Origin of the sequence: Reyranella aquatilis, from assembly GCF_020880995.1 — a bacterium.
GTDB classification, from domain to species: Bacteria; Pseudomonadota; Alphaproteobacteria; order Reyranellales; family Reyranellaceae; genus Reyranella; species Reyranella aquatilis.
Map to the genome: position 1 here is coordinate 337,269 of NZ_JAJISD010000005.1, position 83,881 is coordinate 421,149.

73 protein-coding genes (1 of these 73 running past the window's edge) are annotated in these 83,881 nt (G+C 60.8%); 24 read left to right on the plus strand and 49 right to left on the minus strand.

The genetic code is table 11. The annotated features are described in order from the left end of the window. The 4 genes from LJ725_RS14110 to LJ725_RS14125 form a co-directional block, all read right to left on the minus strand. Window positions 1-343: the 5' end (the start) of a coiled-coil domain-containing protein gene (locus tag LJ725_RS14110; protein WP_230551295.1), read on the minus strand. Its footprint begins 1,037 nt before the window's first position; only the first 343 of its 1,380 coding nucleotides appear in the window; the start codon lies at window positions 341-343; the stop codon falls past the left edge of the window. Continuing rightward, window positions 340-6,414 carry an AAA domain-containing protein gene (locus tag LJ725_RS14115; protein ID WP_230551296.1) on the minus strand — a complete coding sequence of 2,025 codons (6,075 nt, stop codon included), beginning with the start codon at window positions 6,412-6,414 and terminating at the stop codon, window positions 340-342. Before LJ725_RS14115 ends, LJ725_RS14110 begins: the two co-directional genes overlap by 4 nt. A gap of 205 nt (window positions 6,415-6,619) precedes the next feature. Further along, a complete protein-coding gene (locus LJ725_RS14120) occupies window positions 6,620-7,276 on the minus strand; it encodes a 4Fe-4S single cluster domain-containing protein (RefSeq protein WP_230551297.1) in 657 nt (218 codons plus the stop codon). Continuing rightward, window positions 7,273-9,153, minus strand: a complete 1,881-nt coding sequence (locus LJ725_RS14125; protein ID WP_230551298.1) for an AAA family ATPase — start codon at window positions 9,151-9,153, stop codon at window positions 7,273-7,275. The genes LJ725_RS14120 and LJ725_RS14125 overlap by 4 nt, the downstream gene beginning before the upstream one ends. A 475-nt stretch (window positions 9,154-9,628) precedes the next feature. Here LJ725_RS14125 and LJ725_RS14130 point away from each other — a divergent pair, with 475 nt between their 5' ends. The 3 genes from LJ725_RS14130 to LJ725_RS14140 all read left to right on the plus strand — a co-directional run bounded on the left by LJ725_RS14130 (window position 9,629) and on the right by LJ725_RS14140 (window position 10,983). Next, a complete protein-coding gene (locus LJ725_RS14130; protein ID WP_230551300.1) occupies window positions 9,629-9,772 on the plus strand; it encodes a hypothetical protein in 144 nt (47 codons plus the stop codon). Window positions 9,773-10,123: 351 nt separating this feature from the next. Beyond that, on the plus strand, window positions 10,124-10,702 hold the full coding sequence (locus LJ725_RS14135) for a MerR family transcriptional regulator (RefSeq protein ID WP_329958364.1): 579 nt from the start codon (window positions 10,124-10,126) through the stop codon (window positions 10,700-10,702). After that, window positions 10,642-10,983 (plus strand): YnfA family protein, encoded by a 342-nt coding sequence (locus LJ725_RS14140; RefSeq protein ID WP_230551301.1) that lies wholly within the window; start codon window positions 10,642-10,644, stop codon window positions 10,981-10,983. The genes LJ725_RS14135 and LJ725_RS14140 overlap by 61 nt, the downstream gene beginning before the upstream one ends. Window positions 10,984-11,619: 636 nt before the next feature. Here LJ725_RS14140 and LJ725_RS14145 read toward each other — a convergent pair. The 4 genes from LJ725_RS14145 to LJ725_RS14160 form a co-directional block, all read right to left on the minus strand. Then, window positions 11,620-12,999: a TRAP transporter large permease gene (locus LJ725_RS14145; protein ID WP_230551302.1), complete on the minus strand. Its 1,380-nt coding sequence runs from the start codon at window positions 12,997-12,999 to the stop codon at window positions 11,620-11,622. Window position 13,000: 1 nt separating this feature from the next. Continuing rightward, a complete protein-coding gene (locus LJ725_RS14150) occupies window positions 13,001-13,528 on the minus strand; it encodes a TRAP transporter small permease subunit (protein ID WP_230551303.1) in 528 nt (175 codons plus the stop codon). 598 nt (window positions 13,529-14,126) lie between these two features. Further along, window positions 14,127-15,494, minus strand: a complete 1,368-nt coding sequence (locus tag LJ725_RS14155) for a TRAP transporter large permease (RefSeq protein WP_230551304.1) — start codon at window positions 15,492-15,494, stop codon at window positions 14,127-14,129. A gap of 32 nt (window positions 15,495-15,526) precedes the next feature. Next, on the minus strand, window positions 15,527-16,075 hold the full coding sequence (locus LJ725_RS14160) for a TRAP transporter small permease subunit (RefSeq protein WP_230551305.1): 549 nt from the start codon (window positions 16,073-16,075) through the stop codon (window positions 15,527-15,529). A 109-nt stretch (window positions 16,076-16,184) separates the two neighbouring features. Here LJ725_RS14160 and LJ725_RS14165 point away from each other — a divergent pair, with 109 nt between their 5' ends. Next, a complete protein-coding gene (locus LJ725_RS14165; protein ID WP_230551306.1) occupies window positions 16,185-16,547 on the plus strand; it encodes an ArsR/SmtB family transcription factor in 363 nt (120 codons plus the stop codon). Between the two features lie 245 nt (window positions 16,548-16,792). After that, window positions 16,793-18,427: an O-antigen ligase family protein gene (locus LJ725_RS14170; protein ID WP_230551307.1), complete on the plus strand. Its 1,635-nt coding sequence runs from the start codon at window positions 16,793-16,795 to the stop codon at window positions 18,425-18,427. A 180-nt stretch (window positions 18,428-18,607) separates the two neighbouring features. Here LJ725_RS14170 and LJ725_RS14175 read toward each other — a convergent pair whose 3' ends face one another. Next, complete coding sequence (locus tag LJ725_RS14175; RefSeq protein ID WP_230551308.1) at window positions 18,608-20,521, minus strand: cytochrome c/FTR1 family iron permease; 1,914 nt, start codon at window positions 20,519-20,521, stop codon at window positions 18,608-18,610. 158 nt (window positions 20,522-20,679) lie between these two features. Between LJ725_RS14175 and LJ725_RS14180 the strand changes: the two genes are divergently transcribed. Beyond that, a complete protein-coding gene (locus tag LJ725_RS14180) occupies window positions 20,680-21,345 on the plus strand; it encodes a class I SAM-dependent methyltransferase (RefSeq protein ID WP_230551309.1) in 666 nt (221 codons plus the stop codon). Here LJ725_RS14180 and LJ725_RS14185 read toward each other — a convergent pair. Beyond that, window positions 21,321-21,782, minus strand: coding sequence for a MerR family transcriptional regulator (locus LJ725_RS14185; protein WP_230551310.1), 462 nt, complete (start codon window positions 21,780-21,782; stop codon window positions 21,321-21,323). The genes LJ725_RS14180 and LJ725_RS14185 overlap by 25 nt on opposite strands. 162 nt (window positions 21,783-21,944) lie before the next feature. On the opposite strand from LJ725_RS14185, the gene LJ725_RS14190 reads away from it, so the two are divergent. The 5 genes from LJ725_RS14190 (at window position 21,945) to LJ725_RS14210 (ending at window position 28,813) form a co-directional block, all read left to right on the plus strand. Next, window positions 21,945-22,655: a DUF6639 family protein gene (locus LJ725_RS14190; protein ID WP_230551311.1), complete on the plus strand. Its 711-nt coding sequence runs from the start codon at window positions 21,945-21,947 to the stop codon at window positions 22,653-22,655. A gap of 166 nt (window positions 22,656-22,821) precedes the next feature. Further along, window positions 22,822-24,171, plus strand: a complete 1,350-nt coding sequence (locus LJ725_RS14195) for a phenylacetate--CoA ligase family protein (protein ID WP_230551312.1) — start codon at window positions 22,822-22,824, stop codon at window positions 24,169-24,171. 22 nt (window positions 24,172-24,193) lie between these two features. Further along, a complete protein-coding gene (locus tag LJ725_RS14200) occupies window positions 24,194-24,391 on the plus strand; it encodes a hypothetical protein (RefSeq protein ID WP_230551313.1) in 198 nt (65 codons plus the stop codon). A gap of 273 nt (window positions 24,392-24,664) precedes the next feature. Then, window positions 24,665-27,379 (plus strand): heavy metal translocating P-type ATPase, encoded by a 2,715-nt coding sequence (locus LJ725_RS14205; RefSeq protein WP_230551314.1) that lies wholly within the window; start codon window positions 24,665-24,667, stop codon window positions 27,377-27,379. A gap of 27 nt (window positions 27,380-27,406) precedes the next feature. Continuing rightward, on the plus strand, window positions 27,407-28,813 hold the full coding sequence (locus tag LJ725_RS14210) for a tyrosine-type recombinase/integrase (protein ID WP_061979539.1): 1,407 nt from the start codon (window positions 27,407-27,409) through the stop codon (window positions 28,811-28,813). A 160-nt stretch (window positions 28,814-28,973) separates the two neighbouring features. Here LJ725_RS14210 and LJ725_RS29330 read toward each other — a convergent pair whose 3' ends face one another. From LJ725_RS29330 to LJ725_RS14240, 7 genes are all read right to left on the minus strand, one after another. Beyond that, entirely contained in the window at window positions 28,974-29,192 is a 219-nt protein-coding gene (locus LJ725_RS29330; protein ID WP_082773477.1) for an excisionase family DNA-binding protein, read from the minus strand. A 293-nt stretch (window positions 29,193-29,485) separates the two neighbouring features. Continuing rightward, window positions 29,486-30,667 (minus strand): NAD(P)/FAD-dependent oxidoreductase, encoded by a 1,182-nt coding sequence (locus LJ725_RS14215; RefSeq protein ID WP_211377814.1) that lies wholly within the window; start codon window positions 30,665-30,667, stop codon window positions 29,486-29,488. 146 nt (window positions 30,668-30,813) lie between these two features. After that, window positions 30,814-31,314 carry an aromatic-ring-hydroxylating dioxygenase subunit beta gene (locus tag LJ725_RS14220; RefSeq protein WP_006018766.1) on the minus strand — a complete coding sequence of 167 codons (501 nt, stop codon included), beginning with the start codon at window positions 31,312-31,314 and terminating at the stop codon, window positions 30,814-30,816. Between the two features lie 9 nt (window positions 31,315-31,323). After that, window positions 31,324-32,658 (minus strand): aromatic ring-hydroxylating oxygenase subunit alpha, encoded by a 1,335-nt coding sequence (locus LJ725_RS14225; RefSeq protein ID WP_230551316.1) that lies wholly within the window; start codon window positions 32,656-32,658, stop codon window positions 31,324-31,326. 184 nt (window positions 32,659-32,842) lie between these two features. Next, a complete protein-coding gene (locus tag LJ725_RS14230) occupies window positions 32,843-33,184 on the minus strand; it encodes a non-heme iron oxygenase ferredoxin subunit (RefSeq protein ID WP_211377812.1) in 342 nt (113 codons plus the stop codon). A gap of 35 nt (window positions 33,185-33,219) precedes the next feature. Then, entirely contained in the window at window positions 33,220-33,900 is a 681-nt protein-coding gene (locus tag LJ725_RS14235) for a glutathione S-transferase N-terminal domain-containing protein (RefSeq protein WP_230551317.1), read from the minus strand. A gap of 12 nt (window positions 33,901-33,912) precedes the next feature. Then, window positions 33,913-35,565 carry an FAD-binding oxidoreductase gene (locus LJ725_RS14240; protein WP_013500414.1) on the minus strand — a complete coding sequence of 551 codons (1,653 nt, stop codon included), beginning with the start codon at window positions 35,563-35,565 and terminating at the stop codon, window positions 33,913-33,915. Between the two features lie 359 nt (window positions 35,566-35,924). Here LJ725_RS14240 and LJ725_RS14245 point away from each other — a divergent pair, with 359 nt between their 5' ends. Genes LJ725_RS14245 through LJ725_RS14265 form a run of 5 tightly spaced genes read left to right on the plus strand, consistent with a single transcriptional unit; the run spans window position 35,925 to window position 41,570 of the window. After that, entirely contained in the window at window positions 35,925-36,893 is a 969-nt protein-coding gene (locus LJ725_RS14245; RefSeq protein WP_230551318.1) for an ABC transporter permease, read from the plus strand. Between the two features lie 4 nt (window positions 36,894-36,897). Then, entirely contained in the window at window positions 36,898-37,800 is a 903-nt protein-coding gene (locus LJ725_RS14250; protein WP_230551319.1) for an ABC transporter permease, read from the plus strand. 57 nt (window positions 37,801-37,857) lie between these two features. Continuing rightward, window positions 37,858-39,531, plus strand: a complete 1,674-nt coding sequence (locus tag LJ725_RS14255) for an ABC transporter substrate-binding protein (protein ID WP_230551320.1) — start codon at window positions 37,858-37,860, stop codon at window positions 39,529-39,531. A 60-nt stretch (window positions 39,532-39,591) separates the two neighbouring features. Continuing rightward, window positions 39,592-40,533: an ABC transporter ATP-binding protein gene (locus LJ725_RS14260; RefSeq protein ID WP_230551321.1), complete on the plus strand. Its 942-nt coding sequence runs from the start codon at window positions 39,592-39,594 to the stop codon at window positions 40,531-40,533. Further along, window positions 40,530-41,570 (plus strand): ABC transporter ATP-binding protein, encoded by a 1,041-nt coding sequence (locus LJ725_RS14265; protein ID WP_056299305.1) that lies wholly within the window; start codon window positions 40,530-40,532, stop codon window positions 41,568-41,570. The genes LJ725_RS14260 and LJ725_RS14265 overlap by 4 nt, the downstream gene beginning before the upstream one ends. A gap of 27 nt (window positions 41,571-41,597) precedes the next feature. On the opposite strand, the gene glcF is transcribed toward LJ725_RS14265, so the two are convergent. The 7 genes from glcF to gor all read right to left on the minus strand — a co-directional run bounded on the left by glcF (window position 41,598) and on the right by gor (window position 51,287). Further along, complete coding sequence (glcF, locus tag LJ725_RS14270; protein ID WP_230551322.1) at window positions 41,598-42,905, minus strand: glycolate oxidase subunit GlcF; 1,308 nt, start codon at window positions 42,903-42,905, stop codon at window positions 41,598-41,600. 17 nt (window positions 42,906-42,922) lie between these two features. Next, window positions 42,923-44,113 (minus strand): glycolate oxidase subunit GlcE, encoded by a 1,191-nt coding sequence (gene glcE / locus LJ725_RS14275; RefSeq protein WP_056299309.1) that lies wholly within the window; start codon window positions 44,111-44,113, stop codon window positions 42,923-42,925. A gap of 15 nt (window positions 44,114-44,128) precedes the next feature. Further along, complete coding sequence (locus LJ725_RS14280; protein WP_230551323.1) at window positions 44,129-45,565, minus strand: FAD-linked oxidase C-terminal domain-containing protein; 1,437 nt, start codon at window positions 45,563-45,565, stop codon at window positions 44,129-44,131. A gap of 87 nt (window positions 45,566-45,652) precedes the next feature. Then, complete coding sequence (locus LJ725_RS14285; protein ID WP_006018753.1) at window positions 45,653-46,522, minus strand: VOC family protein; 870 nt, start codon at window positions 46,520-46,522, stop codon at window positions 45,653-45,655. Window positions 46,523-46,649: 127 nt separating this feature from the next. Next, window positions 46,650-48,104 carry an NAD-dependent succinate-semialdehyde dehydrogenase gene (locus tag LJ725_RS14290; RefSeq protein WP_006018752.1) on the minus strand — a complete coding sequence of 485 codons (1,455 nt, stop codon included), beginning with the start codon at window positions 48,102-48,104 and terminating at the stop codon, window positions 46,650-46,652. A 25-nt stretch (window positions 48,105-48,129) separates the two neighbouring features. Then, the gene (locus tag LJ725_RS14295; RefSeq protein ID WP_006018751.1) at window positions 48,130-49,686 is read right to left on the minus strand and encodes a class I adenylate-forming enzyme family protein; all 1,557 of its coding nucleotides are present in this window, start codon (window positions 49,684-49,686) and stop codon (window positions 48,130-48,132) included. A gap of 215 nt (window positions 49,687-49,901) precedes the next feature. Further along, window positions 49,902-51,287 (minus strand): glutathione-disulfide reductase, encoded by a 1,386-nt coding sequence (gene gor / locus LJ725_RS14300; protein ID WP_006018750.1) that lies wholly within the window; start codon window positions 51,285-51,287, stop codon window positions 49,902-49,904. 202 nt (window positions 51,288-51,489) lie between these two features. Here gor and LJ725_RS14305 point away from each other — a divergent pair, with 202 nt between their 5' ends. Continuing rightward, window positions 51,490-52,218, plus strand: a complete 729-nt coding sequence (locus tag LJ725_RS14305) for a FadR/GntR family transcriptional regulator (RefSeq protein ID WP_006018749.1) — start codon at window positions 51,490-51,492, stop codon at window positions 52,216-52,218. An 87-nt stretch (window positions 52,219-52,305) separates the two neighbouring features. On the opposite strand, the gene LJ725_RS14310 is transcribed toward LJ725_RS14305, so the two are convergent. From LJ725_RS14310 to LJ725_RS14325, 4 genes are read right to left on the minus strand one after another with little or no spacing between them, the layout of a single operon-like run. Then, window positions 52,306-53,292, minus strand: a complete 987-nt coding sequence (locus LJ725_RS14310; RefSeq protein WP_013500408.1) for a carbohydrate ABC transporter permease — start codon at window positions 53,290-53,292, stop codon at window positions 52,306-52,308. After that, window positions 53,289-54,161 carry a carbohydrate ABC transporter permease gene (locus LJ725_RS14315; RefSeq protein WP_006018747.1) on the minus strand — a complete coding sequence of 291 codons (873 nt, stop codon included), beginning with the start codon at window positions 54,159-54,161 and terminating at the stop codon, window positions 53,289-53,291. The genes LJ725_RS14310 and LJ725_RS14315 overlap by 4 nt, the downstream gene beginning before the upstream one ends. Window positions 54,162-54,193: 32 nt before the next feature. Beyond that, complete coding sequence (locus tag LJ725_RS14320; RefSeq protein ID WP_006018746.1) at window positions 54,194-55,555, minus strand: ABC transporter substrate-binding protein; 1,362 nt, start codon at window positions 55,553-55,555, stop codon at window positions 54,194-54,196. Next, window positions 55,515-56,675, minus strand: coding sequence for an ABC transporter ATP-binding protein (locus tag LJ725_RS14325; protein ID WP_006018745.1), 1,161 nt, complete (start codon window positions 56,673-56,675; stop codon window positions 55,515-55,517). Before LJ725_RS14325 ends, LJ725_RS14320 begins: the two co-directional genes overlap by 41 nt. 261 nt (window positions 56,676-56,936) lie before the next feature. On the opposite strand from LJ725_RS14325, the gene LJ725_RS14330 reads away from it, so the two are divergent. The 7 genes from LJ725_RS14330 to LJ725_RS14360 all read left to right on the plus strand — a co-directional run bounded on the left by LJ725_RS14330 (window position 56,937) and on the right by LJ725_RS14360 (window position 64,159). Further along, a complete protein-coding gene (locus LJ725_RS14330; RefSeq protein WP_061979556.1) occupies window positions 56,937-58,184 on the plus strand; it encodes a CaiB/BaiF CoA transferase family protein in 1,248 nt (415 codons plus the stop codon). 308 nt (window positions 58,185-58,492) lie between these two features. Next, window positions 58,493-60,085 carry a GMC family oxidoreductase gene (locus LJ725_RS14335; protein ID WP_061979557.1) on the plus strand — a complete coding sequence of 531 codons (1,593 nt, stop codon included), beginning with the start codon at window positions 58,493-58,495 and terminating at the stop codon, window positions 60,083-60,085. A gap of 446 nt (window positions 60,086-60,531) precedes the next feature. Further along, window positions 60,532-60,651: an ABC transporter ATP-binding protein C-terminal domain-containing protein gene (locus tag LJ725_RS29185; protein WP_329958366.1), complete on the plus strand. Its 120-nt coding sequence runs from the start codon at window positions 60,532-60,534 to the stop codon at window positions 60,649-60,651. Beyond that, window positions 60,648-61,397, plus strand: coding sequence for an ABC transporter ATP-binding protein (locus LJ725_RS14345; protein WP_230551324.1), 750 nt, complete (start codon window positions 60,648-60,650; stop codon window positions 61,395-61,397). Before LJ725_RS29185 ends, LJ725_RS14345 begins: the two co-directional genes overlap by 4 nt. A gap of 308 nt (window positions 61,398-61,705) precedes the next feature. Beyond that, a complete protein-coding gene (locus tag LJ725_RS14350) occupies window positions 61,706-62,416 on the plus strand; it encodes a helix-turn-helix transcriptional regulator (RefSeq protein ID WP_211377800.1) in 711 nt (236 codons plus the stop codon). 94 nt (window positions 62,417-62,510) lie between these two features. Next, on the plus strand, window positions 62,511-63,143 hold the full coding sequence (locus tag LJ725_RS14355; RefSeq protein WP_061979585.1) for an acyl-homoserine-lactone synthase: 633 nt from the start codon (window positions 62,511-62,513) through the stop codon (window positions 63,141-63,143). Window positions 63,144-63,205: 62 nt separating this feature from the next. After that, window positions 63,206-64,159, plus strand: coding sequence for a LysR family transcriptional regulator (locus tag LJ725_RS14360; RefSeq protein ID WP_061979559.1), 954 nt, complete (start codon window positions 63,206-63,208; stop codon window positions 64,157-64,159). Here the strand turns inward: LJ725_RS14360 and LJ725_RS14365 are convergent. The 21 genes from LJ725_RS14365 to LJ725_RS14465 form a co-directional block, all read right to left on the minus strand. Continuing rightward, the gene (locus tag LJ725_RS14365) at window positions 64,132-64,374 is read right to left on the minus strand and encodes a DUF2274 domain-containing protein (protein ID WP_061979586.1); all 243 of its coding nucleotides are present in this window, start codon (window positions 64,372-64,374) and stop codon (window positions 64,132-64,134) included. The two genes, LJ725_RS14360 and LJ725_RS14365, sit on opposite strands and share 28 nt — an antisense overlap. A 7-nt stretch (window positions 64,375-64,381) precedes the next feature. After that, window positions 64,382-65,584 carry a TrbI/VirB10 family protein gene (locus LJ725_RS14370; RefSeq protein WP_061979560.1) on the minus strand — a complete coding sequence of 401 codons (1,203 nt, stop codon included), beginning with the start codon at window positions 65,582-65,584 and terminating at the stop codon, window positions 64,382-64,384. Then, window positions 65,581-66,555 (minus strand): P-type conjugative transfer protein TrbG, encoded by a 975-nt coding sequence (trbG, locus tag LJ725_RS14375; RefSeq protein WP_061979561.1) that lies wholly within the window; start codon window positions 66,553-66,555, stop codon window positions 65,581-65,583. Before trbG ends, LJ725_RS14370 begins: the two co-directional genes overlap by 4 nt. Before the next feature lie 2 nt (window positions 66,556-66,557). Next, window positions 66,558-67,238, minus strand: coding sequence for a conjugal transfer protein TrbF (gene trbF, locus LJ725_RS14380; RefSeq protein ID WP_061979562.1), 681 nt, complete (start codon window positions 67,236-67,238; stop codon window positions 66,558-66,560). A 48-nt stretch (window positions 67,239-67,286) separates the two neighbouring features. Then, window positions 67,287-68,498 (minus strand): P-type conjugative transfer protein TrbL, encoded by a 1,212-nt coding sequence (gene trbL, locus LJ725_RS14385; protein ID WP_061979563.1) that lies wholly within the window; start codon window positions 68,496-68,498, stop codon window positions 67,287-67,289. Window positions 68,499-68,501: 3 nt separating this feature from the next. Beyond that, window positions 68,502-68,867: a putative entry exclusion protein TrbK-alt gene (gene trbK-alt, locus LJ725_RS14390; protein WP_329958365.1), complete on the minus strand. Its 366-nt coding sequence runs from the start codon at window positions 68,865-68,867 to the stop codon at window positions 68,502-68,504. Further along, window positions 68,867-69,598 carry a P-type conjugative transfer protein TrbJ gene (gene trbJ / locus LJ725_RS14395; protein WP_061979565.1) on the minus strand — a complete coding sequence of 244 codons (732 nt, stop codon included), beginning with the start codon at window positions 69,596-69,598 and terminating at the stop codon, window positions 68,867-68,869. The genes trbK-alt and trbJ overlap by 1 nt, the downstream gene beginning before the upstream one ends. Continuing rightward, complete coding sequence (gene trbE / locus LJ725_RS14400) at window positions 69,598-72,036, minus strand: conjugal transfer protein TrbE (protein WP_230551325.1); 2,439 nt, start codon at window positions 72,034-72,036, stop codon at window positions 69,598-69,600. The genes trbJ and trbE overlap by 1 nt, the downstream gene beginning before the upstream one ends. A 7-nt stretch (window positions 72,037-72,043) precedes the next feature. Then, window positions 72,044-72,307, minus strand: a complete 264-nt coding sequence (locus LJ725_RS14405) for a VirB3 family type IV secretion system protein (protein WP_061979567.1) — start codon at window positions 72,305-72,307, stop codon at window positions 72,044-72,046. Beyond that, window positions 72,307-72,633 (minus strand): TrbC/VirB2 family protein, encoded by a 327-nt coding sequence (locus tag LJ725_RS14410; protein WP_230551326.1) that lies wholly within the window; start codon window positions 72,631-72,633, stop codon window positions 72,307-72,309. Before LJ725_RS14410 ends, LJ725_RS14405 begins: the two co-directional genes overlap by 1 nt. Next, on the minus strand, window positions 72,630-73,550 hold the full coding sequence (trbB, locus tag LJ725_RS14415) for a P-type conjugative transfer ATPase TrbB (RefSeq protein ID WP_061979587.1): 921 nt from the start codon (window positions 73,548-73,550) through the stop codon (window positions 72,630-72,632). The genes LJ725_RS14410 and trbB overlap by 4 nt, the downstream gene beginning before the upstream one ends. Before the next feature lie 247 nt (window positions 73,551-73,797). Then, window positions 73,798-75,105: an MFS transporter gene (locus tag LJ725_RS14420; protein WP_444837787.1), complete on the minus strand. Its 1,308-nt coding sequence runs from the start codon at window positions 75,103-75,105 to the stop codon at window positions 73,798-73,800. Window positions 75,106-75,211: 106 nt separating this feature from the next. After that, window positions 75,212-75,865: a hypothetical protein gene (locus LJ725_RS14425; protein ID WP_230551327.1), complete on the minus strand. Its 654-nt coding sequence runs from the start codon at window positions 75,863-75,865 to the stop codon at window positions 75,212-75,214. Window positions 75,866-76,103: 238 nt separating this feature from the next. Next, the gene (locus tag LJ725_RS14430) at window positions 76,104-76,526 is read right to left on the minus strand and encodes a CopG family transcriptional regulator (protein ID WP_230551328.1); all 423 of its coding nucleotides are present in this window, start codon (window positions 76,524-76,526) and stop codon (window positions 76,104-76,106) included. 9 nt (window positions 76,527-76,535) lie between these two features. Beyond that, a complete protein-coding gene (locus LJ725_RS14435) occupies window positions 76,536-78,512 on the minus strand; it encodes a conjugal transfer protein TraG (RefSeq protein ID WP_230551329.1) in 1,977 nt (658 codons plus the stop codon). Between the two features lie 91 nt (window positions 78,513-78,603). Next, on the minus strand, window positions 78,604-80,331 hold the full coding sequence (locus LJ725_RS14440) for a relaxase/mobilization nuclease domain-containing protein (protein ID WP_230551330.1): 1,728 nt from the start codon (window positions 80,329-80,331) through the stop codon (window positions 78,604-78,606). A gap of 243 nt (window positions 80,332-80,574) precedes the next feature. Then, window positions 80,575-81,285: a lytic transglycosylase domain-containing protein gene (locus tag LJ725_RS14445; protein ID WP_230551332.1), complete on the minus strand. Its 711-nt coding sequence runs from the start codon at window positions 81,283-81,285 to the stop codon at window positions 80,575-80,577. 110 nt (window positions 81,286-81,395) lie between these two features. Further along, window positions 81,396-81,911, minus strand: coding sequence for a S26 family signal peptidase (locus tag LJ725_RS14450; protein WP_230551333.1), 516 nt, complete (start codon window positions 81,909-81,911; stop codon window positions 81,396-81,398). After that, the gene (locus LJ725_RS14455) at window positions 81,908-82,372 is read right to left on the minus strand and encodes a DUF2840 domain-containing protein (protein ID WP_230551334.1); all 465 of its coding nucleotides are present in this window, start codon (window positions 82,370-82,372) and stop codon (window positions 81,908-81,910) included. The genes LJ725_RS14450 and LJ725_RS14455 overlap by 4 nt, the downstream gene beginning before the upstream one ends. 244 nt (window positions 82,373-82,616) lie before the next feature. Further along, on the minus strand, window positions 82,617-83,504 hold the full coding sequence (locus LJ725_RS14460; protein ID WP_230551335.1) for a replication initiator protein A: 888 nt from the start codon (window positions 83,502-83,504) through the stop codon (window positions 82,617-82,619). Between the two features lie 13 nt (window positions 83,505-83,517). Continuing rightward, a complete protein-coding gene (locus tag LJ725_RS14465) occupies window positions 83,518-83,802 on the minus strand; it encodes a helix-turn-helix transcriptional regulator (protein WP_230551336.1) in 285 nt (94 codons plus the stop codon). Between the last annotated feature and the right edge of the window lie 79 nt (window positions 83,803-83,881).

Genomic DNA, 83,881 nt, shown 5'->3' on the forward strand with positions numbered 1-83,881 from the left:
CGATCAGGGTTCGTGCCGCATCGGAGACCCGGCGGCGACGCGACTTCGCGGCTTCGATAGCAGCTATGGCCTTGCCTTCCAGCCGGGTCGCTTCCCCGTTGAAGTACTCGGCCTGTGCTACCGCCTGGGGCTGGAGGTCGTCGAAACGTCCCTGCTCGAGAAGCATCTCGAGTTGCTGGCGACGGCTCGAGAACGCCGCCTCGAGCGCCTTCTCCTCGAGATCGAAGCGGCGCAGCGTCCTGCGCACCTGCGCGATGGCCGCATCGACGGCGGCAATCTGCCGTCTCCCGATGGCTTCCAGCTCCTCGCGCGTGACGACGCGAACCACCTTGGGACCGCTCATGACTGGGCTCCTGTCGCTATTGCGGCGTGAATCGCGCTGGATAGCCGCGTCTGTTCTTCGCTAGGACGGTGAAACCAGGCGTGCGACGAGACGCGGTGCACTGACCCGATCGCCCGCTTCAGAATGGTCGGCCGCCAGATCTCCCGCGCCCGTGCCCTTTCCAGCAGCGGATGACGCGGCGCATCGCATTCGATACCGATGCCGAAGAGCTTTGTCCGAGGATCTTCGATAGCAAGATCGAGCCCAAACGCGTCACCGTCGGTCGCCGAGATAGGCGTGAACCCAAGGCGCCGCACGAAGTCGCGGACGGACTCGGAGAAACCATCGCCTACTGCCGCCTGAGCCAGCGTGACGGTCGGCGCCGGCGACAGTTTCGACGTGGCCGCGCGCGCCACATCGAGAGCCCCGGAACTCACCTGCTCCGCGTAGTGGAGATAGGCTTGCAGGTAGTCCCTCGGCTTGTTCGCTTGCCGGCCGCTTGAAAGCCAGTCGGAGATATCGGCAACCGGCATCGAGGTCACCAGCACGACCTTCTGGCGCGCGCGCGTCACCGCGACGTTGAGTCGTCGCTCGCCGCCCGTCTGGCTGAGCACACCGAAGTTGCGTCGAAAGGTGCCGCGCCGGTCACGGCCAAAGGTCGTCGAGAAGATGATGATGTCGCGCTCATCACCCTGAACGTTCTCTACGTTCTTCACGAAGAAGCCCATGTCTTCGCCGTTCTGCTCGCGGTCGCGCTCGCGTTCGAAGGAAGCCGCGAATCGCGGATCGCTGGCGGCACGGAGATCGATCGCCTCTTCGATGCGGTCGGCCTGCTTGCGGTTGAACGTCACCACGCCGACGCTGGGAGGCGTGTCGGCCCGGCCTGCCCAGAGCTCGGCCAGCAGGCCGACGATGGCCTCCGCTTCCTCTTCGTTCGACTGATCTTCATAGACGCCGTTGACACGCACGACCTCGATCGGCCTCGCCCGCTTCACCTCGGTGTCAGGGTGACGGGCCGGCACATTGAGGTCGCCCTGATAGTAGGCCGAGTTCGAGAACGCGATCAGCTCGCGGTACTTCGACCGGTAGTGGATTTGGAGGCGAGAGGTCGGCAACGTGCCGCGCCCGAGCTGGAGCAGATCGGGGCAATCCTTGACCTCGCGCCGGTTCCAGGCCTCCGCCTTCGCCAGCCGCTCCGCCTCGGTCGCGGCTTCATCCGTGAAGTCGAACTCGTCCGCGCCGTCATCGTCGCCGTCGATCCGCGTCGCGAAGAACGAGGAGGGCGGCATCTGCTTCTCATCACCCGAGATCAGCACGCGCCTTGCCCGAAACAGGGTCGGCAGCGCGTGCTCGACGAGCATTTGGGAAGCCTCGTCATAGATAACGATATCGAACAGGGCGGCCTTCAGGGGAAGAATGCGGCTGGCGACGTCGGGATTCATCAACCAAACCGGCCGTAGGTGCATGAGACCGAGCTCGGCTCCCTGATCGATGATCTCGCGGAGCCGGCGGGCGCGCGGGCCGGTGAGGCGGGTTATGTTGTCCCAATCTTTTAGTGGCGCAAGACGGCTGCTCTCCACCCCGAAGCGAAGCACGTCCCGATTGAGGGATTGCAGCTCGCTGTCCAGCTGCGCAAGCTGCACCACCTTGCGTTCGATTTCGGCCCGCTCGAGAAAGAGCGCGGGGTGGGCTTCCTCGATGCGCGCCTTCCACGCCAGGTAGGCGGCATGACGCAGAGAGCGACGAACGACACCCTCGAGTTCCGGTGTCGGTACCGCGCGCAGCGCCGCCGTCGATCGGTTGAGGATCGCGAAGGCGTCGATGACCTTGGGCGGAAGCGTCGAGGCCCGCAGCCGGAAGCGCTGATAGGCCTCGAGCGTGGGCAGCGCCTCCAGAATGGGCCGCAACGCCGCCGGCTCTGGTGTGCGGGAAGCGATCGTGGCGGCCTGGTGGCTCAGCCAGTCGCGGGGAAACCATTCCGTCAACGCGCTCAGGCGCGCAAGGCTTTCCTGCCGCGCAGTGTGCCGCGCCATGGCACCCCGGAAGCGAGCCTCCAGGCGCTCGAATGCGGAAGCGGCCGCCGCCACCGCCATGGCCTCGGCATCGGCCATCCGGGGGCATGCGAAAACCGCGCCCGCGGCCTTTGCGACTGTTTCCAACTGAGCCAGGTGACCGCGGAGCTCGACCTTCAGGATATCGATCGAGGGCAGCGCTGCGGGCGCCGCGATGCCGAGCAGCGTGCGCAGTTGATCGACACGTTGACGAACCGGACGCAAGGCGACTTCGAGCGCCACGGCGTTGCGGAACTCGAGCATGCGATTGGTATCGATGGGTTCGCCGAGTGAGGCCAGGACGGATCGGATCCGACGGACGCGCCCCCATCGAAAGAAGTTGAGGCGGCCGAGGAAGCCGGGCGTTTCCGTGGCTTCGCCCACGTCAGCGAGGTGCTGGCGCAACGCAGCCGGCGAAAGCGCGCTGATCGGGCCAAAGAGAGCCGCATCGTGGGCCTTGCTAGGAAGGGCCTCGAGCGTCGAGAGGTATTCCCGGGCCATGGCCATCGCCTCGCTGCCCGTGGTGGTGCCAGAGCCGCTCTGCCTGAAATGCGGAAGCCAGTTTGCAAGCGCTCGCCTGTCAGTCTCGGCCATTGACGAAAATAGCGGTCGGTGCGCGTCGAGCCAGTCGAGGCACGGCTGAGGCGTGTCGGTGTCGAACGCATCGGGATGCGCAGCAAGCGCGGAGCCCCGAGCCTCTTCGGCAGTGACGTAGGATGCGAAGGAGCTCGCTACGTCGGTTGCGACCGTCTCGTCGGCGGCGAACGATCTCAGGGCGGCCAGGGCGCTGTTCTCATACGCGGCCGCGAGCCACAAGGCGGCGAGCGGGGCGCAGGCATCCTCGACGGTCGAAAGCGTCGTCGGGTCCAGACCACCCAGCAGGCCGCGCAGCGCAGCGATGTCCAGCACCGGGCCTTCCGCTTTCACTTGCATCAAACGGCCGAGGACCTGGCGGTAGCTCAAGCCCGTCGAATCCTCCGTGGCATGCAGCGCCGCATGATGTTGGTCGACATCGCGCTCCAGCGATTCAATGCGGGCCGCCTTCTCGTCGCGCTGTCGCCGCAAGCTCCGGGCGCGCTCTCCAGGCTCGCTCCGAACAGCGGTCAGCTGGTCACGCAGGGCACGTATGACCATCTCGCGGTCTTTGGTGGTGTCGACGATCAGAAAGCTTCGATCCGCCAAGCCTTCCGCATCCAGGCGCTTCTTCACGACCTTGAGGGCCGCCTGCTTCTGGCAGACGACGAGCACGGTCTCGCCGCGTCCGATCGCATCGCCCACGACGTTCACGATGGTCTGGCTCTTGCCGGTGCCTGGCGGCCCCTCGACGAGAAGTCCGGGAGCGATCCGCGATCGGCGGACGGCGATCTCCTGGGAGGGGTCGCTGGCGACAACCGAGTAGTTGTGGCTCTCCGATCCTGCCGCCAGATCGGCCGGAACCGGTGAGGTCTCGGAGACGCGGATCATAACGTCGAGCGCGGTGTCTGAGACAGACCGCCTGCCGATGTCGCGCAGGTCGGCGGATACCGATTGACCAGTGAACTCGGCGTTGAAGAGCGTCGCCGCCGGGATCAGATCGAACACGGCGCCGCCGCGCGCGGGGGTGCTGGTGGGGAGCCGTACCAGGCTGCGCGCCCGCGGAGTGGCCAGCGCCCCGAACACGTCGATCACGTCGCCGATCTTGATCGAGGGCCGTGCCAGCAGCTCGCGGTGCGCCTTCTGCCACTGGACAAGGCGAGCCGGGCCAAGAAGACCCTCCAGCGCCGGATTCAAGCGCACTTCCTTGCGCTCGCCGTCAAAGGCGAGGGTGGCCGCGCGGCGGCCGGCGCCGGCCTGAAGCTCGATCGTGACCGGCCAGAGAAGGACCGGTGCCAGCTTCATCGACGGGCTGGATCGCGACGAGGCAGCCCGGGACTCGGCGATCATGAGGAAGGGAAAGCCTAGTGTGCGCCCGTCGAGGCCGGTATCGCGGCGGAAGGTCGAGGCGTGGCTCACCAATCGGCGAAGACGGCTATCGAGCGCGTCATTGGTGGCGTAGCTCGCTGGGTCGAGCAGCCGCGGAGCCTCGTCGCCCGTCAGAACATGGTTGAGCAAGGCGTCGGCCGTGGTGGTAGCGGTTCCGAGCTCGAAGAGGTCGACGCGTGGCGTCGTTTTGCCGATCACAAACTTTACCAGGGGGCCGCGGGCGATCGATCCGGAGACCCGCTTCTCGAAGTGCTCGAGCAGGGTCTTCACGTACTGTTGCTTCGGCGGCGGCTGCCATTGCTCAAGCGGAACGCCGAGCAGGGCCGCCGCCCGCGGCAACGGCATGCGGTGCTCGACACGGAAGGCATCCGCCCAGTCGTCGATGCGCTCGATACCGCATCGTGCGAAGTTCGCGATGCGCTCGTCGACAAGGGCAAAGATCTCGCGGCGCGACATCGAAAGAAGCGTCCCGACAGTGGCCTTATCGAGGGGCACGCCCACCTGCGCCGCGAGTTGCAGCGCTGCATCCACGATCGAGGCCAGCGGCACGTACTGGTCCTTCGCTGCGCTCACCAGGATGATGAGGTCCTCATCGGATAGCTGCGAGCGGTCGAGGATCGTCGCCAGCCCCGAATGTTCCGAATCGGGGTAGACACGCCGGAGGGCGTCGCGCTCGGCCTCGAGCGCCGCCCGAGAGCTTGCGAGCACCGCAACACGCAGCTGATCCTCGTCGAGGGCGACCTCGAGCAACGCCGCCCGCTCCCGCACGGCCGTCACGCGCAATCCCATCCGGACGAGCCAGTTCTCCCGGCCCATGCGCTCGAGATGATCCATGATCTCGCTGGTGATGAGGACGTACCCGTCGGCGGGATGAGTGAGCAGCCAGTTCGGGGTCACGATCTCGCCGCGCATGGTTAGCGGCAGCGACTCGTTCAGCACCATCAGCGCCAGGCCGTACCGGAAATCCGCGGCGATGCTGGCGTCTGCCGTCACGCGGCGGAGTTCAGCCACCCTTTGCGCGTCCGCCCGAATGGTATCGAGCCACGTCGCGACGCTGCCCCGCAGGACGAGAGCCTGGCCTTCGTCCCAATGGCTGGCCTCCGCAGCCGCCAGCGCGAAGGCCGCCGGCCGAGTATAGCGCTGGCCCGCGAGCATGATCGGTGCAGCATCGGTCTCTTCGCCATCGCCTCGGTGCTCCGGCGGCGCCTCGACTGGCTCACCAGCCAGCCACGCCCGAACCTCAGGCGATGACCACCGGCAGAGCGGATCTCGGGCCAGCAGGCCGCGCAACAGCAAGCGCAGATCGGAGGGAAGCTCGTCCGGCAGCGAGATGCCGCGGGTCACGACATGCAGCCGGAAGGCCTGGTCGTTAACGTTGAGAAAGCAACAGCCCTCGGTCGCCTGCTCTAGCAGGATCATGCCAAGCGACCACCAGTCCGACGCAGCGCTCACAGCGCCGACGATCGCCTCGGGCGCCGAGTAGCGGGTGAGCTCCAACGGCGCGACCGCTTCAAGATCGAAATCGGAGAGACGCGCCGAGCCGAAGCCGGTGATGACAAGGTCGAGCGGATCAAGCGAACGCAGCCGAATGTTCCCGGGATGAAGGTCGCGATGGCGCAGCCCCCATTGCGACAGGCTTGCGAGCGCTTCCGCCAGTTCCGTGACGAGGACTCGCAACAGCTCCGGCCGGCCGGCGGCAAAATAACCGGCCTCCTGCAGCGTCTGCCCATCTATCTGTTCGGAAACCTCGTAGGTGCTGTCCTCATACCGCCCCGTCGCCAGGAGCGCTGGTATATAATCGCGCGGCAGCTTGCGCAGCACCTCGTACACGGCCGGGTCGGGTTCCGCGCCATGCTGATAGAGAACAAGGGAGACCTCGGGGCCGCCGCTTTCGTGCTGGGCGGCGAAGCTTTCAAAGCGCACATCGGGCACAAGAGCCGCTTGTCTGCGCAGCAGCCGCCACCCGTCGATGATCGTTTCCGTCGGCGGCGTATCGGCGGATTGTGGTTCATCGTCGACGGGAGCCGCTCCCTCGCGGTCTGCGCCGCAGATCAGGCAAAGCTCGTCGCCCTCGCCCATGGCATGGCCATTGTGGCATTGCGGGGCCGGCAGAGGCGGTGCAACTGGAGGCTCTCCCTCCTGGACCGATCCGCGCGAATAAATCGGTTCACCCGTGAGGTCCCAATGACAGCTCGCTCCGTCCGGAAATACGTGCTCGCAGGTAAGCTCCGCGGCCGGGCGCTCGGTCGAGCAACCCGGGCACCGGCGGACAAGAGCGGTATCGTCAGGGCTCATCGGCATCACGTACATCTTCGGTCGTATGAATGCTGTGCCCCTGGCTCTCGAGAAGAGCCGCGAGCCGTTTGAGATCTCCTCGCCTGGGAATGCCAGCAAGGAAGATTTCACCCTCTGGCCCGTCAAACATGACGTCGAGCGTCCTCTCGTCTGCGACGAAGCGATCCCGTAAGGGAGCGAAGAGCGCAGCACCGCGAGGGGTAAGGCAGGTCAGGCGCTGATTGTCGCTTCCCCGGAGGGCCAGGGTCTGAGGTTGGTCTCTGCGATAGGGGTCGGCGATCAACGCATCGATCAGGCCGGCAAAAGCGGTCAGATCGAGCGCCTCCAGCGCATAGCCGGAGTAGACTAGGATGTCCGCGGACGATTGGGCGCGGAGGTCACTTAATAGGGCGTGGAGTGCCGCCGGCTGGTCGAACGGCTCGCCGCCAGAAATCGTGATGCCTTCGGCTTCGGCGAGCCACGGGGAGATGGCACTCATCACGCGTTCGACCGTCGTGCCGTTCTGCCGGGGCGCCCAGGTATCGAGGGAGACGCACCCCGGGCAGCGGATCGAGCAGCCCTGGAACCAGATACAAACGCGGCGGCCCGGCCCCAGGGTGGTGACCGGGTAATGGACACGCGACAGAAACAGAGGGGTCGCTGTCACGCGACCTTCGCGCTTGCCGTTTGAACGGCGCCGAGCGTCAGAGAGGTGATGCCCTCGGGCGTGGAGTCCACCCCCATGATCGCCAGTTGCTTGCCGAGTGTCTCCTCGGCGTCGAACAGGGCGCGGGCAAGGGGATTGACGAGATGAGCTTCGACCTTGTTGCGGATCCCCCGGCCGCCATTGGACAAATCTGCGAGGCAGAGCGTGGCAAGCTGCGCCCGCGCGCCGTCATCCAAGGAGATGGTCGCACCTTGCGATGTGCGGACGCCGTCCAGGATATCCCGAACCATCCCCGCGAAGATTTGTTCGGCGATGGCCGGCCGGATGAAGTCGAAGACCAGAACATTGTCGCCGATGCGGTTCAGGATTTCGGGGCGATTGAGCGTGAGCTTGAAATGACGCTCGATCTCGGCCCTTACTCGTTCCTGCACTAGCGCGAGCGAATCCGCAGCCGTGACGTTCGGGGTGCGGGTTCCATCGGGCCCCACCTTGTAGATGCCAAGGTTCGACGTGAAGATGATGAAGGTCTCTGAGAAATAGACCCGGTCGCCGCGGCCTGACGTCAGGACGCCGTCATCGAGCACCTGGAGAAACTTGTCGAGAATGCGCGGATGCGCCTTCTCTATTTCGTCGAAAAGCACGACCGAGAACGGCCTCTCACGAACCGCGTTGGTGAGTTCGCCGCCGACATCGTATCCGACGTATCCCGGCGGCGCGCCGATCAGCCGCTGATCTGAGTGTTCCGCGGAGAACTCGGACATATCGAACCGGATGTAGGCGCCCTCATCGCCGAACAGGAGGCTTGTCAGCGTCTTAGCAAGCTCGGTCTTTCCGACACCGGTCGGACCTGCCAGGAAGGCCACGCCGCGCGGGCGGTTGCCGCGGCGCGAGGCCCCTACTCCAGTGACGGCGCGCTTAACGATATCGAGCATGTGCGTGACGGCATGGTCCTGGCCCTTCACGCGTTCCTGGACAAAGCGAAAGCCGTTTCGGATCTTGTCGCGGTCGATCTTGGCCCACGGATCTTCTGTGACGCCGACCTTGTAGCGACGGACTGCGTCGCCGATCTGGGAGATGTCGAGATCTTCGCTCCGCCCGAGCTGCGCGATCGCGGTGAGGTCGACCAACAGCAACCCCTCGGTTTGCTCGGCGAACGCCGTTCTGGCTGCCTGAAGAACTAGGCCATCAGCCGTCTTGCCATTCTTGAGCGTTTTCACGAGGCTGTTCGCCAGCAATCTGCGGGTGCGAGGATCTGGCTTCGCGACCGGGATGTGCCGGATGCGCGGATTGTCAACGAGCAGCCAGTCAGGCAGGTCGCCCTCCTTGTCGACGACCCAGAGTACCGAGTTGAAGAAGGGCCTGGATGGCGTGCCGTAGGGGCGCGTTTTCGCAAGGTGGGACAGGACAAGCGCGCGCGTGAACATCTGATGTTCAGGTGGTGATAGCGCTTCGTTTCGCACCGTCAGGCGCGAGGCAAAGTCGGCGATCAATGCGACCGGCGGGTCGCCGGGCGTCGGCACCGTAAGCCGTTCCAGCGTTTCCCCGAACAGCTCGATACCGGCAGGTGACGCCCCGCCGGCTCCGGGCTGCAAGCCGAGCTTCTCAAGCAGTTTCGGGATTGCAGGCGCGGCCCCTGGGATCGGCAGAAGCCTGAAGCCCGAAAGCGGATCGTAAAGTAAGACGCTCGCATAGCCCGCACGTATCAATTCGGTGCCAAGCACGGCCGTGAGCGGCTGCGCCGCGACGGCCCCCGGCGCGATCGCGCTCAACTGAAGGTCGCGTACGTTTCCCGACAGAACAAACTGCGACTTTAAGGGCAGAAACCGAAGCAGGTCCCGCAACCAGCGCGGCCGCTCATAGTCGTCTGTGTCGCCCATGATCCCCCTCAACCGATAGCTCGATCTCTTGGAGATGTCGCCCCGGCCCCCATTTCGCGTCAAGATACCGGTAATGCACGAGGCCACAAAGGCTTAGCCTCTCGCGACTGTCGGTCCGGTATCGCTTGGAGTGCCACTTTGCGGCTCGGGAGTGTGGACGGCAAGCAACCCCGGGTGGTGCCAAAGGGCATCGGCGAGCACACAGCGACACGGACGCGCCGGAAGACGCCGTACCGAGGCTTGGCATCCCTGGGGCCGGCAACCACCAGAGGGGCCTTCCGGCTCTTCAAGAACGTTAAACGCGAGCGCAGTGCCGGCACTGCCCGCTGATTGCCAGTGGCTTGCACAAAGGTCAGTCGTCCGCTCAGGGAGAATAGCGGCCGACCGACGCCGATCTTGGAGACGAAAGTGCCACCATCTACCTCTCTACGGACACCCAAGGCGAAGCCGCCCCCCCGATCACTCTGAGGGTGCAATGCTGATCGCCGGGCGGGTGCAGTATGCTGGGTGGCCGGACTCTCCAGACGTGGCCGGCCTCGACGGCGTGCACATCAAGGTCAAGCGCGCTGAGATGCTGCGCCTGTACTCGGTGAGCAATGGCCTAGACCTTGGCCGTTGAGGAAATCTTTGTGTCGAACTGGGTCCGGAACCTCATTCAAGTCACACGCAGACACCGCCCCGATGGTTAGATCTGGACGGTGATTGAGTTATGACAGAAGTGGTTGCGGGGGAGCGCAACCAGCTTAACTTGCTAGTTCGGGCCGCCGCCTAGGTTCAAAGCAGGACCCGCATTGATCTCAAATTGCGATCCGCCATTCCCAACGGTGATCTGGCGGTAGCGAGCTACTGGGGCCTATTTCGCGCCGCCGCGTAGGCTTTTCGGTTGCAGATGTTGGTTGCAAGGAGAACGTGGCGTCAGCGTTCTCCCCTGGATTGGGTCAAGCGTGACGGCGCAGAGAGAGTGTCGCCCATGGTTTTCGAAGGGATGATCTCGATCGGCATTCTTGCCAGACGTTCCGGCGTGCAGGCGGAAACCATCCGTTACTATGAGAGCGAAGGGCTGCTGCCGAAGCCCGAGCGCACCGCCGGCGGATACCGGATATACGGCGCATCCGACATCGAGCGGCTGTCCTTCATCCGCCAGGCCCGCGAGCTCGGGTTCAAAGTCGACTCCGTGCGCCGGCTGCTCAGCCTGGTTGATCGCAAGGTGGACACCTGCGAAGAGGTTCGAGAACTGGCCACCACGCACCTGGGGGAAGTACGAACAAAACTCGCCGATCTGCGTCGGATGGAAAGGGTGCTGTCAGACTTGATACGTTCTTGCGAAGGTCGGACGGTGCCTGAATGCCTGTTGCTGGAAGCTTTGGCAGCACCAAGAGGCGAAGAAGATCGCGGGCGCCAACGCTCGGGTGGCACGCACCAATCCTGCAGAGAAACGAACTGTCAGGCCCAGTCCGCAGCCGCGGCGCCGATCCCGATGAAACCTCGATGGGCGAACGCGCGATCAAGACGCTGTTCATCTACGCAGGTGCTGCCCATGCGGAGATAGGCGGTTGCTTTGCGTTCTGGATTTGGCTGCGCAGTGGCAAGTCGGCGTTATGGATATTGCCAGGTATCGTCAGCCTGATCGTATTCGCTTGGCTCCTGACCCTGATCGATTCTGAATATGCAGGACGCGCCTACGCGGCCTACGGCGGCATCTACGTTGTGGCTTCCATTGGCTGGCTATGGTTGCTCGAGGGAGCTCGGCCGGACCGGTGGGATGTGACGGGGGCAGCCGTGATGCTTGTCGGGGCGGCTATCATTCTCTTCGGTGCCCGGGCCGCCTAAACGGGCCTCGAAGACCGGCATCCTGTCGACGAATGCGCCGGCTTTCATCGTGGCGCAGATGCTCTGCGGCGCTCTGGCTGTGCCGACGGCCGGCAGTTAGTGTGCGATCCGCTGAGCAGGTATCAGATTGACTGCAATGTGACTTGCAGTCCCCCATCGTGGCGACACTTGCTCGCGTGAAGCATCTGCGCGTCTTTGCCAGTCTGCTGGGCTGTCTCGCCGTTCTCGCGACGCGCTTGCCGGCCGTCATATTCGCTGCGGCGCCGGTACAAACCGCGACCTCCGAGCCCTGTGATCAGTGTCCGGACTGCAAAGGCGCACCTTGCGCACCCGCGCTGGCAAGTTGTCCAGCGACCTGCGTTGCACCTGGTCCGGCGCTCGCCGTCGCTTCCATCGCCGTGCCTTTCATCACTCTGGAGTTGGAAACGCTGGCTCCAAGCCGGGTCCTGTGACGATAAAGAAAGCGAGAAGGAAGGCTTCAGGGAGGTACCGCAGATCGAAGTGGCTCGGCACGACCGGCCTGCTGATCGGGTTCGCCGTGGCCGGTCATCTCGGGACGAGCCTTCACCGTTGGGTCGATCTCATTGCCTGCTTCGGTGGTAGCTAATGACGCAAAGGCGGACTGACCGACAACCGTCACGGATCATCGGGCGGCGGGGGCAATTCAATCTGGCGCGTGTTCCATTCGATCTTTGAAGGCGGCGCTTTCGTCACAATCTGCGGAGCCACGATCAGGAGCCCGACCATCAAGACTTGAAGAGCAAGGAAAGGGATCGCTCCCCAATAGATTTGCGATGTACGAACGGAAAGAGGCGCTACGCTTCGGAGGTTGTAAAGGGCAATGCCGAAAGGCGGATGCATGAATGACGTTTGGAGGTTGACGGCGAGCAAGACCGTCAACCAAACCATGTCTATTCCGAGCTGCCGGGCAACCGGTGCGATCAGCGGCAGGACAATGAAGGCAATTTCGAAAAAATCCAGGAAGAAGGCGAGGAAGAAGATCGCCACGTTGATGAACAAGATGAAGCCGATTTGCCCGGCTGGAATGTGCCTGAAGAGGGACTCGATCCAGACCTGACCGTCGAGGCCGCGAAAGACGAGTGTGAAGAACGACGCGCCAAGCAACAGAAAGATGATCCCCGAACACAATACGCCCGTGACGTCCATCGCTCGCCGCAGGTTGCGACCCGTCAGCTTCCGCTTTGCCAACGCCAATATGAGTGTTGCCGTGACCCCGAACGCGCCACCCTCGCTCGGAGTTGCCACACCGAAATAGATTGCCGCCAACATAGCCAACACGATCCCCAAGGGAGGACCTGCAGTGACGGCCGCGGCGGCGATCGCTGTCGATACCGTCGAAGAATCTCCCTCGACGCGGACGGATGGAGGTGCGCGCTCTGGTACCAATTGGGTGATGACGAAAATGTAGACGAGATAAGAAGAGATCAGTAGAGCGCTCGGCAGGAGGGCGCCGCGATAGATCTCGATAAGCGACACGTCCAGTTGTTCGGCAAGAATGATAAGCACCAGGCTGGGCGGAATGACCTGGGCAAGCGTTCCAGACGCGGCAACGACCCCGGTCGCCAGGCGCGGGTCGTATTTGGCCCGCAACATCACTGGCAGCGCGATTAATCCGATGGCGACAACCGATGCAGAGACGAAGCCCGTGATTGCCGACAACACGCCGCCGACGATGACGGTCGTATAGGCCAATCCGCCCGACAAGCGTCCAAACAGCCGGTTGAGCGCAACGAACAAGTCCTCGGCAATCCCGGTGCGTTCCAGCAACATTCCCATGAAGATCAGCATCGGCAGAGCCAATAGGTTGTCGTTGTTGAACGTGCCCTGGATGCGGAACAGCATGTTGTTTAGGAACGAGACATTGAAGTCGCCGGTGGCCAGGCCGACGGCCCCGAACACTCCCGCTACCGCGGCGAGGGAGAAGGCGACGGGAAAACCGGCGAAGAGAGCGACAAAGAGACAAGCGAACATGGCCGGCGCGAGGATGTCGCTCATGTCACCTTCCTTCGATCAGCCTGCGTCGGTTCACCGGGCGCGACGGGAAGCCTTTCAAGCACGCGACGCAGCGGATGGCTTCGGCCACGCCCTGCAAGCCCAGCAGAAAGAAGCCGGCAGGGATGAAGCCCTTGATGATCCAGGCCGGGATATCGCTTGTGCTGTCGCGCGTGGCCCGGCTTTCGCCCGACAGGAATGAGACGAGAAACTGAGGCCAGCTCACCCATACGAGGGCGGCACATACGGGAAGGAGTACGAGGCAGATTCCCAGGAGATCGAGCCAAGCGAGTCCACGCTCGCCTAAGCGACCTGACAGAATATCGATTCGAACGTGCTCGTCGCGTTGGAACGTGTAGGCCGCCATCAGCAGCACGACTGCCGCGAAGAACTGCCATTGCAGATCGAAGGCGGAGGGTGACGCGATCGAGAAAAATTTCCGACTGAAAGCATTGGCGGCAATCAGCAACGCGTTTGCGAGCAGTCCCCAACGTACGATCTGGGCGACGGCGCGGTTGAGACGGTCGATCACTCCCGCGAATCTCAGAAATATCTGCACGACCGCCTACCTTGTCCGGCGTAGAAGCATCTCTACGGCATCGCCGCGCAAAGCCTCATTTGGCTTGGTCCTCCCCTTCTGGCTGACATATTGCCTCCTGTAGCCACTAGAGGTTCAAGGACAAAGAAGGCGTGCTTCCAAATTGCCAGCCAATGCCAGGTCCGCTTGGGGCGTGAGTGGCACGAGTTCATCGCCTACGCGATCCAAGCTCGATCTCATGGACGCCCAGCTTTTGAGCGAGCTTCTTGCAATATACGCCGAGACGCCGGCGGTTGAGCATCTAGAGCAGATCAATGAGTTTACATATGGCATGAATCCCGAAGGGTTCGCCGTCGCCGCGTACACCTAATATTGTCTTGCCAAGGCTGCGGCGAAGTTCGCGGCGCAGCTGCTGCGCGCCGAAGTCTTGCCGCCGCCTATGTCATATCAGTTCCCGGTCGTGCCGGACCGGGAACGGCTCAAGGGACCCTGACCGCTGCGCGTCCCTGGGCAGCCTGTTGTTGGGATTTTTGGCGCCGCCGCCGGGCCGCTCCCTTCCGCCAGTGCGGAGGGCTTCTCAGAGCGGTCTGGTTCACCCGGCGGCGCGCATCGCCAGCCAGGTCGCGAGTCCCGGCAGAACGAGGACAAGTGCGATGCCGAGCAGCTGGATCGCCACGATCGGCACGATGCCCCGGTAGATGTCGCGCAGCGCCACGCTCGGTGGCGAAGCGCCCTTGAGGAAGAACAGCGCGAAGCCGAAGGGCGGCGTCAGGAACGAAGTTTGCAGCGTTAGCGCGATCAGCGCCGCGATCCACACCAAGGCAAGCTGGGGCGAGCCGACATAGGTCGAAAAATCCAGCGCCTTCAGCACCGGCTCGAAGATCGGCAGGGTGATCAGCGCGATCTCGATCCAGTCGATGAAGAAGCCGAGCACGAAGATGATGGCGAGCATGGTCAGCAACATCCCCCAATCACCGAAGCCCAGACCACGAAGCAGCTCGAGCACCAGCGTGTCGCCGCTGAAATAGCGGAACACGTAGGAGAACACCGTCGCGGCAAGGGCGATGAAGAAGACCATCGCGGTCATCAACGCCGTGCGCTGGACTATCTCATGCATGGCACGCAGTGAGAGGCTGCGGTTGAGCAGCATCAACAGAATCGCGCCTGCCGCACCGACGCATGCCGACTGTGTCGGTGTGGCCAGACCGGCAATGACGGAGCCGAGCACCATGGCGATCAGCAGCACCGGAAGCGCCAGGCTGCGGGCAACATACAGGGCGAACCGCAGCGTGCTGCGGACTGGTACCGCCGCGAGCGGGGGCGCGATTCGCGGATCGAGCAGGGCTGCGCCAATGTAGTAGGCAACATACAGCACCACCAGGACCAATCCCGGCACGATCGTCGAAAGGAACATCTGCGAGATCAGTACGCCCAACTCGTCGGCGAGGAAAAACAGCATAATCGCCGGCGGCAGGATCAGGCCGAGGGTGCCGGCGGCGGCAATCGAGCCTGTGGCGAAGGATGCCTTGTACCCGCTCTCCAACATGGTGGGGAGCGCGAGATAGGCGAGCGTCGCCACCGAGGCGCCAACCAGGCCTGCAGATGGCGCCAGAATGATGCCGATCACCGTGACAGCGACCACTTGGCTGGCCGGCACGCGGCGCAGCAACACCTGTAGGCAGAGCAACAGCTCGCGCCCGATCCCGCTTCTTTCCAGCGCGATGCCCATGAAGAGGAGCATCGGCACCGCGGGGTAGATTAGATTCTCGGCGAGTGTCGAATAGATGCGAAGCGGAATATTGAACAAAGCGATGAGCGGGAACTGGTCGAGTGTGTAGCCAATCAAGCCGAAGCCCAACGCGACGCCGATGAGAACGAGCGCCACCGGATAGCCGCTGAACAGCAGCAATGCCAAGGCCAGGATCATGAACAGAGCGAGATTGTCGATCAGGAAATCCACCGCGCTCCCCCCCTGCGCCGCTGTGCCTTCGCCTAGCCGCGTTGCAACGCGCCGCTGGTCGGCGCTGGCCCTGTCGCGCGCCCGGCGAGAAACATCGCGTTGCGGATGGCGACGGACAGGCCGGCCAGCAGCAGCAGCAGACCGCCTATCGGCAGGCAGGACTTGATGATCCAGCGCATCGGCAGGCCTAGTGCCGCGCGCGCGCCCTCCATCTGAACGAAGGAGTCCAGCGCAAACTGGCCGGCGTAGACGATGAGCACCGTGCAAAACGGAACCAGGACCAGCAGGCAGCCGAGCAGCTCGATCGAGGCGCTCGTGCGGGGCGCGAACCGATCGCGAAGGATATCGATCCGCACATGGGCGTTGTGCAGGTAGGCATAACCGAGGCTGAGCATCACCACGGCGAGGAAGAAGTGCCACTCGAGCTCCTGCAGCCGGGTTGAACCGACATTAAAGAATTGCCGGCCGATCATGTCGTAGACCGAGACGGCGATCAGCGGGATCAGGGTCATCCAGGCGACAAGCGCACCCAACCAGATGATGCCCCGCTCCAACGTGCGGCAGGCGCCGATCACTGACATGAGCACTCCCCCAGAAGCCCGCGACCGCATGGCGACTGGGCCGCCTTTGGTCTTGCTGAAACATTCTTATAACTATTAAACTTGAACAAATGTGAGAATGAGTCAAGCCATGAAGCCGTTCAGTCCTCAGGCCCTTAGCGCCGGCGCACGCACCGCCGCCGATGTCGAACGCACTCAGGAACTGGCGGACGTGTTCCGTCTGCTCGGGGACAATTCCCGCTTGCGGATCGCCCTCTTCTGTCTCGACCGGCCGCGGGCGGTGACCGAGGTCAGCGAGGGCCTCGGTCTCGGCGTGAGCCTGGTCAGCCATCACTTGCGCCTGCTGCGCGCCGCGCGGTTGCTCCGGTCTGAGCGCCGGGGTCGGCAGGTGCTCTATTTGACGGCGGACGAGCACGTGCGCTGCGTGCTGCTCGACATGGTCGAGCATGTTGACGAGCCCGCCGACTTGACGGATGCGACCGAGGCAACGTAGCCGGGATGAACATGTTGGCAGCCGGTCCGCCACGGTACGCTGCCGCGTCGCTGGAATGGATTGTCCATCCTGTGCCACCAAGGTGGCAACGACGCTTCGCATGGTCGCCGGCGACTGGCTGTCGCGATAACGCTGCCCGCGACTTCCATCACGCCATAGGGCGCTTTGCATGCGCCGAAGCTCTCCCGGTGAGTGCGTGATCGGCAGGGATAGGTCTCGAAATTGAGCCCAGTCGGATCGCCCTGATGATCCGCTCGCCGATCGACAAACTTTTCGTCCTTTTACTTCGTGCGCGAGCCGAACGCCCAAGAGGAGCTGCCGCAATGGCTCACGCACCTGGGGAAGAAGTAGCCTTTGACGCCGAGGCGCGGGTCGAGCGGCGGCGCCATCCGTTGATGGCGCTGCGCGGGCTTGCCGACTGGTCGGTGGCGGCGCTGTTCTTCGCCATCGTGTCGTTTGCCGCCCTGCCGATGGGCGCCAATCGCGATTGGGCGTGGGCGCCCATCGGCGTGATGCTGGGCGTGCTCGCCGTCCTCGTCGCCGCCGGGGTAGGGACGCGCAAGGGCTTCGAGGTGAGCGAGGCCGAGCGCAAGCCGTTGCTGGCGGTTGCCGCCTGCTTTGCCCTATTCGTCCTGTTCGGGCCCTTCCAGATGTCGACCATGGCGCCGTTGTCGGGCAGCGCTTGGCTCTATGAGGCGGCCGCCCGCCTGCTCGGCAGCGCCCACGCGCCGGTGCCCGACCTTGCGATCGATGCGGCACGCAACACGCTGCTCAAATGCCTGACGTGCGGCGCGATCTTCCTGACGGCCCGAGCCCTCTGCCGCGACCGCGACCGCGCGCGGCTGCTGCTGATGATGTTCATTGCCGGCGCCGTTCTGGTCGTGGCCTACGGCGTGCTGATGCAGGTGACGACGCACTCCTGTTATCTCGGCGGCTACCTCAAGAAGGTCGGCGGTTACGAGCTGTCGAATCGGTGCGTGATGTCGGGCACCTTCGTCAGCAGCAATTCGTTCGGCTCCTACTGCGGCATGGGCATGGTGGCGGCCATGGCGCTGATCTTCGCCGGCAGGCGGCGCAAGGGCGACATGCCCTACGGGTACGACGAGGATGACGAGGAAGGCATCATCGCCTCGTTGACCGGCTTTCGTGTGACCATGCTGGCGGTCTGCCTGCTGCTGCTGGGTGGCCTGCTGTTCTCGGCATCGCGCGCCGGCCTCGCCGCCACCTTGGCCAGCGCCGCTGCCCCTACCGTGTTGATGCTGCGCGGCCGCTGGCGCTCGCGGCCGGACCTGGTGCGCCTCTTCGTGGCGATCAGCGCCGTCGTCGGCATCATCGTGCTTGTGATCGCTGGCAACACCATCATCGACAAGGCGATACGCGCCAGCGACGGTGGCGACCGCATGCAGATCTGGCGGGCCTCGCTGCAGGCCGTGCGGATGTCGCCCTGGCTGGGCTGGGGGCTCGGCAGCTACGCCGACATCTACGCGATCGTGCAGCCGATGACCCTCCCCGTACCCAACGATCTTGCGCACTCCACGCCCCTTGAGACCATGGTCGAGGTCGGCGTGCCGATGGCCCTGATGGCTTTGCCATCGTGCTCATCCCGTGGGGCGTACCGCTTTACGGGGCCGCAACGCGGCGACGCGCGCATCGCTATCTGCCCGGAGCTGCCTTCGCCGTGGCGGCCGTGCCGATCCTTCATTCAATGGTCGATTTCAGCCTGCAGATGCCGGCTATCGGCTTCGTGGTCAGCGCCCTTCTCGGCATGGGATGGGCGCAAGCATTTGGCCGCAGGGAAAGATCAAGAGGCGACCTTACGCCGCGGAAGCAGGCTTAATTATCGTCATTGCGACCGAAACCGTATGCTTGGAGGCGCGTGACGCGCAATCGCCCGGAGCGGCCTCCCAACTGGATATCGTTGATCCAATGCCACGGGAGTGCCCGGGCGTACCCAGCCGCCGACATTGCCTCTTCCGAGACTACCATCGACGCGTCCAAGGTCTTGCACAGGCGTTCTAACGGCTCCGACCCTGAACCTTTGACGGTGAATATTCCCCAAGCTAATTGCGGCGCGTGTACCAAAAGCCGGTCAGCATGAAACCCAACGTCAGGAGCTGGGCAACTATACCCTCACGCGTTGGGTACACGCCGAGGATCTCGATGCGTGGCAGACCGCTAACGGGCCAGGAGTCCAGCAATCCGGCTTCCTGCAGTCCGGCGATGCCCTTGCCGGCCAGTACGACGGCCAAGCCGGCGATCAATATCGAGCTTAAGGAAAAGAACTGGGCGATCGGGAGACGGCGGCTGTAACGCAGCAGCGCCACTGCAATCGCTGCAAGGATGGCAATCGCGACGGCAGAGCCGGATAGCAGGGCCAAGCCGGCTCCTTCGCTCCACAGCGCCGTGAAGAACAGGATGGTTTCGAAGACTTCGCGGTACACCACGATGAATGCCAGCAGGAACAGGAACCATGCCGATCGGCGTGACAGGGCGCGCGTCAGCTTTTCCTCTACATACTGCTGCCAGGCGTTAGCTTGCCCCTTGCCGTGCATCCAAATGCCCACTGAAACCAACACTGCAGCGGCGATGAGCGAGCCGAATCCCTCCGTCAGTTCGCGACTAGCGCCGCTGATCGCCACGAGGCGCGTGGCTGCCAGCCATGTCAGGCCGCCGGCAAGAAGGGCTGCACCCCAGCCGGCATGAACGTACGGCATGAGTTCGACGCGTTCCGTCTTGCGCAGGAAGGCGATCATCGCGATGACGATCAGCAATGCTTCCAGGCCCTCACGCACAAGGATGGTGAACGCCCCGACAAAGCTCGAGCCCCAACTCGCCTCTTCCGCAGACAACACGCGCTCGGCCGCGTCAACGAGCGTGGCTATCCGTTCGGATTTCGCCTGGACGTCCGCAACGGACACGCCCCGGTTTATTGCCGTCCGCAGGTCCGCCATTGCCTCTTCGACGCCGCGCAGGAGCGCCGCGTCCCGCACCGCCAGCACGGGCTCCACGGGCTCGAAGCCGTCCAGGTACGCCACAAGCGCGAGGTCCGCTGCCTTTCGTCGGTCACCGCTTCGGTACGCATTGACGCTTTCTGCCAACCGCTCGCGCGCGATGGCCAGTGTACCGCCCGGCCGATTGCCAACCGAGCCGGGGTTTCGGCGAAGGAATGCGATCAGGGCGCGTGCCTGGTCGTCGCCGACCTGGTCGGCCAATGCCGCCGGCGTCATCTGCGTGACCGCTTCCAAAGTGGGAAACAGGCCGCGCAGCTTCGCATCACTGCGCCACAGCTGTTCACCTCGGCTGGCCTCTGCATTGGAATAGGCGAGCTGGCCCACGTAGAACGCGAGGGCCCAGCGGTCGTCCGCCGGCAGATGGGCGAAGCTCGCCATCGCTGTGCCGTCGAGGCCGAGGTCGATAACCTGATAGAGGCCGAAGACGCTTCTCAGTCGGGCGCGTGCCTCGTCGGTGAAGGCAACGGGCGGCGGGTCCATGCCTTTGGCGTTCGGCCCGTCTCCTGCCCCGGAGGCGCCGTGGCAGGCTGCGCACTGCCCCCGATAGAGGGTTGCTGCGCGGGCAACATCGGGGGCGCGCGACGGTGCGAGAGCCATCGGGTAAGCGGCCAAGAGATCGCCAGCGAGCTTCCGCGCGAGGCGCGCCACCTCATCGGAAGGGGCCATTCTTTGCACAGCGGCCTGCAGGACTTCCGCTTGGTTCACCAGGCGCGGCTGCGCCTCCGTTGCTGGCAGCGCACCAAGGCGCTCGCGTACAGAGTTCGTGAATTCCACCATCTCTGCATATTCCGCTGCGTTGACGACCCGGCCGTCCGAGACCGCCTCGCTGTAGTCGACCGAGACGTAGTCCAGGAGGCGCCACACCGTCTGAGCCGAACGGTCCTCCGCGTGCGCCGGAATCGCCACCAACAGGCTGCAGACAACCAGGAAAGCGATGGCGAAGGGCTTGGCGGACAGGTGCATTCGAAACCTTATTGCGAATGCTTCTCTATCTCATCCATGCGGCTTGGTGAAAAGCGGAATGTCGATGCTCCGCGATCGCGGGTCGTTCTCGCGGCGCGCCACGACCTTGATCCTGTAGGCGCTACAGGATGCAGGGTCCTCCATCGAAGAGGACTGTCATGCCGCCTGACCTGACCTATACCCCCGCCGCCGGGCATCATTGGCTCACTCCCTTGTACGATTTCGGAGTGGCGGCCCTGACACGCGAGAAACGGTGGAGGAGCGCGCTCATCGCACAGGTCCGTCCGCGATCTGGCGACGTGATCGTCGATGTCGGCTGCGGCACGGGATCGATGCTGGCGCGTCTGGGCAAGGCCGCGCCATCCTCTCGGCTCATAGGCATCGATCCGGACCCCGCGATATTGGCGCGTGCCCGCAAAAGGTTCGCGGCCTTTGGCCTCTCAGTCGAACTGCACCTCGGCTTTGCCCGGCAAGCGGCCGGTCTACTGAAGGGAACACGACCGACCAAAGTCGTGTCGAGCCTCGTGTTCCACCAGGTGCCGATGGACGAGAAGGTGGCCGCGCTCGCCGCGATGCACGCCGTCCTGAGGGCCGACGGCGAAGTTCACATTGCAGACTACGGGTTACAGCGCACGCCACTCATGCGCGCCCTCTTCAGGGGGATCATTCAGAACCTCGACGGCCGCGAAAATACCGAGCCGAATGCCCGCGGCGTGCTCCGCGACCTCATGCGGGCGGCCGGATTCAGGAACGCGGAGGAGACGCTCGTCATTCCGACGCCCAGTGGCTCGATCTCGCTCTATCGAGGAAGCCGGATATCATGATGCCTGGCACTCTTCGGCGGTGTCCTGGGCCGTTCGGATGGCCGCGGAGAGTCGGCCAGGACTTCGATGATCCGGCACGTGGCGACCTTGCCGTTGTCGCACTCCTTGATCATGCGCACGAGCTCGGTCCTGAGCCCGCGAAGCCGGCGGATCCGGCTCTCGACGGCTTGGAGTTGATCTGAGGCGATACTGCTCACCCGCTGGCAGGACTCCTCCGGCACATCCTGCAGGGCGAGCATCGTCTTGATGGCCGCGATGTCGAAACCGAGGTCTCTGGCATGGCGAATGAACGTCAGTCGCCGGATGTCCTCTGCTTTGTAGAGCCGCCGTCCGCTCTCGGTGCGCGGCGCCGGGGGAATGAGCCTGCTCCGCTCGTAGTAGCGAATGGTCTCGATGTTGACGCCCGTACGTTTGGACAGGGTTCCGATGGTGATCATTTGCCGGTTGATGCTGTAGTGGCTACGGGTTTAGGCGTAGCACAACCAGCAACTGGAAGCACGTGAACTGGAACGACCATGTCCCAGCGTGTCGTAGGCCTGAACGGCGACGTCAAGGGATCGGCGACGGCAACGCCATCCTGCCGAGGCCGTATGGCTCCGATGAAGCTGACGTTGCTATGGACCCTCGCCGTCACCGTCGCCGCCGCCACGTTCGACAACCGAACCGTTGCTCAAAGCCGGGCGCCAGGCACCTGCAGCCGAGGGGACGTGTTCGTGCAGTCTGCCAACCCGCAGCAGATCCGTGAAGCCTGTGAGGCTGTTTCCGACGTGCTGACATATTTCGATGGCATTGGCTTCAAAGTCGATCCCCATGTCTCGATCGCTTTCTGGGGCGACGTCGATGCGAAAGGCGGGCGCAAGCACGCACACGGTTCCTACGACCCCGCCGCACGGGCGATCAAGCTGTATGCGCGTGAGCAGGCGCGGCCATGGGGCGAGCCCTGGCAAGACGTCGGTGGCAGCTTCATTCGCCACGAGGTGGCCCATGCGGTTGTGGTCCAGATATTGGCGATGCGCGGGTTGGCACTTCCACGCGAGTGGCACGAATTCATCGCCTATGCGGTACAGTTCGAGCTGATGGAGCCGGCGATCCGGGCCAGCATTCTGGAGCGCTATTCCAACCTGGCGCCCGCCTCTGCGCTGACACAGATCAATCCGTTCACTCATGGCCTTGCTGATCCCGACACCTTCGCGGTGCTCGTCTTCAAGTCGTATAGTGTCTTTGGCGGACGCGACTTGGTTCGCCGCCTGCTGACAGCTGAGTTCGTGCCGACGCCTCTCGAGAGGATGATTCCGTTTCCCCCGAATTGATGATGGCCATCGAGCGGATCGTTTCGATATTGACGCGCGTGCATTGAGCCAGAGGTCCAATGGTCATCATCAGCGGGTTGATCCTGTAGCGGCCACAGGATGTAGACATAGCGAGTAACCAGAGATGTTTGAATCCGAGAACGATTATGACCGAGCATGTCGTAGGGTGATCTGGGACGCGTGGCGGACGCGAAAGATCGGCGTCGGCGCAATCGCGCAGCGCCAGCATCCCCGTCTCGCCGAGATGGTCGCCCACGCCCGGTCCCGCTCGCCGCATTACCGTGAGCTGTACCGTGATCTGCCGGAGCGAATCGAAAGCGTCGAGCAGCTTCCAGTTACCGACAAAAAGATGCTCATGGAGCGCTTCGACGGATGGTGCACCGACCGCGCCGTCACGCTCGAAGCGGCAGAAGCAGTTGTCGACGATCCCGCTCGAATTGGAGAGAGGTTCCTCGGAAAGTACACCCTGGCTACCACCTCAGGCACGACCGGCCGCCGCGGGATATTCCTGACCGACGATCGCACGATGGCGGTCGTGACCGCCATGATGCTCCGCTGGATGGGTGACTGGCTCAGCCCGAGTGACATCCTCAAGATCATCGCCCGCCGCGGGCGGCTGGCGATGGTCATGGCGACGGGCGGCCATTTCGCGTCGGCCGTTGCCGCGGCACGCCTGAAGAAGCGGCGCGGAAAACTCGTAGAGGTGCTCTCGGCGCACATGCCGATGGCGGAGCTTGTCGAGCGGCTGAACCGATTCCGGCCGTCGCTGCTTACACCCTACGCCAGCATGGCCGCCATGCTGGCCGACGAACAGGAAGCCGGACGGCTCCATATCGATCCCGTACTGCTGGCCCTCTCGGCCGAAGGTCTCCCGGAGGCGGAGTACGTCCGTATAGCGCGCGTGTTCGGCGCCAAAGTCGGCAACAGCTACGCCGCCTCGGAATGCATGTTCCTCAGCTACATGTGCAGCGAAGGCTGGCTGCACGTCAATGCCGACTGGGTGGCGTTCGAACCGGTCGATGCCGATTACCGGCCGGTCGCTCCCGGCGAGCAATCGCACACGATCCTAATCAGCAATCTCGCCAATCGTGTGCAGCCGATCCTGCGCTACGATCTCGGTGACAGCGTCCTGCAGCGGCCGGACCCGTGCCCGTGCGGCAACCCCTTGCCCGCACTCCGCGTACAGGGTCGCTCGGCGGACGTTCTCACGTTCCAGACTTCGAGCGGCGATGTCAGGCTGCCTCCGCTGGCGCTCACCCAACCGATCGAGGCTGTCCGCGGAGTCACGCTCTTCCAGCTCGCGCAGTCCGAGCCGGAAAGACTTGAACTGCGTCTCCAAATCGCGCCGACGGCGAATGCAGACACCGTCTGGCGCGAGGCCGAAGCAGGCCTGCGGAACATGCTTGCTGAGCATGGGCTTGAACACGTCGGCGTCGAGCGCGGCGGCGAACCGCCGCAACAGGGTCGCGGCGGAAAGTTCCGGGAGGTTGTTCCGCTCTCGGGTGCTCGGACGTGAAGCAGCCTCAGGGAGACTATCGATGAAGCGGAAGGAAATTGCCAAGTTCTTCGCCGGCTTTGCAGCCAACCAAGTTCTAACACACGGAGCTTTCGCAGCGGCAAGCGTTCAGTTCAGTCTGTTCGGAATCACCTATAGCCAAGGACTCAATACGATCGCTGCAGGCGCTTGGGCGATCATTCTTCTGCTGCTCACGTACTATGCATGGATTCAGCGATGACGTTGGCAGGCACCGAGCCCGGACTCGCCGATGCCCTGATATCGGCGCGTCCATTCTCCTGTTTGGCGCTGGCAGAATGGCGTTCCTTTGGGGGGGCGGGCGCGCCGTCGTCAGCGTTCCGATTCAGGTAGTTGGTGATCGGTATTCGGTAGTGAAACACCGGTCCGCTGCGCCCTTGATCCTGTAGTGACTACAGAATATATCATGAGACATGGGATGGCCGTGACCGAACCTGATCCCTGCGCGCCGGCCCCTGTGCGAAGGAGACGAGAAATGAGCGCTGATGTCGCCACGATGGGGCCTCCCGGCTCGCTGCGCTTCAAGGTAGACGGTCTCGATTGCCAGAACGAGGTCCGCGCGCTTCGCGTGGCGGTTGGGCCCGTCGTGGGAGGTGAGGAAAGGTTATCCTTCGATACGCGGGCCGGAGTCATGGGCGTAAGTTCCGCCAGTGCCTCCATGATCGATGTCATCCAGCGCGCAGTCGCAACGACCGGCATGCAGGCGCATCTCCTGGCAAATCCGGCGCGGCAGTCCGCACCGGCACTTCTGTTCCAAGTCGACGGCCTTGACTGCAGGAACGAGGTGGCCGTGCTCGAGCGCGAGGTAGGTCCTCTGGTCGGCAGCGAAGCCTGGTTGTCGTTCGACACGGCGAAGGGGCTGATGACAGTCGCGCCGCAACAGCAGGCGACTGTCGAGGCAATCGTGGGCCGCGTCGCCGCCACCGGCATGCGCGCCTATCTCGTGCAACACGACGCGGCCGAGGCACTGCTCTTCCGTGTCGACGGACTTGATTGCAAGAACGAGGTGGCGGCGCTCACGCGGGAACTGGGCCCGCTGGTCGGTGAAGACAAGCTCGCCTTCGACACCGCGAAAAGCCTGATGACGGTGGGCCCCCAGCACGGCGCGGCGCCCGAGATGATCGAAGCGGCGGTGGCTCGAACCGGCATGCGGGCCTTGCTCTGGACGCCGCCCCTTCCGCCGGCTTCGCCGCAAGAAGAAGCCGCGGCGTGCTGCGGCGCAGAGGTGCAGGAGGCCCTCAGCCCGCCGATCCCGACCCACCTACCCGGTCAGGTCGTGTTTCGCATTCACGGCATGGATTGCGCCGACGAGATCGCGGCGTTGAAGCGCGAGGTCGGCCCGCTGGTCGGGGAAGACAAGCTCGCCTTCGATCTGCTCAACGGCCGCATGTCGATCGACGTGACGCCGGATGCCGCGCTCGAGGCGCGGATCGAAAAGGCAGTGACTCAGGCCGGCATGCGCGCCGAGCCGTGGAGCGAAGGCTCTACCAGCGAGGGCGCGAAGGCCGAAGGGCGCCGCAAGCGGCTGCAGTCGTGGCTGACGACCGCAAGCGGCGTATTCGCGGCGCTGGGCTTCGCGGTCCACGCCTGGCTTGGCGGCGGTATCATCGCCGCCTTCGAGGCCGGCGAACACGCATTGGGCTCGACGCCCTGGCCGAGCATGGTTCTCTATTCGCTCGGAGTGCTCTGCGCCGTGCGCTATGTGGCGCCTAAGGCCTGGATCGCGGCAAAGCGGCTTCGCCCGGATATGAACCTGCTGATGACGATTGCGGTGGCGGGCGCCATCGGCATCGGCGCCTGGTTCGAGGCGGCGACCGTCTCGTTCTTCTTTGCGTTGGCGCTCGCGCTCGAAACCTGGAGTCTCGGTCGCGCGCGGCGGGCGGTCGCGGCCCTCATGGAGCTCGCCCCGCCAACGGCGCGCGTCAAGATGGAAGATGGGTCGGAACGCGACGTTCCGGCCGCCGAGGTCCGGGTCGGCGCACGCGTCGTTGTGCGGCCGGGGGACAAGGTGCCTTTGGACGGCCGCGTTGTCGCCGGCGAGAGCGAGCTCAATCAGGCACCGATCACCGGCGAAAGCGTTCCCGTCTTCAAGGTGCCGGGCGACGAGGTCTTCGCCGGAACCATCAATGGCGAGGGTGCCATTGAGGTCGTCACCACCAAGGCGGTCAACGACACGACACTGGCGCAGATCATCCGCATGGTCGGCTCGGCGCAGAGCCGGCGCGCACCCAGCGAGCAATGGGTGGAGAAGTTCGCGCGTGTTTACACGCCGGTCGTGATGGTGCTGGCAGTTGCCATCTTCCTCGTTCCGCCGCTGCTTCTGGGCGGTGCTTGGGAGGACTGGTTCTACCGCGCTCTCGTGCTGCTCGTGATCGCCTGCCCCTGCGCCCTCGTGATCTCGACGCCGGTGACGATCGTGGCCGCGCTGGCCGGCGCAGCGAAACAGGGGGTGCTGGTGAAGGGCGGGGTGCATCTCGAGACCCCGGCGCGCCTCAAGGCGGTTGCCATGGACAAGACAGGCACGCTCACCGAAGGGCGGCCGCAGGTCGTCGAGGTCGTGCCGCTTGATGGCCGCAGCGAAAGCGAGATCCTCGGCATGGCGGCTGCCCTGGAAGTACGCAGCGCACATCCAATCGCGCGCGCCATCCTTGCCAAAGCTGCCGACCTAAAAATCGTCGCCGAGCCCGCCGACGCTGTCCAGGCGATCACAGGCCGGGGGGTCGTTGGCCGAATTGCTGGCCGCGAGATGTGGCTCGGCTCGCGCCGCTACATCGAGGAGCGAGGAATCGGCTCGCCCGCGGTCCTGCAGCGAGCCGATGCACTGTCGAGTGCCGGCCGCACGATCGTCGCCGTCGGCGATGGCCAGGAAGTCTGGGGCCTCGTCGCCGTTGCCGATGCCGTCAGGCCGGAGGCGAAGGACATCGTCGCGGCGTTGCACCGCGCCGGAATCGAGCACGTCGTGATGCTCACCGGCGACAATCGGGCGACGGCGGAGGCGATAGCCAAGCAAACCGGCATCGACGAAGTCCGGGCGGAGCTGCTGCCCGGCGACAAGGTTTCGGCCGTTGAAGGGCTGGAAGTTTTTTCTCGGCCGGTTCACATTTGTTCGCCACAATCTAATCTTATCAATAGCTTATCTGAAAGCCGTCCGTCACTGTTCGGCCTTGTACGCCGATGCTTATTCGACTGATATTCGACGACTTTGGGGTCGGGTGCTGTGACGAAAACACTGACGGAAGCTCAGATCACGACCGCCAAGGCGCGCGCCCGGTTGGAGTTTGGCGTGCATTGGCGCCGCCTCGACGCCGAGGCGCACCTTGGCTATCGCAAGAACAAGCGGAGCGGCGTGTGGTTCGTGCGTTGGCGTAATCACCATGCCGGAGCCAACTACAAGCAGGCGCCGGTCGGCGTCGCTAACGACGTCAACGACAAACCTGCCGAAGGAACGCTGACTTTCGAGCAGGCGGTGACACAAGCGCGGGAACACGTCACCCGGTCCAGAATAGAAGCGGCGGCGCAAGCAGCCGGACCAGCACCCACCGTGCGGACGGCTGTAGAGACATACATCAGGGAGCGTAATGCCCGTGATAGCCGGAGGGCTGGCCGCGAGGTCCGATCCGATGCTGGTCACCGCTTGCGGCGCTACGTTCTTGGTCAAGAAGAGCGCGGTAGCCAGGAAGCCGTTGAGGCTGCCTCTCTCGCCGTAGTCCATTTGCACGCGCTACAGGAAGATCACCTCTTCACGTGGCGAGAGGACCTTCCTGTAGAATTGAAGGCCACGACGAAGCAGCGGCTCATAAACGACCTGAAGGCAGCGCTGAATGCAGCATGGCCACGCTTGACGGCGGAACAAAAGAAGCTGAATCCAACATTCCCATCTATCGTAAAAGACGGGTTCAAGGCTGAGCGCATTGATGACGATGACGAGATATCTGTCGCCCGAGACAATCAAGTCCTCACGGACGCGCAGATCAGCACCTTGCTTCGAGCCGCATGCGAGATCGACGACGAGCAGGGATTTGAAGGCGACCTATATCGCCTTGTCGTCTGCCTTGCAGCAACTGGCGCGCGATTTGCGCAGGCAAGGCGGATGCGCGTCAGTGATGCACAACTGAAAGAGCAACGCTTGATGGTACCGGGTTCCTACAAGGGGCGTGGCGGAAACGGTGGCTCCGTCCCGGTTCCGGTGGGCGAAGATATCATCGAAGTCCTCTTACCGGGAATCTTAGATCGTCCGAGGGACGCGCCGTTGTTCGAGCGATGGAGCCATGAGCAGGAAGCAGGTAGCATCGTTTGGAGAAAGTCAGAACGGGGTCCGTGGAAGACGGCAGAACTTACTCGTCCGTGGCATGCTATCCGCGAGCGCGCAGGGTTGCCGGAAGCCATTCCTTATGCCTTACGACATTCCAGCATCGTCCGCGGCTTGCGAAACCGACTGCCTATTCAGCACGTTGCTAAGCTGCACAACACTTCCGTGAAAATGATCGAGCGGCACTACGCGAAATATATTTCGACAGCCTTGGAAGATCTCGCTCGGGCAGCAGTTGTACCGCTGGTCCCGCGGCCCGGTGAAAATGCGGTCGGCGCGGATGACAGTAAGAAGCTTTTGCCATCTAACGCATAACTTTGCAGGCTTGGCTTCCGCGGCCCCAAGCCCGGAGCGCACTCACTGCTTTTCCGGGCTGATATACAATCGATCAAGAGCTAATTCACAATCGATTCGATAGGCCTGCTGTCGTCAGCTTCCGCACCTGTTCGGGTGACTGTCATCAGGAGCCGCGAACCTATCCGCGGTCGGCTGGTGTCGTATTGACGCCAACCAGAGCCAGCAGTGATTGCACAATGACTAGCCGACGACGACCGACGGTCGTCGTGGTAACTCGACCATCGCCGATTAATTCATAAATCTTGGTCCGCCCGAGACCGGTCACTTCACAAGCCTCCGCGACGGTGCAGGTCAACCGCTGCGCAAACGGAAGGCGTCGACCTTGATGACAGGGCATCGACTTATCTGCCGTCGCCTCGCGTTCAATTTGGACACTGCGTTCGAGCTCCGGACCACGCCGTATCAAGGTTACTCCTCCCCTACAATCGAAGAGCTACCCTGAGGCGCGCCGCCTTCCACGTCAACGGAAGCAGAAGCGCAGAACGGAGAGCCTTAGCGAACGTCAGGAAGCATCGGAAAACTCTCGGCAACAAAAGGCATCGCAGAATTTTTCACAACCAATATCGACGTATCGCGTAAGAACTTCCCACCCACTCGGCACGGAAGGTGGAGTCGCCGCTAACGGGAGCGTTATCTGGCCGCCCTATTGAGCAATTTCTCTGGAATGATTCCGTCATGAAGCATGGCACGCTTTAGCATCGAAATATCACGGCCGTTGTTCACCGCGATTGCGCCGGCAATTTTATCGTGACTATCGAGGAAGATTGCCGTCCAATTGTTCGTTTCAGGATCGTCCAGCACGACACTGCGGTCAGCATTTTGCAGCACTCCTAACGACTGAATGTTGTGTCCAAACTGGTCCGACCATAGCCACGGCGGCTCCGCATAATGCGAGTCAATCCCTGCCATGGATTTCGCCGCGACCAGCGATTGGCCCGAGGCCACCTTCCAGGACTCAAGTCGCTGACGAAACGCGCCGCCTAAGACGGGGTGTGACGTCACCTCTCCCGCAGCGAAGATCGCCGGATCAGATGTCTGGCAGCGATCATCCACGACAATACCATCATCGACGTCCAGCCCCGCGTCCGATGCAAGTTGGGTGTTGGGTTGAACCCCGATCCCGACAACGACTGCGTCGACATCTGCGAATGCATTCCAGCGCAATCGCAACGAACCATCATCCTGATGATGAATTGAATCGATCTTTGAGCCAAATTCGAACTGGACTCCGTTCAGGCGATGCAATTTCTCAGCCCAACGGCTCAGGATAGCAGGCATGCCGCGAGATAGTATCCGATCCGTCATCTCAAACAGAAAAACCTCGCAGGCCATCGCTCGAGCGGCGGCAGCAACCTCTAACCCAATGAACCCGCCGCCGATCACAGCAATTCGACGCGATTCCCGAAGCACGGATTTCAAGCGAACCGCGTCTTCAAGCGTTCGCAGATAGAGAATTTTCGAGCTTTGCCCGACGCTATCCGGCAATTTTCTCGCCCGCGATCCGGTCGCGAGGAGTAGCCGATCGTAAGCATAAGCATTTCCGCAAGCGGTTAGAATTTCGGAGCGGTTTCGATCGATCTGCGTCGCGGTTTGTCCGGGATGATACGAAATACCGTTCTCATGATAGGTCTCCGCGTTTGCCAGATAGCGCGGTGCGCCCTCGCCAAGGACTTCTTTGGACAGCGGCGGGCGATCATACGGCAGGCCGAGTTCGTCTCCGAGAATATCGATCTTGGCTTGTGGCGCCAACTCGCGAAGATGCACGGCGGCTGTGTGCCCCGCGAGGCCTGCTCCGACAATCACAAAACGCATTTTAGCGCTCCCTGTAGGGGAAGGGCACATTCGGCGCGCCCGTCCTCCTTATCCGCCGTTGACAGGCGCCGAGCACTCTCACATTCAATACCTTCAGCCGAAGGCTAGTTGGCAGATTCTGCTGATATTCATCTGCGACGCACTTGCTAGACGCTGTAGAAATCGAGCGCAGTGGCCATTTGATCGTTCGTAAGGGAAATCTTTTTGAATCCGATCAGCCAAGCCTCTCCAAGACGGCGCAGCCGAAATTCAAGGCGTCCGAAGTTGGTATGGCTTTTACAAGCGCGCGGATCGTACGTATGAACCGTGAAGCAGGCATTTCCCTCGATCGAATCCGTCGAGGCCGCATCGACCATGATGTTCGTATAGGAATGAACCGTGCGCGGAAGCGGCATCGCCGTGATGGACTTTCGCGACTGTATCCTGTCAATTCGGTCACTCAGCCCATATGAGTTCTCATGATATATCATTGAAAGCTCGCGGTTCGGATTGGACGTCGTCTCGTACTCGTCCTTCCAGGCCGGCACCCAGAAAATCGCATCGTCAGCGTAGAGCTTGACCCAATCGCGGAATTTCTTCTGATCCAGAAGTCTTGCCTCCGTGAAGAGAACGCGAGTAGCAATCTTCAGGTAATCATCCTCTGACATGTCGCTAACCTAGCCTTCCGAGGGATCACGAGTCATAAGGCGCAGCCATTCCCGGTAACCGGAATGAAAGCATGTCTCATCGCCGAACAGGGGCGCTCCATAGGTCCACCGATCAGGTGAAACCTGCAATTCGGAAGAGTAGTTGAGTGCCTCGCCGGACTTCGGCCTCAAGCCTCGCGCATACCCCTGCGTAGGACCAGCGAAACGAGCTCCGTAGCCGGTCTGGCAAAGCTCGTACATGACGTTGTCGTCGGACGTCGCAAGACCGCTCGGATTGAAGAAATCCTCATACAGACGGATGCGAACGCGGCGCGCCTCGTCACTTTCACCAACTGGGGCAAGACAGTGAGACGTAATCTCCGTCTTGTCCGGAGCCAATGGCCGCCACGTCCGCAACTGCAGCGTGCCGATATCAACGATCTGCAGGTTAGGATAAATCGTGAGATTGCGCTGACGAAACATCCACTTGAGCTTGTCTTCCCGAGTCTGCCCCTGAACCGTCGACAGAAGTTTGCCATCCTGATTGAGAGGGCGGAGCTTATAAACCCTTGACGCATGAATGGACCACATCATCGCGTGCCCCCTCGCCAGGCTGAAGCTTCCTTGCGCGTCGGGGTCGGTCTCTGTCGGATTCCACGGCTTTACTTCTAGCGGTCCTCTCCGCACTTCACGCTTCTTGAGAACGTCGATATACGAACTGTGCGTTGAAGCGAAGTGGTAATAATCAAGCCCGTTCTCGAACTGAAGCTTCCAATTGGCGTCGAACGTGTAGCTTACGTTTCCGTCAACGAACTCCAGCCCTTCGATGCCCTGATCGACAACGAGATCGATAAACGCGCGCGCGTCACCAAGATGCTCCTCTAGCGTCGGCACGTCGGGCGACACGCTTGCAAACAGAAGCCCTCGATAGCTTGCAATCTTGGGAACAGGCTTGAGGCCATGATCATCCGCAAGAAAGGACGGCGGATACTGGCCATCCTTCTCATCGGTCATCGAAACATTCTTGCCGGCACTATCGTACGACCACCCATGATAGCGACAAACATGGAATTTCTGATTGCCCTTCTTAAAGGGGCAAACGATCGCCCCGCGGTGGCGACAGGTGTTAAAGAAGCATCGAATTTCTCCAGTCCCGTCCTTTGTAATCAGGACGGGGTGGCGCCCGATGTACGTCGTCACGAAGTCATTCGGCTTGCGTAACTGACTTTCCAGCCCGACGAAAACCCAAGTCCCCTCGAAAACGTGAGTAAGTTCGCGCTCAAAAATATCCCGATCGGTGAACACCGTCCGATCTACCCGAAATATTCCGTCATCGGGTCGATCGTCCAGCAGCTTCGAAACCATTTCGGGTGTGATTGGCCCACCTCTGACACCACCATCGCTCGGCCTCACAGGGCTGGGTACTTCCGACCTGAAGCTGGTCAATTCGACCTCCTCTATTTTTCTTGTAGCAAAGCGGAGCGGCTATTTCGGACGAGATGGGGGCGTCACACTAAATGGCGACATCGTCGCCCCCCTTGCCGTTAAGTTAGGTTGACGCGTCGGGATTAGACGGTGCCGAGGTGACATCGATTTCCACAGCATCACCGACGACACGAACAGGATAGGTTGCCAGGGCCGTTTCTGCTGGTGAGGTCAACGCCGCGCCCGTTCGAACATCGAAGCGGGCGCCATGAAGCGGGCACTCGATCTCGTAACCATCGAGCCAACCGTCGGACAGAAGTGCATAGGCATGAGTACAAACGTCAGACGTGGCAAAATACTCTTCGCCGCAGCGGTAGAGCGCAACTTTGCATCCGTTGATATTGAGCTGCTGAATGCTGTCATCCGACACATCTTTCGTAAAAGCGGCTTTTACCCAGTTAGTCATTCGAGTCGACGCTCGCTTTTGGATTGTTGCGAACTTCAGTTCTTTCCGAACATATTCTTCCAGGCCTCGGTGCCCGGCTTCGCTTCCCATTGTTTGCTGTCGGACAACGTATTTATGCCCGCCCTAACCCCCGGACGGTCCTTGATCGCCTGGTACCATCGATCAATATTCGGGTACTCCGACAAGTCACGTCGATGCAGTTTTCGCGTGCGAACCCAAGGGAATGTGCTGATGTCAGCGATGGAATACTCGCCGGCGAGATATTCAGATTCGCCAAGGCGCTTCTCCAGAATGTTGTATATTCGACCAACTTCCCGATCATAACGTTCGATCGCGTAATCGATCTTCTCAGTCGCATACACCATGAAGTGGTGCGCTTGGCCCAGCATTGGACCCATCGTCGTATTCTGAAATACAAGCCACTTTAGCGTATCGTAGCGCTTTTCAGGATCCTGAGAGAGAAATCTACCGGACTTTTCCGCGAGATAGATAAGAACGACCGCGGATTCAAAAACTGCATATGGCTTGTTGTGCGGGCCATCGTGATCCACGATGGCCGGCACTTTGTTATTTGGATTGATCTTCAGAAATTCCGGATGAAACTGCTCACCTGCCGTTATATCAACCGGAACTACACGATACTCCAAGTCCAACTCTGCCAGCATTATGGCTGCTTTATACCCGTTCGGGGTTGGCCAGAAGTATAGATCAATCATCGCAGAGGACTCCTATCCGACGATCTTGAGCCCTGCTGGCTTGTCAACGATCAGCCCAGGGTTCAACATCCACTTCGGGTCCAGTTCGGTCTTGGCGGCTGCCAGCACACGGCGGAACAACGGATCGACTTCCTTGTCGTACCAAGGACGGAACGATTTTCCGACAGCATGGTGGTGCGTGATGGTTGCGCCGAGTTCGATTAGCGCGTCCGACGCAACGTCGTGGAGCATCTTATAGGCTTCAAGGCTGTTGGCGTGCGTCGAAGGAGCCATGATCGAATAGTAAGGAGCCGGGCCGTCCGGATACAGGAAGGAGAACCTGCGGCAGACGATGCCGCCGCCAAGATTTTCCTTCTGGGCCTTCCGGATGCGACGCATGATCTCGGTATCGACTTCTTCGAACCGATCCCAAGTGTAGGCAGTTTCGAACGTGAAGCTGACGATTCCCATCGCTGCGCGCGTATGCATCAACCGGGGCAGATATCTGAACTGGTGCCGCCAGTTACCCTGCGGCCCGCTACGGCTGGTCTCCAGCGCGTTGTCCGCAGTTCCCGCCTGTTGCTTCACGACGCCACCGAAGTCCTTGCAGATTTCGAGACTACGCTCCAGCCACGCGTCCACCGGATGGTCGGCGGATTCGAAGCCCAGCAACAGGACCGAATCGGTGCCGTCTCCAGCGCCGTAGAATTTGGCGTCCTGCTCGTCCAGATAGCGACAGTTCGCCGGGAACAGTCCTGCTTGGGTGATCTGACGGACGGCCTTGGCACCCTGATAGAACGTCTTGAAGGAGATCGACGCATTCGCACGGAATTTCACACGCCCCTGTAGACGCATCCATGCATCGGTGATGATGCCCAGCGAGCCCTCAGACCCGATGAACAGCCGATCCGGATTGGGTCCCGCACCCGAGCCTGGCAGGCGGCGGTTCTGGATCGTTCCCGCCGGGGTGACCACGCGCAGGCTTTCCACCATGTCGTCAATATGCGTGAGATGGGTCGCATAGTGACCGGACGAGCGGGTTGCGATCCAACCGCCCAGCGATGAGAATTCCCACGATTGCGGAATATGGCGCAGGGTGAGGCCATGCGGCTTCAGTTGTTCTTCCAGAGCCGGACCGAGAATGCCCGCCTGGATCCGCGCGCAGCGCGAAACGGGGTCGACTTCGAGAATCTTGTTGAGGTTGCCCAAGTCGATTACGACGACCCCGGGAAAGGCGTCGCGCTCGGGACCCCAGAAGCCGCCGGTGACGCTCGATCCGCCGCCATACGGGATGCATGCATAACCATTTTCCCCGCACCAGTCGAAGATAGCAGCGATGTCTTCTTCGTCGCGCGGATAGGCCACGACGTCCGGAGCCTTCTTGAAATCGCGCCGGTAGATAAGGGTCATGTCCTTGAAACCCTTACCGTACGTATGAACAATTCTGTCCCATTTTTCCGAGGTACAGAAATCCTCCAGCGTTCGCGGGATCTTTATGCGCGACGCATAAAGTTCAATCTCGTCCAGAGTCGGATCTGACAGAATTTCGATGTCTTTAATTCCAAGCCGCTGCTCCACGCGGTCTCGCATGGTTCGAATTTCGTCCTTGGAATTATCTTCACCTTCATATCCCCACGACCAGAACTTCCTTCGCTGGCCGTAGTAGCCACTCTTTTCCTTCGCCACAGCGCTTCTCCTTCGAGATTTTCGACGTAAATCAACCATCCAGGTGCGCATGCGTTTTGGTAGACATCGCGATCTGGTTCGACCAAATTGGCATATCCAATTCGGTCGGTCAATGGTTCTCGGAGTAGATAAGCACCCCGGAGCTACGCCACCGCGACAACATTCGCCTTGACACCGCCGCCAAGAGCACGCTTGAATGGTATGACCAGATTGGATGTGCCAGATTGCAACTGATCTGCAAATAGAGAACTCACCTCATTTTTTGATGAGCGGGCGTTCAGCGGCCTTTTTCACATAGAGAGGGACAAGAGCGTGGTGCTGTCGGACCAAGCCAATCTGCATGGTGAGCGCGCCCTCCAATGGACCGCGTCATGCTGAGATATCTAATTCGTCGCCTTGTCGCCCTTGTGCCGACGTTCCTGTTAGCGAGCGTTATTGTGTTCTCGGCCATTCGCCTGATACCGGGAAACACGATCGACATGATGATGTCGCAGAACGACATCTCGGCCAGCGTCCAGACCCGCGAAGATCTTATCAAGGCACTCGGGCTCGATCAGCCGGTCCTTGTACAATATTGGCACTGGATCAGCTCGATTGTGTTCCACGGAGATTTCGGTCGCTCGCTTTGGACGGGAGATAGCGTCACCCGCCTCGTCGCCGAGCGCATGCCGATTACTCTGTATCTAGGCGTGCTGGCCATGATATTCGCGCTCTTGATCGCGCTGCCCGTCGGGATCATCTCGGCGATCCGGCAAAACAAGCCGGTCGATTATCTCGGCCGTGTCTTTGCCATCACGGCCCTGTCCGTCCCGCCTTTTTGGCTCGGGACATTAGTGGTGGTCGTGCCGGCGATGCTCTGGGGGATCGCTCCGACCGTGCAATATGTTCGGCTGACCGACGATCCCCTCCTTAGCCTCCGCCAGATGGTGCCGCCCGCCATCGTCCTCGGCATCGCCTTGTCGGGAGTGACGATGCGGATGACCCGCACCATGGTCCTCGAAGTCATGCGCCAGGATTATGTCCGTACAGCTTGGAGCAAGGGTCTCGACGAGCGGACGGTCGTCCTGCGCCATGTCCTCAAAAACGCGCTTCTGCCGGTCATAACCATCGTCGGGTTGCAGTTGCCCCTGCTGATCGGTGGCGCGGTCGTGATTGAGCAGATCTTCGTGATCTCCGGTATGGGCCAACTACTCCTGATGGCGGTGTCGCAGCGGGACTATCCGGTCATTACCGGCATCTTTCTTCTCGTGGGCGTCGGCGTAATGACGATCAACCTGCTCGTCGACATCAGCTACGCCCTCCTAGATCCCAAGATTCGTCAGGGCTGAACGCATGACTATCGAGTCACCTCTGAAGATCGAAACAGGTCCCGGGCGAGGCGCTTGGGCAGCACCCGTCAGGACTTTCTTCAGTCGCCTTTTTAAGCAGGATATCCTCGGAACGGTTTGCGCCGGCCTTCTCGCCGCGATCGTGGTCTGCGCACTCTTGGCACCTTGGATCGCACCGTACGACTTCGACGCGATCGACCTTACATCGCTGATGCAAGGGCCGTCCTGGTCCCACCCACTAGGGACAGACGAACTCGGTCGCGACATCCTCAGTCGGGTCATCTACGGAGCCCGTACTTCCGTTATCGTCTGTATCACCGCCGCGCTGCTATCGCTCGCCATATCGGTCACGCTCGGAGTTCTGTCCGGGTATTTCGGCGGACGTCTCGACGCCCTGGTTCAGCGGTTCGTCGATACTTGGCAGAGCTTTCCCGACCTGATCGTGCTGATCGCGGGCGTCGCGGTTCTCGGCCCCGGCATCGTGCAAATCATCGCCCTCCTCGGCATCCTCTACGGCGTCGCCGGTTCGCGCATCGTACGGGGCGCGGTACTGTCGGCGCGCGAGCAGCTGTACGTGCAGGCGGGCCATTCCTTCGGCGCCGGTAACGGGCACATCATTCTCCGGCACATCCTGCCAACGATCGCCGCGCCCCTCATCGTGCTTTACACCACGCGCCTCGGCGGCGTGATCCTGGCCGAATCGAGTCTCAGCTTCCTTGGTCTTGGTGTGCCACCGCCCGCACCCGCGTGGGGCCGTATGCTGAGCGATGCCCGCCCTTACATGTTCGAGAACGTCTGGATGGTCGCGGCCCCTGGCCTCGCGATAACTCTGATCGTTTTTTGCGTGAACATCTTCGGAGACTCTCTCCGCGATCTTCTCGATCCACGCGGAATAGTGCGCAATTGAGCGAAAAACCATAACACTAAGGAGGAGCAAGGAATGGTAGGCCGACATCTCGGAACTATGGCGGTTATCGCGCTCGGGACTGTGATTGCGACCCAAGCCGTGAGCGCCCAGGAACCCAAATACGGTGGCACGCTGACCATCGTTCCTTACTCCCCGGGGATTGCGGCGTTGTCGTGGGATCCCGCCGACTGGAACTGGAAGGTCTCTATCGATGCGGGGCCCTATATGGAGCAGCTGATGGTGGGCGACCTAAGCAAGGGCGTACGTGGCGGCGGAAAGAACAACTTTTTCAGCGAGGCCTGGCTCTCCGACGACGTGCTGCGCGGCGAACTCGCAGAGAGCTGGGAGGTCGTCGACAAACCGCTCTCAATCGTTGTCAACCTGCGCAAGAACGTGAAATGGCAGGCCTGCAAAGGCATCATGGAAGCGCGCGACTTTACCGCCAAGGATGTCGTGTTCGCGTATAACCGTCTCATCGCTAGTCCGAAGGCGAACAAAGTCTATTTCTCCTTCATCGACAGGGCCGAGGAGACGGGACCGCACCAAGTGACCTTCTTCCTAAAGGAGTACAACTCGGAGTGGAAATACCGTCTCGGCTACGGCTACTACGCCGGCATCTATCCCAAAGAGATTACGGAGGCTCCCAACGGCGGCGCTGGCAACTGGCAGAATGCCTGCGGCACAGGTCCCTTCCGGCTGACGCGGTATGAGGCCGGGGCCTTCGGGGATTATCAGGCTAACAAGGAGTACTGGGACCGCGAGAAAATCGACGGCAAACCGTACAAGATTCCCTTCGTCGATAAGCTTGTGATGCGGACGATCGCGGATTCACAGACACGCCTAGCCGCCTTCCGCACTGGCAAGATCGATGTCATGACGAATATTAGCTGGGACGAGCTCAAATCGCTGGCACCGATCCGAGATAAAATCAAAGTCGTCGAACACCCCGACTATGCGGGTGAGGCGCTGGCAATGCGGGTCGATGCACCACCCTTCGACAACCCGAAGGTACGTCTCGCCTTGAATCTCGCGGTCGACCGGGCCGCCATCTCGAAGCAGATCTATGGCGGCCACGCCGACTTTCCGCACCTGCCGATGGACGAAACTTGGGAAGGCTATTTCACGCCGCCCGAAAAGATGCCGAACGATGCCCGGGAGGTTCTCCAGTACGATCCGGCCAAGGCCAAGAAGCTCCTCGCCGAAGCGGGTCTTGCGAATGGTTTCGAGTTCAAGGCACAGGTTCCGAGCTTCCCTGAGCAGCTAAAGAAAGCGCAGATTGTAGCCGGATATCTGTCGGCAATCGGCGTAAAGATGACCATCGAGCCAAAGGAGTATGGAGCGTTTCTCAGTCTGATGACCACCGGCAAGCACGGCCCCGGCTATTGGCATTTCGCAGGCATGAGCAATCCGACGGCCTCAATCGAGAAACTGTACCGGTCCTCTTCCGTCTGGAATACTGCCCGCGTCAACGACCCGAAGGTCGATGCGGCGCTCGACGCCATCCAGCAGGAGAGGGACCCGGACAAGGTCAAGAAGGCCGTCGCCGCGCTCACCAATGAGATGACCGCGCGAGCGCCATTCCTGTTTCTGCCCAGGCCGCGCTCGTTCACGGTATGGTGGCCGTGGGTCAAAAACTATTATGGCGAGATTTCGGTCTCCGCTCGGCGTGATGCGCCGATCTGGGCGCGCGCTTGGATCGATCAGGATCTAAAGAAGTCGATGGGCTTCTGATCGATGCCCGGAAGTTTGGAAAAGTCGGGGCCCCCGATACTGGATGTGCGCGGGCTCTGCATGGGCATCTGGTCAGGCAAGACGGAGTTGGTCGCTGTTGCAGACGTTTCGTTCCGAGCCTATTCCGGCCAGGTCGTGGCGCTCGTAGGCGAAAGCGGCGCGGGCAAGAGCATCACGGCGATGTCGCTCACCCATCTACTGCCAATGCCACCGATCAAGATCACGGCCGGCGAAATACGCCTCTCCGGCCGTGATATGCAGACGCAGTCACCGAAACAGATCAGGGACATCCGAGGCAACGAGGTCGGCATCGTTTTCCAGGAGCCGATGACAGCGCTGAACCCAAGCCTGCGCATCTGGCGCCAGATCGCCGAGCCGCTGGTGCGTCATCGCCGGCTGTCCTGGAGCGCTGCCAAAGCGCAGGCGATCAACCTGCTCAAGAAGGTCCGCATCCCTGATGCAGAGACCAAGGCCGAGGCCTATCCTCACCAGCTCAGTGGGGGTATGCGCCAGCGCGTCATGGTGGCTATCGCGATCTCCTGCGAGCCAAGACTCATCATCGCGGACGAGCCGACGACAGCACTCGACGTCACCGTACAGGCGCAGATTTTGGCGCTTCTCACTGACCTTACCCGCGGATTGGGCGGGGCGCTGCTTCTCATCACGCACGATCTCGGCGTCGTGGCGCGCTACGCCGACTGGGTCAACGTGATGTATGCCGGCCGCATCGTCGAGACAGCGGCGGCCGACGACCTCTATCGCGATGGGCGCCATCCTTATACGCACGCCCTCCTCGCCTCCGTGCCCAAGATCGTCGGTCCGATCGCTCATCGGCTCGAGTCGATCGCTGGGCAGCCACCCGCCCCCTCCGACGGAACCGGGGGCTGCGCCTTCGCACCGCGCTGCCCACGTCGGACCGAACGGTGCGACGAACGCCCTCCGCTTAGCGGCGACGACCGCACGCGGAACGGCCATCTGTTCGCGTGCTGGAATCCGCTATGAACGACGTAGCAACGAATATTCTCGATGTCTCGGACCTGTGCGTCGACTATGCAAGCACCACCTCTTTCGGCGTAACGGGCGCCCCCACCGTTCGAGCTGTCAAGGGCATATCCCTCACACTCCAGCGCGGCGAAACTCTCTCGCTCGTCGGCGAAAGCGGTTGCGGCAAATCCACCACGGCCATGGCCATACTACAACTGACGCCGCCGAGCGGCGGCCGGGTCGTGTTCGACGGACGCGATATCACGGGCTTCAGTCATCGCCAGATGCGACCGCTGAGGCGTGAGATGCAGATCATCTACCAGGATCCGTTTGGGTCGCTAAATCCCCGCATGACAATCGCCGACCTGATCGCCGAACCGATGGCGATTCAGGGCGTCGGCAGATCGGGCAACGAGCGCCGCGCGAAGGCTGCCGAACTCCTAGATACGGTCGGAATGGGTACTCGCTTCCTCGACCGCTATCCGCACCAACTCAGCGGTGGCCAGCGTCAGAGGGTCGCCATCGCGCGCGCCCTGTCACTGCGTCCGAAACTGCTCATCTGTGATGAGCCGGTCTCAGCTCTCGACGTCTCAGTGCAGGCCCAGGTTCTGAACTTGTTTTCCGACCTCAAGGAGCAGTTCGGCTTGTCCTATCTGTTCATCTCGCACGACCTCGGCGTCGTCCGACACATGAGCGATCGGGTCGCAGTGATGTATCTCGGACGCATCGTCGAGATCGCGACGCGCGACGACCTCTACGGCGAACCGCTCCATCCCTACACGCGCATTCTTCTCGATGCGGTAGCGGTGCCGGACCCGCAAATTGAGCGCGCCCGCGATCACGTGCTCCTTCAGGGCGAGGTGCCGAGCGTCGCCACCCCCCCGCCCGGCTGTCCATTTCACCCTCGCTGTCCGTCCGCCATGCCGGTCTGCAGCCGCGAAATTCCGCCGCTGCGGTTGCACGGCAATCGGCAGATCGCCTGCCATTTGTATGATGAGGCAGCAGCCAACAAGACAATCGAAGCCGCGATGGACGGAAATGGCAATCCAAACTAGGATGTCAGAGCGGTCGCTTGTCCGAACCTAGCCCAAGCGCCTCCCTAGGACGTCAGGCAACGGGCCGCCCATCGCCCAATCGACCAACTCCACCGTGTGAACGACTGGAATGCCTGTTCCAGCACCAATCTGCGTTATGCAGCCGAGATTTCCACTCGCAATGATTTGCGGTTTGACCTTCTCAATGTTGGTGACCTTTCGTGCGCGCAGTCGATTGGCGATCTCAGGCTGCAGTACGTTGTATGTTCCGGCGGAGCCGCAACATATGTGGCCTTCCGGTACTTCTCTCACTACAAACCCCATTCGCCTCAAAAGTGACTTCGGCTGATCTCTAACCTGCTGTCCATGCTGCATCGAGCATGCCGAATGGTAAGCCACGACCTGGCCGGTAGTCCGAACACCGTCTTGAAGCGGTAATTCATGCAAGAATTCTGTGATGTCCCGCGCTAGAGCCGAGATCCGTGCGGCTTTCTGAGCGTAGGCGTTATCGTTGCGAAGTAGGAAGCCATAATCTTTAATGACCGTTCCGCAACCGGACGTCGTAACCACGATGGCATCGAGGCCGCCGTTCTCGATTTCACGCGTCCATACATCCACGTTGTGTCGAGCCGCATCCAGCGCCCGACTTTCGTATCCCAAGTGCTGCACGAGAGCTCCGCAGCACCCTTCGTCGATCGGTTGAACTACTTCGATACCGTGACGCGTCAACAACCGGATTGCAGCCTCGTTGATGTTCTGGCCGAGGACCTGCTGGGCACATCCGCTCAGAAGCGCAACCCGACCGCGCGGCCTGTCGACGGTCGCGCCCGGTAACCTTCGGGTCGGCCTTCTTCGCTTGAATGACGACGAAAGTTCAATCATCGCAGCGAGTTGCGCGCCGCCGGGAAGATTGGCGAGCCACTTTCTGATCGGCCTGCTCACGGTAGCCACGCGTAAAGCCAACCTAAGTCGGCCCGGAAACGGCAGCACCTTCGCCAACATGCCTCGAAGCAACCTATCAGGCAGAGGACGCGTGTAGGTTCGGGCGATATGGGCTCGCGCGTGATCGACCAGGTGCATGTAGTGCACGCCGGACGGACAGGTCGTCATGCAGGAAAGACACGTCAGACATCGATCGATATGCTCGACGACCTGAGGGGTCGCCGGCTTTTCCTCCTCCAACATGTCCTTGATCAGATAGATGCGCCCGCGCGGACTGTCCGCTTCGTCAGCAAGAAGCAGATATGTCGGGCATGTCGCAGTACAAAAGCCACAATGCACACAGGCACGGAGGATTTTTTCTGACTCGCTTACATGTGCATCGGCCAGGGCCGTCAGCGAGAAGTTTGTTTGCATACCAGTCCGCCCTCGCCTCAGATACCGGCGTACATCCTGCCGAAATTCAGAACGCGGTCAGGATCGAAACATTTCTTGATTTCCTGCGTCAACTTGAGCACCGCAGGAGGAAGCGGTTCGAACACATCGATCCTGTGGCGCATCTCCGATGAAGCCCGTACGAGTGTGGCGTGCCCACCGGTATTGGCCATAGCTTCCCGGACAACCGATGCTCCTGCATCGTCAGCGTCCACGACCGCGAGCCACACGAGACCGCCGCCCCAGTCGAAGAAATACCGCACGCCGAGTTTTTGCCGGATGTCGGCAAGAACATGCGGCGCTTTGGAGGGGGCCAAGGACAACCGCCAAATGGAACGATCCATTGGCTGAGCCAGCCAGTGCGCGTCGCGCACGCGCAACCACAGGTTCGCGCTTTCATCACCTTCGATCAGCTCGGCCCTACCAAAGGAGCGCCACAGCTTGGCAAGCTCACGGGCACCATATGCTACCGAGCCGTCAGAACCCTCGAGTCGAACGATCGTAGTCGAGTCCGACCCAATACTCGCCGGAATATGCGCTGCCGCCGAGACCGCGAAAGACGACCCGAGCGCTGCGGTGAGCGCTGCAATCGCTGTCGTGTCGTTCATGCCGCCCAATCCCACCGATAGGGAACGCGCCGGCTTAGGCAACACCTTGAAGATGACCTCGCTCAAAACGCCGAGCGTACCCCACGCACCGCAGTTCAGCTTGACTAAATCGAGTCCGGTGACGTTTTTCATTACGCGCCCGCCGGATTTGACGACGTCTCCGCGGCCCGTGACCAAGCGAACGCCGATCAGGCTGTCGCGACAAGCTCCGACCGCGATACGACGCGGACCCGAAACATTCCCGGCGACAATACCTCCGATTGTCGGCTCCGCGCTCGTCCCGAACAGCACACGATGATCCATCGGCTCGAACGGAAGCATCTGGTTGTGCTTGGCGAGCATCCGATCGATTTCGGAAACCGGCGTTCCAGGCAAAGCACCGATCACGAGCTCTGTCGGCTCGTAAAGCGAGACTCCCCTCATGCGCTCGGTCGTTAGAGACATGGCGTATCCACCCAGCGGCCGGCCCATCGCCGACTTGGAGCCGGCGCCGCGCACGACGAGAGGCATCTTTGCTGTAGCCGCATCCTTGATGGCAGACGACAGTCCGCACTCGTCGCGCGGCTTATAGCAATCGGTCATCACACTCCCGTCACCCTAACCTTGACATCGAAAATCGAGGGGAAACACCTTATCCGTATTGAGCAGCCATCGCGGATCGAACGCGGCGCGCACCCGAATCTGTTGAACCAGATCGGCATCGTCAAACTGGCAGCGCATTAGATCACGCTTCTCGATACCGACACCGTGCTCGCCCGTCAGGCACCCACCAACTTCAACGCAGAGCCTGAGAATGTCATCTCCCGCTGCTTCCGCCTTCGACTGCTGCGACGGATCGTTCGCGTTGTAGAGGATGAGCGGATGCATGTTGCCGTCACCGGCATGGAAAACATTCGCGACACGCAATCCGTGTCGCTGTACGATCTTGGAGATCTCCGCCAAAACGTACGACAGCTTGCCGGTCGGCACCGTGCCGTCCATGCACAAATAGTCAGCGACTCGCCCGGTCGCACCGAAAGCCGACTTCCGCCCCTTCCAGATTGCCGCCGTCTCAATTGCCGACCTGCTCTCGCGCACTGTCGTCGCACCGTTCGCACGAGCGATGGCGGTGATGTCCGCCAGCGTCGCGTCCATCTCGGCGTCGGACCCTTCGACCTCTACAATCAGAAGGGCCTCGACATCGAGCGGATAGCCGGCCTTGGCGAAGGCCTCGCAGATCTCGATGGCGGCCTTGTCCATGTATTCGATGGCTACGGGAATGATACCGGCGGCAATGACGTCCGCAACCGCCTTGCCCGCTCCCTCGCAAGACGGGAAACCGAACAGAACCGGGCGCGCTCCCTCTGCCGATTTCAGAATTCGGAGGGTCGCTTCGGTCACTATCCCGAGCTGCCCCTCGGAGCCGACGACCAGGCCCAGCAGATCGAGTCCAGCGCTATCGAGATAGTCACCGCCGAGATCGATGATCGATCCATCGATCAGTACCATCCTTACGCCGAGGAGGTTATTGGTCGTGACTCCATACTTCAGGCAATGCGCGCCTCCGGAGTTGTTGGCAATGTTGCCTCCGATCGTGCAGGCAAGTTGAGAGGAAGGGTCTGGCGCATAGAAGAAGCCGTTCTCCGCCACCACCGCTGTTACGCTCAAATTTGTGACTCCCGCTTCGACGCGGATGAAGCGGTCATCGTAGTTGACCGCGAGCACCCGATTCATCTTTGAAAGTCCGAGAACGACGGCGTCTTCACTCGGAATTGCCCCGCCGGCGAGAGACGTACCTGCGCCGCGCGGCACGACCTTGACGCCGGTGTCGTGACAGTATTTCAGAACGGCACTCACCTCTTCGGTCGTCTTCGGTAGGACGACGGCGAGCGGCATCTTGCGATAGGCCGTCAACGCATCTGTCTCATAAGCCCGACACTCGTCCGTCGACGTTATTAGCCCAGCGGGGTCAACAAGGCGGGTTAGATCGTTTATGATTGAATCTCGGCGCGCGAGGATTTCTCGATTTGGTTCGGTGAACCTAATTTTGCTCATCGTATCCTCGTCATCGGATAATTTTCCGATGGGTCAGTCGCGGCCTGATGCAATCGACATAAGCCCGACGCATCCACCATCAAGCTTCTATTGCACTAACGCCACGACCCTCTCAGGGTGACCCGACCAGCGCCAACCAAGCGTCGGCCGCGATAGCCCTAGCATCATTCCGCCAAGGGCCGGAGGATGAAGCCAGAGTTGCTCCGGATCTCGACCGCTCCGCTTCTCCTCGCGCGGATCCAGCGTGTGTCCCACGTCGTCCGCCTTCGCCGATCTTTCGATGCGACCGATCTCTCGGCTTTCGGCATACGCCATATAGAAAGACGAGCCTTGGCGGGCGTGATACCTGCCGAGCGTCTTGGTGAAGTCCGTCGGCGTGATGACTTCAAATCGGTCGAGGCGATCAGGCGCGAAGAGAGTGAGGACGCCCGTATAGCCAAAGAGCTCCGAGGTAATCGTCACGAAATTCCGTGTATCAAGACGAAAGACTTCGGCGAAGCGCGTTACCGCGGCTGCCTGGTCGGCCGCGAGCAAAGTCACCTCATAAAGAAAATCAATCCCGCCGGTCGGCTCCACCGTACGCGGGGGAGAGATTACGAAATGGACCGGCTTCCCCTCGATTTCGAACCGGAGAAAATCCTGGCCATTTTCGTGCTGATGCTCAACTCCGACCGACGTGGCATGATGCACCAGTGCACGCGGGTCGAGTGAGGTCGCGCCGGCGCCGAATAGATGAGATCGCCCGCGTCTTGCCAGTTCGTCCGCGACAACGCCGTTGCCTTCCGGCTCCAGCAACTCAATCTCGCCGGTCCCGGCACGCAATGTCACTCGTTTGGCGCCCAATCCCCGGACCCGATCCGCAGAGACTTGTTCCGCCCCCAATCGGCGACGCCACATCTCCGCGGCACTTTTGGCATCCGGCGTCGCGATCTGAACGCGGTCGATGGTCAACAACATTTCGCTAACTCGCTTTAGGCGTTGGATCTTTGGGCCCTAGAGTCTGGCGCGGCGAAGGACCGTCGCGAGGTTTGACCTGCGCGACGCATGCTCCGCGACGGCGTATCAGCATTGCCGATAACGCATGCTAACCGTGCATCTGGGTCAGGAACTTAGTGTTGAGATACGCGTCCATCGCTTCTGTACCACCTTCCGAACCGTATCCGGAGTCCTTGATTCCTCCGAAGGGAGTCTCCGGTAGGGCAAGGCCTTGGTGGTTGATCGACACCATTCCACTCTCCACGATCGAGCCGAGCGCGCCGATCGTCGCCGCTGACTTCGTATACGCATATGCAGCAAGGCCATAAGGGAGCCGATTCGCTTCGACCATGGCATCCTCGAATGTCGAGAACGACGCGATTGGCACAACAGGGCCGAATGGCTCCTCGTTCATAATGCGCGAGTCCAGAGGTACGTCCGTCAGAACCGTCGGTTGAAAGAAGAAGCCATCGTTGCGCAGGCGCCTTCCACCTGTCCGGATGCGCGCGCCGCGCTGAACGGCGTCCGAGACCAGCGCGTCCATCGCCTCGACTCGACGGAGATTAGCTAGTGGTCCCATTTGGGTCGCTTCGTCGAGGCCGTCCCCGACGACGAGAGCTTTGGCAGCAGCGGTGAATTGTTCAACGAAGTCGTCGTAGACCCGTTCATGGACCATGAACCGGGTCGGAGAAACACAAACCTGGCCGGCATTCCTGAACTTTGCCGCGGACAGCAATTTTGCCGCTTGTTTGACATCTGCGTCCTCGAAGACTAGCGCAGGCGCATGTCCACCTAGCTCCATCGTAACGCGCTTCATGTGACTTCCAGCGAGAGCCGCAAGCCGCTTCCCGACTGGCGTCGAACCCGTGAACGAAATCTTGCGAATGACAGGGTGGGCAATCAAGTATTCCGATATGTCGGACGGCACACCGAAAACGAGATTGAGGACACCGGAGGGCAAGCCGGCATCGACATAAGCATTGACCAGAGCTGCACAACTTGCCGGCGTTTCTTCGGGTCCCTTCAGAATCACGGAGCACCCGGCCGCCATTGCAGCTGATATCTTTCTGACGGCTTGGTTGATCGGAAAATTCCACGGCGTGAAGGCGGCGACAGGCCCAACTGGCTCGCGGATCACGACCTGCTGTACGGCGCCGGAACGAGACGGAATGGTCCGACCGTAGGATCGACGCGCCTCCTCCGCGAACCAGTCGATGATGTCTGCGCCGAGCAACACCTCCATCTTCGCCTCGCCCAGCGGCTTGCCTTGCTCGAGCGTCATGATACGCGCGATTGAGGCGGCTCGCTCGCGGAGCTTTTCGGCAGCCCCACGCATCAATTTGTATCGCTCGAAGGAAGACGTCCTCCGCCACAATTCGAACCCGCGCACGGCCGATTCAAGTGCGTCGTCGAGATCGGGGATAGACGCGTGCGCAACCGTTCCGATCAATTTTCCCGTCGCCGGATTCAGGATGGGCTCGACCTTTCCGCTCGTTCCATCGCGCCAGGATCCATCGATGAACAACTTTGTATCGGGGTACATCTGCTCGCGACTTGTCACCATTTCCATCCGTCCGGTCTATAATTCGTTAAACTGAGGTAGCCGCTGACAGCGACTCCTCGGCGCGCTTTTTCAAGTCGTGCTTTCTAATCTTCCCGTTCGGGGCTACTGGAAGTTGCGGCAAGACAATGATCTGCTGCGGCTTCTTGTATGGTGCGAGCTGCCGCTCCACGAGCGCGAGCAGTTCGGCCACTTCGATGGTGCTTCCAGGGGTCGGCTCAACGAAAGCGATGATCTCCTCGTTACCCTCGATTGATCGCCCGACTACCGCGGAATTGAGAACCGCCGGATGAGAATTGAGGACAGCCTCGATTTCGGGCGGATAGACGTTGAAGCCGGACCTGATAATTAGCTCCTTCGACCGGCCTTGGACCACCAGTTCGCCGCCCGGCGACCGGCTGACGATATCTCCGGTTTTCAAATATCCTTCGCGATCGATCGCCTCCGCGGTCATGTCCGGCTGACCATAATACCCCAACATCACGTTGGGCCCGCGAACGAGCAGTTCGCCCGCTTCGCCATCGGGTACTTCCCGCCCATCAGGTCCGACGATCTTGGTTTCGATTCCCGGGATTGGCGGTCCGATGTTGATTTCGTTGCTTCCCATGGCATACAGCGTCCGACTGATGGTCGGAGACGTCTCGGTCAGCCCGTAACCATTATGAAGCACCACGCCGAACACTCGCTCGACGCTCTGTCGCAGAGACAGATCGAGCGGTGCCGTTCCGGTATAGACATAACGAAGGTTATTGGGCGTGAGCTTGATATTGTTCTGATCGACGTAAGCGATGATCCGCGACAACATCGCAGGGACGGCATTGAAGGCGGTCAACGAACCATTCACGACGGCGTCGATTGCTTGCGTGAGAGAGAACCTCGGCATGATCCGCAGGTGTGCGCCGACAAACAACATACCTTGCAGCAACGTCAACCCGTACGAATGAGAGATCGGCATAACGCAAAGCGTGACGTCCTCGGGAAAGAGCGTGTTGGTTCTTTTGCCCCGGCCCGCCACGTAAGCGAGGTTGCGATGACTGAGCATCACTCCCTTCGGGCGACCGGTAGTCCCCGTCGTGTAGATGAGAACTGCAACCTGACGGGCGGGATCCTCATAGACCTCCTCGGGAACGGCGCTCGCCTCCAACTTACCGACCTTGATCGCTCCAATCCCCGTGAACGCTTCGGCTTCCGCGCCGCGCCGGCACGCCGCAGCATCTGCTTCCGCCGATATTCCATGCGTATAGAATACGCGTCTGGGCTTGCAATCACCCTCAATGGCGTCCAGTTCGTGCGGGCCGAGCCGTGCGCTCGTCATCACTGCCCATGCATCAAGCCGGCTCGCCGCATACATCAGGACGATGGCGCCGATTGAGTTCTCGCCCACCACCATGACCCGATCACCGGGACGGATCCCTAGACGCGCCAAGTCACCTGCAACGGCCTCGATCGTATCGATCAGTCTCCGATAGGACCAAACGATGCCCCGCTCGTCAGTAAGAGCCGGCCGGGATGCTCCTGCTTTGGCCCCCTCATCCACAATGAGGTGGATGCGTCGCGGCAGGCTAGTCAAATAATCCACTTCCATGGTGGGCCCAATCTTCTTCGCCAGAACTTCCGCATCCAGCTCCTCGACTACAAGCGGCTGCGGATGGCGAGGTTAGTCTGTTGCTGGATTTTCACCGATACTGGTAGGACCAGTTTGGTATGATCACAATCGTATTGTCAAGTGCGTTTTGAGCGGCGCCGCATAACGCGCGCGCCAACGGCCTGAATTTGCACAATCGATCGAAATTGAGCTTTCTAAGCCGCCGCGTCGCGCACGTAACGTGCAGTGCGGGTACGCATAGTCACCAGTTCCTCGGCGGAGGTCGGGTGCAGCGCCATAGTGGCGTCGAAGTCCGCCTTGGTAGCCTTCATCTTTACGGCAATGGCGATGACCTGAACCAATTCGGCCGCGTCCGATCCAACGATATGGCAACCCACGACGCGGTCGCTCCCCGCGTCAACCACCAGTTTCATCAACACCCGCGACTCGCTGCCGGACAGCGTCGCCTTCAACGGGCGGAACGCCGCCTTGTAGACATCAACGATAGCGAACTGCGCCCGCGCCTGCGCCTCGGTGAGGCCCACGGTGCCGACCTGGGGCTGCGTGAACACGGCGGTCGGAATATCGATGTGATCGACCTTGACCGCCCGCTTGCCGAAAACCGTATCGGCGAAAGCGTGGCCCTCACGGATCGCTACCGGCGTCAGATTGAAGCGATGGGTGACGTCGCCGACCGCATAGATATGTGGCACCGAGCTCTGCGAGGCTTCGTTGACGACGATGCCTCCGTTATCCGGGTTGATGGCGACGCCGGCTTTCTCCAGCCCGAGATTTGCGACGGCGGGGTGACGGCCGATGGCGAACATCACCTTGTCGGACGCGATGCTGGAGCCATTCGACAGGTGCGACGTGTACCAATCGTCGTGCTTCTCAATCCCGTCGACCGTGCAACCGGTCAGGATGGTAATGCCGTTCTTCTCCATCTCATCGCGGACATGGGCGCGGACGTCGTCGTCGAAGCCACGCAGGATGTTGTCGCCGCGATAGACCACAGTCACGAGGGAACCCAGGCCCGAGAAGATGCACGCAAACTCCAGCGCGATATAGCCACCGCCCTGGATCAGGATACGCTTCGGCAATTCGGGTAGATGAAATGCTTCGTTCGATGAGATGACATGCTCGATGCCGGGAATGGCCTTGCCGTGGTTCGGTGCGCCGCCCGTGGCGATCAGGATATACTTCGAGCGCACCCTCCTGCCGCCGTCGAGCACCAGCGTATGCGGGTCCTCGAACACGGCGCGCGACTTGATCACCTGCACGCCAGATTTCTCCACGTTGGTGGTGTAGGCCGCTTCCAGCCGGGCGATCTCCTTGTCTTTGTTGGCGATCAGGGTGGCCCAGTCGAACGTCGCCGGCGGAACGGTCCAGCCGAAGCCCGCGGCATCCGCGATGTCGTGGCTGAAATGCGAGGCGTAGGCGAATAGCTTCTTCGGTACGCACCCGCGAATGACGCAAGTGCCGCCCATCCGATATTCCTCGGCGATCATGACGCGGGCGCCATGGCCAGCGGCGATCCGCGCGGCGCGCACGCCGCCCGAGCCGCCACCTATGACAAACAGATCCGTCTCAAAGCTATCCATGCTGGGAAATCAATTCTTTAGGTGGATTTGGCGCGTTTCAGATGCTTCAATTTCCTCAACCTGATATCTACTGAAGCAGGGCGGATTCGACCGAGATCCTCAAGGTTCCTCCAAAGTACTGGTCGACCAATTTGGTCGGCCATGATTAGCTACCGAGGAAATCGAAATCAAGTGGTCGGGAGGACCAGGCAGGATATTTTAGATGACTGAGCGAAATCGAACCGACAAGCTTGAGGCTCCTTCGAACGCCATCGGAAAGATCCTTTCCTTCATCCGTGAGCGCCGCTATCAGCCCTCCGAACGGTTGCCATCAGAACGCGACTTTGCGGAAAAGTTCGACACCAGTCGCGGCGCGGTTCGAGAGGCTCTGGCCGCACTTGAAACCATGCGAGTGATAGAACGGCGCCCAAATTCTGGAATCTATCTGCGAAAGATCGAAGAGAGCAGCATCGATGCTCTAGTGCTTTATGCTGAATCCGGAGTTCCATTCGAGGCCAAGGAAATCGCCGACGTCATGGAGGTCCGGCGCATGCTCGAAGGGCAGGCGGTCAGGTTGGCCTGCACACGCAGGACCGCGGACAACATTCGCGAGATCACCGCCATACTTGAAGAGACCAACAAGCGCCTATCCAAAAAGCAAAGCATAGAGCGCGAGGACGAGGCGTTCCATCTTGCGATTTTTGCTGCAACCAAGAACGACATTTTGCTGCGCGTGGCGAGATCGTTCTACGAACTGTCCAGGCATCGACGGAAGGTCTACTTTGCCGACCAAAATCGAGGTCGACAATCTTATGAGGACCATTGCACCATCTTGGAAGCGATCGAAGAGCGGCGGGTAGGCCTAGCCGAACAACAGATGAACGCTCACCTCTCGCGAACAGTGGAGGCATGGCAATCGCTTCTAGGGGAAACCAAAGTCACAAAACGTTAGTCTTGCCGGGCACCCCGTCCGCCATCTCTACGCGAAATACCCACGGTCTAGCGCGAAGCACGAGGACGTGCTTCGCTCGAACAGTGCCTAACCTTTGAGCGCACCCGCCGTCAGCCCTGCGACGAAATATCGATAGCAGAACATAAAGATAACGAACAACGGCAGAGCAATAAGGGTTGCGCCGGCGAGTATCTCACCCCAACGCAGATCTTGCGCGCCAAGCATTGATGCCAAGCCCACGGGCAATGTCTTGCGATCATCACTCATGATGAGGATGAGCGCGAATACGTAGTCCGCCCAGGACAGCAAAAACGAGAAGATGCCGACCGTAATCAAGCCGGGGGCCGAAAGCGGAAGGACCACCTTGATGAAGGCGCCGAATTGGGAACAGCCGTCCACCATTGCCGCTTCCTCCAGATCGAACGGCATCGATTTGAAAAAGCCCCATAGCAGCCACACCGCCAGCGGCAGCGAAATCGCCAGGTGAGCGATTAGCAGGCCCCACAAGCTATCGGCTAAGCCAGCTATTCGGAACAAGGCGGACATCGGAATAACCAACATCAATGGCGGAAACATGTAGGCGAACAGCATGGACGCGACCAACGTCGTTTTGCCCCGAAACCGTAAACGCGTCGCTCCATAAGCAATGAATGATGACAGCGTCGTCGCCACGGCAATCGTAGCCATAGCCATCATGACGCTATTAACGAAATTCGCCGGATAGTTCGTAAGCTGCAAGAGTGACTTGTAAGAGCTTAGATCGGGTGGCCAGAAAACCAAGGATGAATCCAGAAATAGCTTTTCGGGCGACCTCAGACTGGAGAGGATCATCCAGTAGATCGGGAAGAAGGAATAGATGCAGATTAGCGCAACCGCGGCATACAAACCGACGCGGCCGGCAATCTGCTTCAGCGACTTGCCGTAATACCGCGTCGTTTTCCCGTGCGAGACTGAAGGTGTGGAGTCTGAGATTTCTCTTCCTGAGCCGCTAGAGCTATGCAACATCCGCACCGCTCGTGAACCAACGACGACAGCGGCAGCAGAGCGGGCTTGATTTTGAGTCGACATCGTCATCGTCCCTGCTTGGCCTCGTCGATCGGAAAAACCCTGAGGTAAATCAAGATAATGCTCGCCAACATCAAGAACGAGATGGTGGCGACAGCGGCCCCCCCTCCCAAGTCGAACTCGAGAAACGCTTTTCGGTAGGCCAACGTGGGAAGCGTCTCGGTTTCGTTGAGCGGTCCGCCCTTCGTTAGAAGCCAGATCACGTCGAACTTGTTGAACATCCAGATCCCTCTCAGGAGGATGACCACGATCAACACTGACCTCAATCCTGGCAGCGTGACATGCCAGAATTGCTTCATAACCCCTGCTCCATCGACCCGGGCCGCTTCATACAGTTGAGCCGGAATGGATTGAAGGCCGGCAAGAACACAGGTCACGACAAACGGCGTCCAGATCCAAACGCTAACAAGGACAATAGTCGCCTTCGCGCTCGTTGAATTACCTCCCCAATCGAACATCCCATATCCGAATGACGCGAAGACACTCTTGAGAAGGCCGTAGTTGGGATCAAGAATCCACTGCGTGATGAGGCAGGCGACGACCGTCGGAAGAAAATACGGCACGATTGACAGCGCCCGCACGACAGTCTGCCCCACAAACTGCCTATTGAGGACGAGCGCAATGGTGACGCCGAGAACGACTTGCAGCACGATCGCCGAGATGGCGATCGTGACACCGTTTAACAGCGAGCCCCAGAACAGCGGCTCACTAAGAACCTTCACGTAATTGCCAAGTCCCACCCACTGCGGCGGGTCGATGAACGACGCCGCTGTGTAGAAGGAGAGCTTTATCGAATAGAGGAGAGGTCCGCCAACAATTGTACCGAGTACCAGTACACCCCCGATGAACAAACCGATGATTCGCCAGTCCTGTCGCATAGCCTCGGGCCTCTATTCACCAGTTCCGATGCTCAGCCAATTTTTCGGATTCGATCGGCGGCGGCTTTCACGCAGTCGCTTGACGACATGTTCTTAAGAACCCGATTTTGCAGCATCTCCGGCATAATGTTCGCATCAAAGACCTTGCACGGTCGCAGATCAAACGACGGACCCGTCATATCTATTGAGTTAAGAACCGTCTTGCTGTCTTCATCAATGAACGACTTCATCTGCTCCATCGTCGCCCAATGCTTCTGAATCATCGGATGATTTTTCCACCGTGGATCTTCGTAAATGTCCAATCGCGCCGGTTGGAAATTCATCCAGGCGGAGTGCAGCCAGCGAATATAGTGCGCGTCAATAAACCATTGTAGAAACTTAAAGGCCGCCTCAGTCTGCTTAGTCTTGTAAAGAATAAAGCCATCGAAGGCGAAGGACAGTGCGTTCTGCTTACCAGCACTGTCTGGAGAAGCGAAAATACCATACTTGTTTGCGAGGTCCGGATTGCGAGCTTCCAGCGCCTCGACTACGCGGCCCGAATAGACGGTATGCGCAACCTTTCCCGTCGCGAAAAGACTCATCAGCTCAGCATAGCTGACCGTGTTCATGCCAGCCGGCATCGTTTTATAAAGATCGGCATATAGATCGAGAAAACGGCCGGTCGGTCCGGCATTCCCCGGCGCATCGAGAACGACGTTCCACTTGTCGTCATAAAACTTCGGCGCGTCTGCAAACAAGTTGCCGAAGCTCGCCCAGTTGGTGGCACTGTCACTCGCGAGCGGTATGACGCACCCCCCTCGCTCTATGTTGCCATCCTTCGCGACAGTCAGCGCCCGGCAATTCTCAAGGAACTCGGCCCATGTGTTGGGAACCTTCAGGCCCTTCTCCTGATACAGATCTTTTCTGTAGAAAACCGTCACCAAATTGTAGTCATAGGGATAGAACCAATTTTCTCCCTTATATGACCAGGTTCCCTGCTTCCCCCACGAATATTTTTTGACAAGATCCGTCAACGGCACGATGTGACCCGCCATCGCGTATTGCAAGATGTGCGCAATGTATCCCGCCGTGGCGATATCGTAAGGAGCGCCAGCATTGATGGCCGCCATCGACTTCGCATAACCACCACTAATCGGCGTCGAGTCGACGACGATTTTTACGCCGAACTTGCTCTCGTATTCATTGCACGCATCGCGCAAGGCCGATTGGCTCGCAGCAGTCGTTTCAGCGTTCAAAATGCGAAGCGTTACCCCGGACTGTGCGTTGACATAGGGCGCGGAAAGTGAGCCCGCGATGCCAGCCGCTGCACCAGCCGTCGTTTTGAGAAAACGCCGCCGATCGATGTCGCTCACGTTAGCCTTGGAACTCGGCGCGCCTAAGCTGAGCTTGTCCATGAAGTTCTCTCCCGTTGCCATTTTCGCCTTTCGTCGAGGTCCGCCTCAGTGTCTTGCCGCTCTCGCGCGAGAACAGGTGCAACTTCTCTTGAGACAAATTCACAAAAATTCGGTCGCCCGCCCTCAGCGCATCGTCCCGAGCAAATACCGCGCGGATTTTGTTGCCATCGATCTTACCCAGCACATAGGTTTGCGCGCCGATTTGCTCGACCAAGCCGACTACCAGCTCAAAAGCCGTGGAGGTTTCCGCGCGCTCGATGTGCTCGGGCCTAATGCCAAGCGTGACATCCCTTTCCGCTTCGGAGAATGACTGGGCAGGCAAGTTGACGCTCAAACCGCCGGAGCGCATTACGAGCGCGCCCCCGTCGCGCATCAACCCGCCATCAATCAGGTTCATCTCTGGAGACCCGATGAAAGTCGCCACGAAGGCGTTCGCGGGCCGATCATAAAGGTCAAGCGGACTGCCCGCCTGTTGGATGAATCCGTCACGCATGATCACGATACGATCGCCGAGCGTCATGGCCTCGACCTGATCGTGGGTAACAAATATCATCGTCGCGCCCAATCGGGCGTGTAGCGTCGCAATCTCTTCTCGCGTCCGGACCCGCAGCTTCGCATCAAGGTTCGAGAGGGGTTCGTCGAGGAGGAATACGTCGGGATCTCTGACTAACGCGCGACCAAGCGCTACGCGCTGCATCTGACCACCCGACAATTGGCGTGGCTTGCGCTCCAGCAGGGCCTCCAATCCGAGACTTGATGCCGCGCTGCGCACCCGACGATCGATCTCCTGCTGTGGCGTCCTACGGACCCGAAGGCCGAAGGCCATGTTTTCGAAGACCGTCTTCTGTGGATAGAGAGCGTAGTTCTGAAAAACCATCGCAATGTTGCGATCTTTCGGCGGAAGCGCGGTGACGTCCCTTCCGTCGATCAGAATCTTGCCGAATGTGACGTCATCTAGACCGGCGAGCATTCGCAACGTCGTGGACTTGCCGCAGCCGGACGGGCCGACGAACACGACCAGTTCGCCATCGGCAATATCCAACGAAAAGTCCTGAACGGCCCATGGCCCTCGATCTCCTCCAAAGGATTTCGCGACATTCTGGAGAGTTACTCGCGCCATACAGCCAGACCTTCACGTTCTTCCCGGTATTTTCATTAATTGGTTAAACCAATTTGGCAGGACCGTATGTCGCGTGATGCGCGGTGTCAAGCAGCTCCAATCCCGCAATCATGCGCGACTCTTCGACGCGACCGGCAACCACGCTGCCCATCAACCGCGATCGGCATTTCATTTGGTTTGACCAATCTGGTCGTTCCACATATAGTTAGTGCGGCCTCGCACGGCGCGCGGCTATTTGACCGCAGACTTCAAGGAAGCGTGATGGCTGGACCGTTGGCAGGTTATCGAGTGCTGGATCTTTCGAGAATCCTCGCGGGGCCTTGGTTAGCGCAGTTGCTGTCTGATCTAGGAGCCGAGGTTTGGAAGATCGAACGCCCTGGCACCGGCGACGATACGCGGCAGTGGGGCCCGCCCTTTCTGCGGAAAGACGGTGGAATTGATACGACCGAAAGCGCGTATTTCCTGAGCGCCAATCGCGGCAAGCATTCGATATGCGTCGATATATCGACTGACGAGGGTAGCGCCATTGTGCGCGCACTTGCCCAGCAAGCCGATCTCGTGATCGAGAACTACAAGGTCGGCGACATGGCGCGTTACGGCCTCGACTACGAGGCGCTTAAAAGCGTCAAGCCTGACATCATTTACTGTTCCATCACCGGCTATGGCCAGACCGGCCCGATGAAGGACGTCGCAGGATACGATATGGCCATTCAGGCCATCGGCGGCCTGATGAGCATTACCGGAGAGAGTGACGACAAGCCAGGCGGGGGTCCCCAGAAGGTCGGGGTTCCGATCGTCGATATTCTCACTGGCATGTATAGCGCCGCCGGCGTCATCTCCGCATTACTGCATCGCGAACGCACCGGAGAAGGACAGCATATCGACATGGCACTGCTGGACGTCCAGGTCGCGGTTCTCGCCAACCAAAATTTGAATTTCCTCACGACCGGCACGCCGCCGAAACGGTTCGGCAACGCGCATCCAAACATCGTTCCATATCAGGTCTTCAGAACCAGCGACGGTTCCTTCGTGCTCGCCGTTGGTAATGATCAGCAATTCCGGAAGTTCTGTGCAGCTACTGGTTTAAGCGGCCTGGCAACCGATAGCCGTTTCGTCACTAACACCGATCGGCTTAAGAATCGTGATCAACTCATCCCCCTGCTCGATGCGCATCTGATACAGCAGGCGACCCAGCATTGGATTTCCATTCTGGAGCCCGTGGGCGTGCCTTGCGCACCGATCAACCGGCTGGATCAGGTGTTCGCTCACCCTCAGGTTATCCATCGGGAGATGCAGGTCAATCTTCCTCATTCTTCCGGAACAACAGCCCCTCTCGTCGCCAATCCGATAAAGTTTTCCGGAACGAAGATCGAATATGCCAAAGGACCGCCGCGGCGAGGCGAGGATACTGCAAACATCCTCAAGTCGATACTGAAGTACGACTCGGCGGCCATCCAAGATCTAAGTGAGCGACGGATCATCGATATCGGACGTCCCGAAGTCGGCTAGGGGCCAAGAGCCCATATCACTCGTCGAATCGTCTCTTGGTCCGGCTGGATGGCAGGTTTGGCAGGAGCGAGCAGCAAAACGGCGAGCCCTGCGCCGAGGAGCAGGAACGCGGCCACGATCCTCCGGTATTGAAACATGAGACGAGCTCTCCGTTGACTACCAGGCCTTCGTCGCTATAATTGGATCGACCTGATTGGTAGGACCAATTATAGTTTGGCGATGGCTTTTGCAAGTCGGGAAGGCCTGACCTTGGCGAAACTGGTCGCAAAAACGAACCGATCGTCGGCTTTTGAAATAGGGGACGGAGGATGAAGCTCTCGAAATACGATTATATCGTTGTCGGCGCAGGATCGGCAGGATGCGTGCTCGCCGCTCGATTGAGCGAAGATCCCAACGTCAAGGTGTTGCTGCTCGAGGCCGGACGTCCCTCTTCTTCAATCTTCGTTCACATGCCGGCGGGCATTCGCGTGCTCTACACGAGTCCGAAGCATAACTGGCAATTTTGGACCGAACCGCAGACCGAACTCAACAATCGCAAGATCTATATTCCCCGTGGCAAGGTGGTGGGAGGGTCGTCCGCCATCAACTCCATGATTGCGATCCGGGGAAATCCTCAGGATTACGACTCATGGGAAGCGCAAGGCTGTCGTGGGTGGGGGTACGAAAACCTCCGCCCCTACCTTAGAAAAATCGAGGACGCCGCCCAGGTAACGTCCCAGCCCGATCAGGACCGAGGTTATTCGGGTCCGATCCGACTTTCTTATGGCGTATTGCAGCATCCAATCTCGAAGGCATTTATTGAGAGCGCCAAGTCGGCAGGCCTCCCCGAGAACAACGGCTTCAATGGTCCGTCTCAGATGGGCGCAGGCTTCTACGAACTTACGATTTCAGACGGCAAGCGTTCAGGTGCTTTCAAGTTTCTCGACCAGGGGAAAGGACGAAGCAATCTGACCATCATGGCCAACACTCAGGTTCGGCGCCTCGCGGTCGAAGGCACGCGCGTTCGGGGTGTTGTCATTGACCACAACGGGCGTGAGGTCACCGTTTCGGCCGAACGAGAAGTCTTGCTGACTTCCGGGGCCATTGGTTCGCCGCAATTACTGATGCTGTCAGGAATTGGACCGGCCGATCACCTCCGTTCACTCGGCATCAAGCCGGTGCTCGATTCCGCCGGCGTTGGAAGCAATCTGCAAGATCATTTGGATTGTGCGATTCGATTGGAGGCGTCGCAGCCGATCACACTGACGCCGTACATTGGATTGATCAGAGGTGCCTTGGCTGGCGCACAATATATGCTCCGAGGAACAGGGCCCGGCACCTCGCAGGGCGTCGAAGCCGGAGCCTTCTGGGGGCCCGATAAAACCTCATCGTGGCCCGAGTGGCAGGCTCATCTCATCGTCGCGCTTCGAAACCCGCCGCCGGGCGAGCGCGTCCCACACGGCTTTGCCATTCGTGTATGTCAGCTTCGCCCGAAGAGTCGTGGAACGCTGCGCCTGCGATCGGCCGATCCCTTCGTTGCGCCGGCGATCGACCCCCGCTTTCTATCCGATGAAAGTGATTTCGTCAGTATGCAGGAAGGCGTTCGGCAGATGTGCGAGATCATCGATCAGCCGGCGCTCCTAAAGCAGATTAAGCGCAAACTCGATATCGATCCGTTTACCAGCGCGGAATCCCGCAAGAAGTGGATACGAGCCCGCGCAGAAACGATCTACCACCCGGTCGGAACATGTCGCATGGGTGAGGATCGCGACGCCGTAGTCGATAGCAAGCTTCGGGTTCGGGGCATCGATAATCTACGCGTTATCGACGGTTCGCTTATGCCAACCGTGATCAGCGGAAACACCAATCTGCCGATCATGGCCATGGCGGAGAAAGCTGCAGAGTTGATTGCGGGGAAGTGACCCAATGTTCTCTCCTCAATGGCAGGAACAGTCTGAACCCTTGCCTTTCATCACACAGGCTATCGCTTGATTTCCCGTGATCCCGCTCGTTGTCGGCGGTCTGACGCGAAGGCGTCAGTAAATGGCAGCAAGCGCCGAAGCGCGCCCTCCCTAGACTGCCCGGGGTCCGATGACGGGTCCCGGGCTCCTTTTATGGATTTGAGGACCCTTTTGGACGTTACCCGCAATTGTCAACGACGTCCGTGCTGCTCTGATTGTTCGATAAGGAAGGTCTAACTGGGACAGCCTTTGCTCGCGCGTTGGCGGGAAAGCCAAAACTCCTCCTACTCGACGAGCCGGCAGCCGACCTTAATCACGTTGAAACCGATGAGATACGCGCTCTGATTCAACAGATAGCCGAGACGGGCGTTACGGTCGTGTTGGTGGAACATGACATGAAGCTCGTCATGCAGGTTTCCACACGGATCTTAGTTCTCGATTACGGAAGGAAGCTGGCAGAAGGAAGTCCGGACGAAGTAAGGGTAGATCCTCAAGTTGTCAGTGCATATCTGGGCGCAGCCGCATGAGTCATATCCCTGAGCAATCCGCGGCCGACTCGCTGGCAAAGGGGCTTCTCGAAGTGAGGAGGCTGAAAGCTCGATATGGTCCGATAGAGGTCCTGCATGGGCTGGCGCTTTCAGTGGACAAAGGGCAGCTTGTTTCGCTGGTTGGTGCCAACGGCGCCGGTAAGACGACGTTGCTGCGTGTGCTGTCCGGGGTTCATCCCGCAAGCGAAGGCACAGTGATGTTTGGCGGGCAGGATATCTCGCGCGTCTCCTCCCACGCCCGCGTTTCGCTGGGCATTTGTCAGGCGCCCGAGGGGCGCCAGGTGTTCGGGCCAATGTCGGTCGAAGACAATCTTCTTCTCGGCGCCTATCGTCGTCGGAACGCGCAACTGTCCGAGCGAATGGAGCAGGTCTATCTGCTCTTTCCCGTGCTGAAGGAGAAGCGGAGATTGCTCGCGGGGACGCTTTCCGGTGGTCAGCAGCAGATGCTGGCGATCGGGAGAGCACCGATGGGCGAACCACAGTTATTGTTACTGGATGAGCCGTCTCTTGGTCTGGCGCCGCTCTTCGTTGCCGAGATATTGCAGGTGATCGACCGTCTGCGCGAACAGGGAATGACTATTCTCTTGGTGGAACAGAATGCTCGAGCCGCTCTGGCGATGGCCGATTTCGGCTATGTCGTGGAGACTGGACGAATAGTGAAGTCGGGATCGGGGCGAGAACTACTGGGAAGCGACGACGTGAGGCGAGCCTATCTCGGCATGTAAATCGCCGAAAACGAGGTGGCTGGGAGAGATGCATGATCAACCGGCGAATATTCTTAGCTACGATTCACGCGCTTTTGGGCGGGCTGTCTGCCAGCGAGGTCGACGGCCAGGAAGGTTTTATTCGCGGGCGGTGCCGATTTTGGTTCGCAGCAAAGGATGGCACTAGGCGAAACGGCTGTCTCCACTGAGCAGGACCGGACCATTTTTCCGGTGTCAAAGTGCGCGTTAGAAATTGCGATCGTTCCGATGTCGGGAAGCAACTGCGATCTCTTCGCGCTGCGATGCCAACCTAGCAACTGGTCGAACACATGCATCGCGAGTTTCAGAGATTTATTGATCTGCTGTCGGTCGCTAGTGATCGCCACGCGTTTTTGGAAGCGATAACAGTCACTGCGACCGCGCTAGACTTGCCTTGCTTCGCATATCTCGCGCTAACCAAAGAGCCACTTGTAATCTCGACATATCCTCCCAACTGGGTTGCACACTATGTACGGAATAGTTACGAGCGTCTCGACCCTGTAATCTTGCAGGCGTTGCAAACTGGGGCCCCCTTTCGGTGGGGACAGGGCGTATCCACGACGTACCTCTCTCCAGCCCAACATGAACTGTTTGAAGAAGCGTCTCAATTTGGGATTCGATCTGGTTTCACGGTTCCGATTCACGATGGTCGCGGCCCAGTTGCTGCCCTGACCTTTGCCTCCGATCAACGAAGCTCTACGTTCAACAAGTGCATAGATTCCAACGAACGTGCACTTCAATTGATTGCATTGTATTTTCATGCGCACGTTCGCAGCGTGTTGCGCAATGACCACAGCGTTGACGGAATCCGCCTTTCACCGCGCGAATTTGAATGTCTTGAATGGTCTTCTCGTGGCAAATCGGCTTGGGAAATCGGGAGCATTCTAGGCATCTCTCGACGAACCGCCGCCTTTCATCTGGACAATGCCCGAGCAAAACTCGGCGTTCGCACGGTTCGTCAGGCAGTCGTTCGGCTAGCTGAGTCAAGATATCGACGATAATCGGCAATTTCCCGCAAGCACGCTGTGCAGGTGCACAGGGTGCATCGAGGCATTTTGTTTGCTTTCACTGCCAATACAGAGCAGGGAGGCAATAATGTTGCAACTCATAGCGCCGGAACACTACGGCGAATTCATCGACGATTTAGCTGAGATGCACCGGCTGCGCTATCGCGTCTTCAAACAGCGTCTGGATTGGGATGTTCAGGTCAGTGGCGACATGGAGGTAGACGAGTTTGATGTCCTTCGACCAGTTCATCTACTGCATAGGTCGACTGATGGTCAAATTCAGGGGTGCGTCCGGCTTCTCCCGTCCATGGGACCAACCATGCTTCGAGACACTTTTCCAATTCTTCTGGGGGGGCAGCCGGCACCACGAAGCGATCACGTGTGGGAAAGCAGCCGATTCGCTCTTGATCTTCATCCAGATGCACCGAAAGCGGCAGGCGGACTTGCTGCCGCTACCTACGAGCTCTTTGCAGGCATGATCGAGTTCGGTTTGTCTATTCGGCTAGCCGAAATCGTGACGGTTACCGACACCCGCATGGAACGTATTCTTCGACGCGCCGGGTGGCCCCTTCGTCCAATCGGAAAGCCTCGTCCCCTCGGAAACACTATTGCGGTCGCGGGTTACCTGGAGGTGTCGACTGATGCCCTGGTGCGCATCCGGAGCGCGGGCCGCATCTCATGCCCGGTGCTGTGGGCTCCAGTGATGCGAGCGGCCGCTTAAGGTTTCGGATTGTGACGCATGAATAGACACATTGCCGCATATTGCGCAGCAAGTTTTTCCAAATGAGCAATTTCAAAGGACCAGGTCACTCCCTGCGCGGCAGCAAAGCTCTCGAGTTGAAACACCTGCGATCGGCCGTCGCTGCCGCCGAGTGTGGCAGCTTCCGTCAGGCCGCGGAACTGCTGAGATTGCAACAGTCGACTCTCAGCAGATCAATTCGCCAGATTGAACATGGCCTTGGCATTACGATTTTCGAGCGATCAAGCGGAGGTGTGAAGCCCACGCGCGCAGGCCGCAGCGTTCTTCGCCTGGCAAGAGCTATTCTTGAAGAATTTGACGCGCTTGTAGCTACGGCCAAGTCCTTACAACGCAGCGAGACAGGGCGGCTGGCCATCGGCTTTTGTACGTCACTTTCGGCTGGAAACCTGAAAGCCACATTACTCGACCTCAAGCAGCGTTTCCCGCAAATCGACCTTGCGACCGTCGAGCGATCACGGACGCGCCTGGCAACGGCACTTCGCAGTGGCGTGCTCGATATCGTCATTGTAACAGGAAGCCAGCCACCATTGGACAGCAAGACTATGTTGTTGTGGAGCGAGCGTGTTCTAGTCGTTCTCCCCGAGGATCATCCTCTTACTGCGCGCGAAACTGTCTACTGGACCGACCTCCGCGGCGAGACCGTGCTGCTAAGCCATTACGATCCTGGACGGGAATTTGAAGATCTTCTAGGCTCGAAGCTAGTCTTGCCTGAGGATCGTCCGAAGATCGAGCGCCACGACGTTAGTTGCGGCATTATCAAGAGCCTGATCAGCATGAAGCGAGGCATCAGCCTGGTGCTCGAATCTGACATGGAGGCCAATTTTGCCGGATTGGTCTACCGGGAGCTGCGCGATGGCACGGGGCCAAGCCGGTTCGACTATTCGGCCTATTGGCGAGCGGACAATGAAAACCCCGCCTTGAACGCCTTCCTGAAGATGCTCTCCGAGCGCTATCTTTCGCCTGGCTTGGCGACATGACGCGCTCGGCGAACTTTCAAGAAACTTCTGTCCGCTGCCATGAAGCGCGCCAACATGGGCGCGATAAGCTTTGTTGGATCAGTGATCGATTGGCCGGTCTCGAGTGCGAGAATTTCGGCATAAGTGACGAGATCCCGGTGGACAGCTGCCGGCAATTCGTGGGTCACCTTGATCGGTTTGTCGTCTTCGATTGCTCCGAGCTTGAGCTTAGCCATCGTCATTCTATCCTTTGTAGGGCTCGAGCACCAAATCGCGGTTGATGATGACCCGGACTGGGAATCCCGGACGGACCGTTAACGTTGGCTGGACGTTGAGATTGCGGCGAACCAGCTGTTGGCCTGTTTGATTGAGGGAATTCCCCGCGCCGCGTCGTAACGCCTGAATAATAGCGCCGTTCGTATCGTTAACGTCTGCGCCCGAATTCACCTCAGTGCCGACGGCGAGTAGAGTGGATAGCGCTGCTGCTCCGAGTAACTCTTTCCAGTGGTTATCGACCTGATCTTCAAGACCGGAATATCCCGCGGCATCAGCGCCGGGCTGACGCTCCAATACGATTGAACGTCCATTCGGCATGATGAGACGAGTCCAGACGAGGAGGACGCGGGACTGCCCAAATGCTACCTGGCTGTCATAGGCCCCGATCAGTCGCGCGCCTTGCGGGATCAGCCGGGCTCGCCCGGTAGGAGTGTCGTAGACATTTTCAGTCACTTGCGCCGTGATCTTGCCCGGCAGATCTGACCGGATCCCAGTGATGAGAGCCGCCGGAATGATAGTCCCCGCTTGGACAACAAAGGGGGATGCTGGCCTCACCAAGCGATCGGGGCTTGTTGTCCGCCGATCGATAGGTGCATTGACGAAGGCGAGTTTTCGGTCCTGGCCATTTTGGGTAAATGACTCGTCTGAGGACATCGTCCCGTTTGAAGGCGTCTCGTTGGACGCTGATCCGGCGGCCGGTGGGCGGATGGCGGTGTTGGCAAACACCTTGCTGATGCGCGCCGCCTCGGTTTCCTGATTGACGCGCTGCTGTTCGGCATCGATGGCCAGCGAGCTAGTCGATGACCTCTGTGCCGCAACAATGGGACGGCCGAGATCGCCGGGCAAAGGTGGTCCAAGACGCGGCACGTCTTGGGAAATTCCGGCATAATCCTTCGGCAGGCTCTTGAGCTCATCAGCAACGTTGTGGCGATCGGTCGAGTGGAGTTCTTCTCGAGCCGGACCCTGCTTTGACCTGTCCTGCAAAGACCACAACACCGCGCCACAGATGATGGAGAAAGCCAAAGCGGTGACGCCCGCAAGCACCTTACGTGACAGACGCGTGACCTGCGGCTGATCGGGTCGCAGCCGTAGAGTTTCGGCGATCTTTTCGGGTTGCTGTGGCCGAGAAGCTTCGTTGGATGACGGGTTCGCCTGATCGGTACCGGTCACATCGACCTCCCATCGCTTCGAACAATTCGCACCTTCTGTTGGTTCTCGCCTCCCAATCTCAATTCAGCGGCGGCGAACAGCCGATCCACGATCAACACGTTCCGGTAGGCCCGGTAGTTGACGAGCTCGGTACTACCCTCAGCTCCCATGACGAAGAGCGGCGGCATCTCGCCCTGGCCGATGCCAGGCGAGAATTCGATGTAGACCTTGCGGCCGTCGTCATACGCGTTGACGGGACGCCATGGTGGATTGTCTCCCTCAATGGCGTAGCGATACAAACGCTGCGCTTGATCCGGAATGATCGGCGTCGGTGGCAGAGCTCGACCAAGCACGGCGCGATCTTCCGGGTAGAACCATGCAACCGACGGCATATACGGTTTTTCACGGGAGCGCAGCTCAATCAGGTAGGTCCGCCGATCGGTGTTGATGACAAGATTGGTCTCGATCGCGGGGCGTGTCGGCTTGACCATGATGTGGACACGGCGGGTGTCGCCGCTGCCACTCTCGGTATCGCCAACTACCCAGCGCACGGTATCTCCTGCGGAGACTGGTCCCGAGCCGATGAGTTGTTCACCGGGCTCAAGCGCAATGTCCGTGATCTGTCCCGGCGCGGCATAGACTTGATAAAGGGCACCCGGACTATACGAGAACACCTGCACGGCATTGAAGTAGCCGGTTTTGCGAGGCTCGACACGAGCGGCATCGTTCGCGCTTTCAATTCGCTCGATCGGCTCCTTCGCCTCCCCCTTCTTGCCGCCGCGTGCCGCCTTCCATACCGGTGGGACATGCAACGGTCGCGGACGATCGTCGGCAAGCGCCGGCAGTTCGGGAAGTGACGGTACTTCGCTGTCATAGCTGATCTGGGGAGGCTTGAACGCGGTACAGCCTCCGAGCGCTGACAAACAGATCAGAAGACCCAGAGGCAGGCGCGGCTGAATCCTCTGTAGCGCAGCAACGAGACTTGATGGCATGGCTATCCCAGCTCCTTCGACCAGTTGATCGCATTGACGTAGATGCCGAGTGGATTCTTGCGCAGCCGATCGAGATCGCGCGGCGTTTCCACGATGATGGTAAGAATTGCGGTCCACCGTTCGGTCACGGCAAGCTGACCGTTCTCGTACCGGCGTTCGATCCAGGCGATCCGAAAGCTGTCGGGAGACGCCCGAATAACGCTCGAGACTTCGACAGCGACCTGTGTCTTGCCGATCTTGTCGAAGGGATTGTTGTTGCGCGCATAGTCATTGAGCGCAGCCGCGCCGCGGTCCGTCGTGAAGTCATAGGCACGCAACCAATCCTGGCGCAGGACAATGGCGTCCATCGGCAGGCCACGCACATGTTCGATGAACCTGGCGAGGTGAAAGGTAATCTGCGGATCGGAGGGTTGATAAGCCACGTTAGCAGGAGCGACACTTCTTGCCTCGCCTAGCCGGTCAACTTCAACAACCCACGGCGTGACGGTCCCTTGGGCTGACTGCCAAACTAGAGCTCCGGCGAATCCCGCGGCGAGGGCCAGACAGCCAAAGGCCATCAGTCGCCAGTTCCTGGCCTGAACGCGGGCCGACCCGATGCGGTCATCCCAAACCTGGGCGGCTCGTTGATAGGGAGTTACCGGCTCCGGCGCGCGGCCATAGTGAACGGCCGATCGTTTGAACATGCTTTGACCTCAAGACAGGACTGAGAACGGAGTGCGAGAAATCGAGCGTCATTGGTCCTTCTGCGAGAGATCGACAGATCCGCCGCTCCCGCCGTGATCGCCTGAACGGACCGCTTGCGTTGCGGCTGACGCTCCATGACTGATGGTCTGCGCCCGCTTCATGCGACGAACCCAAGAGGGCGTGCCTTCGGATGACGTTGAAGAAGGATCATCGACATCGCCGCCACGGCCGCTTCCAGCCATACGAGCGGCGGCTGAGCGCAAGGGACTTGCGGGAGCGGAAGCGCTCGCCTCAGCAGTACCGGATAGGCTACCGGCCCGGAGCGCGCTGGAGGCGCCACCGGCACCGGAGGCTGCGCTGCCGGCCAGTCCAGCGCCGCTGGCCGCGAGACCCGCTCCTGCCGCGACCACGCCGCCGGCAGCCAGCCCTGTGCCAACGGCTGCGCCGGCACCAAGCTGCGGGCCTCCGGAGACGATACCGTTGGCGATACCGGGTCCGAAGATACCCAGGCCCAACAAGGCAAGAGCGCCCAGTACCAGCGCCATCGCGTTCTCGATCGTCGGCTGGTTGCCGCCGAACCCGGCCGTGAACTGCGCAAACAAGGTCGACCCAATGCCGACAATGACGGCAAGCACTAGAACCTTAACGCCGGAGGAGATCACGTTGCCGAGCACGCGTTCTGCGGCAAAGGCGGTCTTTCCAAACAGGCCGAACGGGATCAACACAAAGCCGGCGAGCGTCGTCAGCTTAAATTCGACTAAGGTGACAAAGAGCTGAATGGCCAGAATGAAGAAGGCGAGCAGCACCACGATCCAGGCAAACAGCAGGACCGCGATCTGGACGAAATTTTCGAAAAAACTGACATAGCCCATCAGCCCCGAAATCGACTCAAGGATTGGGCGACCGGCGTCGAGTCCGACTTGCGCGATACGGCCCGGCCGCAGAAAGTCTGCTGACGAAAGGCTCGTGCCCGAGGCCTTCAGCCCCAAGCTCGCAAAACTCTCGAAGACAATGCGGGCGAGGCTATTCCAATTGCCGATCAGGTAGGCAAAGACGCCAACAAACAGCGTCTTCTTGACGAGGCGGGCGATGATGTCCTCGTCTGTGCCCCAGGACCAGAACAGGCCTGCCAGCGTAAGATCGATCACCGCGAGCGTGGTGGCGAGATATCCGACGTCGCCTCCGAGCAGCCCGAACCCGGAATCGATGTAGCGGGTGAAGGTTTCCAGGAACTGGTCGATGACGCCGGTACCACCCATTGGTCACTCGCTTTGCGCTGGCAAGAATGGATAGCCCGATGTGAGGCGGCTTTCGTCCTTAGGCGGCACTGGAGATGAAGGTCGCGCATTCGCCTCCGGATGTGTTGAGGACCCGTTCTGACCGAAGAACTGACGACGCGTCTCGGCCCAGATCTTTTTGCATTCGAGAAGAGCGTCTCGCTCGTCGGAACTGACGGTACGACATTGCTCGAGCTTTGCCGCCGTCGAGTCGGACTTCGGAGTAAGGGACCTGCGAGGTTCGGTGTGACTTTCGTCGTCGCGCAGGCGGATTGCGCAGGCAGCGACGACCAGGACAGCAATGAAGACGGCAGCGACCCTCGGGAGCCGCTCAAGTCTGTTGGTCATCATCAGTGGAACATCTGCACGGTTGTCGGTTGATAACGACCTCGGGTCAGGAAACGCCGCAGCTGCTCCCTACCCTGGTCCTGGGCCGCCGCTCTTTGAGCGGCCTCCAGGTTTTGCGCTCGCCCTTGTGCGGCGACGGCGGCGGTGAGATCGGCAATCTGCTGTGCCTGAAGCGCCAGAAGCTGATTGCCGGCCTGACTTGCCTGCAGCGCGCCTGCTGCGCCTTGGCTCGCTGTCACCAAAGCCGACATCTGGGTCCGGTTGGTTTCTAGATTGCCGACGACGGTTGCCTGCACCCGCATGGCGTCTTGCAGACCCGCCACCGCGTTCTGCCAGCGTGTTTGTGCGTTGGCGGTAAGGGTCTGGTCAGGCATGTTCGCAGAGGCCGGCGCGTAGGTGGTGGAGAACGCGCGATCGATCTGCTGGACGTCGTAGGCAATCCGCTGCGCCTGAGAGAGAAGCTGTTGCGTGCGCTGGATCGACTGCTCAAGCTGCTGCAAGGATGAGTACGGCAGGCTTGCCAGGTTCTTGGCCTGATTGACCAGCATCTGCGCTTCGTTTTGTAGCGAGGTGATCTGGTTGTTGATCTGCTGCAGTGCGCGCGCCGCCGTCAGTAGATTCTGCGCGTAATTGTTGGGATCGAAGACGACCAACTGCGCCACGGCCTGCCCAGGCGCTTGAGCAGCGACAATTGCAATGAAACTCGCTGTCAAGAGCGTACGGAGACGACTCATCAGAAGCCTCCGTCCTTGGCGAGCTGCGGAATGAGATCGCAAGCCCATCCAATGTCGCGTGCCCTAAGCCAGCCGGCGACGAAACCCTCGCTTCCGTGTTCGGCTAGTACCCGCTCAATCAGAGCCTGATCCGCCTTCAACGAAGCCGCGGTAAACGCGAGCGCGACTTCGCCAAGCCCAAGCTCGAACAGCCGATTTCCCCGGCGGGACTGGCAATAGTAGTCCCGCTTGGGCGTCGCGCGGGCGAGGATCTCGATCTGGCGGTCATTGAGGCCAAAGCGCCGGTAGATGGCCGTGATCTGCGGCTCAATAGCGCGATCGTTCGGCAGGAAAATTCGGGTCGGGCAGCTCTCGATGATGGCCGGTGCAATTGCCGAGCCGTCAATGTCGGCCAGTGATTGGGTGGCGAAGATGACGGAGGCGTTCTTCTTGCGAAGCGTCTTCAGCCACTCGCGGAGCTTGCCGGCAAAATCGGCATTATCAAGCGCAAGCCAGCCCTCGTCGATGAGGAGCAGGGTTGGACGGCCGTCAAAGCGATGCTCAATCCGGTGAAACAGATAGGAAAGAACTGGTGGCGCGACGGTTGTCCCGATCAATCCATCGGTCTCGAAAACCTGGACTGACGAATCCCCCAGCCGCTCGTGTTCGGCATCGAGCAACCGGTCATACGGACCCCCGAGGCAATAGGGTTGCAACGCCCGCTTCAACGCATTGGATTGCAGAAGAACGGCGAGCCCTGTAAGGGTACGCTCCTCGATCGGCGCCGACGCAAGCGAGTTTAGCGCTGACCAAACGTGGTCCTTGGTCTCTGGCGTCACCTCGATCCGTTCGCGAACCAGGATCGAAGCGATCCATTCGGCTGCCCAGCCCCGCTCCGAGACGTCATCAATGCCCGCGAGCGGCTGGAGAGCGACAAACTCGGAGGATTCTCCTGCGACGGAACCGCCGAGGTCATGCCAGTCGCCGCCCATGGCAATCGCGGCAGCACGGATCGACCCGCCGAAGTCGAAGGCAAAGATTTGCGCGTCGGGATAGCGGCGGAACTGCAGCGCCATCAGCGCCAGCAGCACCGACTTGCCGGCGCCGGTCGGGCCAATGACAAGGGTGTGTCCGACGTCACCGGCATGCAGCGAAAACCGGAACGGGGTCGAACCTTCCGTCTTACCAAAGAACAGCGGAGGCGCCTTCAAGTGATGGTCTCTCGCCTCTCCGGCCCATACCGCCGACAGCGGAATCATATGGGCGAGGTTCAAGCTCGAGATCGGCGGCTGGCGGACGTTGGCATAGACGTGTCCCGGCAGGCTACCGAGCCAGGCTTCGACAGCATTGACGGTCTCCACCATGCAGGTGAAGTCCCGGCCCTGGATCACCTTTTCGACCAGCCGCAGTTTTTCATCGGCCGCCTGCGGATCCCGATCCCAGACCGTGACCGTGGCTGTAACGAAGGCCTGGCCGATCTGATCCGAGCCCAATTCCTGCAGCGCGGCATCAGCATCGATCGCCTTGTTTTGCGCATCAGTATCGAGAAGACTTGAAGCTTCGTTGGTCATCACCTCCTTCAGGATCGCCGCGATCGACTTGCGTTTGGCGAACCACTGGCGGCGAATTCTTGTAAGCAGCTTGGTCGCATCAGCTTTGTCGAGCATGATCGCCCGGGTTGACCAGCGATACGGGAACGCCAACCGGTTGAGGTCGTCGAGAATTCCGGGCGTGGTCGCCGTCGGAAATCCGACTACGGTCAAACCGCGAAGATGCGCCGCGCCCAGCAACGGTTCAAGACCACCGGTCAGGGACTGGTCCGCAAGCAGCGCGTCGAGATACATCGGAATCTCGGGCACGCGAACGCGATGCCGTTTGGTTGAAATCGTGGAGTGAAGATAAGTGAGCGTTGCCTCGTCATCGAGCCAGCCGCATTCCGGCATAAAGCCCTCGACGAGCTGCAAGACGCGACTGGTCCGATCGATAAAGCCGCTGAGCACCTCGCGCGCATTTGCCCCTAGGGTGCGATGGCTGCCCTCGTACAGCAGCTGCTCCGCCATGGCGGCGCCCTCCTCCGGCGGAAGATAGAGGAAGGTCAGGTAATAGCTCGATTCAAAATGAGCGCCGGCTTCTTCAAACTGCGCCCTACGCTCTGCGTCGACCAACGCGGACGCAACATCCGGAAATGTATCGGGGGGATAGGCTCCGGCCGAGTGGCGCTGGGCCTCGACGAATATCGCCCAACCGGAGCCCAGACGACGGAACGCGTTGTTCAGACGCCCCACGACCGCGACAAGTTCAGCTGGTACGGCGCTGTCGAGATCCGGTCCTCTGAACTTTGCTGTCCGCTGAAACGAGCCGTCCTTGTTGAGGACGATCCCCTCATCGACGAGCGCAGCCCAAGGCAGGAAGTCGGCAAGGCGGGTGTTCGAACGGCGATATTCGGCGAGGTTCATCATGGAGAATTCAGGTGCTGAGGTGACCAGGAATGCGAACGTGCCGGCGCACGACCTCGACGAAGTCAGGATCGCGCTTGGCGGCCCAAACGGCCGCCATGTGGCCGATGAACCAGAGAAGAAGGCCGGCTAGCCAAAGGCGAAGCCCTAGGCCGAGTGCGGCGGCCAATGTGCCGTTGACGATGGCGACCGAGCGCGGTGCGCCGCCCAGCAGGATCGCCTCGGTGAGCGCGCGGTGCACGGGCGCGACAAAGCCTGAAATTTGCTCATCCATCAGATCATCACCCCACCGCCAAACGAGAAGAACGACAGAAAGAAGCTCGAAGCGGCAAAGGCGATCGACAGGCCAAACACGATCTGAATCAGCCGCCGGAAACCACCTGACGTGTCGCCGAATGCGAGCGAGAGCCCGGTCACGATGATGATGATGACCGCGATGATCTTGGCGACCGGTCCTTCAACCGATTGCAGGATTTGGTTGAGCGGTTGCTCCCAAGGCATGTTTGAGCCGGCGGCCCAGGCCGGAATGCTCAGCGAGCAGAACGCTGCAATCGCCGTGGCCGAACGGACGCCGCGCCCGAGAAAGGACAGCGCGCTCATGATTGATCTCCAATTGCTGAAAGGCTGTAGTCGCCTGATGCCCCCAAACCCGCGACGCAAGCGAGTTCACTCAGGCGTCGCTCAGCGCCGCGGCCGGCGAGCACGGCAATCACGTTGATGGTTTCGGCGATCAGCGCACGCGGGACGGTGACGACAGCTTCCTGAATGAGCTGCTCAAGCCGGCGCAGCGCCCCGAGTGCGGTGCCGGCGTGGATGGTGCCGATTCCACCTGGGTGGCCCGTCCCCCAGGCTTTGAGCAGGTCGAGCGCTTCAGCCCCACGGACCTCGCCGATCGGAATGCGATCGGGCCGCAGGCGAAGCGAGGAGCGGACAAGATCCGAAAGCGACACCACGCCATCCTTGGTGCGCAACGCCACCAGGTTCGGCGCCTTGCACTGAAGCTCGCGCGTATCTTCGATGAGAACGACGCGATCGCTGGTCTTGGCGACTTCGGCAAGAAGCGCGTTTGTCAACGTCGTCTTCCCGGTTGATGTACCGCCGGCGACCAGAATGTTCTGTCGTGCCATGACCGCGGCTCGCAATGTGCCGGCCTGGTCTGCGGTCATGATCCCCGCCGCGACGTAATCCTCAAGCGTGAACACTGCGACGGCCGGTTTGCGGATCGCAAACACTGGCGCGGCAACCACCGGCGGCAGCAAACCTTCAAATCGCTCCCCGGTCTCCGGCAGCTCGGCCGAGACCCGCGGCGCCCCCGCATAAACCTCGGCACCAACGTGATGAGCAACCAACCGAATGATCCGCTCCCCGTCGGAGGTGGACAGGGTTTCGCCAGTGTCGGTCAAGCCGCTCGACAGCCGATCGATCCACAGCCGACCATCCGGATTGAGCATCACCTCAACAATCGACGGATCTTCCAGGAACCGTGCGATTGCGGGACCAAGCGCCGTGCGCAGCATGCGTGCACCGCGCGAGCTGACCTCCGGCTGAAACGAATGGATTGTCACCAGACCCCCCAAGGAGCTGAGGGTCCCCAAGCGCCCTCAGATGGGGATGATTAGAAAAAGCAGGCGCTCGTTTAGCGCAACAAGGTCGAGTGGTCTTCGCAGGGTAGCGTAGGAAAAGAAAGGTCCGATAAGACGCGCCGTGTCCCGACGCGTGAACTGCGGTATTAGTGACGATTGTGATCGAGATGGAAGGCTTGCCTTACCACTCTCCGCTTTCATGCGGCTCAAACATCCTAATCTCGGTCGAGGCAGTGACTGTCTCAACCGGGACATTATCGTTCGCAAGCGCGCGAAGAAAGGATGCCGGCGCTCGCCAATCAAGCGAACGAAGCCATGGGACGACAAACCAAGCCAACGCCACGATCTGTACAGCAACGCTGACAGCAAACGCGACCTGATAGGCTATTGCGGGATAGTGACCGTCCTGGGGAGTCCACTGCTCCAGAATGAGGCCGGTTCCGTACTGGACCACGAACGCCCACCCGAAATGAAGCACGTTCAAGCTGCCATTCGCTCGCGCGGCGAGCTCACTTGGAAAGTATTCCGCTATGATCGCAAAGCTCAGGACTGTCGCCGCGCTGACAATCGAAACGACAATCCAGGGCAACAGTGACGGCAACGGCAGACGCATGATCAATGCCAGTTCGGCAATCACAAACAACGCTACCACCGCCGCGAACAAGGTTTCTGTGCCTATCCCACGTCTCCGCAATCGGTCAGCTATGGTCCCGAGTAGCAAGGCACCGAGACAAACTGCGATTGCCATGAGAAAGAGTTGGGCGATCAAGGCTTCGCGGTTGAAACCTTCGACATCTGCGAGCCAAGGGGCGGCCCACAACCCCTGCAACGACCAGGCGGACCCAATACAACTCGCGGAAAGCGGAGCGATTCGCCAGAAGCGCGGATCTCTGTAGATCGCTCCGAGTTTCAGGGACGTCCGCTGCGGCAACACTAATTGCGCCTTGTCTGGTACTGCCAAGAAGATCAGGAGAGCTGCAGCGAGTGTCGCGGCAGCCGAAAGCTCGAACAGCCCCCGCCAACCTGAATAGCCCATTAGCCATTCGGCCGGTGCCGTTGCCGTCACCGCGCCCAGCGCGCCCAACATAATCATGTAACCGTTGATCAGGGCGACACGCTCTCGTGGAAACCAGGTGACGATCGCTTTGAGCCCAGCCATCAATGCGGCGGCTACCCCAATCCCGATCATTGCGCGCGCAATCAGAAGCTCCAGAAGACCGGTCGATGCTGCAAATAGCGCTGCGCCGCCCGCAGCCACAACCAGGAGCACACTCTGGACGCGACGTGGGCCAAAGCGGTCCAGCAGTACTCCTATTGGAATCTGAGCGCCCGCGAGAACGAGAAAATAGACCGCCGTCAGCAGGCCAAGGTTGGCCGCATCGAGCCCCAATTCAGCTGAGAGCGGCCCAGAGATCAAGGTGTTGATGGTACGGAACAGGTAGGAGAGATAGTAACCCGCTGCGAAGGGCAGAAAAACACAGGCGATCAGGCGCCAGGCCGGAAGTCGCCCGGAGGGGTCGGACTCGGAGTGGCTTTGCTTGAGCTGTGAAGTGCTCGTCGCGGCGCGCGCGACGCAATCGGAATGGTTTGCCGATTCAGCAGAATGCGTTCGGCAGATGCCGAAAGTTTGGGTTGCTGCCGTCCTCCTCGACGGCAGCGGTCAGGTCGGCAGTTGCGTCTGGAGCGGTGGCCGGGGGTGCCTCCTGGTCGCTATGCGCGGAGACGGGCAAAGCGTTTTCAATCGGAGGGCCATCAGGTCTTGGCGCACTTACCTGCTCGATTGTCTCCCGCATTAGGAACCTTCCCGACCGAACGCGCTTGTCGACCTGCTCGGCCAAGGCCATGAACCGTTCCTGGCCAACCGCACACGCCTCATGCTGCTGTGCTTGAGGCATGGCGGGCGTAACGGTCAGGTGATAACGAGCATGCAGCGCGACCGTCTCGGCGATGGTCCGGACATCGTCGTCCAGACGCTCAAGCTGGCTTGTTATCCGCGCGAGAGCCTCATGAATGAGCCCTTCGATGGGCGGTGCCGGATCGAGGAAGCGCTCGAGAGCGGCCTCCATCACCATGCTCTTGCCAACGCCGGGACGGTCGGTGGCAGCTTCCAGTCGCTTGAAAAGCTGGTCAGTGAGCTTGACGGTGACCTTTCTCGTCACAGCGGAGCTCTGCTGTGCTGATCGCGCGTCTGGGTCGGCATGCTCCGAATTTGCCCCGTTCGCTCCGTTGAGTTCAGTGTCGATGCCCATAGTCGACTCTCCCGAATGCACAAAAATTCAGCGCGCGCATGCGAAGCTGCGCTCCAATTTCGTGACAAATGACAGTGATTGCCCCAGCGACGATGGGGCGACAGAAGGAGCAGGACGCCCGCTACTTCAACCGGAGAGAGTCCAGGGGCGTAGTCTGGCGTAGCGAAAGAAAGGAATGGCGCGTTGGTCCTTTGGCGACGATTTCCTACCTGCCAGGCAACTCGACGGGGAAATTTCGCTACTCGGACGTGCCTGAGGCCTGCAAGTCGGTGCTCACTTCGTCCAGTACCGTTGAGCCGCTGGAGAGCCGCCGTCCAAGTGCTTCAACAAAGCGATCGTAGCGCCCGGCGCCCTTGGCGCGCGCGGCCGGTGTCGAATGCTCTGGCAGCGCTGGCGTGGAGGTCAACCAGAAACGGATGAACAGCGCGACGGTCTCAAGCGTCACGGTGTCGTTGCGTTCGAGACGTTCGAGCACGCGTGCAATCCGATCCAGCCGCTTGGCAATGGCCGCCTCGCGGCGGTCGGAATCGTCAGGCGAAAGGAACGAAGCGATTGCAGCCTCGGCGACCAGCGACTTGGGCTGGGCGCGGCGCTTTGCGAAGGCATCCAGCGTCTTGAAGGTGTCGGGATCGAGGTAGATGCTGAGCTGGACCTTTTTCATACTGACTACTTACAGGTCCATACCATCGTCGGGGTCGAGGCTGACAGCCCGCGCGACACCCTGCATCGACCGGTTCATCGCTTGCGCCTGGATAGCATCGGCGTCTCCGTCATCGGGCCCAGCGTCGAACTCGTGCTCGGCAAGCGGCGCCTTAATCACGACCTCCTCATTCTGCGGAAGCTCTGGCTCGCGGCGAAGGCCGCCATTCGGGTCGTCGCCCCTGCCCTTGCGCTGTGTGAGCAAGTTTATTGAAGGGGGAATCGGCGCACGGCTCGACCAGTCGTCCTGTCGTGCAGGCAAGGTGATCGGTTCGGGGCGTGGTGGCCTCAACAACCGTTGCTGGAACTGCGGATCCTCATAGTAGCGGACCTTGGTGGCCCGCACCGGGTGCACTCCGGAGATCATCACGATGGCCTCTTTCGGTGAGAGCTGCATGACCTCGCCCGGCGTGAGCAGCGGCCGAGAGGTCTCCTGACGGCTCACCATCAGATGTCCAAGCCATGGGCTTAAGCGATGCCCGGCATAATTCTTCATGGCGCGCAACTCGGTAGCCGTCCCCAGCGCATCCGACACGCGCTTGGCGGTTCGTTCGTCATTGGTCGAGAAGGCGATCCGGACATGGCAATTGTCCAGAATCGCGTGGTTCGGACCATAGGCGCGTTCGAGCTGATTTAGACTCTGGGTGATCAAAAAGCTGCGGATGCCATAGCCTGCCATGAACGCGAGCTGGGTTTCGAAGAAATCGAGCCGGCCAAGCGCTGCGAACTCATCGAGCATCAGCAGGAGTTTTTGACGGCGCCGGTCGGGATCCAGGCTCTCGGTCAATCGCCGTCCGATCTGATTGAGGATGAGCCTCATCAGGGGTTTTGTGCGGACAATGTCGGACGGCGGCACCACGAGGTACAGCGAGACGGGTCGAGTTCCGTCCATCAGATCGCGGATGCGCCAGTCGCACCGGCCGGTGACCTTGGCCACGACCGGATCCCGATAGAGTCCCAGGAAGCTCATCGTGGTCGACAATACGCCCGAGCGCTCGTTCTCGCTCTTGTTGAGGAGCTCGCGCGCAGCTGAAGCCACGACTGGATGAATGCCAGCCCCGAGATGCGGGGTTGCCAGCATTGCTTTGAGCGTCGCCTCGATCGGGCGCGACGGGTCGGACAGAAAATTGGCGACGCCGGCGAGCGTCTTGTCAGACTCTGAATAGAGAACATGCAGTATCGCGCCCACCAGCAGCGAATGGCTGGTCTTCTCCCAATGATTGCGGCGCTCGAGGGCCCCTTCGGGATCAACCAAAATGTCAGCGATGTTCTGGGCGTCACGCACCTCGCAATCGCCCCGGCGGATCTCGAGAAGCGGATTGTAGGCGGCGCTCGCCGCATTCGTCGGATCGAAGAGAAGCACTGGCCCGAAACCAGCGCGCCAGCCCCCGGTGATGGCAAAATTTTCACCCTTGATGTCGTGGACAATGGTCGAGCCCGGCCAGGTCAGAAGCGTCGGGACGACGAGGCCAACACCCTTGCCCGACCGCGTTGGAGCAAAGCAGAGCACATGCTCGGGCCCGTCATGCCGAAGATAGCGGCCCTGAAACCGGCCGAGTACCACACCATCGGCCCCCAACAGCCCCGCGCGCCTGACCTCGCGTGCATCCGCCCATCTGGCTGAGCCGTAGGTAGTGACGTCCCTCGCCTCCTGCGCCCGCAACACCGAGAGCGCGATTGCGATGGCGATGGCCGCGAAGCCACCGCTCGCGGCAATGATGCCACCCTCGAGAAAGATTGCCGGTGCGTAGCCGTCGAACTTGAACCACCAGCCGAAGAAGCTGAACGGCTGATAAACCGGCCAAGGCCCGAGCGTGAACCAGGCAGGTCCGAGCTGCGGCTGGAAGCCGAGGCGCCACGCGGTCCACTCGGTCGCCGCCCACAGGAAGGCGAGCACAACCAAACAGACCAGGATCACCTGATGCCAGAGAATCTTGGTCGCGGACATGGGTGAAGGTGTTGGCGCCATCGACACGCGGGCGCAAGGACGAGGTCCGCTGCATCGCAGTCGAGCGTGTCCTGGCGCAGAGATCGGCGGGTCAAAGCGACAGCCCGCGCTTGCGCCCAAAACTCCAGTCGACACTGCCGGGACCGGCGATGCCGCTCACCTGTTTCCCCCGTTCGCGTTCGAGCGAAGGTGCCCAGGGCACAAGCTGGAAGCCGAGACCATTGTCGATCATCGCGAAACGGCCGGAGGCCAGGGACAGCCTCTGCCGGTAAACTCCAGAAACCGGCTGGCCTGTTTCGCTCGGCAAGTGCGAAAGCCCTGTTTCCTCGGCCAGACGCCGTCCGACGTTATCGAGTTCGCGCCGCCGCAGGGTTTCGATCAGGCCGCGGCCAAGCGTAACCTTTTCACCCGCCCGGCGGGCGAGACCCCACTCAGCCAACGCGTCGATCCGCCGATCGAGCGCGGCGCGGACCTCGGCGCCAAAACCGGCGCCCGACAGTTCGGCGGGCTCGCGCGCAGCGAGTTGCCGGTCCAGCCAGGTGGCGCCGTCCGCCACGACCTGTTGATCGAGGTTCAGGTCCGAGCGCACGGCGAGCGCGATACGTGTTCGGCCGCTTGTGTCCTCGAAGCGCCGGAGTTCCACGATCGCGCCGATCGGCCCATCGCCGGCCATGTCGATATCGGGGAGTTTGAGGTGATGCACGCGCCCGTCGACCCCATCGACGATGGCAAACGCCGTGCCCTTGAGCTCGTCATCGAGCCCGCGGGCGATGAGCCGGCCGATCACCGGCTCTCCATGGCGTTCGCCTTCGAGCGCCCAGGATGAGGGCGCACGGGTCGCGCCATCTTTGGTCAAGCTCTTGTGCAGCCGCTTGATGATATCCCCGCGCTCGCCGAGCGCACGCAGGCGCGACTCCACGTCCGCGGGCAGCACCCAGCGGGCGGGACCAGCCGGTTCGGCCAGGCCCAATCTCTCAAGGGTCCGCATCCGCCCGATCCGGATCTCCCGCAGTGGGTCGCGCGCTGCATCCCGGTCCGGCCTCAAATCGATCACTCCGTCCGCCGCCCCCGCTTCCCGGGCTAACGCACGGTCGAGCCTGGTCCAGCGCTCTGCAGTCACCTCCACTTCAAGGCTACGGCGGACCTCAAGTTCCGACCGTAGGCCGAGTTCGCGGGTAACGAGATCGCCGGCGCGGGCGCGCAAGCCCGTCGCAATGTAGTCGCGACTGATGACGAGGTCTGTTCCGTCGTCCGTACGGCCGCGCGCGAGGACGTGGATATGCGGATGCTCCGTATTCCAATGGTCGATCGCGACCCAGTCGAGCCGGGTGCCGAGGTCGCGGGAGGCCTGATCCATGAGCTCGCGGGTGAAGCTGCGCAAGCTCGCGAGCTCGGAAGCATCGTCGGGCGAGACGATAAACCGGAAATGATGCCGGTCACCCTCGCAACGCTCAGCGAAAGCGCGACCATCTGCATCATCGCCCGCTGCGTCAAACAGCCGGCCAGGTGCGCCGTCGCGGGTCACGCCGTCGCGCTGGAGGTAGCCGACATGGGCCCGCAGAGCCCCCGGCGATCGCATTCGGCGCACCACGCGGGCCTTGATCATGGCGGTTCGGGCGCGGCTGTTGAGGAGCCGGGTGGCGGCAAGGCTGGCCGCGCGACCGCGTCCGAACTTGCTGGCACGGCTGCGGCGGCCCCGCGAGTAACCGCCGGCCTTCTGCGCGGCCTTGAGTGCCTGCGCCAGAAAGGATTTTGTCCGGGGCGCGCGGGTCGAGCGGATGCGGCCCGGACGGATGCGGAAATCGTCGTTACCGGTCATCCTGCCCGCCGTAAGGTGTCGAAAGCTGAGCAACAGTAGCGCGTTGGCGAGATTCGCAAGTTGTGCTGGCCATTCGCAATGTTTGCCGCGTCATTGGAATTTGCTGGTGTTTACTGCTCGAACCGACCCGCCGAACCTTGCGGCTTTTATCCTGCCGTCCATGATCTGGTGCCCCTCGACCGGTAAACCTCATGAGCACCGTCACCGGAATGATCGAAACCATACGATGGCCGGCGCTTCGCATCACGGCAGCCGATTTGCGTTTCCACGGCGCACAAACAGTCCGCCAGCTTGCGGGGCCAACGCAGTTGCGCGGTCAACGGAATGGCTGACCAATGACCGGTCTGATGACGTTCGGAATGATGATGACGCGGCCGCGGCATTGCCCTGATCGTGTGTAGCGAACAGCGGCGAGTCCTGCCACGACAGCAAGCGCCGGCCAACGGTGACCATGTCATTGGCGAGACCTTCTCCGAGTAGCGGTGCGAGCATGGCGACGTAGAGTTGGGTCTCGGTCGGCAGCTCGCGGCTCGTCGCCAGATATTCGTCGTAACGCGCAGGGCCTGCATTGTAAGCAGCCAGAAAACCAGGCGAACCGTAGCGATCATGCATCTCGCGCAAGTATGCCGCGCCGGCAAGGATGTTGTCGCGCGGCTCATATGGGTCGGCACCGAGCCCGTGACGGGCGCGCAAACCGGCCCAGGTATTGGGCATGATCTGCATCAACCCCATGGCGCCTTGAGGCGAGAGCGCCAGCACGTCGCCGCCACTTTCCATTGCCATCACAGCGCTGATCCAGGAAGCCGGCACACCGAATCGCTGCGCAGCTTCGTGAACAAATCTTGCGTAGGGATCGGCGGAAGATGCGTCTTGGGGCCGCGCAGTGACAGCAGGTTCGGCATGTACCCTCCCGGCAGATCCAGCCCCGCACGACGCCAGCAGGATCACAATCATCGGCGCCGCCAATCGGGCGACGGCTCGTCGGAGCTTGGCCGGGAAGGAGAAAGGGCCGCGGCGCCGCGCGAACAAGGGAGCGGCTGCTTGAACGCGAGAGCGTTGCATGGTCAATCCTCCTTCTCGATCCAGACGGGGTGCGCGCGGCCGATGACGGCGGACGCCGGAAGCGGCCCGAAGTACCGCCCGTCCAGAGAGTCCGCCGACTGCCAGTTCATCAGGAAGAGCTCGCCCGCGGCGATGACGCGGCATCCCTGCCAGACGGGAAGCAGCCGACCCTGTCCGTCGCGTTCGCGCGCCGCGCCCATCGGGGTCGCATCGATCATTACCGTGAGCCCTTCCCTGCAGACGGTCTGCCCGGGAAGCGCCAGGACGCGCTTCAGCATGGGAACGCTACGCGGCAGATAGCCGCCGTCTGCGAGGAAGATAGCGAGGGGCTCTGGAGGCATCACGGCGACGAGCTCGGGGACGTAGCGCTCGCCGGTTGACTGCAGCCGGTAGAGACCCACAGGCACACTTGCCGAGGCATTCCACACGTAGAGCGGAAGCGCACCCCAACCAAAGGTTAACGCCAGGGCGCCAACACCGGCCAGCGCTGTGACGAGGATCAGGGCCCGGCCGGTCATGGGTCAATCCGCTGCCGAAGGAGCCAGGCTTTGTGCCGCGCCAAAGTGTAGGGCCTCAGCGCTTCGCCGACCGACAGACGATTGTGAACGTGACGCCAGTAGTCCGGTGCTGCATCGGCCCCGTCGATGCCAAGCGACTCGTCGATGTCGATCATCTGCAGCACGTGCTTGACCTTCGGCCAGCCGGACGCCCGCAGCAGGATGTCAGCGCCAGGGCGCACGAACGGAATCGTTGCGCAGGCTTCGCTGGACCGGACGGCACGCAGGATGTCGATGCGCGACGCAACCGTGCCGTAATCGTTGGCCGCCCAGCGTACGAAGGCAAAGACGCTGCCAGGCGCAAAGGACAGGACACGCCGACGACGATCGACGATCTGCTCCGCTGCGGCTCGTCCGAAGCGGATCCAATGCTCGGTCTGCTTCTCGAGCCACAGGAGATCGACATGCGTGAGGTCGCTCAAGCGGCACCTCTGTCCGGTGTCGGAGGCACGCGCCTTAACAGTTCCCTTACCGGGCAACCTATTATCCCCGACGGTGGATGAGTGCGGACCGTTAGACAGATTCCGAAGGAATCTGAGTTAGAGAAGTTACGGCCGCTCCAACCTGTTGGGCGCCAAAGACTTTCAGGCGATTGCGGTCCCCGATAGCACGAGGATTGGGTCCCCGATGGCACGACAGGCGCCGTCCCCGTTAGCACGAGGCGAGTCACAGCTTGTCCCCAGGACGAGCGGTTGGTGCGTTGCTGCGCAATGTCGTCACGAACGGTTCGCGGAGGATCGGCGTGAAGACCAGGCGTTCGGCGCCCCGGCGCCCGCGCTCGATGAGCAGCCGGTAGCCGGGCAGTGTCTGGCGCCGCACGATCTCGCGCAGATCGTAGGCGAAGTGCTTGAGCGGCGAGAGGCTCCCGGACTTGGCGTGCAGATGCAGGAAATCGAAGCTCCAGCCGCCGGCCTGGCGGCCGCCATGCTTGCGCACGACGCGGTAGAGCCAGCGTTCCAGCCCGCCCGTCAGATCGAAGTATGCCCGGTCGATGGTGAGCACAAGCGCATCGTCCAGGACGCCGGCATAAAACCAGTCCGGCAGGATCAGCTCGAGCCCGAGCGGGCGACCGTTCGGGTCGGCAGTCTCCTTCCATTCGTTGATCCAGGAGAAACGGTGACGCCGCCGCTCCGCTGGCTGGCGGATGGATGTCAGTACCGTGGTCGACTGCAGCCGGTCGAGCGCGGCCTTCAGGCGATCGTAATCCCGTGCACCGGTGCCCCGGCCGACGAAGGTCAGGATCTCATAGGGAGTTGCAGCCATAAGACGGGAGGTCTTCAATCCGGTGTCCCTCGCCTCGACGATCTGGGAGGCCGCCCAGATCAGCACGTCGGCGTCCCAGATGGTTGCCATGCCGTGGTCGGGCACGGCCTCGACCCGGATCGCGACGGCGCCGGTGCGGTATTCGATCGGCCGGACGCGCCTGGACTTGGCCAGGGAGAAAAACGGATAGGCCATGAGATCTTGTGCGTCCCGCGGCGCGAGATCACCGGGCAGCGCCCGGAAAAGATCGAGCTGCTCCCGCTCGCCCGCCCGCCGATGCTGAACAGTCACCCTCCCGCTCCGATCAGCGTCGCGCGCGGGTGGGAACGGCGAAAGAAACTGCCATCCGCGGCTTTGCCGGCAGCACCGTTCCGGCACCAGGGTCGGAGGTCGAGGTCTTGGCGCCGCGATCGGCCCATGCCTTGAGGTCTTCCACGGCATAGACGACCCGTCCCCCGATCTTTCGATAGGTTGGGCCCGTGCCATACGTCCGATGCTTCTCCAAAGTGCGCCCCGAAAGGCTGAGAAATCGCGCCGCTTCAGCGGTGCGGAGAAACCGTGGCGGCAGACCGGCGGCGGGATCGGGCATGGGAGAGCCTCCAGGAACCTGGTGAGAGCCGCCGGCGGTGACGGCGGGAGCACGATCACCGTGGCGGAGGAGGACGGCG

What these genes read in the sequence shown, in the direction of transcription:
- LJ725_RS14280 (WP_230551323.1), bottom strand. Translation starts at nt 45,565, where the DNA reads ATGAGCAAAATTAGGTTCACCGAACCAAATCGAGAAATCCTCGCGCGC.
- trbG (WP_061979561.1), bottom strand. Translation starts at nt 66,555, where the DNA reads ATGCCATCAAGTCTCGTTGCTGCGCTACAGAGGATTCAGCCGCGCCTG.
- LJ725_RS14130 (WP_230551300.1), top strand. Translation starts at nt 9,629, where the DNA reads ATGCTGATCGCCGGGCGGGTGCAGTATGCTGGGTGGCCGGACTCTCCA.
- LJ725_RS14245 (WP_230551318.1), top strand. Translation starts at nt 35,925, where the DNA reads ATGGACCGCGTCATGCTGAGATATCTAATTCGTCGCCTTGTCGCCCTT.
- gor (WP_006018750.1), bottom strand. Translation starts at nt 51,287, where the DNA reads ATGGATAGCTTTGAGACGGATCTGTTTGTCATAGGTGGCGGCTCGGGC.
- LJ725_RS14175 (WP_230551308.1), bottom strand. Translation starts at nt 20,521, where the DNA reads ATGCACCTGTCCGCCAAGCCCTTCGCCATCGCTTTCCTGGTTGTCTGC.
- LJ725_RS14465 (WP_230551336.1), bottom strand. Translation starts at nt 83,802, where the DNA reads ATGCCCGATCCCGCCGCCGGTCTGCCGCCACGGTTTCTCCGCACCGCT.
- LJ725_RS14310 (WP_013500408.1), bottom strand. Translation starts at nt 53,292, where the DNA reads ATGACGATGTCGACTCAAAATCAAGCCCGCTCTGCTGCCGCTGTCGTC.
- LJ725_RS14140 (WP_230551301.1), top strand. Translation starts at nt 10,642, where the DNA reads ATGGGCGAACGCGCGATCAAGACGCTGTTCATCTACGCAGGTGCTGCC.
- LJ725_RS29330 (WP_082773477.1), bottom strand. Translation starts at nt 29,192, where the DNA reads ATGCCCTGTCATCAAGGTCGACGCCTTCCGTTTGCGCAGCGGTTGACC.
- LJ725_RS14345 (WP_230551324.1), top strand. Translation starts at nt 60,648, where the DNA reads ATGAGTCATATCCCTGAGCAATCCGCGGCCGACTCGCTGGCAAAGGGG.
- LJ725_RS14290 (WP_006018752.1), bottom strand. Translation starts at nt 48,104, where the DNA reads ATGGTGACAAGTCGCGAGCAGATGTACCCCGATACAAAGTTGTTCATC.
- LJ725_RS14355 (WP_061979585.1), top strand. Translation starts at nt 62,511, where the DNA reads ATGTTGCAACTCATAGCGCCGGAACACTACGGCGAATTCATCGACGAT.
- LJ725_RS14360 (WP_061979559.1), top strand. Translation starts at nt 63,206, where the DNA reads ATGAGCAATTTCAAAGGACCAGGTCACTCCCTGCGCGGCAGCAAAGCT.
- LJ725_RS14125 (WP_230551298.1), bottom strand. Translation starts at nt 9,153, where the DNA reads ATGGGCGACACAGACGACTATGAGCGGCCGCGCTGGTTGCGGGACCTG.
- LJ725_RS14220 (WP_006018766.1), bottom strand. Translation starts at nt 31,314, where the DNA reads ATGTCAGAGGATGATTACCTGAAGATTGCTACTCGCGTTCTCTTCACG.
- LJ725_RS14445 (WP_230551332.1), bottom strand. Translation starts at nt 81,285, where the DNA reads ATGATTGTGATCCTGCTGGCGTCGTGCGGGGCTGGATCTGCCGGGAGG.
- LJ725_RS14260 (WP_230551321.1), top strand. Translation starts at nt 39,592, where the DNA reads ATGGGCATCTGGTCAGGCAAGACGGAGTTGGTCGCTGTTGCAGACGTT.
- LJ725_RS14315 (WP_006018747.1), bottom strand. Translation starts at nt 54,161, where the DNA reads ATGCGACAGGACTGGCGAATCATCGGTTTGTTCATCGGGGGTGTACTG.
- LJ725_RS14440 (WP_230551330.1), bottom strand. Translation starts at nt 80,331, where the DNA reads ATGACCGGTAACGACGATTTCCGCATCCGTCCGGGCCGCATCCGCTCG.
- LJ725_RS14265 (WP_056299305.1), top strand. Translation starts at nt 40,530, where the DNA reads ATGAACGACGTAGCAACGAATATTCTCGATGTCTCGGACCTGTGCGTC.
- LJ725_RS14365 (WP_061979586.1), bottom strand. Translation starts at nt 64,374, where the DNA reads ATGGCTAAGCTCAAGCTCGGAGCAATCGAAGACGACAAACCGATCAAG.
- LJ725_RS14200 (WP_230551313.1), top strand. Translation starts at nt 24,194, where the DNA reads ATGAAGCGGAAGGAAATTGCCAAGTTCTTCGCCGGCTTTGCAGCCAAC.
- trbF (WP_061979562.1), bottom strand. Translation starts at nt 67,238, where the DNA reads ATGTTCAAACGATCGGCCGTTCACTATGGCCGCGCGCCGGAGCCGGTA.
- LJ725_RS14215 (WP_211377814.1), bottom strand. Translation starts at nt 30,667, where the DNA reads ATGCGTTTTGTGATTGTCGGAGCAGGCCTCGCGGGGCACACAGCCGCC.
- LJ725_RS14230 (WP_211377812.1), bottom strand. Translation starts at nt 33,184, where the DNA reads ATGACTAACTGGGTAAAAGCCGCTTTTACGAAAGATGTGTCGGATGAC.
- LJ725_RS14250 (WP_230551319.1), top strand. Translation starts at nt 36,898, where the DNA reads ATGACTATCGAGTCACCTCTGAAGATCGAAACAGGTCCCGGGCGAGGC.
- LJ725_RS14160 (WP_230551305.1), bottom strand. Translation starts at nt 16,075, where the DNA reads ATGTCAGTGATCGGCGCCTGCCGCACGTTGGAGCGGGGCATCATCTGG.
- LJ725_RS14165 (WP_230551306.1), top strand. Translation starts at nt 16,185, where the DNA reads ATGAAGCCGTTCAGTCCTCAGGCCCTTAGCGCCGGCGCACGCACCGCC.
- LJ725_RS14405 (WP_061979567.1), bottom strand. Translation starts at nt 72,307, where the DNA reads ATGGATGAGCAAATTTCAGGCTTTGTCGCGCCCGTGCACCGCGCGCTC.
- LJ725_RS14255 (WP_230551320.1), top strand. Translation starts at nt 37,858, where the DNA reads ATGGCGGTTATCGCGCTCGGGACTGTGATTGCGACCCAAGCCGTGAGC.
- LJ725_RS14335 (WP_061979557.1), top strand. Translation starts at nt 58,493, where the DNA reads ATGAAGCTCTCGAAATACGATTATATCGTTGTCGGCGCAGGATCGGCA.
- LJ725_RS14145 (WP_230551302.1), bottom strand. Translation starts at nt 12,999, where the DNA reads ATGAGCGACATCCTCGCGCCGGCCATGTTCGCTTGTCTCTTTGTCGCT.
- LJ725_RS14180 (WP_230551309.1), top strand. Translation starts at nt 20,680, where the DNA reads ATGCCGCCTGACCTGACCTATACCCCCGCCGCCGGGCATCATTGGCTC.
- LJ725_RS14115 (WP_230551296.1), bottom strand. Translation starts at nt 6,414, where the DNA reads ATGGGCGAGGGCGACGAGCTTTGCCTGATCTGCGGCGCAGACCGCGAG.
- trbJ (WP_061979565.1), bottom strand. Translation starts at nt 69,598, where the DNA reads ATGAGTCGTCTCCGTACGCTCTTGACAGCGAGTTTCATTGCAATTGTC.
- LJ725_RS14235 (WP_230551317.1), bottom strand. Translation starts at nt 33,900, where the DNA reads ATGATTGATCTATACTTCTGGCCAACCCCGAACGGGTATAAAGCAGCC.
- LJ725_RS14185 (WP_230551310.1), bottom strand. Translation starts at nt 21,782, where the DNA reads ATGATCACCATCGGAACCCTGTCCAAACGTACGGGCGTCAACATCGAG.
- trbL (WP_061979563.1), bottom strand. Translation starts at nt 68,498, where the DNA reads ATGGGTGGTACCGGCGTCATCGACCAGTTCCTGGAAACCTTCACCCGC.
- LJ725_RS14305 (WP_006018749.1), top strand. Translation starts at nt 51,490, where the DNA reads ATGACTGAGCGAAATCGAACCGACAAGCTTGAGGCTCCTTCGAACGCC.
- LJ725_RS14170 (WP_230551307.1), top strand. Translation starts at nt 16,793, where the DNA reads ATGATCCGCTCGCCGATCGACAAACTTTTCGTCCTTTTACTTCGTGCG.
- LJ725_RS14425 (WP_230551327.1), bottom strand. Translation starts at nt 75,865, where the DNA reads ATGGGCATCGACACTGAACTCAACGGAGCGAACGGGGCAAATTCGGAG.
- LJ725_RS14135 (WP_329958364.1), top strand. Translation starts at nt 10,124, where the DNA reads ATGGTTTTCGAAGGGATGATCTCGATCGGCATTCTTGCCAGACGTTCC.
- LJ725_RS14450 (WP_230551333.1), bottom strand. Translation starts at nt 81,911, where the DNA reads ATGACCGGCCGGGCCCTGATCCTCGTCACAGCGCTGGCCGGTGTTGGC.
- trbE (WP_230551325.1), bottom strand. Translation starts at nt 72,036, where the DNA reads ATGATGAACCTCGCCGAATATCGCCGTTCGAACACCCGCCTTGCCGAC.
- LJ725_RS14295 (WP_006018751.1), bottom strand. Translation starts at nt 49,686, where the DNA reads ATGGAAGTGGATTATTTGACTAGCCTGCCGCGACGCATCCACCTCATT.
- LJ725_RS14435 (WP_230551329.1), bottom strand. Translation starts at nt 78,512, where the DNA reads ATGTCCGCGACCAAGATTCTCTGGCATCAGGTGATCCTGGTCTGTTTG.
- LJ725_RS14430 (WP_230551328.1), bottom strand. Translation starts at nt 76,526, where the DNA reads ATGAAAAAGGTCCAGCTCAGCATCTACCTCGATCCCGACACCTTCAAG.
- LJ725_RS29185 (WP_329958366.1), top strand. Translation starts at nt 60,532, where the DNA reads ATGCAGGTTTCCACACGGATCTTAGTTCTCGATTACGGAAGGAAGCTG.
- LJ725_RS14320 (WP_006018746.1), bottom strand. Translation starts at nt 55,555, where the DNA reads ATGGACAAGCTCAGCTTAGGCGCGCCGAGTTCCAAGGCTAACGTGAGC.
- LJ725_RS14225 (WP_230551316.1), bottom strand. Translation starts at nt 32,658, where the DNA reads ATGGTTTCGAAGCTGCTGGACGATCGACCCGATGACGGAATATTTCGG.
- LJ725_RS14190 (WP_230551311.1), top strand. Translation starts at nt 21,945, where the DNA reads ATGAAGCTGACGTTGCTATGGACCCTCGCCGTCACCGTCGCCGCCGCC.
- glcF (WP_230551322.1), bottom strand. Translation starts at nt 42,905, where the DNA reads ATGCAAACAAACTTCTCGCTGACGGCCCTGGCCGATGCACATGTAAGC.
- LJ725_RS14285 (WP_006018753.1), bottom strand. Translation starts at nt 46,522, where the DNA reads ATGTTGTTGACCATCGACCGCGTTCAGATCGCGACGCCGGATGCCAAA.
- trbK-alt (WP_329958365.1), bottom strand. Translation starts at nt 68,867, where the DNA reads ATGATGACCAACAGACTTGAGCGGCTCCCGAGGGTCGCTGCCGTCTTC.
- LJ725_RS14330 (WP_061979556.1), top strand. Translation starts at nt 56,937, where the DNA reads ATGGCTGGACCGTTGGCAGGTTATCGAGTGCTGGATCTTTCGAGAATC.
- LJ725_RS14325 (WP_006018745.1), bottom strand. Translation starts at nt 56,675, where the DNA reads ATGGCGCGAGTAACTCTCCAGAATGTCGCGAAATCCTTTGGAGGAGAT.
- trbB (WP_061979587.1), bottom strand. Translation starts at nt 73,550, where the DNA reads ATGCTGCGCACGGCGCTTGGTCCCGCAATCGCACGGTTCCTGGAAGAT.
- LJ725_RS14350 (WP_211377800.1), top strand. Translation starts at nt 61,706, where the DNA reads ATGCATCGCGAGTTTCAGAGATTTATTGATCTGCTGTCGGTCGCTAGT.
- LJ725_RS14205 (WP_230551314.1), top strand. Translation starts at nt 24,665, where the DNA reads ATGAGCGCTGATGTCGCCACGATGGGGCCTCCCGGCTCGCTGCGCTTC.
- LJ725_RS14410 (WP_230551326.1), bottom strand. Translation starts at nt 72,633, where the DNA reads ATGAGCGCGCTGTCCTTTCTCGGGCGCGGCGTCCGTTCGGCCACGGCG.
- glcE (WP_056299309.1), bottom strand. Translation starts at nt 44,113, where the DNA reads ATGACCGATTGCTATAAGCCGCGCGACGAGTGCGGACTGTCGTCTGCC.